Genomic DNA, 114,584 nt, shown 5'->3' with positions numbered 1-114,584 from the left:
CGAGGGGTCGATGGCCGTCACCGGCTGCGCCCCGGCCGCCAGCGCGCCCAGCAGGGCGGCCAAGCCGACGCCGCCCAGGCCATAGACGCACAGGCTTTCGCCCGGCCGCACGGCGGCGGTGTTCATGACGGCGCCCACGCCGGTCAGGACGGCGCAGCCGAACAGGGCCGCCACCTCCACCGGCACGTCGGCGTCGATCTTCACCGCCGACCGCCGGTCGACCACCGCGTGGGTGGCGAAGGCGGAGACGCCAAGGTGGTGGTTGATGGGCTGGCCCAGGAAGGACAGGCGCCGGCCCCCGCGCATCAGCCGCCCCTCGCCATTGGCGGCGGCGCCCTGGGGACACAGATAGCCCTGGCCGGCGGCGCAGGCGGGGCATTGGCCGCAGGACGGCAGGAAGACCAGGACCACCCGGTCACCGGCGGCAAAGCCGGTATCCTCCGGATCGCCGACGGCGACGACCGTGCCGGCCGCCTCATGCCCCAGGGCCATGGGCATGGGGCGGGGCCGGTCGCCGTTGATGACCGACAGGTCGGAATGGCAAATCCCGGCCGCGTCGATCCTGACCAGCAGTTCCCCGGGCCGGGGATCGTCCAGCTGCACCGTCCTCAGCGACAGCGGCGCCTGGGCGCCGTAGGGGCGCTGGTTGTCGCCGCAGCGGGTCAATATCGCCGCCGTGATGTCCATGGCTTTCCTTCCCTTCCGCGTCTTGTCGGGGTGGCCGGTCAGACCGGCGGGGCCCACTTGGCCTCGAAGGCCCAGACGTCCTCGAACCCGATCATGGAGCAGAACTCCTTGAAGTTGGCGATGCCCTGGGGGTCGCCCTCGCCCTGTTCCTTCAGATCCACCAGCGCCTTTTCCATGGCGGCGACGGCGACCAGGCTGGTCAGGGACGGGTAGATGGCGAAGGCGTAGCCCAGCTCCGCCAGCACCTTGGCGTTGGGCACCGGGGTCAGGCCACCGTTGGCCATGTTGGCCATCACCGGCTTGTCGAAGGTGGCGCAGGCGGTGCGCATCTCCTCCTCACTGGTCAGTGCCTCGGGGAACAGCACGTCGGCGCCGGCCTTGGCATAGGCCTCCAGCCGGCGCAGGGTGCCGTCCAGCCCCTCGCTCTGCCGGGCGTCGGTGCGGGCGATGATCAAGGTGTTCCGCTTGTCCGCGCGGGCATCGCAGGCCACCTTGATCTTCTGCACCATGTCCTCCAGCGGGATCAGGCGCTTATAGGGGGTGTGGCCGCATTTCTTGGGGAATTCCTGGTCTTCCAGCTGGATGGCGGTGACGCCTGCCTGCTCATAGCCGCGCACCGTGTGATGCACGTTCAGCAGTCCGCCGTAGCCGGTGTCGGCGTCGGCGATCAGCGCGGCCTTGCTGGTCCGGGCGACAGTCGCCATGCGGTCCACCATCTGGGTATAGCTGGCGATGCCGGCGTCGGGCAGGCCGTAGGCCGACGCGGTCAGCCAATAGCCGGTGCCGTAGATGACGTCGAAGCCGACCTTGTCGGCGACGACGGTGGCGATCATGTCCTGGACGCCGGGAACCACGAAGAACTTCCCGGAGGCCAGCTTCTCACGAAGGATGGGATTGGACATTTTTCTCTGCAGTTAAAAGGGTGCGAGGACCCCGCCGCGCAGGCGCGCGCGGCGGGGTTGGATGATTATTCCGCAGCGACGCTGGCCGGATGCCAGACCGGCTGGCGCGGGGCCGGCAAACCAGTCTCTGCCAGGCAGTTGGCGCGTAGGGTTTCGATATCGGGGCCGAAGTTGAAGGTGGGGATGGTGGCACCCCGCGCGGCCCGCATCTGCGCCCGCAGGGTTTCCGTCGCCACCGCGTCAACCGTGCCGTCGACCAGCACCACGCCATAACGGCGGGCGCCGTCCACCGTCACCAGGCCCTGGCGCAGCTCCTTGGCCAGCAGGGCGGGGTCGCGCTCCAGCGGGTCACCCCAGCCGCCGCCGCCCCAGGTGATGAAGTGCAGCTGGTCACCCGCCTCGACCCGGTATTCCTCAAGCTTGTTGCCCAGGATGACCTCCGTCCCGTCGGCCTTGACCAGCAGCTTGCGGGCGCGGGCGCCCGGCTCCCCGCCGTTGACGCCCCAGGGCGGAACGAACCAGCGGTCGTCATGGATGGCGATGACGCCCGGTTCCAGGAAGCGATAGACCATGTTGATGCCGTTGCCGCCGCGGTGCAAGCCCGCCCCACCGCTGTCCGGCACCGTCTCGTAACGTTCGATGCGCAGGGGGAAGTACCGCTCCAGGAATTCGTTGGGCACGTTGGTGAAGCCTGGCCACAGCGAATGCCCGTCCGGGCCGTCGCCCATGGGGCGGCCGGGGATGCCGCCGAAGCCGATCTGGAACAGCTGGAACCATTTCCCCTGGCTGTCGGTGCCGGCATAGAACAGGTGCGGGCTGGAGGAGAAGCCGGCCGCGTTCAGGAACTGCGGCGTCTTCTGGCCCAGCAGGCCGCCCAGGATGTCGAACAGGCGGCCCAGGGCGTGGGTGCGGCCCGACAGCGCCGCCGGGAAGCGTGGCTTCAGCAGCGACCCTTCCGGGATGCGCACGTCGATCAGGTCGTAATAGCCGTCGTTGAATAGGATCTGCGGATCGAAAACCATGATCATGTAGATGCCGAAGAACATCTTCATCATGTTTTCGTTCAGGAAGAAGTTGATGGACGCGGAGGACTGCGGGTCCGTGCCATCGAAATCCAGGATCACGCGGCCATTCTCACGCCACATGGTGCACTTGATCTTATAGGGGCCGAAGCCCAGGCCGTCGTCGCAGACATAGTCCTGGAAGCTGACCGGCTCCTCGCTGACCGAGGTTTCGATCAGGTGCTTCATGGCGCGGTAGTTCCGCTCCAGCAGCATTTCGGTGGCGGAGACGTAGACGTCGTCGCCGAAACGCTCCGCCATCTCGATCACGCGGCGGGCGGCCACGCGGCAGGAGGCGATCAGGGCGTTCAGGTCGGCCTTGCACCAGGCCGGCGTGCGCACCTGGTGCATCACCAGCTTCACCAGATCCTCGTTATAGACGCCCTTTTTCCAGATCTTCACCGGCGGGATGCGCACGCCTTCCTGGAAGATGCTGGTGGCATCGATGGGCATGGACCCTGGGACCATGCCGCCGATGTCGGACTGGTGGCCGAACATGGAGGTGTAGGCCAGCAGGCGGCCGTCCTTGAACACGGGCAGCAACACCAGCCAGTCGTTGCTGTGGCTGATGGCGCCGCCGACGGAGTACGGGTCGGACAGGAAGATCATGTCCCCTTCCTCCACCGTGCCGTCGAAGCCGTCGAGGAAGGGGCCGATGTAGCTGCCGAACTGGCCGACGATCATGCGGCCCTTGTGGTCGGCGATCAGCGGGAAGGCGTCGCCCTGTTCGCGGATGCCGGGCGACATGGCCGTCCGCACCAGGGTGGCGTCCATCTCGATGCGGGCGTTGCGCAGCGCGTTCTCAATCACCTCCAGCGTCACCGGATCGACGGTGACCGGGTTGAACGGGGCGGCGTTGGCCTGGATAATGGTTGCGGGCATGGATGCGGTCCCCCTGTCAGGCCGGATTGATGAGGATGTTGCCGACCGCGTCGACCTGGCCGACGCAGCCCAGCTCGATGAGCGTCGTGGAGTCCATCTCGACCACGATGGCGGGGCCGGGAATGATGTCGCCGGCCCGCAGCTTGGCGCGGTCATAGATCACCGCCGGCCGCATGGCGCCGTCGGCCCACAGCTCATGATCACGGATTTTGGCCGCCGAGGGGTCGCCGTTGCCCTGCGGCAGGCGATGGGCCTCCAGTTCCAGGATGGGGCCCAGCGCCACGGCGCGCAGGTTCACCAGCTCATGCGGGCTGTCCATGTTGAAGGTGAACAGGCGGTGGTGCTCTTCATCGAAGCGGGCGGCGACGCCGGCCAGGCCGTCACGCGTCAACGTCTCGGCGTCGATGGACAGCGGCACCTCGAACGCCTGGCCATCATAGCGCACGTCCAGTTCGAACTGGGTGGTGATGTCCGCCGCGGCGATGCCCTCGGCCGCCAGCTCGGCGCTGGTCTGGGCCGCCATCTCCGCCAGCAGGGCCAGCACCTCGGCCTCGTCGGTGTCGATCAGGCGGCGGGAGAAGCTGCGCGCCGTCTCGGTGCGCATGCGGGTGGTGGCATCACCCAGGGCGCACAGCACGCCGGGGCTGACCGGGGACACGGCGGGCCAGCTGCCCATGAGGCGGGCCACCGCGTTGACGTGCAGCGGGCCAGCACCGCCGAAGCCCATCAGGGCGAAGTGGCGCGGGTCGTACCCCTGCTGCACCGAGATCATGCGCAGGGCGCCGAACATGTTCTCGTTGACGATGTCGATGATGCCGCGCGCCGCTTCCATCAGGCCGATGCCCAGGGCGTCGGCGACGGTCTGCACGGCCCGGCGGGCGCCCTCGCGGTCCAGGGTGAAGGTGCCGCCCAGCAGGGCTTCGGGCAGGTATCCCAGCACGACGTTGGCGTCGGTCACGGTGGGCAGCGTGCCGCCCTTGCCGTAGGCCACCGGGCCCGGCACGGCGCCGGCCGACTGCGGGCCGACGCGCAGCGCCTTGGTCAGTTCCGGCACATAGGCGATGGAACCGCCGCCGGCGCCCACCGTCTTCACGTCCAGCGAGGAGGCGCGCACCGACAAGTGGCCGACCTCGGTCGTGCGCACGCGCCGCGGCTCCAGGTTCTCGATGAGGGCGACGTCGGTGGAGGTTCCGCCCACGTCCAGCGTCAGGATGTTCCTGATACCGGCGTTCTTGGCCACCCACAGGGCGCCGGTCACGCCGCCGGCGGGACCCGACATCAGCAGCGAGACGGGATGCTCCTCCGACTTCTCCGATGACATGAGGCCGCCGTCGGAGCGCAGCAGCGAGAGGGAGCCGGCCATGCCGGCGTCGCGCAGCTTGGACCGCAGGTTGCGCACATAGCCGCCGACGATGGGCCGGACGGAGGCGTTGGCCACCGTGGTCAGGGTGCGCTCATATTCCTGCATTTCCGGCAGGACGACGTGGCTGAGCGAGATGGGCACGTCCGGCAGGATTTCCGCCGCCAGGGCGGCCACGCGCCGCTCATGCGCGCCATTGAGATAGGCGTTGATCAGCGACACGGTCAGCGCTTCCACGCCCTGCGCCTTCAGCGTTTCCAGGGCGGCGCGGATGTCGGCGTCATCGACCGGGCTGACCTCGTTGCCCTGGGCGTCCATACGGCCCTGGATCTCGACCGTGTCCTCCAGCGCCGCGAGGGGCGAGGGCTTGGGCCACACGATCCAGCCCGCCAGGCCACCCGGCACGAAGCTGCGGGCGATCTGCATGATCTGGCGATAGCCCTGGGTCACGATCAGGCCGACGCGGGCTCCCTTGCCCTCCAGCACGGCGTTGGTGGCCACGGTGGTGCCGTGCAGGAAGAAATCGACGTCGGCCGGGGAAATGCCGGCCTTGGCGCAAATCGCCTCGACACCGTTCAGGATGCCCACGGAGCTGTCGCGCGGCGTCGACGGCGTCTTGTGCCGCCAGAAATTCCCGCTGCCCTGGTCCAGCAAAAGCAGGTCGGTAAAGGTTCCCCCGACGTCTACACCCAATCGATACGCCATGTCGTCCCCGAACTGTTGTTAGCGCGATGGGGCGCGACCGCGCCGCGCCCCCGCGGGATCGGGCCACCGTATTCCCCGCCCCCGCACCCCCGCGCGGACCAAGCGCCGATCTGTCCACCCTGCGGTTTTCAGACGCTATGGCGATCCCACGGGAACGGCTTTTGCGGTCAACTGGCCCGGCTTCAAGGGCGCCCTGGCCCCGGACGGCGCGGCTGTCCGGCGGTGGCGCCCCACCTTCCCCCAGGATCATCCGCACATTTGCAGGTAGCCCGAAGGAAGGAGTTGATAAAGAGTATATCATTATGCCATTTGATGGAACACCGATTAGCTAGGGACTGGAACACCACCGCGAATGGGATCGACACTGGTTGAGAAGCTATGGTCGCGGCACCGTGTCGCCGACCTGGGCGATGGCACGGATCTGCTGTACGTCGACCGCGTGCTGCTGCATGAGCGCACGGGCTCCATCGCCTTGAAGGAGCTGGCGGAGACCGGACGCGCCGTGCGTCATCCCGGGCGCGCCTTCGTCTGCATGGACCATATCGTCGACACCCGCCCGGGCCGCGGGGACGACACGGTCATGCCCGGCGGCACGGCCTTCATCCGCGAGACGCGCGCGGGCGCCGCCGCCGCCGGCATCCATGTGTTCGACATCGGCCAGGACGACCAGGGCATCGTGCATGTCGTGTCGCCCGAGCAGGGCATCGCCCTGCCCGGCCTGACCGTGGTCTGCCCCGACAGCCACACCTGCACCCAGGGCGGCCTGGGCGCGCTGGCCTGGGGCATCGGCTCCAGCGAGGCCGCGCACGCCCTGGCGACCCAGACCCTGGTGGTACGCCGGCCCCGGCAGATGCGCGTGCGCTTCGAGGGCGCGCTGGGCGCCGGCGTGGGGCCGAAGGACATGATCCTGCACCTGATCGCCACGCACGGCGCCGACGGCGGCGCCGGCCACGCCGTGGAGTTCAGCGGGCCGGCCGTCAGCGCCCTGTCCATCGAGGGCCGCATGACGCTGTGCAACATGGCGGTGGAGTTCGCGGCCTGGACGGGCCTGTGCGCGCCCGACGCCAAGACCCTCGCCTGGATCGACGGCCGCCCGCGCGCCCCCAAGGGGGCCGACTGGGCGGCGGCCGTCGCGGATTGGGCGGAGCTGCGCAGCGACGACGACGCCGTCTTCGACCGCGAGATCGTCATCAACTGCGCCGACATCGCCCCCTATGTCACCTGGGGCACCAGCCCCCAGCACGCCGTTCCCATCGACAGCCGCGTACCCGCGCTGGAGGAGGCGCGCGATGCCACGGCGGCCACCGCCTGGCGCCGGGCCCTGGCCTATATGGACCTGACGCCGGGACAATCCCTGGCCGGCCTGCCCATCGACGGCGCCTTCATCGGCAGTTGCACCAACAGCCGCCTGTCCGACCTGCGCGCGGCGGCCGAGGTGCTGCGCGGCCGCAAGGTGGCACCCGGCGTGCGCGCCATCTGCGTTCCGGGGTCAATGCGGGTGAAGGCGGCGGCCGAGGCGGAAGGCCTGCACACCGTGTTCCTGGATGCCGGGTTCGAATGGCGCGAAAGCGGCTGTTCCATGTGCTTCTTCGCCGGCGGCGAGCATTTCGGCCAATCGCAACGGGTGGTGACCACGACCAACCGCAATTTCGAAAACCGGCAAGGGCCGGGCACACGCTCCCACCTGGCCAGTCCGACCACCGTCGCCGCCTCCGCCATCGCCGGGCGGCTGGCCGACGCCAGGGTGCAAGCCCTGCTTCCCCCAGCGGCAAAGGCTTGAGGCCATGGAGAAGTTCATCCGCCTGACCGGCGTGGCCGCCCCCCTGTACCGCCCCAACATCGACACCGACGCCATCATCCCCTCACGCGAGATGAAGCGGGTGTCCAAGGAAGGACTGGGCGAGGGCTTGTTCGCCGACTGGCGCTACAGCGACGTGGCTGCCCGTGTGCCCAACCCCGACTTCATCCTGAACCGTCCGCCCTTCGAGAAGGCGCCCATCCTGATCGGCGGCGCCAACTTCGGCTGCGGCTCCTCGCGCGAGCATGCGGTGTGGGCCCTGAAGGACTATGGCGTCCGCTGCGTCATCGCCCCGTCCTTCGGGGCGATCTTCCAAGGCAACTGCGTGCGCAACGGCATCCTGCCCCTGGTCCTGCCGGAGGAACGCGTGGCCGCCCTGGCCAACGCCGCCGATCCCCGCCCCGTGACCGTCGATCTCGAGGCGCTGTCCCTGACCATGCCGTCGGGGGAGGTGCTGACCTTCGCCATTCCGCCGGCCGACCGGCAGATGCTGCTGGAAGGGCTGGACCCGATCGGCGTCACGCTGAAGCGCCTGCCCGCCATCCTGACCTTCGAGGCGGAGCATCTGCGCCGTCATTCCTGGATTTGATCATGCCGAGGTTCTGTCATGCCTAATGAAGCGGCCCCCACCGACGCGACCCCTAACGACGCGGCCGGCCATGCCGCCCTGCCGCTGAGCGGCCTGAAGGTCGTCGAGTTCACCCATATGGTGATGGGGCCCGCGGTCGGCCTGGTGCTGGGCGACCTGGGCGCCGACGTAGTGAAGGTCGAGCCCATGGCCGGCGACAACACGCGCCGACTGATGGGGTCGGGCGCCGGCTATTTCCCCATGTACAATCGCAACAAGCGCAGCGTCTGCCTGGACCTGAAGTCGCCGGAGGGCCGGGAGGCGGCGCTGCGCCTGATCGCCCAGGCGGACGTGCTGGTGGAAAACTTCCGCCCTGGCGCCATGGAGGCCCTGGGCTTCGGCGAGGCGGCCATGGCCGCCCTGAACCCCGGCCTGGTCTATTGCTCGGCCAAGGGCTTTCTGTCGGGGCCCTATGAACACCGCGCCGCCCTGGATGAGGTGGCGCAGATGATGGGCGGGCTGGCCTACATGACCGGCCCGCCGGGCCGGCCGTTGCGCGCCGGCTCGTCGGTGATCGACGTCATGGGCGGGCTGTTCGGGGTCATCGGCGTGCTGGCGGCCCTGATCCAGCGCGGCAAGCTGGGCCGGGGCCAGACGGTGAAAAGCGCCCTGTTCGAGAACTGCGTCTTCATGGTGGGGCAGCACATGGCGCAGAAGGTGGTCACAGGTGTCGCCCCCCGTCCCATGCCCGTCCGCATCTCCGCCTGGGCCATCTATGACCTGTTCACCACCCGCGATGGCGAACAGGTCTTCGTCGGCGTGGTGACGGACGGGCAGTGGCAGGCTTTCTGCAAATCCTTCGGGTTGGAAGATTTGCTGGCGGATGAGACCCTGGCACGCAACACCGGCCGGGTGCAGGCCCGCGACCGCCTGGTGCCCCGCGTTCAAGCCCTGTTCGCGGACTTCGACAAGGCCGACCTGTTGCAGCGGCTGGAGGCCATCGGCCTGCCGTTCGCCCCTATCAACCGGCCGGAAGACCTGTTCGACGACGCGCACCTGAACGCCGCCGGCGGGCTGCTGGACCTGACGCTGCCGGATGACCGGCCCATCCGCCTGCCGGCCCTGCCGGTGGAACTGGACGGCCAGCGCCCCGGGGTGGTGCGGGATCTGGCCAAGCCGGGTGAGCATACGCGTGAGGTGCTGGCCGGCCTGGGCTATGGCGAGGCGGAGGTCGCGGACCTGCTGGCCCGCGGCCTGGCCGCCGGCTGATCCCCGATCGCAGCACGAAGGATACGAACGATGAGCGGCACGGCCATCGAGATTTCAGAGGTGGGACCGCGCGACGGCCTGCAAAGCATCAGCGCCCTCATGCCCACCGAGGCCAAGAAGGCGTGGATCGCGGCGGAGGCCGCCGCCGGCGTGCGGGAGATCGAGGTCGGGTCCTTCGTCCCCGCCAAGATCCTGCCGCAACTGGCGGACACGGCGGAGATCGTCGCCTATGCCCGCACCATCCCCGGCCTGACCGTGGCGGTGCTGGTGCCCAACCTGAAGGGTGCGCAGGCCGCCGTGGCGACCGGGGCGCACAAGATCACCATCCCGCTGTCGGTCAGCGAAACCCACAGCCTGCGCAACGTGCGCCGCACCCACGCGCAGATGCTGGAGGAGACGGCCGCCATCGCCGCCCTGATCCGGGAACAGCCCGAGGGAAGCCGGCCCAAGCTGGAGGGCGGCCTGTCCACCGCCTTCGGCTGCACGCTGGAGGGCATCGTGCCCGAGGCCAAGGTCCTGTCCCTGGCCGAGGCGCTGATGGCCGCCGGCTGCGATGAGGTCGGCCTGTCCGACACCACGGGCTATGCCAACCCGGCCCAGGTGCGGCGGCTGATCCGCAGCGTGCGTGGGGTGGTGGGCGATGCCGCCTGCACCGGCGTGCATTTGCACAACACCCGTGGCCTGGGCCTGGCCAACGCCCTGGCGGCGCTGGAGGAAGGAATCACCACCCTCGACAGCTCGCTGGGGGGGATTGGCGGCTGCCCCTTCGCTCCCGGCGCGTCGGGCAACATCGTCACCGAGGATCTGGCCTTCATGCTGGCGGCCATGGGCTATGACACCGGCATCGACCTGGAGCGCCTGCTGGCCGTGCGCCAGGTGGTGCGCGCCGCCCTGCCGGAGGTGGAGCTGTACGGCTTCACGCCCGACGCCGGCCTGCCCAAGGGCTACGTTCCCGGTTCCGCCTACGGCGCCTGACCCCCGCCCGGGGAGAACCGGGGGGCGGCCAGGCGCGACCGGGCCGCCCATAAGAAGAAGGGCGCCGATCCCCCCGCGGACCGGCGCCCTTCCCTCATGCGCCAGGCAGTCCCGCGTCAGCGGGCCAGTTCCTCGGCGATGTCCTCGCTGCTGCCGTCATGATCGGTCAGCGCCTCTTCCTCCTGCTGGACGACGCGCAGGATGCGGGCCAGGAACTCCTGCTGCCACAGCGCGCGCTCGGCCGCCTCGACCTTGCTGGGGGCGAAGTCCTCCACCTCGGACGGCAGAACCAGGCCTTTGGAGGCCAGTAGGCGTTCCAGCGTGTCCAGGCGCAGGCGGGTCACCGACAGTTCGCTGGCCAGCGCCATGGTGATGCACAGCAGGCGCTCATTCTCCCAGCTTTCCAGGAAGCGGGGACGCTTGCCCGTGGGCTTGGCCGACGCGCGGGCCAGGGCTTCTTGGATCGACATCACACCACCTCCTTGCGGGCGCCCACGACATGCCAGGCGGCCTTGCGTCCGTAATCCTCGCCCTTTTCCTGGGCCACGTCGGGGAACAGGGTGGTGTCCACCACCGCCATCACGCCGCCATGCAGGATGGTTTCCGCCGGGAAGCCGGCCTCCGCCATCCAGGCGTCGAGGTCCACCTCGTGCATCTTGGTCCAGAAGGGTTCCGCGTTGTAGAAGGCGTCCCAATCGCGCATCGCCTGCTCGAACAACGGCATGGTGGGGGCGTACTGCGGTTGTTCCACATGCAGAACGAAGCCGCCAGGGGCTAGCAGGCGGAAGGATTCGGCGAAGATCCGCTTCATGGACGCGTAGCTGGTCTCATGCAGGAACATCGTCGACTGCACCCAGTCGAAACCCCCGTCGGCGAACTGCGGCAGGCTTTCCACGTTGGCCTGGACGAAGCGGATGTTGTTCACACCCAGGCTCTTGGCGCGGGCCAGGCCGTAGCGCAGCATGGGCGCGCCCACGTCCACCGCCACCACCTCCGCGTCCGGGAAGGCCTGGGCGATGGGCACCGCGTTGTGGCCCAGACCGCAGCCGATGTCGAGGATGCGCTTGGGCTTGAAGTCCGGCAGGTTGGCCTTGACCCACTGGACCACCGCCTGGCCGCCGCCGTCATTGTAGCGGCCCAGCATGCCGCCGGTGGTGGCGAACAGGCCGGAGTCATAGTTGGCGGCGTTGGCCACGTCGCCGGGCCCATATTCGGTGTGATAGCTGCCGGGCATGCAGTGGTGGTCGATGGCGGCGATATAGCGCGGCAGCGGCATGGCCGGATCCAGGACCAAGCGGTCCTGGTCATCGCCGATCAGCGCCTGGGCGCGCTGCGCCAATTCCTCGCGCTGCCGCAGGGTGGCCCAGCGGCCCGCCTGCTGCCGGATCTCCATGGTGGAGCGGCGCAGCGCCGACCACAGGCGCCAGTAGGGATCCTTGGCCAGGGCGCGGCGCACCTCATGCCGATCCTTGAAATCCCGCCCGTGTTCGGACTTGAAGGCCGGTTCCACCCGGGTGTCGAACGCCGCCTTGACGCCCGGAAGCACCCGCGCGGCCAGGTGGCGGTTCATCTGCGCCAGGAAATTGAACCGTTCGACCTCGTCATGGGTCAGCTTGGGGAAAATGCCGTGCTTGCCGACCACGCGGTAATCCGGCGGGCCGTCATAGCTCCCCTGGGTCGCCACCGGCGCCCCCTTGGTAACCGCTTTTGCAGAACCGTCCATAATCATCGCCTCCACATAATGCGGATGTCCCTTGGGCGTTCCCGCCCGTCATGACCATCCCGCCATCGCCACCCCAGGGCGGCGCCGTTCCGCCGTCCCTTCTTGCGAGGACGGGGAAGGCATGACGATGCCGCCCAATGAAAGGGTAGATCGGGATACCGGGCCCGTACCCACATCCAGTTGTCCTTTGCCACAAACTCAAGATGTGAAGACCCACAAGCGCCATTTGTGCGGATTCTACCGCCGGTGATTGGACCGCCGGCCGCACCAATTCCGAATATGTCTGGACATAAAGGGGTCTCGCCCCACCGGCGCCGCCGGAGAACCAGCCCCCGCGCAAGGCGGGGGCATCGACGACAGGGTACAGGCACGTCATGGAATTGCTGGGAATGTATTTGGATCAGCACCTGCTGCTGCGGTGGCTGCACATCATCGCCATGGCCTATTGGCTGGGCGGCGAGTGGGGCGTGTTCAACGCCGCGCGCAACATCGCCAACCCCGCGCTGACGCTGGATGAGCGCCGCCGCCACATGGAAACGGCGTACCGCATCGACATCCTGCCGCGCACGGGCATCATCCTGCTGCTGCCGCTGGGCCTGCACATGGGCTACAACCTGGGGACCCAGCCGCTGGGCGGCCCCTGGCTAGTGGGCATGTGGATCTTCGTGGCCTGCTGGGTCGGCCTGGCGCTGACCGCCTTCTTCAAGCGCGGCACGGACCTGGGCATCCTTCTGACCAAGACGGACGAGGCCATCCGCTACGTCGTCATCCCGGCGCTGTTCCTGACGGGCGTCTACAGCCTGATCACCGGCGGGCCGTTCACCGCCCACTGGTACGCGGCCAAGGCGACCATCTTCTCCGGCCTGCTGGTCATCGGCCTGATCCTGCGCTACGTCATGCGCGACTGGGTCATGGCCTTCCGCAAGCTGGCGACGGAGGGATCGACGCCCGAGCTGGAGAACCGGCTGGCCTCGCTCATGGCTTTCTCGCGCAAGCTGGCTTACTTCTACTGGGCTGGCATCATCACCATGGCCTTCCTGGGCACGGTGAAGCCGTTCTGATACGGGTGCCCATGGAACTGCGCGACCTCGAATACTTCCTTGCCGTGGCCGAGTGCGGCAGTTTCACCCTGGCGGCGCACAAGCGGGGACTGAGCCAGCAGGCCCTGTCCAAAAGCCTGGCGCGGCTGGAAGAGCAACTGGGCGTGCCCCTGCTGGAGCGCACGCCCAAGGGCGTCCTGCTGACCCGCATGGGCGAGGCGTTGCGCGTCAGGGCCCAGACGGTGCTGGCGGAGGTGTCCCACTTCCGCCGCGACGTCGATGTCGCCCTGGGGCGCAGCACCAGCCAGTTGGCGTTGGCGCTGAGCCCGGTGCCGTCCGCCGGCGTGGGCCGCAACGCCGTGATCCGGTTGCAGCGGCGTTATCCGCGCCTGAACCTGCGCATTGACGGCGGACTGGCGCCGCAGTTCGTCCGGATGCTGCTGGCGGGGGAGATCGACCTGGCGGTGACGACGGGTGGCACCGACGTCGATCCGCAGATCATGGTCACGCCCCTGGGCGACGAGCGCTGGCTGGTCGTTGGCCGGCGGGACAATCCGGTGCTGTCGCAGGCCACGTCCATCACCGACCTGCAGGACGCCGAGTGGATATTCGGCAAGCTGCCCGAGGGGCTGGACGAACCGGTGGACGCGCATTTCCGCGAGGCCGGCGTTCCACCCATCCAGCCGCGCATCAGCACCACGTCCCTGCCCTTCGCCATTTCGGTGCTGGAGGCGACGGACATGCTGGCCATCCTTCCCCGGTCCCTGGTGGCCGCCGCCCCCGGCCTGATGGGCCGGGACCTGGCCCAGGGCCGCTGGACGACACCGCTGGTCGCCATGCGGCGCCGGCGGGCCGTCTCCTCGGTCGCCGCGACCGACCTGATCGCCATCCTGCAGGAGGAGGCCCGACAGGCAGGCGCGGACATAGAATGAGCAGGATGCGGTGAACACATCTAAACGCCCGGCCACCCGCCCAGCCGCCGGCCAAGCCCCCCGCTACCGGCAGGTGGCGCAGATCCTGCGCGCGGCCATCGGCAACGGCACCTACAAGGTGGGCGACCTGCTGCCGGGGGAAATCGAGCTTTGCGCCCTACATGACATTTCGCGCCACACCGCGCGTGACGCCCTGCGCCTGCTGACGCAGGAGGGGCTGGTGGTTCGCCGCCGGCGCGCCGGCACCGTGGTCAGCGCGCGCCCCGGACCGGCGATGTTCGTGCAGCCGCTGGGCGGCTTCCAGGATCTGCTGCAGTACGCCGGCGAGGCGCGGCTGAAGATCATCTATTACGGCGTCGCCCCGGCGGACGGCCTGGCCGCGACCCTGAACCTGGCGCCCGAGGATTGGCGGGAATTGCGGGGCTATCGCGGCAGCGGCGCCCAGACGGTGGGGCTGGCCCGCATGCTGATCCGCAAGGATTGCGCCCCCACGGCCACCGAGATCGACAACGCCAGCTCGGTCGCCGGCGCCATCGAGGCCCGCTTCGGCGTCGTGGCGGACCGGGTGGACCAGCGCATCAGCGCCATGACCCTGACGCCGCTGCTGGCGCAGTTGCTGGGCGCACCGGCGGGGGACGCCGCGTTGCATACCCAGCGCCAGTACCGCGACGCCCCCGGCCGCCTGTTCCTGGCGACGGAGACGGTGCATCCGGCCGGCCGCTTCGCCTACGTCACCAGCTATACCCGCGAACGGACGGACGTGGAGTGAAGCCAACCGCGACACCCCACGAGGAAACGTCGTTTCGGGGTTGAGTCAGCGCCGGCAATGCCTTAGAAAGGCATAAAGATATATCAATAAAGAACGGGCTGAGAAGGGGACGGCAGTATGCGCTTTGAACCGACCATGGTGCGCGAGCAAAAGACCGCGCGGGAGATTTTCGAACAGGTCAGGGCCAACCCCGCACGCGCCAAGTTCGGCTTCGGGCAGCGGCTGGCCATCGTCAACGTCGATTTCCAGCAGGCCTACACCCGGCCCGACCTGTTCCCCAAGACCGCCTACGTCACCGACCCCGACCAGATCGCCCATGTGAACCGCATCAGCGCCGCCGCCCGGGCGGCCGGCTTCCCCGTCATCTGGACGCGGGTGGCCTACAAGGCCGATGGCGGGGACGCCGGTGTCTGGGGCACGCGCACCAACACGCCGGACAGCCTGCAGAACATCCGCCGCGACAGCGACCGCCACGCCTTCGACCCCCGGGCGGAGATCGATGCGGCGGTGGACCTGGTCTATGACAAGCGCATGCCGTCGGCCTTCTTCGAAAGCCCGCTGGCCAGCTATCTGGTGTGGCACAAGATCGACACGGTGGTGGTGACCGGCGGCAGCACCTCGGGCTGCGTGCGCGCCACGGCGGTGGACAGCCTGTCGCACGGCTATCGCACCATCGTCCCGGAAGAGTGCGTGGCCGACAAGCACGAGTCCTATCACTACGCCAACCTGACCGACCTGCTGCTGAAATACGCGGACGTGGTGGCGGTGGCGGAGGTCGACGCCCATCTGGCGGCGCTGCGGACCTGACCCCCTTCCCATTCCCCTCTTGAGCCGGGAGCCCCCCATGCACGGCGATCCCAATCTTTATGATTTCTGGCCCTACCGCGACCGGCCCAAGATCACCTGGCCCGGCGGCAAGAAGGTGGCGTTCTGGGTCGCGCCCAATATCGAGTTTTATGAGCTGGACCCGCCGGGCAACCCCTCGCGCAAGCCCTGGGGGCGCCCGCATCCGGATGTGGTGCCCTATTCCGCCCGCGACTGGGGCAACCGCGTGGGCCATTGGCGCATGATGGATGTGATGGATGAGTGCGGCGTGCGCGGCAGCGTCAGCCTGTCGGTCGCCATGCTGGACCACCATCCGGAGATCATCCGCGCCTGCGTCGACCGGGACTGGGAGTTCTTCAGCCACGGCATCTACAACACCCGCTATTCCTACGGCATGACCGAGGCGCAGGAGCGCGCGGTGATCGAGGACAGCATCCGGTCGGTGCAGGACGCGACCGGCCAGCGCATCCGGGGGTATCTGGCCCCGGCCCTGACGCACACCGAGCGGACGCTGGACCTGCTGGCCGAATACGATTTCTGGTACAGCTGCGACCTGTTCCAGGACGACCAGCCGCAGCCCCTGAAGGTGAAGGGCGACAAGCGCCTGATTTCCATGCCCTACAGCCTGGAGGTCAACGACGTCATCACCTATGGCGTCTATCACCAGAGCCCGCGCGCCTACGCCGACACCCTGATGCGCCATTTCGACCAGTTGCTGGAGGAAGGGGCGGAGACGGGAACCGTCATGTGCATTCCGCTGCACGCCTATCTGGTGGCGCACCCCCACCGCATCGGCCCCTTCCGCGAGGCCCTGCGCTACATCACCGGCCACCGCGACGATGTCTGGGTCACCACGGCCAAGGACATCGCGCAGTTCTATCTGTCGTCCCATTACGACCAGACGCTGGCGGACATAGAGGCGCGCGGCTGCGCCCGCCCCGGCACAGGCTTCAACCCCGCGCCATCGGGCCAGGCCCAGGGGGACCGTTCATGAGCACCCTGCCGGAAAGCTACCTCACCTATCCGCACCGCCATGCCGGGCCGGACCATGCCCATTACCCGGCCGCCCCCCTGCCTGAACGGCCGGCCATCCGGCTGCCAGGCGACCGCACGCTGGGCCTGTGGGTCGTGGTCCCGCTGGAATTCTTCCCCCTGAATCCATCGGGGCAGCCCTTCAAGGCGCCGGGGGCCATGCAGACCCCCTATCCCGACCTGCGGCACTACACGACTCGCGACTACGGCAACCGCGTCGGCGCCTACCGCCTGCTGACCCTGTTCGGCAAGCTGGGGCTGCGGGCCACCTTCGCCATCCAAGGCGCGGTGGCGGAGCGCTACCCCGCCCTGGTGCGCGATGTGGTGGCGGATGGCCACGCCGTCTGTGCCCATGGCTGGGACACGGACAGCCTGCACCATTCCGCCCTGCCGGCGGATCTAGAGCGTTCATATATCGACCGCACCCTGGACGCGCTGTCGGCGGTCACCGGCCGACGCCCGGACGGTTGGATCAGCCCGGCGCGGGCGGAGGGCTTCCAGACCCCGGCACGCCTAGCCGCCGCCGGCATCCGCTGGTTCGCGGACTGGGCCCACGACGACCTGCCCACCGCCTTCCATACCGAGGCGGGCGACCTGACGGCCCTGCCCCTGTCCAACGAGCTGGACGACTGGCAGATCCTGATCACCCATGCGCGGCCGGAACAGGAATGGGTGACGCAAGTATCGGACGCGGCCGATTGGCTGTTGGCCGAGGCGGCGGCCCAGTCCAGCCCACGCCTGCTGACCCTGACCGTCCGCCCCTATGTCAGCGGCCTGCCCTATCGCGTCAAGGCGCTGCGGGACAGCCTGGCCAACGTGCTGAAACGCCCGGGATGTGGTAGCGTCAGCCCTGACGACATAACCCCTGGTTGAAGGCCGCGACAAACGGCGCCCCTTGCATCGGGCGCCGTTTGCCCTAAAGCTCCTTGGCCAAAAACAACCTCGCCACCAAACCGCAGCCGACGGGATACATGGACCATTCCCCAGCCGACACAGGACTGACCCCGGACCAGTTGGACCACACGGCGCCCACGCCGCTGTACCACCAGATTTTCCTCGTCCTGCGGGAGAAGATCCGCAATGGGGAGTTCCCGGCGAACTCGGTCATGCCGGGGGAGCAGGAACTGGCCAAGCTGTTCAACGTGTCCCGCATCACCGTGAAGCGCTCGCTGAACGAATTGGCGGCGCACGACCTGGTCAGCCGCCATCGCGGACGGGGCACGGTGGTGACGGCATCGGCGACGCTGCCCCAGGTTCACGGCAGCTTCGACAATTTGATCGAAAGCCTGAAGACCATGGGCCTCGAAACCGAGGTCGAGGTGCTGGACATCACCGAGCCGGGGTCGCCGCCGGCCATCGCCGCCCTGCTGGATGTGGAAGCGGGGACGCCGGTGCAGCGGGTGGTGCGCCTGCGCAAGCTGGCGGGCGAGCCCTTCTCCTACATCGTGCAGTTCATGCCGCTGGACATCGCGGCCGGCATCAGCCGCACGGACATGGAGACGGTCCCCACCCTGGTGTCGCTGGAGCGCATCGGCTTCGCCCCGCATGAGGCGGAACAGTGGATCACCGCCGTGGCCGCCGAGCCGCCGGTGGCCGCCGCGCTGGAAATGGCGCCCGGCGCCCCCGTCCTGCGGGTGGAACGGGTGGTCCGGGACAAGAGCGGACGGGGCGTGCAGATCATTCACGCCAACTACCGGCCGGACCGCTTCAAGTACCACATGCGCTCAGGCCGCAAGGCGATCGGCGGCTGGAAATCCGAAGGGTGACGGAAGGCGCCGGCCAGCGTCGATCGGCCGGCGCCCCGGAACCGCTCAGTGCGGTTCCTCACCCCCCGACACGTTCATGCTTTCCGCCGTGATGTAGACCGCCTCGTCGGAGCAGAGGAAGGCGACGGCGTTGGCCGTGTCCTGCGGCAGGCCCGGCCGGCCCATGGGAATGCGGCCCTTCATGGCGTCCAGATATTGCTCCAGCGTCAGGCCCAGCTGCTTAGAGAAATACTCGTTCTGCCAGGCGCCCAACCCCGTGGTGACGTGGTTGGGGCAGACGTTGTTGACGGTGATGCCGTAGCGTCCCAGCTCAATGGCGGCGGAGCGCACCAGCCCGACCAGGCCATGCTTGGACGAGCAATAGGCCGCCGCGAAGGGAAAGCCCGACTTGGCCGCCTGGCTGGCGATGTTGACGACGCGGCCACCCCGCCCGGCCGGCACCATGATCTCCGCCGCCGCCTTCAGCCCGTTGAAGCAGCCCGTCAGGTTGACGTCGATGACCGCCTGCCATTCCGCAGCCTCGGTCTCCAGCAAGGGCTTCATCAGATAGCCGATGCCGGCGTTGTTGATCCAGAAGTCCAGGCCCCCCAGGCGGTCGACGGCGAACGCCGCCAGGGCCCGCATCTGCGCCATGTCCCGCACATCGCAGGTGACGGTCTCGACACGCGCGCCGGTGTCGGCGGCGATGGCGGCCGCCACCGCCTGAAGTTCGGAGGTGGCGCCGATCATGCCGTCCGGCGTGGTGGCATCCGTGGCGCGGCCAATGTCCGACAGGACGACCGCGGCACCATCGGACGCCAGCCTGCGGGCGATGGCCTCACCCAAGCCCTGGCGGCGCCCCGCGCCCGTGACCACCGCCACCTTGCCGGCGAAGCGGCCCTGTCCCTGCTGCTGCATGATTCCCCCCTTAGTTCCCGTTCGTTCAAGATGCTGTGACCAGCCTGGCCGCCGCCTCGCCCGCCACCCGCCCCAGCGTCACGGCCATGCACAGGCCGGCGCCCGGCAGATAGCCGGACGGGCCGGGGCCGCCGATGCTGCGCGCGGCACCACCGCCGGCGAACAGGTTGGGCAGAGGCCCACCCGTGGCCCGTTGCACCCGCGCGTCGGAGTCCACCACCAGCCCCCCCTGGGTGTGGAACAGGGCGCCGGTGACGCGGATGGCGTAATAGGGTGCTGACAGCGCTGGGCCGGTGAAGCGCCGGCCGAACGGATCGGCCTCGCCGCTTTCGACATGGGCCGCGACCTGGCCCAGCGTGGCCGCCAGACCAGCCGGGTCGATGCCGGCCTGCGCCGCCAACGCCTCCGCTGTGGCCGCCTGGCGAGCCCCGCCCGCCTCGCGCAGCGCCACATATTGCGGCAGGCTGGCGCAGCTGTCGTGGATGCGCTGGTCATAGATCACCCAGGCCAGGCCGTCCGGCTGGGCGATGACGCGGGCGCCGGCGCCCGACACGTCCTCCAGCTCATGCGCGAAGCGGGCGCCGTGGCGGTTGACCTGGATGCCGCCCTCGATCAGGAAGCGCGGGTTGACGTCGATGGCGGCGGGGGAGGCCAGCAGCCCCAGGCCCTGGTAGGCGTCCATGTCGGCCAAGGCGGCGCCCAGCGCCTGCCCCCAGGCGATACCCTCACCCCGATTACCCTCCCACCCGAAATAGGGCGCGTCCGCCATGGCGGGGATGTGCCGCCGCACCATCTCCGCATTGCCGCCGAAGCCGCAGGTCGCCAGGACCAGGGCCTGGCAGCCGATATCCTCGACACTGCCGTCAGGGCGGCGCAGCCGCACGCCGGTGACACGGTCGCCCTCGGCGTGCAGGTCGGTGACATGCGCGTCCGTCAGGATGTCGACACCGGCGGCCTCGCACGCCAGCAGCAGGCGTTGCATCAGATCCTGGCCCGTCCGGCCCGGGGTGACGTGCATGCGCATGACGCTGTGGCCGAAGGCCGGCTTCCAGCCCGTTTCCAGCAGCAGCGGCACCCCGTGGCGGTCCGACAGCCAGTCCAGCGTGGGGCCGGACCGCGCGCCCACCAGGCGGGCCAGCACCGGATCGGCGGCGCCACCCGTCTTGGCCATGACGTCGGCGAAGAAACGGTCGGCGCCGTCATCCACCCCGTGGCGGCGCTGTTCCGCCGAGCCGGAGGCGCAGAGCGCGCCCAGCGACATCGATGTGCTGCCCTGGGGCATGGGGTCCCGTTCCAACACCACGACATCCACGCCGGCATCGCGCGCCGCCAGGGCCGCCACCAAGCCGCACGCGCCGCCGCCAACGACCAACAGGGGGACAACGGCATCAAACGGCGTGTCACGCCCCGGAATTATCGACATGCTCACCCCTGCCCCCGTAGGCCCCGCCCATAGAATATTGATATTGGTATATTGGCATACTATTATGCCCTTTAGAAGACCTTAAGCGTCTTTCCCAAACCAGGGGGCATGCCATGACGAACGCCGCCGAGCTGTTGATCGACCACGCCCTGGCGCTGGAGTGGGAGACGCTTTCCGACAGCACCCGCACGGCCGCCGCCACCTTCCTGCACGACAGCGTGGTGGTGGGTATCGCCGGGCGCCGGGCGCCCTATGCCAATGAGGTGATGACGGCGGTGCGGTCCTGGGGACTGCCCGCCGGGAAGGAGGGCGCCCGGGTCCTGGGCCGGCCGGGGTTGCGCCTGCCGCCGTCCAGCGCCGCCTTTCTGAACGCCTTCCAGATTCATGCGCAGGAGTTCGACTGCGTGCATGAGCCGGCGGTGGTCCACCCCCTGGCCACCATCCTGTCCGCCCTGCTGGCGGAGGCTGACCGCAGCGGCCCCTATGACGGCCAACGGCTGCTGACCGCCCTGGTCGCGGGCGTGGACGTCGCCGCCGGGCTGGGCGTCGCCGCCACCTCACCCGTCAAGTTCTTCCGCCCGGCCACCGCCGGCATCTTCGGTTGCGTGGCGGCACTGGCCCGCCTGCGGAAGATGCCGCGCGGCGAGGCCTTGGACGCCCTGGGCCTGGCCCTCGCCTATGCCTCGGGCACGATGCAGGCGCATGTGGAGGGCAAGGCCACCCTGCCGCTGCAGATCGCGGGTGCCGCCCGGTCGGCGGTGCAGGCCATCGACCTGGCCCTGGCCGGCCTGCCGGGCCCCAGCGCCTCGATCGACGGGCCCTACGGCTACCTGACCCTGTTCGAAAGCAGCCACGACATCCAGCGCCTGATGGAGGGCCTGGCCGGCCCGCACCGTATCGAGCAGGTGAGCTGGAAGCCTTTCCCCACCGGCCGCGCCGCGCACGGCGCCATCGTGGCCACGCAGCGGCTGATGCACCAGCATGGCCTGCACGCCCTGAACCTGGAAACGCTGACCTACCGGGCGCCGCCCCTGATCGTGCGGCTGGTGGGGCGCCCTCTGGTCCCCGACATGACGCCCGCCTACGCCCGGCTGTGCTTCCCGTATTTGGGGGCGGTGGTCCTGACGCGAGGGACGGTCGACCTGTCCGACTTCACGGCGGAGCGGCTGAACGATCCCACCATCGCCCAACTGGCCAGCCGCATCAGCGTTGAAAGCGACGGCAATCCCGACCCGGCTGCCTTCGTGCCGGCGCGGGCGGAGGCGCTGCTGACCGACGGCCGCGCGCTGTCGCAGGAGGTGACGGTGCAGTTCGGCGCCCCCGCCTGGCCGCTGACGCGGGAGGAACACCTGGAAAAGGCCCGGCGCTGCCTGGCCTTCGCCGGCCTGGAAGGCGCCCACCAGAAGCTGGCCGACGCCTGCCTGGCCATGGCCGGGGCGGCGGACGCCACCGCCGGCCTCTGGGCCGCCCAAGAGGCCGGCGGCAGTTGATTCAGCCCAGCTTGTCCGTGGTCAGGAAGAGGACATCGGCCATGGCCTGGAACTGGGCCGCGATCTCCTGCATGCGGGCGGTGGCGATATCCTGGCCGAACGCCGCCATGTCGCTGATGTCCAGCACCTCGACATACTGGTAGGGCGGCTGGCCGCCGCCGAACAGGCCGGTGACGCGGAACACCTCGAAGCTGTCGATGGACGCCAGGCCATTGACGGTAGGGATGTCCTGCGCTTTGGCCCAGGCCTCGTAGTCGGCGACGCTGACCCCCGGCTTCAGGTTGAACAGGGCGATGATGCGGCTGGACATGGAACGAACCCTTTCTGACGGTTAGGCGGCCCGGACGACCGGGAAGGAGGTGGGGTAACGGCCCGTCAGCAACAGCAGCAGGGAACCGCCCACGAACATGGCCGCCGCGATGGCCAGGATGGGCGTGTAGCTGCCGTGCGCGGCGAAGACATAGCCGTAAATCGGGGCCGACGCCGCGGCGCCGCCGGCGAAGACGGCGTACAGCATGCCGTAGATGCGGCCGTAATAGGCCATGCCGAAATGCCGGCCGGCCAAGTAGGAGATGAAGTCGGTCTCGGCCCCGGCGGCCCCGCCCAGCAGGATGGCGGCCAGCCCGATGAGCCAGATCGAGGTGGTGTCGCTCATGAAGATGGCGCAGGCGATGGCCGGCATGGACAGCAGGGGCACGGCCGCAGCCGGCGCCCACACCCGGTCGACCAGCAGCCCGGTGCCCAGGCGGCCGACGATGATGGCCAGACCGACGCCGCCAGCGATCAGGGCGCCGGCCTCGCTGCTCAACCCTTTGAGCCGCATCATGTTCTGCAGGTTGGTGTGAAAGCCGCCATAGGCGACCGACACCATCAGGAAGGCCACCATCATGATCCAGAAGCGGGGCAGGCGGACCGCCTGGGCCAGGGTCAGGCCGGTCTTGACGGGGGGCGGCGCGTCGGTGCCGGGGGAGACCGCGGCGGCGGCGGGCTCCCGCATGAAGGCCCAGGCGACCGGCAAGGCCAAGGCCAGGGGGAACAGGGCCAGCAGGGCGTAGGTCCAGCGCCAGCCCCAGCTCTTGATCAGGAACACGGTGGTGACCGGCAGAATGAAGGCGGCCAAGCCGGTGCCGGTGAGCATGATGCCCAGCGCCAGGCCCCGGTTTCGGCTGAACCACAAATTGATGGCGCGCGACCAGGTGACGGGGGTGGAGCCCACACCGACGATGCCGATCAACAGGTAACAGGCGTAGAACCATGTCAGCGACCGGGTCAGGCTGAGGGCGGCGAAGGTCAGCGCGAAGGCGAACAAGGACCACAGGGCGACGATGCGCGCGCCATAGCGGTCGGCCAACGCGCCGACGATGGGCGCGAAGACGCAGCCGGTCAGGCCGTAGCACATGATGCCGTTCATGATGTCGCCCGCGTTCCAGCCGAACTCGCGCATCAGGGGCTGCATCAGCGAGCCGATGGTGTTGTACGGCAGCGGCGACGCGCCGCACATGGTCCCCAGGGTGGCGGCCAGAAGCACCGTCCATCCCTGCCGGAACTCACCCGTCCGCGTCTCACGCATTGCCGACTTCTCCCATTTCGATCAATTCGTAAATCTCGCCGTCCGGGCCCGCGACGCAGGCGGACCGGCGACCGGCGTACAAGGGGCCAGGGTGAACCGTGGCGGGGGCCAGCAGGGGGGCGGCCACCCGATCCAACCGGTCCACGCCCAGGCTGATGACGGCGTTGCCCGGCGGCAGTCCACCGGCAGGCCGGGGCCGGGCCGTCGCGTCCGGGGGATACTGGTCGATCTCCGCCACCGGCAGGCGCCCCACCTTGGTCATCGTCAGGGTGCTGCGATGGTCGGCGGGCAAGCCGAAGGCGTTGTTGATCACGCCGTAGGGGATGGCGAAGGTGCCGCCCTCCTCCAGCCCCAGCGCTTGGCGCTGGAAGGCCAGGGTGGCGGCCCGGTCGGACGCGGCCTGCACGGCGATGAAGATGACATCCACCGGTGCCGCCGCCAGCGGCAGGTCCAGGTCGGCCATATCCTCCAGCACCTGGTTCAGGTACAGGATTTCGCCGCCGCGCCCGACGACCTGCATGGGAATGAAATTGTTGAATCCCGCCACCTTCTTGGGCGGGCCGATGACGGTGAAACCGCTGTCCGCCAGCCGGGCGTGCAGGGCGAAGACGTCCGCCACCGTGATTTCGAACGCGGCCCAGCCGAAACTTCGGGCCGGACGGTAGCCCGGAACCGGCGCCCCCTCGACCAGGCGCAGGAAGCAGCCGTTGCCACTGACGGGCGCCAACAGGGCCATGCGGGCGCCGCCGGCGGCGGGGGCGCCCCAGGAGGCCGCCAGGTCGGACGGGACGGCCCCCGCCTCCACCACCGTCAAGCCCAGCGTGTCGCGGTAATCCACCAGCGAAGCGTCGAAATCGGCGGTGACCACCGTACCGGCCTTGATGCGGCCGTGACGGTCGAACACCGGCGCGGCATCGGCCTGCGGCCTCATGGACGGCATGCCGGGGCTCCAGCCAGTGGACATCCCCGACTTTCCGGCTTGGGTCCCCACCCCGCCGGCCTTACCCTGTTCGCCATGCCCGTCCCCATTCTGACATCACCGCCGTTATTTGGATCGCCGTGATTTGGCCGCCGCGGCCCGGCGGGTCTTGAGTCATATGGTATATAGATATATAATTAGATCAATAACAATCATACTTGAACTGGAACAACGGGACGGCCTTCAATGACCCCAGACACCGCCCAGCCGGCCACGGCTGCCGACACCCCGCTTTGGCGCGACCTCGCCGCCATCGTCGGGGGCGCACATGTGCGCCAGGATACACCCAGCCGGACGCTGCATTCCCAGGACATCTACGCCCGCGCCACGGAGACCGCCGCGCTGGTGGTGGCACCGGCGGACACCGCCCAGCTGGCGGCGGTCGTCGCGGCCGCGCGGTCCCATGGCCATGACTGCGCCCCCCGGGGCGGCGGCATGAGCTACACCAAGGGCTACCTGCCAACCACACCCCGCACCGTGACCCTGGACCTGTCGCGCATGGACAAGGTGCTGGCGGTCCGGGCCGACGACATGGTGGTGACGGTGCAGGCGGGCTGCACCTGGAAGACCCTGTACGAGACCTTGGCCCCCCTGGGCCTGCGCACGCCCTTCTGGGGGCCGCTGTCGGGCCTGGTGTCCACGGTGGGCGGCGGCATCTCGCAGGGCAACGCCTTCTTCGGCGCGGGCCATTACGGCACCGGCGGCGAAAGCGTCGTGGCAATGGCCCTGGTCCTGGCCGACGGCCGGGTGATGCGGACGGGCGCACTGGGTACTGATGGCGACAGCCCGTTCTATCGCCAGTACGGCCCCGATCTGGCGGGTCTGTTCACCGGTGACTGCGGCGCCTTCGCCATCAAGGCGGAAATCACCCTGCGGCTGATCCCCCTGCCCAAGCATGAGGCCTATGCCTCGTTCTCGTTCAAGGACAGCGGCGGCATGTTCGGGGCCATGGCCGACATCACCCGCGCCGGCATCGCGTGCGAGCTGTGCGGCTTCGACCCGCGCCTGACCCGCATCCGCCTGAAGCGGGCTTCGCTGTCCGCCGACCTGGGCGCGCTGAAAAGCGTGGTGGGCAAGCAATCCTCGCTGCTGGGCGGCTTGAAGGAGGCGGCCAAGATCGCCCTGGCCGGCCGCACCTTCATCGACGCTGGCGACTTCGCGCTGCATCTGGTGTTCGAGGGGCGCTCCGCCGCAGGCGTGGCCGAGGACCTGGCGGAGGCCCGCGCCATCGTCGCCCGCCACCAGGGGCAGGAGGTGGAGAACACCATTCCCAAGGTCATGCGCGCCCAGCCCTTCGTCGCGCTCAATTCGATGGTGGGGCCCAATGGCGAACGCTGGGTGCCCATCCACTGCCTGGTGTCCCTGTCGCAGGCGCACCGCGTCTTCCAGGCGATGGAAGCCGAGTTCGCCGCCATGGAGCCGGAGTTCCAGGAGCATGGGGTGGAGAATGCCTATCTGTTCTCCGCCATGTCGACCAATGCCCTGCTGATCGAGCCCACGATCTACTGGCCGGACGCGCTGATGGAACTGCATCACAGCGCCGTCGAGCCCGGACACCTGGCCAAGCTGCCGGTGAACCCGCCCAACGCGGCGGCGGCGGCCGTGGTGGAAAAGGTGCGCCAGCGGCTGCTGGACCTGTTCCTGCGCGAAGGGCTGGCCCATTTCCAAGTGGGGCGGACCTATCCCTATCTGCCGTCGCGTGACGGCGCCAGCGTCGACCTGCTGCGCGGGGTCAAGGCGATCCTGGACCCCGGCAACGCCATGAACCCGGGCGTCCTCGGCCTCTGACCGCCAAAAGCACAGGGCCCGCAAGCCGGACGCACCGGCCTGCGGGCCCTTTTTCATAGGCATGCGGCTCAGGTCAGCGCGCCCAGATCAGCGATCCAGTTCAGCCAGTTCGTACCAGGTGAGCATGTAGCCCCCCACCCCGCCCTGGACGAACAGGGAGTCCTCGTCCCGCGTGACCCAGACATCGTAGGGCGGGTGGGCGCCGTCCTTGCTGGCCATGCTGGCGTTCTCGTCGGTGAAGCGGAAATGGCGGCAGTCGAAGGTGCCGGCGGCAACCGTCACCGTCTCATCGCCGACATACTCCAGGAACAGGTTGGTTTCCGCGACCAGGGGCGGGGTGGCGCCGCGATGGTCGGGTGACGGCAGGAAGGCGCGCAAGGGCCGCTTGTGCGGGCCCCGCGCCACATCCATGCACCGGGTCATGTAGGCGTCGCCGATGATGGGGTGCGTGCCGAAGCCGTCATAGTGCCCATTCACCGGCATGACCTGCGATATGCGGCCGATGGTGGGGCCATAGCTGACGCATTCGATCTGCTCGGGCGTCATGCGGAACCAGCCGCTGCCCATGAAGCGATCCCCCACCGTCAGCCGGACGTGGCAGTCCATGGGGCGGTCGTTCTCATCCAGGGAGTAGATCACGTCGCGCAGCACCGTGGGCGCCGGCTCCTCGATCTCGCACAGGGCGCGGATGGTGACCTTGCCATCGGTGTGGCGGGTGATGGTGAAGCTTTCCCGTCCCCGTTCCTCCCCAACCCGGCCGGGCTTGCGGGAGGTGTAACGGATGCGGCCGCGCAGGGTGCGGTGCTGCATGAAGGCGTCTCCTGACTGTCAGCCGACGAAGGCGAAAACCGCGTCGCGCAAGGCGGGTCCGAATTCCGGGTCACGGAAGCCGGGAAGGGTGCGGAACTGGGCGTCCACCTGGGCCGCCGCCTGACGGGTGGTCTCCAGCAAGGGATCCTCCACCGAGGACAGGGCCAGGATGGGCTGGCTGACCAGGCCGATGCGCCGCAGGGGTTCATAGGCGAAAGCGGCGCGGTAGGCGCGGAAATAGGTTTCACCCGCCTTCAGCACCTCCACCACCCAGTCGCGCAGGGCCTCGGGCGTGCCCAGGCCGTTGTCGCGCCGGTGCGCCCGGTCCCGCTTGAACCAGGGGAAGAACAGGTACTGGTCGCGGCAGAACATGAAGCAGCGCATCAGATAGGCGCCGTCCAGGTCCGGCGCGAAGGGCAAGGCGTAGTTCTCAAGATAATCGTCGCGCTGTTCCGGCGTGAAGACGGCGACGCCGTCCACGACCACCTTGCGGACAAGGTCCGGTGCGGCGATCGCCACCTCCAGCGCCACGTCGGCGCCGGTGTGGGACCCGTAGACGACGATATCGCGCAGGCACAGCGCGCGGATGGCCTCGATCAAGCCCACCGCCAGATCGGTGATGGTCGGAACCTCCAGCGGCAGCGGACTGCTGTCGCCGTTGCCGGGCGTGTCGAAGGCGAAGACGCGGTAGCGCGCGGCGAGGAGGCGCATCAGCGCCTCCAACTGCTTGGCGCTGCCGGGGGAGGCATGGTGCATCACCAGCACCGGCCCGTCCTCGCCCACGGTCCGGCAATGAACCTGGCCGAAACTGGTGTCGATGAACCGGCGCTTGATGATCGGGGTGGTGGTCATGGGTGTGAGCAATCCTTTGATGCCGGTCGGCCTCGGCCGCTTCTCAGAAGCGGCGGGTCAGGGTGGCGGTGACGCGGCGGGGATCGCCGTAGTAGTAGCCGTTGAAGACCGAGGTCAGGTACGTCTTGTCGCCGCAGTTCTTGCAGTCCAGCTTGAACCGCCAAAGGTCGTCGTCGGTGGTGAAGGCCAGCGACAGGTTCACCAGCGTATAGTTGCTGGCGTAGCTGTTCAGCGCCGTGGGCGTCAGGGTGGACGGGGCGGAATTGGCCGCCGTGGTCCAGAAGCCGCCGGTGTAGTCCACCTCCGCCGTCAGGGCGAAGCTGGCGTTCCATGACGGCACGGGCACGGTGTAGGTGCCGCCCACCGCGACGCTCTTCTTGGGGAAGCGCGACACCTGGTCCGACAGGTCGATGGCGTTGATGTAGGCGCCAGTGCTGCTGACGAAGGATTGGGCGCGTGGGTTCACATAGGTGTACTCGCCCTGCTGGATGCCCACCGTCCCGAAGATGTCCAGCGCGTGGAAGGGCTTGGCCCTCACCTCCAGTTCCAGACCCTTCACCTCGATGTTGCCGGCGTTGTCCTGGGTGGACAGGGTGGTGCCGGCGATGGGCCCGGGGGTGGTGTAGGAGAGCTGCAGATTGTCGGTGTCGGCCAGGAAGCCGGTCAGGTTCACCTGCAGCTTGTGATCCAGGAAGGTGCTCTTGATCCCCGCCTCATAGGACCAGGTGGTCTCCGGCTTCATCGCGGTGACCTGCTGCGGCAGGTAGGCGGTGCGGGAGTTCCAGCCGCCACCCTTGTAGCCGTTGGTCACGCTGGCGAAAAGCAGGACGTCCGGCATAGGCTTGTAATTCAGGCCGAACTTGGGGGTGATGACGTTGGTTTCCAGGTCGGTGGGAATGCCATAGCGCTTGAGGTCGGCCGTGGTGGCCCCGCCGTAAGAGGTCGCGGGCAGTTGCAGCGCCTTGACCTCGTGGGTCACGCGGGCGCCGGCTATGGCCGTCACCGTGTCCGTCAGGTCCAGGTCGGCCTGGGCGTAGGCGGCGTAGGAGTCGGTCTGGTTGCGGATGTCGCGCACGCTGGAATAGCCGGGCTTGCCACCGCAGGTCATGTTGCCGTCGCCGTACAGGCCGGCGCTGCACGAGATGGAGGTGCCGAACACCTGGCCGGCGACCGTGCGGTTGTCCTCGTTGAAGTAATAGAGGCCGGCGACATAGCGCAGGCGGTCGTCGAAGAAGGAACCGACGGCCTTCAGTTCCTGCGAGACCATGTCATAACGGCCATCGTTGGTCAGGTAATAGGGCGTCGGGTTGACGGTGCGCGATGCCGGCAGGGAGAAGTCCATCATGAACTTCTGGTTGATGGTGCGGTAGCCGGTGATGGCGTTCAGCGTCACCGAGGGCAGGCGCCATTCCAGGTTCGCGGTCACCGCCGTCGACTGGGCGGAGGAACCCAGCCCGCGATTGGCCAGGGCGTCGGCCAACACGTTGCCGGTGCCGCCGGCCGTGGTGGCGGCCAGGCGGGTTTCCGTCGGATCATCATAATAGGACCGCAGGTAGCTGCCCGAGCCGCCAGTATGCTCGATGCTGAGGTCGACGGTGATGTCGTCGTTGGGCAGAAGGCGCACCGCGCCCCGGCCGCCATAGCTTTTCAGGCCGTTCAGGTTTTCGTTGTTGGCCTGGTTTTTCAGCCAGCCATCGTCCTGGCTGTAATAGCCGGTGACCTTGGTCAGGATCTTGGGCGATACCGGGACGTTGATATCACCCCGGAAGGTGCGCTGGGCGTAGGAACCATAGGTCGCCTCCGCATAGCCGCCGAAATCCTCCGACGGTTTGCGCAGACGCACGCTGATGGCGCCGCCCGTGGAATTGCGGCCGAAGGTGGTGCCCTGCGGGCCGCGCAGCACCTCCATCTGCTCGACATCGAACAGGCCGTAGTTGTTCGCGTTCTGGCGCGGCACCACCACGTCATCGACATAGGTGGAGACGGCGGGGTCGATGGTGGCGATCTGCTCGGTCGAGCCCAGGCCGCGAATGTAATAGGTGTTGGCGCCCGGAATGCCGGTATTGCTGCTGCCGAACAGGTTCGGCACCAGGCGCACCAGGTCCAGGGTGGAGCTGACCTGCCGGCTGGCCATGTCGTCGGCGGTGAACGCGGACACGGCCTGGGGCACGGATTGCAGGGTCTCGGCCCGGCGGCGGGCGGTGACGACCACCTCCTGCAAGGTATCCTCATCGGCGGCCCAAACCGGAGCCACGGTTCCGAGCAAGGCGATCACAGCGGCGGACGCGCCCAGCGCCCATTCCCTTATCAGCATGCCCAAAGCCTCCTGTTATGTCGGGTCCGGTTTATCCGGCCCATTTGTGAGTCTATTGATATATGTTTAGATCTTTTTGCAAAGCTCTTTTTTGCCTTGAGAACGACACGGGCAACTATGGTCACGGGGGCGTGGCGCCGGCGCCACGCCCCGCCATCCTCACGGCGCGTCGGGGGCAACGCGGACCAGGGATTTCCCCCGGTTCAGGCCGCGCATCAGCGCCTCGAACTGGGCTGGCGCGCGTGCCAGCCCGTCCGCCACATCCTCGATCACGCGCAGGCGCCCGTCCTCGACCCAGGGAACGGCCATGTCCAGCCATTCCCCCCACCGGGCGTAGAAGTCGTAGACCACCAGGCCCAGGACATGGGCGCGCTTGGCGATGATCGGGATGAGGGGCACCTGCGGCGGCGGGCCGCCGTGGTAGTGTTCCACCAGGCCGCATAGAACCAGCCGGGCGCCGACCTGGATATGGGACAGGGCGGTGGCCAACTGCGTGGCGCCCACGTTCTCGAAATGCACGGTGGAGCCCGCCCCCAGGGCGTCGGCATAGGCCGTGACCCAATCGGGGGCGTGATAATCGATGCAGGCGTCGAAACCATAGACGTCGCGGACCAGGGCGCACTTTTCCGGCCCGCCGGCGACGCCGACGGTACGGGCGCCCAGCAGGCGCGCGATCTGCCCCGCCGTTCCGCCCACCGGGCCGGCGGCGGCGTTGACGCTGAAGACATCGCCGGCCCGCACCCGGGCCAACTGGGTCACGCCCGCCCAGGCCGTCAGCCCCGGCATGCCCAACACCCCCAGATGGGCCGACGGCCGGGTGACCTTGACCAGGCGCCGCGCCTTGGTGGCCGGCAACAGGCCATGGTCCGCCCAGCCCACCTCCCCCGCTACCAGATCACCAGGCTTGAAGTCGGGATGGACGGACCGCACGACCTCCGCCACGCACTCACCGGGCAGCGACTCCCCAGGCAAGGGGGCCGGCAGGCCCATGTGCCGCCCGCGCAGACGGGAGCCGATATAAGGATCGAAGGACAAGTACAGCACGCGCACCAGCAGTTCCGCCCCCGGTTCGGGATCCGGCAGGGCGCGCTCCCGGATCTCGAAGTCGGCGGCAATGGGCAAGGCCCCCACCGGACGGCGCAAGACCACCTCAAGACGTCGCATCATTGACCCTTTCAAAATAGTCCAGGTACAGGCCGGCCCGCCCCTCCGGCGACGCCGGACGGGGACCGACCGTGCCCCGGGGCAGGACCGCCGCCGCCCCGATGGACCAGCCCTGGCGGGGGTCGCCGGGATCGGCGCAGAGCAGCACCGGATGGCCGACCTGGGTGAGTAAAGGGCGAACGTCGCGGCTGACCGCCACGTGGACAGCGTCACCGTAACGGGCGGGTTGCGCCATCACGTCCATGAGCAGCGACCGCAGCCGATCGACCGACATGTCGGGGGTGCGCCCCCGGATCGCCGAGGCCGCCCCGTCATACCAGGGGAACTGCGCCTCCCGGTCGCGCAGCAGGTGCCAGACCTCCTGCCAGTGGGCCCCCGATGCGGACAGGACCAGGGGCGGGCAATAGCGGCGCGCCATATCGGCGCGCAGCGTGTCGCCGGGCAGCATGACGCCGTCCAGGACGGCGGCGCCGACACAATCGGGATGGGTCGCCATGACGGTCAGGGCGATGGGGGTCGCCATGCCCTCCGCCACCAGGTCGACCGGCCCGATGGCCAGGGCCCGCAAAAGCTCGGCCAACGTCTCGGCATAGGCGGCCAGGCTGGCCACAGGCAGGGCATCGGATTGTCCGCACCCCGGCAGGTCGGGGGCCAGCACCAAGCGACGCTTCCCCAACGCCCGCAGCAAGGGCGTGTCCGCCGCCGCCCCGCCAGGCGGGTCATGCAGGACCAGCACCGGCCGCGCGTCGCCGGGCAGCCCGAAACGGTACAGTCGGACCTGGCCATGGGGCAGGTCGACGTAAAGGCGCCCCGGCGGGTCCGCCGCCCCTGCGGCCGGGGGCGGCTGGTAGGCCTGGGCGCCCGCCCCGGCGGCCAGATGGTCGCCAATCGCCACCAGCCACGCCGTGCGGTCGGCGGGCAGGCGCTCTATCCGGCAGTGCGGCGGCAAAAGGTCCAGGCAGGGGAACAGGACATCATCGGCGCGGGCGGCATAGACCACCGGCGCCGTCACCCGCGCGACATTGTCCATCGGGTTGTGCCGCATGGCGGCGCGATAGGCGTCGGCGTAATGGGGCCCGGCCCTGAAATAGTCCAGGCAATAGGCCTGCATCTCCCCTGTCGACGGCATGTCGATGGGCATGCGGGTCGATGGATCGGCCGCGAACCAGGGGAACCAGCGCATCGTGTCCTTGACACGGGTCCACTCCCGCGCCAGCCAGGCGCCGTCGGCGTCCATCTCGAACGGCCTCATGTACCGGCCGATGAAACCCTCGTCCGGGTCGCCCGTCGGGATGGAAAGGCCGTCCAGCACCGCGACGCCCACGCGCGCTGGCCAGCGCACCGTGAAATCCAGCAGGATCTTCGAACTGGTGTGGCAGGCGTAAAAGGCAGCGCGCCCGATGCCCAGGGCCGCCAGCGTCCGCTCCAGCGCAAGGGCGAAGTCGGCAATGACGGGGTCCCGCCCCGCCATCCCGGGCATCAAAGTCAAGGGGTCGGACCCGCCATAGCCGGGCGTGTCCAGGGCGAAGACGGTGAACCGGTCGGACAAGGCCCCCAGCAACGGCAGGTGCAACAGCGAGGATCGCGGGGAATCGTGCAGCAGCACGACCGGCGGGCCCTCGCCCACGCGGCGGTAATGCACCATGCCCATCGCCGTCTGGACGTACCCCTTCGCGATCCGCGCGCGCCCGTCGCCCATCCCCCGCCGCCACCCGCTGTCCCACATTGAGTCAATATGATATGTAGATATATCAATCGGTCAATTATTGTTTCATATGGACGGTGGCCGGATACGGGCGTGAATGGTCGGCCTGCGGATAATTCCCATGACGACCATTCCCCTTGGGGTAAGAGGGTGCTGCTGTCTAAAAAGCCGATAAAAATCAGGAGGCAGGGCATGACTTGGGATTACAGGCGCCATCCATCCCGCTTGGCGATCGTGGCGATGCTGACCGTGAACGCGCCGGCCTGGGCCGCCGACGCGCCCGCCAGCGACGACCAGCTGGAGGACATCACCATCACCGCGCAGCGGGTGGGCCAGCGATTGCAGGACGTGCCGGTGGCGGTGACGGCCCTGACCGGCGCCGCCCTGGACCGCATGGGCATCACCACTGCCAGCGACCTGGGCCGCATCGCGCCCAACGTGAACTTCACCAGCGGCAGCGGCGGCTCCACCCAATTGCGGCCCTATATCCGCGGCGGCGGCGTCAGCGACGGCGGCAACGTCACCTCGGAATCCGCCGTGGGCATCTATGTGGACGACGTCTACCGCGCGCGCCTGTCCGGTGCGGTCATGGACTTCCTGGAACTGGACCGGGTGGAGGTGCTGCGCGGCCCGCAAGGGGTGCTGTACGGCCGCAACTCCTCCGCCGGTGCGGTCAAGCTGGTCACCCGCGCGCCCGAATCCACCCCATCCGGCTTTGTCGAGGGCGGCTTCGGCACCTGGAACGAGCGGCGTCTGAAGGGCTATGCCACCGACGCCATCAGCGATAACGGGGATTGGAGCGCGTCGCTGAACGGCCTGGCGCGGGGCCGCGACGGCGGCCGGCAGTACGATGCGACCTTGAAGAAGGACGTGGGCGCCGAGGAGTTCCAGGGCCTTCAGGCCGACGTCGCCTATGCCGGCGCCAGCCCGTTCCACGGCCGTTTCACCGCCTTTTACACCAACCTGGATTCCGACGGGCAGTACGCGGTTCCGACCAACCCCTACGCCAACGGCGTGGAAAGCCAGATCAGCACGCTGTCCGGCTCCTACAACACCACGCTGTCCCCCTACCCCTCCTACACCCATACCCGCCAATACGGCACGACGGTCAATGTCGGTGCCGACTATGACGGCGGTACCGTCACGTCCATCACCGGTTATTCCCACCTGACCAACAACTGGGCGCAGGACTTCTCCGGCGGGGTGCCGGCCTCCGCCCTGGGCCTGACGACGGGCGGCTATCTCGCCCTCTATATCCGGGACAGCACGTCCACCCAGCATCAGATCAGCCAGGAATTGCAGGCGGCGGGCAAGGCGTTCGGCGGCTTCCTCGACTATGTCGGCGGCATCTACTACTTCACGGAATCGACCCGCCAGGACATCCTGCAATCCATCTTCCTGACGCCCTCGCCCCAGGGCTACGCCGTCGATACCGACAGCTACGCCGCCTTCGGCCAGGTGACGGCCAACCTGACCGACCGCCTGGCCGTGATCGCCGGCGGCCGCTACACCATGGACCAGAAGCATCTGTCCGCCTATTACGGCACGGCCGCCATCCAGCGCGACGACACCTTCGTGCGCTTCACGCCCAAGACGGGCCTGACCTACAAGCTGACCCCGGACACGCTGGCCTACTTCACCTACAGCGAGGGCTTCAAGGCCGGCGGCTACAATGGGCTGGCCGGCAGCATCGCCCAGATCAACGCCCCCTTCCGGCCCGAAGTGACGGAAGCCAAGGAGGCAGGGCTGAAGACCGAGCTGTTCGACAACCGGGTCAAGGCCAACGTGGCCCTGTTCCAGAACGACGTCCACGACATCCAGCAGCTGTTCAACCTGGCCGACGGCACTTTCCTGGTGGACAATTTCGACGCCCGCATCCGGGGGCTGGAGGCGGAGGTGTCGTGGCGGGTGGTGTCGGGCCTGACCCTGTGGGGTAACGCCTCGTTCAACGACGGCACGTACACCCGGGGCGGCAGCAGCGCCACGGTCAACGTGCAGGGCAAGAAGGTGGTGAACCTGCCCGACACCCAGTTCAACGTCGGCGCCGATTATACGGTCAGCCTGGGCCGGGGCACCGTCAGCCTGGGCGCCGACGCCCTGTTCCGCAGCGACGTCTATTCGACCATCGACAACGGCGCCATCGGCCATGTGCCGGGCCAGAGCTTCCTGAACGCCTATGTCGGCTATGAATCCGGGGCGTGGACCTACCGCGTGTCCGGCAAGAACCTGCTGAACCAGAGCGGCTATGTCACGGGCTTCGGCTTCTCCGTCATCCAGCCGCGTTTCAACCTGGATCCCCGCACGGTCCTGGGAACGGTCCGTTACACCTTCTGATGCGAATGCTCGATACGGATGCGGCGTGGGCCATAGGCCCGCGCCGCTGAAGCCAGGTACAACGCAAGGGACGGGCTCAGACCACGGCGCAGACCGTCTTCCATTCCAGGTAATTGTCCATCGCGGCCAGGCCGCTGTCGCGGCCATAGCCCGACTGCTTCACGCCGCCGATGGGCAGGCTGGCGTCGTACATGGAATGGGTGTTGATCCATACCGTGCCGGCCTGAAGCCGCCGCGACAGGCGGTGGGCGTGGGACAGCGACTGGGTCCACACGCTGGCGGCCAAGCCATAGACGCTATCGTTGGCGGCAGCCACGACGGCATCAACGTCGGTGTAGCGCTGCACCACCAGCACCGGCCCGAACACCTCTTCCCGCACGATGTCCATGGCGGGGTCGACCTTGGCGATGACCGTCGGCTCGATGAAGGTACCGGCGGGGCCCAGGCGTTCGCCGCCCGCCACCACCGCAGCACCGGCGGCGCGCGCCCCGCCGATCAGGCCGGCCACACGCTCCGCCTGGCGGGCCGATACCAGGGGACCCATCTGCGTCTCCGGGTTCAGGCCATGGCCCAGGCGCAGGGCGCCCGCCTGCGCCACCAGCCCTTCCAGCACGCGGTCGTAGATGTCGGCGTGGACATAGGCGCGGGACCCCGCCACGCACACCTGGCCACCGTTGAAGAAGATGGCGTTCGCCGCCCCCGGTATGGCCAGGTCCAGGTCGGCGTCGGGCAGGACGATGACGGGCGACTTGCCGCCCAATTCCAGCGTCACCCGCTTCAGGTTGCCCTTGGAGGCGTCCAGAATGGCGCGGCCGGTGGCAGTGGACCCAGTGAAGGCCACCTTGTCCACATCCGGATGGGCCGCCAGCGCGGCGCCGGCCGTGGCCCCCCGGCCGGTGACGATGTTCAGCACACCGTCGGGCAGGCCCGCCTCCATCATCAACTGACCCAGGCGCAGGGCGGTCAGCGACGTATCCTCCGCCGGTTTCAGCACCACGGTGCAGCCGGCGGCCAGGGCCGGGGCCAGCTTCATCGCCGTCAGCACCAGGGGGGAGTTCCAGGGCACGATGGCGGCCACCACCCCCACCGGCTCCCGCAGGGTCCAGGCCTGAACCAGCTTGCCCGCCGGCTGGTAGGTCACTGACGGGCTGATGGTCCGCCCCTCGATGCTGAGCGCCTGGCCGGCGTAATAGCGGAACTGGGCTACCGCACCGGGGATTTCGGCCCAGCGGCCGACATACAACGGCTTGCCCTGGTCCAGCGTCTCCAGCTCCGCCAGCTCATCAATATGAGCCTCCAGCACATCGGCCACCCGCCAGAGGATGGCGGCGCGCTGCGCCGGCACCAGGCCCGCCCAGGCGGGGAAGGCAGCGCGGGCGGCTGCAACCGCAGCATCCACATCCGCCGGGCCGGCGTCCGGAACATGGGCCAGCACCTGCCCCGTGGCCGGGTCCGTCGACGGGATGGACTGGCCGCCCGCCGCCTGCACCCAGCGCCCGCCGATGAGCATGGCACCCACCGCAGGCGTCGACAGCACCGCGCGCGCGGCCTCGGTCGCCGGCGCCACCGCCGGGAGCAACTCCACCATTTCTGCCTCCTTGTTTTTCACTGCCGGGTTCTTCACTGCTGGGTGCTGGTGCGTCGGGCGCGATCAGCCCGGCATGTGGCCGGCGCTGTTTTCCAGATACCAGCGGGCCAATTCCTCCCGCGTGGGCCACCAGACGCCCTCCAGCCCCTTGGCGAACTCCAGGAACTCCTTCAGCGCGCGGATGCGATAGGCGCGGCCCGAGACGTGGGGATGCAGCCCGACATTCATCAACCGGGCGGTCTTCGCCCCCTCGGCATGCAGGGTCGACAGTTCCTCGATCAGGACGTCGCGGAAGGCGTCCGTGCTGAGGCCCCGACGGGTCAGCAAGGTGAAGTCGTTGATCTCATTGGAATAGGGCACCGAGACCAGGGGTCCCGCGGCGGTGTCCAGCCGGTAGGGCTGGTCGTCGTTCATGATGTCGCAATAGAACAGGAAGCCCTGTTCCGCCAGGATGCTTGCGGTGTTGAGCGTGCCGCGCAGCGACGACGACAGCCAGCCCAGCGGGCGCCGGCCCACATACCGCTCATAGGTTTCGATGGTGCGCAGGATCACGTCCCGTTCCTTCGCCGGGTCCTTGGCGAAGTTGGTCAGCAGTTCCCCCTGCTCGTAATTGTGCGCCAGCAGTTCCCAGCCGCGTTCCAGGCAGGCGTCGGTCATGGCCCGGCGCCGCTCGAACGTCACGGCGTTGGTGGTGCAGCTGGCCTTGACACCCATCTCGTCGAACAGGTCATAGAGGCGCCAGATGCCCACCCGCTGCCCATATTCACGCCAGGTGAAGTTGGGGAAGTCGGGCGTGTCGCCGGGCAGCACGTCGGGCAGGATGGCGGGGCCGCCGGCGTAATAGGGGCGGTCCGTGTCTTTGGTCAGATCCCAGGTTTCCAGGTTGAACGTCAGGATCAGGGCGACGCGCTTGCCCTCCGGCAGCCGCAGGGGCCCGCGTGCCGGCATGGGCACATAATCGTACCGCAGCATGGATCAGAACTCCTCCAGCAGGCGGCCGAAGCCGTAGACCTTGTCCTGGATGCCGTTGGCGCGCAGGGCGTGCCAATAGGTGGCGGTGTTGATGGCGATGACAGGCTTGCCCAGCCACATCTCCGCCGCCGCGGCCAGGCGGACCATGGACAGGTTGGTTCCGACCTGCAGGATGGCGTCGACGTCGTCGCCGTCCAGCTGGTGCAGCGCCTGGCGCAGGGTGGGGGTGTCCACCTTGGCGATGGACGTCCAGGACGGGCAGCGCAGGGGAATGTCGCGCACGGTCTCATAGCCGTAGTCGGACAGGAAGTTGCGCACCTGGGCGTTAGCCACCGGGTAGTAGGGCGACACGAAGGCGACGCGCTTCACCCCGCCATAGGCGGCGATGGCCGCAGCCAGGGATTCCGACCCGGTGGACAGGTCCACGCCGGCAACCTCGTGGATTTGGCGGCGGAACTTGGCCGCCCCCTCCGCCCCGCCATAGAAGGTGATGGCCGACATGCCCATGACCAGGTAATGCGGCTTGCAGGTCATGACGGAGCGCACCGCCTCCACCGTGTTGTCGGCGATCTGCTGCGTGCCGGCCAGGAAGGTCTCATCGCTGATGGCCTGGGCGTCCGGCACGACGATGCGGCTGTAATGGTTGGTGACACCCGCCGGTCGCATGTCGTCATAATCGGGCTGCACACTGGTGTTGGTGCTGGGGCCCAGCACACCGAAAAGGCGGCGCCAGCCGCGGCTGTCCTTGGCGTCAGTCTGCATTATCGGGAATCCTTTTCAGCACGTCGCGCGGGGGCGACGGTCAAGCGATGGCTTCGGCGTCGCGCAGGCTCTGGAACATGGCCTGGCGCAACAGGAACTGGCGGCGCAGCTCCGGATCGGCCCGGGTGCGCAGCAACTCTTCGCGGCGGCGGTCCTGGCCGGCGGCCAGACCCTGCTTCATCATTTCCATGGTCTGGATGGTCTGGGCCTGGATGAAGCTGCGCGCGGCCCCCCGGCGCTGCCGGTCGAACTGATCCAGCGAAGCCTCGTCCTCGGTGCCATTGATGATGCGCACCAGGCGCTGGCACAGGTTGAAGGCGTCATGGATGCCGCTGTTCATGCCGAAGCCGCCCAGCGGGTTGTTCAGGTGCGCGCTGTCGCCCACCAGCATGGCGCGGCCCTGGCGGAAGCGCTCGGCCACGCGCTGGTGCATGCGGTAGATGGTGCGGTGCTGGGTGGGCACGCCGGTCTTGCCGATCAGGTGCTTGAACACCCGGTCGCGGTTGGCGTCGGACACCAGCTCGCTGTCCGATGAGTCGGGGTCGGCCGGCAGCAGGATGCGCCAGACGGACGGCACGCGCAGCAGCACCAGCCATTCCGCAGGATCGGCGACGTAGTTCACGTACGCCAGGTTGGGCAGGTAATCCTCCAGCGGCTCCGTCGTCGACAGGCAGAGGAATTTCTCGGGATAGGTAAAGCCCTCGAACCCCACGCCCAGCCACTTGCGCACGGTCGACCCGGCGCCGTCGGCGCCGATCAGCCAGTCCGCGCGCACCCGCTCGATGGCGAAGGGGGTTTCCACCACCAGATCGACGCCGGTTTCATCCTGCGCCACACTCACCAGCCGGTGACCGAAACGCACGCTGGCCTTTGGGTGCTGGTCCAGACGTTCGGCCAGCGCGCGCGCCAGGTGGTACTGTTCGCATTGCAGGCGGAAGGGATAGCGGGTGACGTCGTGCAGTTCGCCCAGGTCGAAGTCGATGACGTCGCCCGTACCCCGGTCCCGGTAATGGTAGACGGGCGCCTTCAGCCCCCGTTCCAACAGGAAAGGCGTGATGCCCAGGGTGTCCAGCATCTCCAGCGTCGGGGGATGGAAGGTGGAGGCGCGCAAATCCAGGGCGCAATCGGCACCCGCCTCCAGCACCAGGACGTCGATGCCCTGCTGCGCCAGGAAATAGGCCGCCACCGTGCCCACCGGGCCGGCGCCGGCGATCACCACCTGCGTTCTGATCATCAGGATCAACCTTTGAAACCGGGGCCGTCGAGCGCGGCCGCCATAGGGAAACCGGGTAGGGGGATGGTCAGCGGGTCGCTTCCCGCAGCCAGGCGATCAGGGCGTCGCGGTCAGCCTTGTCGGGCAGGCCCATGAAGGCCATCGTCGTGCCGCTGACCAGGCCGCTGGGCCGCGTCAGCCAGGCGTCCAGCGCCTTTTCGTCCCAGACGATGCCGCTGTCGCGCAGAGCCTTGGAGTAGTTGAAGCCCGGCTCCTGCCCCGCCGTGCGGCCGAACAGGCCGTGCAGGTTGGGGCCCACCTTGTGGGGCTTGCCGGCTGCGAACTCATGGCAGGTGCGGCAGCGGATGGAGAGCTTCTCGCCCTTTTCGGTCGCACCCTTGTCGGCCGCCACCTGGGCCAGCGCGCCGCCGGCGGGCAGGAGCATGCCCAGGGCCAGGGCGGCGGGGATTGCCAGCCGGGCGGCGACATGACGGACGGTGCGACCACCAGCGGGATTCCCAGCGGAATTCAAGGATGCCTCCACAGTCAGCTATTTTCCTATCGGGCTGGGAAACGAGCGCGCGGGGGGTGTGGGCGCAATCGTCAGCCCCGGTGTTGATGGCCCAAGTGTGGCCGCTAAGGACGCGGCCGGTCGACACGCCAGCCCGGGTTTGACCACCCTGCGGATAAATTCGGGCCCGTGACGGCCGGTCAGGCGCCGGCGGCGCGTTTGCGGCCGGCCGCCGGCTGCAACTCCGCGCCGATGGCCTGGGCGGTGGCCGTCAACTCGCCCAGGTAGCGGTCCAACGCGGCCCCCACGTCCATCGACGCCGCGAAAAAGATCAGGGTCATGGCCGCCTTGAACTGGTCCCCCACGAAGATGGGCACCGCGATGGAGGAGGTCTTGCCCGGCGTCAGGTTGTGGTGGTTGAGGTCCTGGACCGCGTATCCCTGCCGCCGGATGCGCGCCACATCCACCAGGGTGGCGGCGGCGCGCAGGTAGGCCGGCGCCACGGCACCCGCCGCCTCCAGCCACGCCAGCAGCGCCTGCCGCTCCTCATCCGGCGCATGGGCCAGGGACAGCTTGCCCGACGCGCTTTCCAGCAGCGGCACGGTGAAGCCGGGGTAATAGTGATCGAAGGTCAGGGGTGTCTTCGCGTGGGTGCTGTCGCGCAGCACCATCGCCGCGCCGACGCGCATGGCGATGGAAACGGGCCAGCCGACGCGCCGCGTCAGGGCTAGGATATGGGGCCGCGCCACCTCCACCAACCGGTCGTCCTGCTGGAAGCCATAGGCCAGGCTTTGGACCAGGGCGGTGGGGCGGTACTGTTTGCGGTCGGGCTCCTGCTCCACCAACCCTTCGAAGATCAGGGTCTGCACCAGGCGGCAAGTCGTGGGATAGGGCAGGCCAGCGGCGCGCGCGATGTCCATCATAGTCAGGGAGCCGTGGCGGTTGATGGCCTTCAGCACCGCGATGGCGCGGCTGATGGCGCGGATGGGCACGCCCCTGTCGGTGCCCCCCTCCGCGCGCCCCTCCGCGCCTGCGCGATCCTCCCGCCCGTCCGCCTTCCCGTCCGGCCGCCCCGCCGCCATGTCAGAGCCCCAGGGCGCCGGGGTTGACCAAGCCCGCCGGATCGGCCCAGCGCTTGACGGAGCGCAGCAGCTCGTCGGCGGCCGGGTCGCGGTCGGCCGCCAGGGGATAGAGGCGGCCGACCTGAAGATGCGCCGCGCCGTGGCGGTGGAACAGGTCGACGATGTCGGCCTTCAGCGCCTCCACCAGGGCCGTGCCTTCCGGATTGGCGGGATAGCGCGCCAGGCTGGCGGCGGCGGACGGCTCCAACATGCGGTCGTGGAAGGCGGCGCGCGCCTCCTCCCAATAAATGGCGATCTCATAGAGGAAGGCGTTGGTGGACACGGTGCTGAACATGGCGGCCACCAGCACCTTGTGCCGCGTCATCGCCTCGGCCCGCGCGGCGTACAACCCCTCCAGCGCGGTGCGGAAATCGCCAACCCTGCTGAACGGCAGGATGCCGTGGACAGGCACCCACCGCTCCCCCTTGGGGCCCAGGATGTGGTTCAGCGGCGGGAAGGGATAGGCCCGCACCACCGTGGGCATGGAGTTCTCAATTTCCCGCCCGAAGGGTGCCACGGCGGCGCGCACCCGGCGCAGCAGGGAGCGTTCCTCATCCCGGTCGGCGGCGTCCACGGTGTAATGGGCGGAATAGTTTACATCCTTGAGGAAGCCACGGCCGGCGACGGCGATCTTGGCCATCTGCCACAGCGCCTCCACCGGCCCCCGGCCCGCCTTGCCCACGGCCAGCAGCATCTTGAGGTCGGACTTCAAGTCGCCCATGCCCAGGCGCTGGTTCTGCAGGAAAGGGTCCAGCCCGAAGCCCTCGGACGCGATACCCTCGCGCGCCACCGCCGCCATGCCGCCCAGCAGGCCCTGGAAATCCTGGAAGCCGAAGGACAGGCCGGTGGTGATGGACCGCCGCTTGACCAGACGAAAGGCCGCCGCGGTCTTGATGCCCAGGGCCCCGGCGTCGCCGCCGAACAGGCCCGTCAGGTCGGGACCGAAGTGGCGGAAGAAGGGGGCCGCCGTGCCATGCCCCCAGCTGCCGGTGCGGATCAGGCGGCCATCGGCCAGCGCCACCTCCAGCCCCACCAGGCTGTCGACGGCGGTGCCGTAAAGCCCGGTGCCGTAGGTGACGGCGTTCTGGGAAATCGAACCGCCGACGGTGGCGCGGATGCCGGAGAACGGGCCCCAGAACGGGGTGCGCAGGCCGTGCGGCGCCAGCGCGGCGTCCAGCGCCGCCCAGGTCACGCCCGCCTCGGCCACGACATACATGTCGTGCGGGTTGATCTCGATGACTTGGTCCAGCGCGCCGGTATCCACCAGCACGGCACCCGCTGTGGGGGCCAGGTAGCCACCGGAATAGGACATGCCGCCGCCCCGCGGCACGACGGCCACGCCGGCCGCGGTCAGCATGCCCAAAGCTTGGGCCAGCGCGGGACGGCTGGCGGGGCGCACCACGGCCCGCAGGGACGCCCCGGCGGCATAAACGTCCTGACCATGGAAGGCCAGGGCTTCCCCATCAGTCAGGACGGCGTCCTCCCCCAGCAACCGGCGCAGGTCGCGGATCAGGGGGTCGTCTGCCGGACCGGGGGCAGCGGGAACATCTATCGGGGTCTGCAGGGGCTGGGTCATGGGGCGGGTGCCGTCCTTCAGCGCGGGGCGGAAATCTGAAGCCCCAACCATGCCAGCGCCGGCTCGCCCCGCCTTGCGCCGACGCCCCGACTATCCGGCCTGTGGACAAACCACCGGCGGCGCGACCTTGGGCACGGGCCCCAGCGTGCCCAAGGCTGCGGCGCCGACCAGGAAACCGGCCGCGCAGGCGCCCAAGCCGGCACCATACCCGCCGGTCATGTCATAGAGGCGCCCGACGCCCATGGGACCCAGGCCGGCGCCCAAGGCGAAGAAGCCCAATTGCCAGCCATAGATCTCGCCATAACTGCGCAGGCCGAAATAGCGGCTGACCAGGAAGGCGACCAGATCGACCTCGGCCCCGGCGGCGAAACCGATCAGCAGGACCGCCGGCAGCACCAGCGCGGCATTGGTCCCCGGCATGGTGGCGCCCGACAGCGCCAGCAACGCGCAGCCCAGGGCGGCGGCGGCCATGACGGCGGCGGCGACCCCCGGCGGGTGCAGGCGGTCGACCAGGCCCCCCACGCCCAGGCGGCCGACGATGATGGCCATGCCCAGCAGGCTGGCGTACCAGACGGCCGTGGCGCGCTCGACACCGGCGCCGGACAGCATGGGGACCAGGTGCACGATCAGGCTGGCAACGGCGAAGGAGGCGAACAGCAGGCCGACGCCCAGGCCCCAGAACTGCCGGGTGCGGCGCGCCTCCGCCAGGGTCAGGCTGGGGCGTTCCGGCATCGCCGGGGCCGACGCGGCGACAGCGCTGGTGCCCGTAGCCTCACGGAAGAACAGGCCCACGACGGCCAGCCCCAGCCCCGCCACCAGCGCCGCCTGCCCCAGATAGGCGACGCGCCAGCCGTGGGTGGTCACCAGCCATTGGGTGAAGGGCGGGGCCAGGATGCCGCAGACGCCGGTGCCCGTCAGCGTCAGGCCCAGCGCCAAGCCGCGGGAGCGGTCGAAGCTGGCGTTGACCGCCCGCGTCCACACGATGGGCAGCGTGCCCGCCCCCAGCACCATGGCGCACCCGAACGCCAGGTAGAAGCTGGTGAGCGAGGGGCCGATATGGCTGAGCCCGACGAGGCCCAGGGCCAGCAGGAACAGCGACGCCATGCCCACGCGCCGCCCGCCCAGGCGGTCGACCAGGCGGCCGACGACGGGGCCCAGCAGGATGGTGGTGGCCGTGGTCAGCAGGGTGGCCCCGGAAATGGCGGTGCGGGACCAGCCGAATTCCTGGGACAGGGGCCCGATGAAGATGCCCAGGGTGTAGAAGGTCAGGCCGGTGATGCCCAGCCCCACGCCGGTGGCCGCCGCCAAGACCAGCCGCCACCCCTTGCGGAATTCCTCCATCGCCCCGTCCCCCTGACTGAAATCACCCGATAGTCCCCCGGCCGCTTGCTTCAGGCCCGACCGAACCGCCAGTACAGCAAAGCCGATGACACGTTCAACAGGGCGGGAACCACGCCGAACGCCAGCATGACCCCGGTCAGGGCCAGGTCGGTCTGCGGCTGGCCGGCCACGGCCCGCGCGGCGTCGAAGCCGAAGCCCGACAGCACCAGGCCGACCAGCAGCGTGCCGCCCAGCGCGAAGCCCACCTTGTCCACCGCGATCCAGGCGGCGGAATAAAGCCCGGCATGGGCCTGATCGTCGCCCGCGATGTCGGTCATCATGGAAAAGCCCAACAGGGTCCAGCCGGAATTGAAGATGGCGGCGACGAAGGAGAAGGCGTAGGCCACCACCGTCCCGGCGCCGGCGCTCATGGACCAGCCCAGGTAGGCCACGCCATAGCCGGCGGCGGCCAGGATGTAGACCGGCTTTTTGCCAATGCGACGGGCAAGGGCGACCCAGGCCGGCTGGGCCGCGACGATGCCGGCGCAGGCGATGATCACCAGGCCGCCGATCAACTGGAAGGCATCCGTCCGCGCCATATTGTAGGTCAGGAAATACAGCATCGAGGCATAGGCCATGCCGGACCCGGCCAGTTGCAACAGGTTGGCCAGCAGCAGGACGGAGAAGCGGGGTGCCGCCAGTGTCGCCACCACCTCCCGCGCGGCCAGGCGGCGATGGGCAGGCTGCGGGACACTAGCCGCGGGCGCCTGGCGGCGGGCGCGACCGGACCCGAAATAGGCCAGGACCAGCGACAGCGGGCAGATCACCGCCAGGAAGCGGGACATGCCCTCATACGCCGGCTGACCGCCGCCCAGGCTCTGCACCAGATAGGGGGCCAAGGCGCCGCCGACCAGCACGCCGAGGGCGGTGAAGACCAGACGCCAGGCCATCAGCACCGTCCGCTGGTGCGGGTCGCTGGACAGTTCACCGGCGATGGCGAGATAGGGGACGGAGAAGCAGGCGAACACGGCCATGTAGAGGCTGAAGGCCACCGCGACATACGCGACGCGGGCCGTGACCGGCAAATCCGGCACATGGAACAGCAGGATCAGGGCCACCGGCGCGCCCAGCGCCCCGACCAGTAACCAGCCCCTGCGCGCGAAACGGTGCTTCCACCGATCCGACAGGATGCCGACCAGCAGGTCACAGCCCACGCCCCAGACCAGCTTGGGCACGAAGATGGCGGCCCCCGCCAGCGCCGGCTCGATACCCAAGACATTGGTCATGAAGAACATCAGCAGCAGCGACGGCACGTCGCGGAAGACCTGGCCGGCGATCTGCCCCACGCCATACCCCGCCTGGGCCAGGAGACCCAAGCGCCCGGGTGCTGCGGGCCCCTGTTCGGAAAGCGCGATGCTCATGAGGGCGATGTTCCTTGCGATGAGTGTTGGGGCGGTCGGTGTTGGGGCTGCCGGAAAGGCAAAGGGACGGCCCCGGCATGGCAAGGCCGTCCCCCCAAATGACCCCGCCAGCGGGCGGCTGGCGTGGGTCAGCGGCCCGGCAGGGTGCGCGGCGGCGGCGGGGCGGGCGGGGCCCAGCCCGCCGGCACGGACGCCGGCGTCTGCTGATGGGCATAATTCTCCAGGCTGGACAGCGACGGGCCGTAATCGCTGTCGGGGGCGCTCAGCCATTTCGCGTCCATGGCGCGGGCCTTGGCGACCACGTCGGCCGGCAATTGGTCGATGCTGGGCGCCGTGCCGAAGGTGCAGAAATAGCTGATGCAGCCGGCGGCCTGGCCCATCAGCATCCAGGGCAGCCAAGGCGTGATGCGCGACCAGGAACCGACAGCTGGCACATGGGTCATGGCCGGGTCTTCCAGATCCCGGCGCTTGACCACGTAATGGAACATTTCCGACACCCGGTTGAAGGCGCCAGAGGATTCGCGCGGCCATTTGTCGGGCTGCAGGGCGGACGGGTAGAACAGGTGGATGTCGGTCGACAGGTGCACCGTGCCGTCCGGCCCGTCGGTCCAGTTCATGAGGAACGGCCGCTTCGGCGGCTTGTCCTTGTTCAGACCGCCGTAAGACGGCGGTTCCGGCAGGAATTCGCTGATGGTGAAGTTGAAGGGATCGTTGGCGATGGGAACGACCCGCACATCCTCATTGGTGTAGGGGTTGTGCCAGGTGTCCATGAGCTGGCCGGTCTGGAGATCTCGGTAGAAGCCGATTTCCCGCAACATGCGGCGCCAGCTGCCGTCCGGCAGCTGCTGGGAGCGGACGACGCTGAAGCCGTCGACCTGGAACAGCGACCGCACCGCCTCATTGTCGCGCACGCCATAGACGGTGCCGCGGAACCAGCCGACCTTCTGCTTAGTCGGGTCGAGGTCCATGTCCAGGCGGGCATAGGCGTCGCGGTTCCACTTGGGATCCTTGAAATCGACGCGGGTGAGAAAGGCCGGGGCCGTCGCCCGCGCGGGTGACGCCAGCCCCAGCGCGCCGGCCGCCGCCGCCATTGTCGCCAAACCCAGGCTTTCTCGCCTGGTCAGTTCCGGACCACTCATGACTCCGGTATCTCCCCTGTTCCTGCCTGCTTTCGCCGGCCGGGACGCCCGCCCCGGCCTTGGAATACAGCGTGGCCCGGAATGGTTCGGCGTTGGAAGGTTCAGCCCCGGCTTCAACCATCAGGTGGACAAGGCCGGGGGCCCGCTTGGCCTGGCCCGGCGATCGCCCTTTCAATTCCCCCGACGCACATCAGCGATGGGGGAGCGGCCATGCTCAACACCTTCCAGCAACTCACGCATCCGGTATTGCCGACGCCCACGCACGACGAAGCGGCGCGGCAGGAATTCACCAAGAGCTTCAAGAACTTCATCCAGCAGAAGCTGCTTCCCGGGCTGACGCCGGTCTATCGCAACCGCGTGGTCCCGGCGTTCGAGCGCGCCCATGGCCGGCCGCCGGCCGACCGGCGCGACATCCGCAGCGCCATGGTGCGTGAGCTGTACTTCCAGCACTACGCCGCCGCCAACCGCATCGCCCAGGAACTGTTGTGGGAATCCACCAACGTGACGGTGGACCGGCAGCTGCCGGAGCTGAACGCCAAGGCCGCCGAACTGTCCGCCAAGACCGCCGCCAGGCTGGACATCCCCGCCGGCTTCGTGCCGCCACGCTACGTCACAGCGGTGGACATCCACTGCATGCCGGGCGGCTACACCACGGAGGTGGCCAAGGAGGACATTTCCGTGGGCGCCCTCTATGACCGGGGCGTCTATCTCTACGCCATGGGCTATATGGGCCCGCTGAACGACGACATGGGCCGCTCGGTCTGCAACTACCTGAAGCGCCGCATCCCGGACTTCAAACCCAAGCGCATCCTGGACATGGGCTGCACCGTGGGTCACGCCACCCTGCCCTACAAGGAGCTGTTCCCCGACGCGGAGGTGTGGGGCATCGACGTCGGCGCCCCGGTCGTGCGCTATGCCCATGCCCGTGCCGCGGGCCTGGGGCTGGAGGTCAACTTCGCCCAGATGAACGCCGAGGAGACGCGCTTCCCCGACGGGCATTTCGACCTGGTGGTCAGCCACATCCTGCTGCACGAGACCAGCGCCAAGGCCATGCCGCGCATCTTCCAGGAATGCCATCGCCTGTTGGCGCCGGGTGGTTACATGATCCATGCCGACCTGCCGCCCTTCGACCTGATGGACCCGTTCACCCAGTTCATCCTGGACAACGAGACCTGGTACAACAACGAGCCGTTCTGGGGCGCGATGCGCGAGATGAACCAGTACGACCTGGCGGAACGCGCGGGCTTCGACCGCGCCGAGGTGCGGTTCGACACCGCCCCCATGGCCGTCATGGAATTCGCGGCCCAGGCCGCCGCCGGCTATAGCGAGGAGGCCGCCACGGCCGTGGCCGACCGTGAATTCGCCGCCGGCGAATACGCCCCTGGCGGCGGGTGGGAGGTGCTGATCGCCCACAAGTCCGCCACCGCCGCCATCAACAAGGATGCCGCCTGATGACCACGCCCCGCCCCCATGTCGTGAAGGACGCCAAGGGCAAGCGCCCGACCTTCTACGACGCGCCTGGCCTGGATCAGGCCATGTCCATGATCCTGGTTATGGCCAACGAGATCTCCGTGTTGCATGACCGGCTGGACAGCGCCGAGCGGGTCGCCAAGGCCCAGGGAATTGACCTGGCCGCCGGCATCGAGGCGCTGGTGCTGGACCAGCCGGCACTGGAGGCGCGCGAAGCCTGGCGGCAGGATTTCCTGGACCGGCTGTTCTATCTGCAGCGGAAGGAAGCAGCGGAGGCGGCGCAGGCCGACACCACCGAACGCTTCAACCGCACCATCGAGGAAATCGCCACACCCTGAAGGCGACAGGGCTCCGTCGACAGCGACGGAGCCCCTTGCCGACCGGGCGGGTGGGATCTCAGGCGGCGCGAACCGTTGCCAGGAAGTCCTGGACCTGGGTGCGCAAGCGCTGGGAATCGGTGGCAAGCTGGCTGGCGGACGCCAGCACCTGCTCCGCCGCCGCGCCGGTCATGCCCGCGGCTTCCGACACGTCGGTGATGGTCGCGCTGACCTCCTGGGTGCCCCGGGCTGCCTCTTGGACGTTACGGGCGATTTCCTGGGTGGCGGCCCCCTGTTCCTCGACCGCCGAGGAGATGGTGGTGGCAATACCCTGCATCTGGTTGATGACACCGGCGATTTCGCCGATGGCCGTGACCGTGCGGCGGGTTTCCTCCTGCACGGCGGCGATCTGCTGGCTGATGGCGTCCGTCGCGCGGGCGGTCTGGCCCGCCAGGCTTTTCACCTCACCGGCCACGACGGCGAAGCCCTTGCCCGCCTCACCGGCCCGTGCCGCCTCGATGGTGGCGTTCAGGGCCAGCAGGTTGGTTTGGGCGGCGATGTCGTTGATGAGCCGCACGGCCTCGCCAATGCTCTCCGCCGCCGACGCCAGACCCTGCACCAGATCGGTGCTGCGTGTGGCGCCGTCGGTGGCGACATTGGAAATGCGGCTGGATTCGGAAACCTGGCGCGCGATCTCGTTAATGGAGGAGGACAGTTCCTCCGACGCAGCCGCCACCGTCTGGACATTGGCGGAGGCCTGCTCCGCCGCCACGGCCACGGTGGAGGCCTGAAGGGTCGATTCCCCGGCCGTCGCCGACATGCTCTGCGCGGTGCGCTGCAATTCCGCCGCGGTGTCGGAAACGGCGCGAACCACGTCCATCACCTTGGCTTCGAAGGCATTGGCCATGCGGTGCAGCGCCTGGCGCTGTTCCTCCGCCGCCCTGGCCTTCTGCGCCTCCTGCTCGGCGCGCAGGTGCTCGACCTCAAGCGCGTTGCTCTTGAAGACCTGGACGCTGCGCGCCATGGCCCCAATCTCATCCTTGCGGGCCTGGCCGGGCACCTCGGCCCCCAGGTCGTTGGCCGCCAGCCGGTCCATGACACGGCGCAAGGCGCCGATGGGGGTCGTCAGGCCGGCGCGGCTGATCCAGAAGGCCAAGCCCAGCGTGAAGAGGATGGAAAGGGCGGCGATGGCCACCTGGGTGCGGATCGCGCGCTGGGTGCCGGCCTTCAGGCCGTCGGCGGACTCGGCGGCGAACTTCAGCAAGTCGTTGTTGAAAACCGCGAAGTCGGTGATCGCCTTTTCCAGGGGCGGGCCGCATTCGGTCTTGAGCCGGGCCGCGGCGTCCATGTTTTCCTCCGCCGTCACCGCCTTTTTCGCGGCGGCGATCGCGGGCTCACATCCGGCGAAACCACGCTGAACCGCCTTGTCGACCGGGTCCAGTCGCTGCCCCCATTCCGGGAGGTTCTGGCGCACGCCGGCGATCAGGGCGCCGTATTGCTTCCGGGCATCGTCAACCTGGGCCAGCAGCCTGGCATTGCCCTCATCGGTCGTCTCGGTGGCCAGCTGGAAAGCGGCGGCGATAAAGACGTTAACGAATCGATTGGCCCGCACCGACATGGTGGCCGACCGGTCTATGCGTGTGATCAGGTCAGCGTAAGAATCATCGACTTCCGTCATTCGCGCGCCGCTGGTAACCAGCAAAGCAATAAGAGCTATTGAAAATATTGAGACAATTATGTTTATTTTATTTGCAACATTAATATTATCAAGAACCATCTCAATCCCCGACTTTTATTGGATTATTTTGACATAGCAGTTCGCGAACCGAGCGTTCCGGCCAGCATCGCGTCTGAGGGAAGAGGACAGGCTTGAAGGCGGCCAAAGCCGTGACACCGGTGTCCCCAAGCGGGGACCATACGGCAGCATGGGCGATTCCAACAATTAAAATTGCGTACTCAAACGTACAGGTTAGTCATAATTATTTTGAATGGGCCCATCAACAATATTCATCATTGGAGAGTTTACGTTGTATTTGGCCAAATTGCGCCACACGGAAGGCGTCGTCTTCACTCATAGATTGATGGTCATGATGATGGTGGGCGGCGTGGCCACCGCCCGATCCGTCACTTATGAGAAAGACGCACTGGTCCACTGTCGGAAAGGCGGCCCTGCAGCACCTGCAGCGCGCCGGCATCGCCCCCGGCGTAGGCCCGCATGAACAGGATGGACAGGGAAACGGCGGCGGCCAGCCCCGTCTCTTGCCGCGGCCCCGGTAATTCCGGCCGGCAGATGCCTCCGCCGAAATAATGGTCCACGCCATCCAGCACGGCGGCGTAGCGGTCACCGCCGGCCGCGGCCTCCTCATAGGCGGCCAGGTGGCTGCGCCAATCGGTCATGCCGGGCGGCGTGTCGCGGTCGCCGGTTTGAATGAACGCCGGCACCGCCAGCGCGGCGTAGTCGCCAGCCCGCACCAGGCCGCCCCCCACGCCCGGCGGCGAAAACGCCACGGCGACGCGGGCGCGCGGGTCGCGCAGGGGCGGGGGAACCCCTTCCGGCACGGCCGGCGTGGCACCGCCCAGGACCAGGGCGATCAGGGCGCCATAGGAGTGGCCGGCGGCGATGTAGCTCCCCCCCAGGTGATTTGCCACGGCGCGGACATCCTCGATGCGTGCCGGCCAGCTGGCCAGGCCGGGGAAGGAGGCCTGGTCCGGATGGTCGGTGGAATCGACGTGCAGGGGGGCGTAAACGCTGTAGCCGGCCCGCCCCCACGCCTCGATGACCGACTGGTACTTCCACGGCGCCGACAGGGCCCCATGGGAAAACAGGATACGACCGCGCTCGTCCGCGACGGTCCAGGTGCGGACGTCCACGGCGCGGCCCCCGGCGGTGCGCAGCGTCAACCGCCCGCCTTCGGCCCGGGCGGGACGCAGGCGCCCCGCCACCGCGACACCCGCCCCGGCGGCCAGGAAGGCCCGACGGCCCAGCCTGAACGACGCTTTCCCGTCCCGCGCCGCCATCACGCCTTCTCCAGGATTTCCATGGCGGCGGCCTCACCCGTCTCCATGGCGGATTCCATACCGTGTTCCAGGCGCCGCAGATGTTCGCCCGCGAAGTGGATGCGGCCCACCGGCTTGCCCATGTCGGTGGCGAAGCGCTTGACCTGGCCCGGGCCGAAGACATGCTTGTTGCCCCGGACATAGGGATTGCGGCCCCAGCTGTAGCCTAGGATGTAGTCCAGCGCCCCCACCATGGACGGCCGCACCCGGGCCAGTTCCGCGATGACAAGGTCGGACTGCTGCTCCACCTCCCGGTCGTCCCAGCGCGTGGCGCCGTCGCCGTTGACCCAGACGATCAGCGTGTCGGTAGCCCCCGTCTCCGGGCTTTTCAGCGCGAAGGCGCGCTCGAAGGGCAGGTCCGTCCACAGCGACGGCGGCAGGCCGTCCTGTTCCCAGTACGGCTTGGTGATACGGAAATGGAACTGGGTGGTGGCGGAGTAGAGCGCGCCGGCGATGGCGTCAGCCTGGGCGTCAGGCAGCCCCGGCGTGAAGCGGATGTTGCGCACCGCCGAATAGGGGGCCGCCACCACCAGGTACTTGCCGGTCAGCACGTCGCCGTTCGCCAGTTGGACCCGCACCTTGCCATCGCCCTGGTCCACGGCGACAGCCGGGCTGAGCAGGCGCACCGGGGTCTTCAGCGCCGCCGCCATGGCCTTGGGCAGCACGTCGGAGCCGCCGACGATGTAGCTGCGCTCCATATTATTGACGCCGTACTGCGGCTTGTTGGGGTCGGTGAACCCTTCCGCCCGGGCGCGGGCGAGGTCACGGAAGATGCTGAGGGCGGAGATGCTTTCCAGGCTGGGACCGTTGACGTCGATGTCGGCCAGGCGGATCGCCGCCTCGGAAACGCCCTTGGCCCGCATGAACTCGGCCGCCGAGATGTCGTGGACCAGGTTGGCGGGGTCCAGCCAGGCGGCGGTGTCCTTGAAGGGCAGCCAGCGCTGGAACAGGCCCGTCTGCAGGATGTAGGGCAGGATGCTCCGCTCCGCCCCCCGGGTCATGTTCACCGGCGCGTTGGCCCAATCCTGCGGCCGGAGGGAGACGCCGTTGACGTGCAGCAGGAAGTCGGTCGGGATGCCGCCCTTATTGGTCAGGCCGACGTTCAGCCGCGAACAGGCGTCGCGCACGCGGCCGTAGAGCGCACCGACCTCACTGGCGCCCAGTTCCGCCTGGTAGCCATCCTTGCGCCCGGTGCGCAGGCGGCCACCAACACGGTCCGACGCCTCCACCACCTGCACTGACAGTCCCTGACCTTCCAGGATGGACGCGGCGTTCAGGCCCGCCAGGCCGGCGCCGATGATGACGACATCGACAGTCTGCGGCCCCTTGGCCCAGGCGGGCACGGTCCCCAGCAGCGGGGCGGACGCAAGCAAGCCGCCGACGACGGCGCGGCGGGTGGGGAGAAAGGAACGGACATCCTGGGACATGGAAGCGGTCTTTCCGGCCTTGAAGGGAGAGGACGACCGACGGGATGGACGGCGGAAACGCGCCAACCGCGACGGCAAGCATGCAGGGTCCGCCGCCCGGCGGCGAAACCAAAGCCTTCGCCACCCCCCTGTCCGCGTGGCGGATAAGTGCTGCGCCGCGCGCGTGAGCGCGGGCGTCTATCCACCCAGCGGTCAGACCATCACGGCCCCGCGCGCCCGCGCCGGCCGGGGTGCTAGCCGTCATGGGTCATAGCTGTGGAAGGTCCGCCATGAAGATCGCACCCGCTTGCCTGCTGGCCCTGGCCCTGGTTTGCCAGCCTGGACCGACCCGGGCCGCCGACACGCCGGGAGCCCCCGCACCGGTGACGCCCTTCGCCGATCAGGCACAGCCGCCGGCACCGGATTACGGCCGCCCCGAAAGCTGGGCGGCACGGCCGGGCGCCCCCGGTGCGTCGACGGCCGTGCCTCCGGGCGCCAGCCCGGAGGCGGCGTCCGCCGCAGCAGGCGTGGACGTGTTCTACGTCCACCCGACCACCTACCGCAGCCGGGACCACTGGAACCAGGACATCGCCGACGCCACGGTCAACGCCTGGACCGACGCCAGCGTGATCGCGCGCCAGGCCAGCGTCTTCAACGGCTGCTGCCGGATTTTCGCGCCCCGCTACCGCCAGGGCTCGTCGCTGGCGTTCAGCACCATGGCCGGCGACGGCGCCAAGGCGTTCGACCTGGCCTACAGCGATGTCGAGCGCGCTTTCGATCATTACATGGCGCACGACAATGGCGGCCGACCCTTCATCCTGGCGGGCCACAGCCAGGGTGCGGTCCATCTGACACGCCTATTGGAACGGCGCATCGATGGCACGCCCTTGGCCCGGCAACTGGTAGCCGCCTACACCATCGGCACCAACCTGTCGGAAGGGGACTTCCCCCTCACCTACAAGACGCTGGCACTGTGCGACACGCCAGCCCAAACCCACTGCGTCATCGGCTGGAATTCGGTCCTGCCCGAGGCCGACATCGCGCTGTTCGCGAAGGCGGGGGAGGCGCGCTACGTCCAGCGCCACGGCGACAACCCGGGCAAGACGCTGGTCTGCGTCAACCCGCTGACCTTCGACCGCGCACGGCCCGCCGCTGGGGTGGAGCGGTCGCTGGGCGCCGTACCCGGGGACCCGGGCGAAGGGCCGCTGCAACCGTTGCGCCCCCACGCCGTCAGCGCCCGCTGCGACCGGGGCTACCTGGTGGTGGAGCCGGCCGCCGACCTGGGGCTGAAGCCCCTGCCCGGCGGACTGATGCACTATCACGACTACGGCCTGTTCTACGCCGACATCCGCGCCAACATCGCGCAGCGCATCCAAGCCTTCCAAGCCGGGAACTGAACCCGGTCCCACCGCCGCGCAGGGGCGGCGACAACAGGCATGACCATCTGGGAGCCATGATGACCAACGAACAGGACCGCGCGCGTCGCCCGGTCGAGATCCTGCTGGATTACGCCTTGCCGGCGCTGGTGATGGCGCAGGACGTGCTGACGACGCTGATGCCCCGCATGGACAAGATGTCGCCCCTGCGTGAGGAGTTGCGCGGCTGGCACTACCTGGTCGGCGCGCTGCTGTTCGCGCTGGCGGTCACCCGGCTGTGGCGCTGGAAACGCGGCCTGCCGCCCTTGCCCACGCCCGGCCTGCCGCCGCGCGCCCGCGCCTGGGCCATGGGCCTGGTGCTGGCGACCTACATCTGCCTCAGCCTGACGCCCCTGCTGGGCGTGTTCGTGGTGTGGAGCCATGGCACGGGCCTGCATTTTGGCCCGCTGCCGACCCTGCCCGCCCCCATTGGCGAGAATCGCGACCTGTGGCTGTTCACCGGCTATTTCCATTCGGCGTCCGGAACCAGCCTGCTGGTCCTGAAGGTGGCCGTCCTGGTGTCGGCGGTCTACTTCCTGTTCCGCCATGGCAAGGGGCTGTTCGCCGCCTTTCCGCGCGGCTTCGGCCTGTACGCCCTGCTCAGCATGGGGTCCGCGCTGTTCGCGCTCAGCACCTTCAAGTCCTACGACCGGGGCCCCATCGTGGTGGCGGAGTATCTGGCCGTCGCCGCCATCCTGTGGGGCCTGGGCGCCCTGGTTCGCCGCCGCCGCGCCGGCCGGCCGCCGGCTGAGGGCTACAAGGGACGGATACCGGCCGCCATCGCGGCGGCGCTGCTGGTCGGCGTGGGGCTATACGGCCCGCACGCCCTGTTCCGCGTCTCCCCCTTCGCCAGCGGCCATGTCGTGCAAGCGGAAAAGGGGGCCACCTCCCGGTCGGAGGCGCCAGTGGTCGTCACCCTGCCGCCGGAAACCGATTTCGAACGGCAGGTGCGGGCCGAGACGTTCAAATGGTGCGTGTTCTGCCACACCATGAACAAGGGCGGTGCCCATGGCACCGGCCCCAACCTCTACGCCGTCTTCGGCCAACGCATGGCGGCGGCGCCCAACTTCCCTTACGGCGCCAGCCTGGCCGCCCGGGGCCGCAACGGCGAGGTCTGGACGGATGAGGCCCTGGCCGCCTTCCTGTCCGACCCCGACACGTTCGCCCCTGGCACCGCCATGGTCGTGTCCTCCGGCAACATCACCGATCCGGAACGGTTGAAAGCGCTGATTACCATCCTGAAGCGTGAAACGGGATCGGCGGCACCATGATGAGCCTGCGTCACACCCCGGCCCACTCCGGGACGACCCGCATGCGGCGCCTCCCCTCCCTGCTGGCGCTGTCCTCCTTGCTTCTCGCCCTGCCCGCCAATGCCCACGCCGCCGAGGCGACCGACGCGGCGGAGGCGGTGTACCGCCAGCGCCTGTCGGCGTTGATGGCGGGGGCGGCGCCGGAAACGATCTACCAGCCGCTGGAAGCGGTACCGGGGGCCGCATCGCCCGCGGCACTGCCGCGCGCCCAAACAGCCACACGCGCCAGCGCCATCGCGGGCATCCGCATCGACGCGCTGACCGCCGCCGAGGCCTATGCCGCCGAGAGCAAGGCCAGCGCCTTCCTGGTCTGGCACCAGGGGCGACTGGCGGCGGAGCGCTATTTCGACGGGGTCACGGCGCAAACACCGCTGCCCTCGAAATCACTGTCCAAACCCTTGGCGGCGGTGGCGGTGGGCCGGGCCCTCTTCCTGGGGTATATCCGCTCGCTGGACCAGCCGGTGGCCGATTTCATCCCGGAATGGCGGGGAACGGCCAAGGCCGCCATCCTGGTGCGCCACCTGCTGGACATGCGCTCCGGCCTGTTGGACCAGGGCGTCAGCGCCAACCCCGACAGCCCCTGGAACCGGGCCTATCTCAGCCCCGACCATGGCCGCTACATCATCGACGCCTATCCCCTGACCGACGCGCCGGGCAGCCGCTTCGCCTATTCCAACGCCACGGCGGACTTGGTGGCCGTGGTGCTGGAACGCGCCACGGGGCGGCGCTATGCCGAGTTCCTGGGGCATGAGGTGCTGGCCCCCATCGGATCGCCGGGGGGCGCCATCTGGGTCAGCCAGCCGGACGGGCTGGCCCATTCCGGCTGCTGCGTCCTGCTGCCGGCGGAAAGCTGGCTGCGGCTGGCCCGCCTGCTGCTGGACGATGGCGTGGTGGACGGGCGGCGCATCCTGCCGTCCTTCTACGTCCGGGAGATGGTGACACCCACGGCGCAGAACCCGCGCTATGGCCTGGGGGTATGGGTGGCCGGACCCTACGTGGAACGGCGCGGCTTCGGCGCGCCCGGCACCCCGGGTCCCAGCGTGCGCCATGGCGAACCTTACCTGGACCGCGACCTTTACCTGTTCGACGGCAACGGCAACCAGACGGTCCACGTTTCCCCCGCCGCCGGGCTTATCGTGCTGCGTTTGGGCCCGACGCCGCCCAAGGCCCTGGACTGGGATAACGCCCGCCTGCCCAACCTGCTGCTGCGCGGCCTGGTCAACCCGCCGGCGCTGTCGCCCCAGCCGATCCCCGCCGGCGGGTGAAAGGCCGGCCGGGATCAGCCCGGCCCGGCCGTGCCGGTGGCGCCCAGGGCCTCCAGCCACCACAGGAATTCCTGCAGAAAGTGGTCCGAGGTGCTACCCCTGGGCGTCATGCCGAAGCCATGGCCGCCGCGCAGGTACAGATGCACCTCCGGCCGATAGCCTGCGGCGACCAGCGCTTCGTAGAAGCGACGCACCCCCTGGCCCACGAACACGTCGTCCTGGGCCATGGCCAGGAAGAAGGGCGGCAGGCGGCCGGGGGCCGGCTTGGGCGGCGGGGCCAGCCAGGGCTCCGTCGGCGTCCCCGGTTCCGGCGGCAGGTTGGCCGGGGGCAGGTTATAGTCGCCCGTCGTGAAGGCGCCGCCGTAGATGGGCGCCACGTAATCCGGCCGGTCGGCGGCGACAGGGGCGAGGCCCATCATCGACACCACATGCGCCCCGGCGGAAAAGCCGATGGCCGCCACCCGGTGTGGGTCGATGCCATAGTCGGCGGCGCGCTCGCGGATGCGCTTCAGCGCCTGGATGCCGTCGGCCACGCCGGGAACGCCCTGAACCTCCACCGGCACGCCCTGGAACCGGCGCCGGATGTCGTCCTCCGGCCCCTCCTGCTGTACCAGGCGGTATTTCAGAACGAAGGCGGCCACACCCCGCTCGGCCAGCCAGGTGGCCACGGCCACGCCCTCATTGCGGATGGCCAGGAAGCGGAAGCCACCGCCGGGGGCGATGATGACGGCGGCACCGGTGGCCCGCGCCGGATCGGGCAGGTAGGCCTGATAGGTCGGGTCGGTGACGTTGCTCACCCGCTCCCCATCGGCGCTGGTCGCCTCCACCACCGACCGGGCCGCCTTGCCCGGCCAAGCGGCGTCCAGCGGCGCCTCTCCCGGCCATACCCGCTCCGGCGCCAATATCCTGAGGGCGGGGCCGGTGACATCGGCCGCCGCGGCACCGGGAAGCGGCGAGGCCCAAAGGGACGCCAGGAAGGTCGCCGCGCACAGGATCATCGCCAACCGCCTCATACCATTCCCCCTTTGATGCCTGCGGCCCGGCACGTCACAGGCGGGCGGTGACCGCCTTGGTTTCCAGGTACGCGTCCAACCCTTCCCGCCCGAACTCCCGCCCCCAGCCGGATTGGCGGAAGCCGCCGAACGGGATGTTGGTGCCGATGGCGCCGTGGCAGTTGATCGAGACCTGGCCCGAGCGGATGCGCGACGCCAGGCGGTGGGCCGTGGACAGGTCGCGGGTCCAGACGCTGCCCGACAGTCCATAGTCGCTGTCGTTGGCCAGGGCGGCGATCTCATCGAGATCGGCGGTTTCCAGCCGATGCACCGCCATGACGGGGCCGAAAATCTCATCACGGAAGATGTCCATGTCCGGCTGGACATCGGTGAAAATCGTGGGCGGCACGAAATGGCCCGGACGGTCGGGCCGCACACCGCCCGTCGCCAGCCGGGCCCCCTGGGCAACGCCGCGGTCCACGTAGCCCATGACGCGGGCGGCATGCCCGGCGCTGATCAGGGGGCCGAACTGCACCGCCGGGTCCAGGCCGTGGCCAAGGGTCAAGGTCCGGCTGAAGGCCGCCATGCCCTCCACCAGGCGATCATGGATGGCGGCGTGGGCGAAGATGCGCGTCCCGGCCATGCAGTTCTGGCCTTGCAGGAAGAAGGTGGCCATGGCCACCCCCGGCACCGCCAGGTCCAGGTCGGCATCCGGCATGACGATCACCGGCGACTTACCCCCCAACTCCAGCGACACCTTCTTCAGGTTGCCGGCGGCGGCGTGGACGATCTTGCGCCCCACCTCGGTGGAGCCGGTGAAGCTGACCTTGTCCACCTTGGGGTGGGCGGCCAATGCCGCACCGACCACCTCGCCCAGGCCGTTGATGACGTTGACCACGCCGGGCGGGAAGCCGGCCTGGGCCACCAGGCGGGCCAGCAGCAGGGCCGACAGGGGCGTCTCCTCCGCCGGCTTGACGATGACGGTACAGCCCGCCGCCAGCGCCGGCGCCAGCTTCAGGACCAGGGTGGACAGCGGCACGTTCCAAGGGACGATGAGGGCGACGACGCCCACCGGCTCGCGCACGGTGTAGGTCAGCGCCTCCGCCACCGCGGCCACATGGGCCGGGGGCGTGGTGGTCACCCCCTCGATCCTCAGCGCCCAGCCGGCGTAGTAGTCGACCATCTCCACGCTGTTGCTGACCGTCAGGCCGGCGATGAAGGCCGGCATGCCGTTGTCCAGGATCTCCAGCTCCGTGAACAGCCGGGCGTGCTCCTCCACCAGCCGGGCCAGGCGGGTCAGCAAGCGCGCGCGTTCGGGACCCAAGGTGCGACCCCACGGGGCTTGGCCCTGACCACCCTGGAAGGCCCGGCCGGCGGCGGCTACGGCATCCTCCACATCCGTCCCCCCGCCGATATCGACCTCGGCCAGCACCAGGCCGGTCGCGGGGTCGCGGGTGGTGATCGTCTCCCGGCCGGCGCGCCAGGCCCCGTCGATGAACAGGCCGTGCCGCTCGGCCAGGAAGGCGCGCGTGCTTTCCAGCACGGGATGACCGTCAAACGGCAGGATGGGGGCGGACATGGAACCTCCGAGGGCACGCGGCAGCGGGGATGGGTCAAACTGGCACGGTGGCGCAGTCATAGTCGAACAGGCCCAGCGTATCCTCGTTGCGCATGGCCCGCAGCCCGAACAGGTCGGTGTCCTCGGCCTGCATACGGTCCGCGTTGGCGTTCGATTCCAACTGGATGAAGGTCGCGCGCTCGTGCCGGGCGGCCTCATAGCGCCGCAATCCTTCCTCCGCCGTGGCGCTATCGGCCAGGGCGCGGGCCAGGACCACCGCATCCTCGATGGCGCAGGCGGCACCCTGGCCCAGGAAGGGCGTCATGCCGTGAGCGGCGTCGCCCAGCAGGGCGACACGGCCCTGAACCCAGGTGGGTAGCGGCTGGCGGGCATTGATCGCCCACTTGTAGAACTCCCCCTCACGGATGGACGCGATCATGGTCTGCACTTCCGGCGCCCAGCCGGCGAAGGTTTCCTGGAGATCGGACCGGCGGGCCGGAATGGTCCAGCCGTCCTGCGTCCACCCCTCTTGCCGGGCGAAGAAGACCAGGTTCAGGATCTTGGATTGCCGCATGGGGTATCTTAACACCATGCGCTGCGGGCCAATGTGGATGCCGGGCCAGGATGTCAGGTCGGCCAGCGCCTCATTCACGGGCACCAGGGCGCGCCAGGCGACATGGCCGGTGAAGTGCGGCGCCTTTTCCTCAAACGCGCGGCGCACCACCGACTTGACGCCATCCGCGCCGATGAGGATGTCGCCCTCGACGGTCCGGCCGTCCTGCAGGATGGCCGTGGTGCCCTCGACGGCGGTCACACCGGCGCTGGTCAGCAGCCGGCCACCCCGCTGCTGCGCCGTCGCGACCAGGATGGCATGCAGATCGGCGCGGTGGATGTAGACGTAGGGCGCACCCTGCCGCGCGCGCATGTCGCCACGCTCGACCACCCGCAACACCCGGCCATCGGCCCAGTGTTGAATACGCTGGCGCGTCGGTTCGACGCCTGCCTGGGCGATGGCTTCCGCGATGCCCAGGTGGATGTAGCCCCGCATGGCGTTCGGCGCCAGGGTGACGCCGGCGCCGACCTCGGCGAAGGCGGGTGCCGATTCCAGCACGGTTACGGAGAAGCCCCGGTCCAGCAAGGCGATCGCCGCCGTCACGCCACCGATGCCACCACCAACGATCGTCACACGCGCCTTGCTCATGAGCCTGCCTTCAGTCTGGTCGCCGGCATCCCCCGCCGGTTCGGAAGGGATTAGGCGGCGACCAAGGGCAAGCGGCCATCACGGCGGGGTGGCCTGTCCGCACGGCGGACATGAGGATGTAAAGTCCGCACGGCGGACATAAGGGGGGAGATATGGCAGGCCGCAGGATCAGGAGAGGCGGGCGCCGGCGCAAGCCTCCCGTTCCAGGGCTTCACGGAAATCGGGATGCGCGATGCCGATCAGGGCCTTCGCGCGCTCCGCCAACGAAAGGCCGCGCAGATTCACGACGCCGTATTCCGTCGCGACATACTGCACGTCGTTGCGCGGCGTCGTCGCCGGTCCGCTGAGGCGGGGAACGATGCGCGACGCGGTGCCGCCCGCCGCCGTGGAGTGACAGGCGATGATGGACTTCCCACCCCGGGAGGCGGAGGCGCCGCGCACGAAATCCAGTTGCCCACCGGCCCCGCTGTATTGGCGCCCGCCGACACATTCCGAATTGCAGGCGCCCTGCAGGTCGATCTCCAGCGTCGCGTTCACCGACACCATGCCGTCGTTGCGGGCGATGATCGTGGGGTTGTTGACGTAATCGACGGGATGGGCCTCACAGGCCGGATTATCGTCCAGGAAGTCGTACAGCGCGCGGTCGCCGGCGGCGAAGGTGAACACGGCGCGCCCGGTGTGGATGGTCTTGCGGCTGTTGTCCACGACCCCCAGGCGCATGAGGTGCGCCAGCCGGGGCGTCATCAATTCCGTGTGGATGCCCAGGTGGCGCCGATCCTCCAGCGCGGCGCACACCGCATCCGGGAGGGCGCCGATGCCCATCTGCAGGCAGGCGCCATCCTCCACCAGGTCCGCGATCAGCCGGCCGATCGCACGGTCGTTCTCCCGGATCGCCGCCGGCGGCACCTCCAGCAAGGGCACCGGATTTTCCACGATGGCGGTCACCCGATCCAAGGGGATGCGGCAATCGCCCCGGGTACGCGGCATCGCCGGGTTCACCTCCAGAATGACCTGGCGCGCCGTCCGGGAGACCGCCAGGGCGTAGTCGGTATTGGTGCCCAAGCTGAAACAGCCGTCCTCATCCAGGGGCGACACCGTCGTCAGCAGCACATCGGCATCGACCTGGCGGCTGAGGACCGCCGGCGCCTGGCTGAAGGCGGTGGGCACAAAATCCACCGGGGGCAAGCCCAGTTGGGCGGCCTCCAGGTCCAATTTGCGCTCCAGCGCGCCGTGGAAAAGGCTGACCGGCCGGATGCGCGGCCTGAGATCCGTCCGCAACACCGGCGCCGCATTGGCGAAAGCCAACAGGTAATAGACGGAGAGGCCGTCCACCTCCCCCCGTTCCGCCCGCGCGGCCAGCGCCCGCAGCAGCGCCGGCGGGCCGGCGACGCCCAGCCCCATCACGACGCGGGCCCCCGATGGGATCATGCGGACGGCCGCCTCCGCCGTCACGCGCTTCGCCACATAAGTGTCGGCATGTCCAGTCATCGCGCACTTCCCTCCCCTGGATTGTTCTTGTCCCCGCCGCCGTCCCCGCAAACCTCCGGCCGGCGTCCGGCGGGAATTCCGTCGCACGACGCAACGTAGAGCGGGCCGCGGGCTGTCGCAACGGAATTGGCATAATGGTCTATTTATAGGCTAACTTGGCCACCCCAACCGTGTTATATGTACGGATATATAATTTGCCGGCGCATAATTGGCAGAATGGGGAGTTTGGGAATGGAAAAGGTTAAGCCCGTACGGGCAATGCTGCGCGTGCTTGATGTCTTGCAGGTCCTGAACAGCCGCAACGGGGTGAGCGTCACCGATGTTGCCAACGCGATCGACCTGCCCAGAACCACCGCCTACCGCGTTCTGGAAACCTTGTGTTCCGCGGGATACGCGGTCCGTGACACGACGGACGACCGCTACCGCCTGACGGTGCTGGTCCGCTGCTTGTCCGAGGGCTTCGATGACGAGTCGTGGGTGGCGGAGGTGGCGCAACCCATCGTCACCCAACTGGGCCAGACCCTGATCTGGCCGGTGTCGTTCAGCACGAACCAGGGCAATTCGATGCTGGTGCGCCACACCACCGACAAGAACAGCCCGCTGGCGCTGGAACGCTACAACGCCGGCGTGCGCCTGCCCCTGTTGAACAGCGCGTCGGGACGCACCTACCTGGCGTTCAGCCCGTCGGCGCAACGTGCCGCCCTGCTCGACATCGCCCTCGGCTCCGATGGCGAGATGGAGGGGGCGGGCCGCCAGCGCGACCTGATCGACAAGGTGCTGTCGCATATCCGCAAGGCCGGCTACGCCATCAACATCCGCCAGTACCGCGGCGAATCGACGGCGGCGGTTCCGGTGTTCAGCGACGGGGAGCTGCTGGGCACCGTCGGCATGCGCTTCATGGAAAAGGCCGTGCCGGAAGCCATGTTCCGGGCCAAGTACCTGCCCGCCCTGCAACTCGCCGCCGCCGAAATCGGCGCCAGCTATGGCGAATGGCGGGACGGCAGCCAGCAGCCGCTGGACGACGACAAGCCGACCCGGCGCTGGGACTGGACGCTGGAGCGTCGCGTCTCGCACTGAAGGGGCGCCTCATCGTCCATCACAAGAAAACGCCGCCGTTCGTGCCATCGAACGGCGGCGTCTTTCTCATTTGGAGGATACCGCGATGCCCTTGGCGACATCGCGGTAGGTGTGCAACGGGCGGCCCAGGATGCGGGTCAGGCGCTCGACATCGCCGGCTTCGGGGATCATGCCGTCACTGACATAGCGCTCGGCCATCAGGCGCATCTCGTAGGCCATCCACTTGGGCATGAAGCCGGCCATGGTCTGCTCGAACCCGCTGGGATCGTCGCCGGCATAGGCGACCGGCCGTCCCAGGACGTCCGACCAGATCGCGGCCACATCGGCGCCGGTCAGCGTGTCGGGGCCGACCAGGTTGATGGTTTCCAGCGGCAGCTTGCCCGGCGCCTGATCGCGACGGATCAGCTCGATGGCCGCGACCTCGGCGATGTCGCGGGCGTCGACCATGGCGACACCCTTGCCGCCTATCGGCATTGGGTAGACGCCGTGATTAAGGACGACGTCCTTGATCACCCACTCATTGTCGATGAAGTAGCTGGGCCGCAGGATGGTGGCGCTGAAGCCCATCTGCTCGATCATGCGCTCAGCACCCAGCTTCACCGCGAAATGCGGCACGTTCACGAAGCGGTCGGCATGGATCACCGACAGGTAGACCAGCCGCTCGACACCCGCCTCCCGGGCGATGTTGAGGGTGATGATCGCCTGGGTGAACTCGTCGCCGGTGACGGCGTTCAGCAGGAACAGCGTACGCACACCAGTAAATGCGGCGCGGAGTGAGTCGATGTCCAGCAGATCGCCCTGCGCCACCTCCACACCGGGCGGAAACTTGGCTTTCGACGGGTCACGGGTCAGGACGCGCACGGTGGCGCCGCGCGTGACAAGCTGGTCGACGACATGGTGGCCGACACGGCCGGTGGCGCCAATAACAAGGATGGTCATGAGGATCACTCCAGTGTGTGGGTCAGAAGACACCTCCTAAATTAGCGATCCAAATTCATGCCGATAGGCGCCATATTTAGACCTGCCGTCTCATTGGTGGAACACATGGATCTGCTCGCCCTCGCCGACTTCAACCTGGTGGCCCGCCATGGCGGGTTCGGTAAGGCCGCCCGGGCGGCCGGACGGCCCAAGGCCACCCTGTCCCGGCGGGTGGCGGAGTTGGAGGCCAGCCTGGATCTGCGCCTGTTCGAGCGCGGCTCCCGGGCCCTCAAGCTGACGGAAGAGGGCCGGGCCCTGTTCGAGCGGACCGGCCAGCTGCTGACGGAACTGGATGAGACGGCGGCGGCGATCGCCTCTGGTGGCCACAGTCCCCGTGGTCGCCTGCGCATCAGCGCCCCCCTGCTGTTTGCCCAAACGGCCATGGGAAAGCTGGCGGCGGGGTTCGCCCTCCGGCATCCGGACGTGCGGCTGGAGGTTACGGCGGAAGACCGCCCCGTCGACATGATCGAGGAGGCCTATGATCTGGCCATCCGCGTCAACCCGGAACCGGACGCGAGCCTGGTGGGACGTGTGTTCCTTCATGACCGGCTGGTCGTGGTGGCCAGCCCCGGCCTGCGTCGGCCGCCACCGGGGGCGCCCGTTCCCGCCGTCGTGCGCGGCGCCGTCACCCCGGGCGACATCTGGACCATCAAGACGCCGTCGGGCGGCACCGATCTGCCCGTCACACCCGTTCTGGGCTTGTCCTCGCTGGTCATGGTCCGGGATGCCGTGCGCCTGGGCGTCGGCATCGCGCGCCTGCCCCTGTCACTGGTCAACCCCGATCTGGCAACCGCACGCCTGGTGCATTGGGGCGACGTGGACGGGCCGGAAACCGCCCTTTGGGCACTATACCCGTCCCGCCGGCTGCTCAGCGCCCGCGTGTCGGCATTCCTGGACTATCTCAAAGAGGCATTCCCCCAGGGAACGTCGGAAGAACTTGCGTCCTATGTCGGCGGATGAGGGGCGGACAGAGCGCACGCCACGAGCGGGTGCGGCTGCTCATCCACGGGCTTTTCGGCCCCTGATCAGGCCCTCAACCGTGGGACTCAGCAGTTTTAGGGTACAGACTTGATCGCCAGATGGCGTCCCCTACGGGATTTTTCGCCACGAAGGGGGTAAGCGCTTGATCGTGTTCAGGAAAGTGGCTCTGGAGGCTGGGAAACATGGGCGCCACATCCAGACGCAACATGGCACAGGGATTGGACGGGTTGCAATGGGGTCAGTGCGGCCGCGACAAGGCGCGTTGGGGCGGTGCCGTTGTTTGGCCGTGGAGAACGGTCAGTGGTCCACGGCGATTTGAGCAAGTAGCTCTGCTTGGCCTATGGATTGGTGGAGACTCTAGGCTGGCCTAAGAGCGTGGGTGACATCTAGGCACCGACCGCGCCTGTCCATGAGGCGCCCAGTTGATACCCAGGGCTGAAGTGGAAGGCAGTCGCAGCACTGGCATCCCTACCCCTGGTTCGCGATGCCAGGCGCTCTGGACACTGGGTCAAAATCATGGAAGCCCTCAGATCCCTTCGCATCAGGCAGTTCTGTTGGCAGCATCTTGACGGCCATCCTCCTCGTGACTGGTACAATCATCGGTGTTTAAATGCGATATGTGGCAATCAGGCGACTACGAGCTCCGAAGAATATGGCCGATAAGCTAAAACTCAAACCCGGAAATCAGAGAAATTTCGGAAGAAATCCTTACACATGGAAAGTAAAATACCCTTCCCTAAAGCGTTCTTGGTTATGCTTTATTGATATACTTGGCTTTAAGGAGATAATAACACTAAACGATGAGTCGAAATTGAGGAAGCTACATAAAACCATTATAAATGGCAACAAAATATTGTCCGGACATGACAATAAGGAAGAGGAAGATCAAAAAAAATATAATATTCCTTCATTTCATTTCATAAAATCGTTCACAGATAATATTGTAATAGGCATTCCGGTTGAAGATGATGGCGAGTTGGAATTTGGCGTCGCTGTGAGGCGATTGGCGGATTTTCAATTATCATTAGTGCTATCTGGCTTCTTCATTCGTGGCGGCTTGGCGTTTGGGCTAGCATATGTTGACGATTATGCTGTGTATGGTGAAGCTTTGGTTGCCGCATATAAAGGAGAGAATGAGCTGGCGCGTGATCCCAGAATAATAGTAACGGGTACAGGAATTGACCAAATCCTGTCACATCTTAAATATTATGGGGACTCTGATTATGCGCCACATAACACTGTTACAAAGATTGATCTTGATGGCCAGGTATTTATAGACTATTTAGAATCGACGATATTAGATCCATCAGCTAAATCAACATTCGATATAGCGTCAATAAAGAAGCATAGGAAAATAGTCATAAAGAATTTGAAATCGTCAAAAGGCAATCCAAAAATATGGTCGAAATATGAATGGGTCGCGCGATATCATAATACGTTTTGTCAACGATACCCAGCAATAAACAGATCAGATTTTTTCATCAACATTGAGAAGCTGCGCGGCTCCATCACTACACTTTCAGAGATGGTTAGAGAAAATGCGACCAAGAAGCCCCCGAAACATAGGCAAAGGTGACGGCGGAACATACCCCTGGAAACAAGCGGTTCAGGTCGCGCAGCCTCGGAAACGAATCGGACTTCGAGAGGCCGCAATCGGGCAACCAGGCCAAGCTAGCCTCCCACCTTTCGCACCGGCAGCCCAGGGTTTCGAGGCATTCCTTATCTCCTCGACACGCTGAACATCGGCCAGCTACGCACGACGGCGAGGCGAACACTCCTCCCCTGCGCAAGCCTCAGTCTTGGTTCATCTGCAGATGGTGACATGCATGGCAATAAACAGAATCTAGGGACGAGACGCTTGATGGCGTCAGGTGGGCGCCGCACACGACGCATCGATGCATCGTCTCCCCACACAAGGAACAACCACAGATTCCGTATTCGTCACCATTGCCGGCCACGAACGCCCAGGCACCGCATTGAGGGCATTCCTGCACGGGCTCCTCGCCGCCTTTGGTCGCTGCAATGTACATGTCCGTGAAGAAGCGCTCACGTAATGCCTGTTCGACAAATATCTCCGATCTAACGATCAACGTACAAACGCGACATCGCGCTTTAATGTCCATCGGAGAGGTGTTATTTGCGTCTACCTGCTCAACGAGATTGGACTTGCACGCAGGGCAAACAGAATATTCTGACAGTATAATTGGAAGCCGCCAATCTATTCGATCAAACGTTTTACGACACTCTTGAAGCTCACGATCATACACCTCTTTCACTTGCAGCATAACCGACCAACTGAAGCCAAGTTCGTCACCCGGTAATTCCCCAATTAACCGGAATAACTGGGCAATGACAGGGAAAGCCTTGGCGATCGCCTCTCGAACAACTAACGCAGAACTTGTACAATATTTATGCTCGATCTCGTTTCTTATAACGTTAAGAGACTTAAGCGCAGCATAATCTATCGGAATACTAAAGTCCCGAAATCTCTGGCCTATAGTATAGAAATCGATTGTATTATTGCCATCTGGAACGTATTTTAGCTCACCATTCGGATCAATAGCCGGCCTATACCTTGCCGAGAGCACCTCATCCAGCGTGGCACCCGGCACCTGACGAGCGAGGACTTCTTTCGCAAGCAGCAATGTGCCGGCGTACAAATTGCGGACAGCGGACAGGGCCCTCTTAGGATCGTTACGCTCGTAGTCCTCGATCCCGATTTGGATCGACTGCACCGCGTTCAGGAAGAGTGTGTCCATCGAGCCGTTCATATCCCTGCAAAAATTGACTCCCCGGCGCACAACCCAACGAAGGCGCAGCTCTCGGGAAACATAAGAGGCCCTAGGCAAGCGCATCGCCCGGTGGCGCAAAATTTATTTCTAAACATCAGGACAATATCCACCTATATCGGTACCTTCACTCTTCCCCACCTCATCCATATCAGGAACTCCAGGGAATTCTTCATCATCTGAGATATTTTCATTTATTTCTCCATAGTTTTTCTCGGAAGTAATAGCATTAATTGCGGATATAAAGTCTTCTTCTAGATCGTAATGCCCAGCAGTTGACACTGAAATTGCCAAGACCGTGCTGGGCAAGCCGTATTCTTCACTTGACATGACCGATATAGCCCTGTCCATTGTTATATATTGGTGGGAATTATTACCAAATGCCAGCGTTTCCAGAAAGAATGTTGCAAGATCTAAAGATTTTGTGAATGTATCATTTGACTTACATTCATTCTGTTGCCTGGCATCTTCCGCACTCTGCACCATTGGAATAATAGGACGACAGCCGTCCATAGAAGCATAATAATATATATAATACCCGCACTTCGATTTTTGGAGATCAGATAGTTGTCTACTTTCCTGACTGTTTTTATTGATATTGCATTTTCCATTAGAATTCGCTTTCTTTGCCTGAAACCGAACCGGCGTATAGTATATTTGGCCAGACTCGTCAGTTCGAACAAATACTAAGCCGAAATCAGATCCTGTTTCAGCTTCCTTCCGCTTACACGCAATATCAGCATACATCCAACCAAATTTTTCTTGAATATGTTTCGCCACGATTGATGCAGTTTTGAATTCTAAAGAATCTATGTCCTTTACACGTGAGCGAATTTCTCTGCAAAATCTATCTTTTACCATATCGAAAGAGTAAAATATCTCCGATATTAAGTGGCCAGTTAGTCTCTCTTCATTACTGCCAATTCCACAAAACATATCAACGAATCTCTGCTGAGCAATGATAATTGAACAATATATTGCATACACAGATACGTTTGGAAATACAGATGATTCCGATAAAAGCTCCTCTATTTTATCAAAGACCAGAGATTCTGATCGCCCCATCACCGATTCGCATGAAATGTCACAATAATTATCCGGAATTTTCGAATATTTATCCTTATACATTTCACAATGTATTTGATTTATTTTATAAAATAAATATAAATCTTTATTCAATTTTCTTAGCGCAGAATATCCTGACAGCTTTCGATCTTTTCGAAAGTTGTCCAATAAATACTTTGCCGCACAAGATATTGCCTCGTTAACAGCCGATCCTCTGGGTGATCTGCTAACGTTGATGATATATTTTCCCATGACCCAACACCATTTCCTCAATTTGCCTAAATTGGAATGAGTTGAAATCCCCAATGCTCCATTGACTCCAGACAACCCTAAAGGTTATCGCCGAACCTACGCAATAGAAGACTAATCAAGCTTGAGAAATCCATTCTTAAAGAATTCCCGATACACACCCTATCCTCATCGAATCACCCGTTCACCCCGTCCCTCCCCTTTCCGCTCCCAGACCCCGCGGGTTGTAACCAGCCGTAGCCGCCAAATCACGCCCCCCTCCACCAGCGGCTCATGTACATGCCCATAGCGCCAGGCCGCCGCCCCGCTCTCCTCCACCAACCGGTCCAGCCTGCTGGCGTAAGCAGCGCTGAACCGGTCCTCCGCCGCACATGCCGGCAGGCACAGTGGCGACGGGGCATGGCGGGGTAGCGTCAACGACCTCACCGTTAGCCATCCTCGGCCAACCAAGCCGCCAAGATCTTATTGATCTCGATTTGGCGCGGCGCGTACAAGTGTGTCCGTTTGCGGGCACCGGGGTCACCGGACAAAGGGCGAAAACTGAGGACCGCCACAGGGACCGTAAGGCGTGCACCGTCGTTATATAGGCCTTCGGCGACATATGTGCCCGCAAGAGCAACGGCGTGCGCATCGCGCTCAATGCCGGTGACGGTAGACAAGATGCGCCCGTAGAGACTCCGCTTGCGTCCCTTCATCTCGGATAGATCGGTGACGGGACCGTTGATGCAATGCTGCAAAAGTTCGAACCACTCCTTGACCCCGTCGATCCTTTCCCCAAAATCCTCTCCCAGTCCGCTTCCGTCGACGAGAAGGAGGAGTTGCTCGGCCATGCGCCGCAACTGGGCCGCCTTTCGAAGCGGGGCAACCTTCAGCTCGACACTTTCCAACCAGGGTGCAGCTTGGGCCTCCAGATGCTTGAGCGCTTCCTCCTTGGAAAGTCGCACTCGCGGCTGGGTGAACGCACCGGGTTTCTGCTTGAGCGCTGCAGCGACCCGGTCCAGCACCTCAGGCGAAACCGTCACTCCGCGTTCGATGCGCTCAATCGAGGACACCGAAACCCCGGCCTGGTGGGCCAGAGTCTTGACCTGCCACCCCATCATCCGCCGGCTGCAGGCGACGAAGAAGGCAATGGTCGCTCCATCAGGGGTTTCCAGTTTGGGGGCAAATTCCTCTACGGTTTCCATGTTCCTCATCCATTGCGTCAAACTGTGGATGCAGAGAGGTTGCAGGCTGCCGTCCTGCCAAAACATCCCCCAAATCCCTTCAGCAGTTCGGCCACTCAGGACCCAGGTCGGGTACGTGTAAATGGGCGCGATCAAATGATCCTGTCGACTTCAATTAAATTAGAAGGATACAGCGCCGATCGGCGGTCAAGTTGCATGCCGATTTACATTCCAGACATCAAACAAGGCGCTATGACAGCCTTTCAAGCGCGTGCATGGGGCGGGCGTCGAGCGCCGCTGCCCTGAGGGACGGCCTGGTTACGAAGATAACGACGGCGCTGACGCAGGCTCAGGCGGGAGGAAACGTTGTGAAGAAGCCAGCGTGATACGCGGAATGGCCACGGGCTGTCACCACGCCGCCACCGACTACTAACCGAGTTCGTGATCGCCCGATAGAATGCACCGGGGTTACACGGAATGGACAGCGTGCGGCGCTCATACCCTGCAACGTCAGCGCTTAACTGAGTCTTATCTGCGCCAGGGGTTCCGGAGCGACAGGCTGAACGATGATTCGGAACGGCGCCTCGCCGTTCCGCCCAAATTCCAATGTGGGAAACGGCGCTGCAGATAATACACCACGGCCACCCCCAGCCCCCACACCGGGAGAACAATCAAGAACAGCTCCATTCAATCCTCCCCCGAACGGGTTTCGGGGTCGTCAGCCCGCGCGCGCTCCAAAGTTGAGGGATAGAGCAAGGGAAGACAAGTCCGATGGCGCCGCGCCTGCGGCGCGGTGAGCGACCGGGGGAGGGAAGCCGGCATTGCCGAGTTTGCCTCTGGGGCCCCTGCGCTCGGCCCTGCCGGGCCGATCCTGGGCCTCATTCCCGGCAGGTACCTTCCCACTTCGAGTCGTCCAAGCGGCGGGGCCCGTCAGGGCCGCGACGCGCTGGTATCCACCCCAATCCCCCCAACTCCCTTCCTCCCGGTCGCCCAGCGCCGCAGGCGCGCAACTGCGGCTCACTTCCCCCGCCCCTGCCTTCTTCCAACCTCTACGAGAGGGACTGCACGGAAGTAATCAGATTGTCCGGTTCGTTCGGTCAGGGCACGAACACCCACCTGCCGGGAATCCCCTCTTGCCAGATTTCCGCAGAGCCGACCAGTGCAGCCGTGTTCCCGTGCATGAGGTGAGGTTCCGGCCGCGCAAGCGGCAGGGCACGCACTTTTTCGGGAAATAGGTCTTGCACTTTCCCGATATAGGGAATTTACATTGGCATGCATCTCATACCAAACGTGGATATTGGAAAGCGCTGCCAGGACAAAGAGCTGATGGCCCGGGCACGCCGCTTTCTGCGTCACCTATTGCGAGTTAAGAAACTCAAATGGTGAGGGCTGGCACCATGACTCGGAGATTGATTTTTTCCCTTTTCGTACTCTCGTTGCTGATCCCACTCTTTTTTGCCTCACAGGCCTTTGCCTTCACGCAGTGTCCCCAGCCCAAGAGCTACCTGTCACCGGCAGAGACTCCGCAGGGACTTGAGATCCTTCCACCTTTTCCGGCAATCGGCTCCCAAGCCGATGCGGACGACGTTGCCCTCTTCAAAATGGATCAGGTCGGGGAGAAGCTGCCCGACGGCACGGACAATCCCGCTTGGCTCAAAGCCACGGCTGACGACGCTGCCTATTGTGCGGCAGAACTCCTGCCCACATTTTCAGAGGCGGTGTTCGGGGCGGCCGGGAAACGTCTCGATACCACGACGGCGCCTCGGCTCGTTGCGATGCTGAACCGGGTCGAGATCGACATAGGGAACGCCTATGGCGCGGCGAAGGCGCACTTTGCCCGTCATCGCCCCTATGAGCGTCTCGGTAACCATGTCTGCGATTACGAAAGCGTCAAGGGTACCTCATCTTACCCTTCGGGCCATGCGGCCCAAGGTTGGGCCACGGGTCTCATCCTTGCCGAGCTTGCACCAGAGAAGGCGGAAGCCATCCTCCAGCGGGCTGCCGACTTCGGCAACAACCGCGTGCTTTGCGGTGTGCATTACCCTTCTGACGTAGCTGCGGGGCGGCTGGTGGCCACCGCCGTCGTCTCAAGGCTTCATTCCGACAAGAAAGGCTTTGCCCAGGATCTCGCCTGTGTTCGGGCGGAATTCCACGCCCTTGTGGATCCGTCGGCCGCGAAGCCGAGCTGCGAAATTATTAAGCCCTAGTACGCCAAATCCCCGATTTCGCGCCAACCTATCGGAGGCGACATGCGGACCTTCAGACTTATTGCGCGGGCAGTCTGTGCCACGACCGTCGGATTTTCAGTTCCGGCGCTGGCATGGGGACCGGAAGGCCATACCGTCATCGCCCGGGTGGCAACGGAGAGTCTCAACACGCAGGCAGCAGCAGATCTGCAATGGATCATCTCAGTGGGCGTGCCGGCCCTGAATGCTCAGATCCAGCAGAAGTACGGAGCGAAGTGCCAGATCAATTCCTCGGATCCTTGGGGTGAGGTGCCCGACTATAGGACCGATCATGACCAACATACGAACCTGGCAAACTGGGCCGACTGCTACCGTTATCTCGACGCGTCGACCAAAGGCTGGCATTACAACGATATCCCGCTAGGGGAAAACCCTGCCGGGATATTGAACGCCAACGGTCAGAAATGGTGCACCGGACCAGAAAGTTGCGCCTCGGTAGCCCTTGCCGACAACCTGCACAAACTTGCTGTGCCTGGCCAATCGCCGGCGGACCTGGCAAAGGCCCTCGCCTTCGTCGTACACATCGTTGGCGATATGCACCAACCGCTGCACGAGGAAGACAACGGCGACACCGGCGGCAACGACGTCCTTGTCATCAGCGACGACAGCGGATTGAGCGCTCAAAAACTGCACGAACTCTGGGATACGCCGCTGGTCGATTTGGGTCTGGGTCGCAATCTGGGCTCCGCAACCCGGACCATCGCACAGAAGACCGCTTCGCAATCCGTTCCCCACCTCACCACAGTGGATGAGGTGATCCTGGCCTCGGACGCCTGGGTCGAGGACGCCCACCAGCTGGCGCAACCGGCATATTCGCTCTTGAACGTCGCGGTCGGAGCCGGAAAGGTCTCAGGTGTCCGCGTCACAAAGGAATATGTGAAGACGGAGATGCCGATCGCCGTCAGCCAACTCGGGCTGGCCGCGGTCAGGCTTCGCGCGACCCTCAACGCGGCATTGAAATGGCGGCCCCCGTCCTGAAGCGTGCAGACGAAGCCATGACGTCGTAATTACACGCGAAATGGCTGCTCCGGCGTGACTTTGCCTGATGTTCTTTTGATTTGCCGACTGCAGAATTGGGGCATTTACTCAAATATAACCGTCATTCTTTGATATGATCCGTCAAAGACGAAGAATGGCGCAATTGGTTCGAACGGCAATTGGCCCTCTCTTAAACTCATCGCTGCGAGGTGCATTGTGGTAGGCTATTTTGCCGGGATCAAGGAACTATGGAAAAATCTCGCCGGGCTCGACTGGGATCAGCAAAAAACTTGGTTCGACGCAAAAGGAACCCACTACGCGGGGCGCGATTGCGAAGTACGCCGAGACCTCTATTGCAGCCAGAGTGCATCACTCGGCATCCTGCCGCGCCTCTTCGTGATTCGGGAGATTCTCTGCGAAACAGAAGAGAATACGGTTAAGGGTTTTCTCAAGGAATATGGCCGTCGACGTAAGACGCGTCCGTCCAGCGGCTTTCCCACTCCTCTAACTTTCGGACGCAACTTCCATATCTATGGAGCAAGGGACCCCTTGCAGGGGAGAACGCTCCGCAATCCCGCTTTCGCCGAATTTCTCGCGGAATGGCTGGCCGACAGCCTGAAGGCCAAAGGCCGCCAGCGGGATCTGGCCGAGCACCTGTTCACCCGGCCCTTCGACGGCCCGCATGCCCTCGACGAATTTGCCGAATGGATCATTTCCGGGTTCGTCGTCCGCTCGGCGACGGGATTCCTGCCCAAGGGACTGACATTCTACCCCAGCGAAGACCGTGATCCTAAATTGGTCGAGATAAGATCGGCCATCTATGGAGAAATAGCTGCCCAAAGCATGTTCATCAATGTTCACCAGGAAGGAATGCCCAATGGACTAACCGCTCTGGCTGCAAATATTATTAAATATATTCCCGATAATTCTGATATAAAAGTTCTCTATATACCGCTTCGCGGAATTGGCGAGAATTATATAGCGCCGAGCTACACGCAAATACTTAGCTATATTTGCGCTTTTTTTAACGGCGAAGCAGTCGAAAAAGTTCAAGAAGATCTTCCCGAACATCGAATCGACGAAGCCATACAACATATTCGCCATCGCATGCTCGATACGCCTGCGCTGATCGTGCTTGACGGCTATTATCAAAGGCAGTCCGCCTTTCCCGCCCTGGATATGATGATCCGCGACGATCATGTCCTGGAGTTGATCGCGCGTCTTCTAGATCCGCCGCTCACTCACATCGTTCCTCCCAAGGACGTCTCCAACTATAAGCGGAACAAGATCGTTCTTTTGAGCAATTCCAAGGTTACAGGGATCGGGAATTCCGTGCACTTCGAAATTCCTCGCCCGGATCCCAATAATATGACCGACATACTCGGCTCCTATAAGTTGGATCAGCGGGACAAAATTGAAGACATACTGAAAAAACTGCCGGAATTGCGGCAAGCGAGGTCTGAATCCGCCCTGTTCCTGTTGGATTCCTTCATAACGATCGGAGAGCAAGCAGCCGAACGCCGCGGAACTGCCGGAAAAGGAAAAGGCCAGTTTGGCCTGCTGGCCGGCCGCCTGGCCAAGCAAGGGCGGGCCGCGGAAGACAAGCGTCCGGCAGCAGTTCTGGAGGCGGTGGCTAACGCCTTGCTCGATGCGATCGAAGCAAACTTCCCGGAATGGGCCGATGTTCTGCTGCTCATCGCGCTCGCCCCGGACGGGCTGCGCCCGGACACCCTGTCCCGCGTGATTGATGCCGCGCATTCGACCAGGGATCCCAAGCAGAAGCCGGCATGCCTGCTATCGGCGAAAGTCGGTCACGGCACCCTCGACGAAGTGAAGAAATACTGCAGCTCATTCGTCACCGCGCGCCGAAGCGACCGGGTTCTCGGGCTGGATGATTATCCCCATCCCTGGGAATTCTCGGTGACCAAAGCATCCTTCGCCGGACAAACCAAACCGCCGACCATCGCTTTCGATTTCAGCGTTCTCGAGATGCGGGACTTCATCCTGAACCGGATCACGAGCGCCGCGTTCACCACGCGCATCCAACCTCTGTTACGGCTGATGGCCGAGGAAACGCTGAGACAATCCACTATCTCTTTCCGCCATCACGACGACATGTCCTCGGCGAGAAATCTTCGCCGGGTTTTCAGCACTCTTTATTATGGATTTCTCAGTCTTCCGATAACAAAAGAAGGAAAGCTGGAGAAAAATGGCCGCTTGAAAAGCACGGAATTCGGCATCCCGGAAGACCCGCCAGAGGCGTGGGACTGGCTTTACATGTTTCTTTATCGCCGGATCATAGAGCAGCCTCCAGCCTGGAACCTTTCCCGTTTCTTCGGTCTGGATTTACTGAAGGAGGGCGTGCTCGAAATCGCCAATCGTCCCTGGGAGGCATGGCCGGCATCGGTCGCACAGCCCTCGGGCAAAGCGGCTTTAGCAGGGATCATCGGGAATCAGACAGGAGATCGCCGAAGGAAGAAGATCGCGATCGACTATCACATGTCCCTCTCGCAGGTGGCCTATGCGCTGGGGAAAATGTCTGTGGCGCACTCGGCGCTCGATCTGGCCGAGGAATTGGAGGGGAGGGCCGGCTTGGCTATCAACAGCCAGCCGGGAAGTGCCAGGCTGGCCAAGAAGAGGCTGGACCTTGCCCTGCTCGGCAACGATTTCCAGGCTGCGACCGACATCGAGGATTGGCTCAAGAAGCGGTTCAGGGACGAATGCCCCGAAGTCGGCGTCTATCTGGCGAAGATTTCAGCCGATCTTCTCGGCTTGATCGGCGAGTACAATTTCACCCCCGTCATTCACCTGCAATCCGCCAGCGAGGCGATCACCCAGCTCCAGGCCGTGTTTGGCGGCGACCGTCACGATGAAGTGTCGCAAATATGCGGACTACTGTTCCGCATCGGGGAAAGATATGCCATCGAAGGCGACCTCGCAAACGCCGAGGCTCGGGTCAGGGAATTGCGGTCGCTTCGCGCGAAGGAGCGATTCGACGAGAAAAGTTATGACAATGTGAAGATTTTACTCTCTACTAGCATGTCTTATTTTCGGCTAGCCGAAAGTCTAAGACTACGAATATTTTCTGATGATCCAATAGGGTTTCATTTTTTTGCAAGCGGGCACTCGGCCCGCCAAATGATTCGGGTTGGCCTAAAATTAGAGCAGCTCTCTAGACGTACCGTGGATGAAGCGGAGCCGCACGGTTTCTTTGCTCGCCGTTCTAGACACATGGCAAACGTAATATCGAGGCATCTATTCCGATACCCGCGGGAAAGAGCAAGTATGCTTATAATTGAAGCGTCCATATCTCGTCTTTTATCTATTGGAAATCAGAGAAGAGAAGGCTTGGAAAGTGCCAGAGTATTCTTGAATCATGCCGAACCGATCGTTGCCGGGTTGGGAAGAACGGCCCGTGTGCGCATGCGATTCGTTCTGGAACGTATAAAAATACACCGCCGGCTGGCAGGCATCGTGGAAGACAAAGCCGAATCCCAGATATTCCTCAATTTCGCCACGGAAGATCTTGCATTGCTCATGCAGTTGAATAAAGGCAGCGATCTGAATTTATGGACGAAATTGGTGGAGATCCAGCAGGAGAGCATCGAGCGGACCCGACAAAACCGCCGATTGAAATGAGTCGCTTTAGAGTCCGGTCCGGAATCGGATAAGTGGTTCTGAGTGCGCGTCGATCTCATGGTGAGGAGATTGACGCTTGCGGCGAAGATCCACGCGGTTTCCGTGTCGGGTCCTCTTTCGAAGTCTTTGGCGTGGCGGCGATTCCGGCCTAACCAGGCGAAAGTCCGTTGCACCGCCCAGCCAGTGCCGAAGGAGTGCCATCGCGGTCCTGGATATCGGCGCCATGAAAGACCGCGCTGACCATTAACCCATTAGTATCTATGATGATATGGTGTTTTCGGCCTTGCACCGGCTTGCCCGCGTCATACCCACGCACGCCACCGGCATCCGCGGTCTTGGCCAACTGGCTGCCGATGACGCCGGCGTTGGGACCGGCCTCGCGACCCATCCTTTCCCGCCCATGCATCAGCAACGGATGGTTCAGCCGCTTACGTGTACCGTCGTTTCGCCAACCGTGGAAGTAACGCTGTACCGTTGTCAGCGCCGAAAAGCTGTCCGGCAGCCTCCGCCACGCGCATCCCCCCTCCAGCACGTAGACGATCGCCTCCACCACCGACTGTAACTTCACCTCACGCGGCCGGCCCCGCCGATACTCGCCAGGAAACGCCGGGCACGGGACATCCCATTCTTCGATCGTCAGATCGCTTGCATACTTCAGATGATCCCGCCGATGCTGGCGCAGGTGATTTTGCTTCGTTGCACTTCGGGTCAGTCCATATAATTTTAGGTTCCATCCTCGTCTTCGCAAACACAACAAATCACGAGAGACTGATATCGCTCGACTTATTTATGGGCCGGGGTCTAAGGTCGGCGCGCCTAGCGGCGCCTTTCCAGAACGGGGTTTCCTTTGAGCGGAACTCGGATGTTTTCCGGCATGATCTTGGCGTAGGGCCCGCGGTGAAGCTCATCGCCATTGCCTCCCTCGCGCCCCTCGGGATAGCCTTCGTTGAGCTGAATCGATCCGCCTTTCCCGTCCACATACCCGACACCGTCGCCCCGGGTCAGAGGCATCTTTTTCCACCCGGCCTCATCGACCAGCCTTTGATCCAATTCCCGCTCCACCTCGGCGAAAGGGCGGCCTTCGAGCTTTCCCGGCTCCTCGGCGTAGGCGCGATAAGCCTGGTGGTCGATCTCGCGCGCCACCGGCTTGCCCCGTTCCTGGTCGCGGGCACGGCGGACATCTTCGAATGTCTCCCGCGGGGATCGGTTTGCCCGCGGCTCGCGCCGGATGTCGTCCTCGGGAACGTCCTGAACCAGCGTCACCTGCGCCGGAACCGTCCAATAACTCGGGAGAACCGCCGAACGGGCGGCCGTCGCGACGACGGCAAAGCCCAGGGCGAAGAGGAGGAAGCGCAATTTCATGGCCATGCCTCCATTCAGTCATCCATGAAGATCACGATCTTCGATTGGCGCAAGCTGCATCCCTCCAGACAGCTCTGCAGCGGAAAAAACTGGAATGCGCGCTGCCGACGGCTCATTTCCCAGGGCAGGATCGTCGGGGCGAGTTCCGCCGCCGCTTCCCTGGCCGCGGTGTCGAGCTGCTGGCGGACCGGGTTGTTTTCCCCGAGCGGCCTGTCGCCCAACAGCACGACATCGACGAGCTTATCGCCGGTCATATGCTCATCCAGAATGAGGAGCGCGAACGGCTGCTCCGGCATTCTGATCGACGACCACGAGCAATCGAACGAATGTGCGCAGGGCGAATGCACCCTACGATCGCCATTGAACCGCCGGCCATAGCAGGACTTCTCCTTCTGCCTGGTCATGACGCAGAGGACCGCGGACGGCGCCAGGCTCGGCAGATTGATCATGGCGGAGGTGCCCGGGACGATCAGGGCCCCGGGCACGCCGCCCCAGCTATTGCCGTTGGCAGTCGTATTGTTGATCACCACATCGACTTCCATCCGCCGGGCAACGGCTACGCCGGACTGGCGATCGGCGGCGTGGCTGGCAAAGCATGCCGAGACGAGAATCAGCGCCGTAGCGAGCACTGCATAACTCAGGTTTTTCATGATGCCATCCTCCCTATTTGAGCTTCGCCAGCTTCAGAGTATCGATCTCGGTCCACACATCGGTGCCGACGGGGGTCAAACCGTTGCGGAGGCCGCGATTGCCCGTCTTCCCGGTCAGGTGCCAGGTGGTCTCATAGACGCGTCCCTGAAATTCGAGCCTGATCCGGCCGGACACTTCCGGGCCACCGCCGGAATACAGGTTGATCAAAATCCTCAGGTTGCTGAGGTCGACCGGATCATTGATCTGGATGACCTCCCAGGCGGTATCCATATCGGTGGAAGTCGCATCCCGGTAATCATGCAGATGGACTGAAGTGGGACCGACCGGATGGCCGAAATACACATAGTCGTGATCGACGCCTCTGATGAACGTATAGAGGTCGATGTCACACGCGCAGTCCCAGGTCACACCCACGCGCGCCTGACCGACGGAAGTGGGCGGCGGTTCGGACGCGGTATTGGGGGTGTGGAGGAACGCCGTAGGATCGTTGCCCAGCCCGCTGGCCGGCGGCAAATGATACATGACCACGGCCTGGTCCTTGCCGCTGTCCCGAAAAACCGGCGCGCCGGACGTGGTGGCGGACACCCAGCGCTCCAAGCATTGCGGGATGTTGGCGCTGAACGTCGCCAGCGTCCCGCCCATGGCACCGATCCACAGCGATTCGAACTGCTGGACATAAGCCTGGTAGCGCTCGGTCGCCCATTGGTCGGTAGTGCAGAAATCGACCGCCACATCGCTGAGATTATGCTCGCGCCCACGCGTACCGAATGGCGTGATCGAAGGCGGCTGGGCCAGATGACCGAGGCTGGGCCAGCCCGGCTCTGGGCCGAAATCGAAGCTGTGATCACCTTCGCCGCGATAGCGCGCGCTGCCGATGACGGCGATCGCTTTGGCCCCACCCCGGCCCGCGAACACGGTGCGGCCAACATCGTCGAGAAAGCGCGGCAGCTGGAGGTCGTTCGGACCGACAGGGTCTTCGGTGGCACCCTTTTGCCGGCATTGCTGGTAGAGATGCGCCGCCACCGGACGAAGCGCCGTTTCGAGGCGCTTCATCGTCCATGCCGGGGTATAGCCCTGCGGCGGCGCCTCTACGACATAGTCCGCCACCCTTTCGTCGCGCCGGGCATCAAGAATGATCACCTCCGTCCCGGGAACGGCGTTCATCAGCGCGGTCTTGAGCTGCACCACCGGCGTGACACCGTCGCCCAGGCAATCGGCAGGCAATCCCAGCACTAGGGTCTTGGTCGGTTCGGCGGCCACGGCAGGAAGCGCAAGGCAAGCCGAGAGCAGGCTGGCGATGGAGATATTGCGCATATCGAATCCTTTCTCAGGCGAAGAGTTGGCTTAGGAGACACGCTTGATGTCGGGGTCGGTGCGGAGCCGGCTCAAGGCGTTGGCCAGGGCGATGGCTTGGGCAGACGCCGCTTCCGCAGCAAGGACCAGCTTCAGATGAGCAACCCCAGCACGGAACTCCGCCACCGCATGGTTCTCGGCCGCTGCCCGAATGGCGCGGATCTGCGCAGCTTCCGTACGCAGGTCACCGGCACGGTCCGCCGCGCTGCGCTTCAGGGTCATGATTTTACCGATCTGACCGTCGACGAGTTCGCGGATGGGCGAGGCCTCCGCCGTCAGTTCATACTGGGAGAGGATTTTGGTTTCGACGGCGAGGCCGAGGGCCGCCGTGGCGGTCACGTCTGCCAGGCCGCCGAAGAACAGCATCATTCCGCCGGCGATCGTATGCCCGCCGATCAACTGCAGCATCGCGTCGAAGGCGGGAGATGGCGAGGGATTGCAGATGATCGAGAAAGCCGCGAGGAACATGATCGTGTTGAACACAGCGCAGGCCGCAAGCGCTTTCAGCCAAGTCCGGCGCCGGGTCTGGCCGCAATCCGGAGCGATGCTCGTTAACAGCAGGCTCAGAAGCGGAGCCGCGACGCAGATGAGGCAGCTCAGCAGGGTCAGTTCGTTGGCGCTGACGGCATAGCCAACATTCGCCGAGCGAAACGCTGAACTCAAAACGCACAGGATTCCGGCCGGGGCGATCGTGTGCAGGAGCCATTTCAGCAGCAACTCGATGCTGAGCAGGGGCGACTGGCTGCCGTCCCGGCGGGCCCCGACCACGACGGTCGGGCCCGCGGCGTGCTTGCGAACCTTCCGGAGGTGGTCGATCCGCTCCTGATATTCCGCGACTTCGCTGTCGCCATGCTCGGCCTGTTTGGTCAGCTCCTCGGCTTGTTCCAGCGTATCGTCGACGATGTTCCGGGCGCCTTCTCTGACCACCCTTTCGCCGGCATCCGGATCCTGCACATAGGACACGACCAAATTCGGCACGACGTTCGCGCGATAATTCTGGAGTCTAGGGACCACCGCTGACTCGGCGGCTTTCAGCTTCTCTTTCGACATTTTTCCACCTCCCTCACGTTGGCCCTCTGGACCGGCTGTACTTGCACGTGAACGCAATTCCGGTCAGTTAGACGGTGTCATGAGAGAAACGGGAGGAACCAGGGCAGCGGACGTTCGAGTCGCGGCGGGAAAAGACCCGATCCGACGTTCCGCTGCTTAATGCTGCGTCGCGGTGAACCTAAAAGGAGCTTTCCCAAAAGTTGTATTGGCGTTGTGGGGTGGAGGTGTCGGAGGAATTGGGCGAGGGCGAGCCAGCCCGTGAAATAAGGGAAAACTGCGCGCAAAAAGGGAAAGGGGCGATTGTCTCTGCCGGACCAGCGCTTACACCACCAACCCCACCTCATACTCATCGAACCGTCTGTTCAGCCCATCCCTCCCCTTCCCGCCCCCATACCCCCGCGGATTGCTGACCAGCCGTGTCCGCCCGATCCGGATCTCCTCTGCCGGCGGCTCATGCACATGCCCGTAGCACCAGGCCGCAGCACCACTCTCCTCCACCAGCCAGTCCAGCCTGCTGGCATAGGCGGCGCTGAACCGGTCCTCAGCCGCCCCTTGGGGCAGGCATCGAGCTGATGGGGCGTGGTGGGTGACCACCACCGTGGGGCCGTTGTGCGGGGCGGCCAGGCGCTCCTGCAGCCAGGTGACCGAGCGCTGATGAACAGTGGCGGTGTCCAGCGGGCGTAATTTCCGATAGCCGCCGGCCGCCACCCGGATGGCGTGGTAGTCGGTCATGCGCGGCGAATAGCGGTCGCCCACCAGGGTGGTGGCGTCGGATCTGACCTGCGCCAGGTCGTCGCCGGCAAACAGCCTGACGTCCGTCCACAGCGTGCAACCCAGGAATCGGATGCCGTGGACGATGGCCTCGTCCCGTTCCAGCAAGGTAACCCCCTGGGCGGCCAGGGCGGTGCGCAACTTCTCCTTGCCGCGCCTTCACGTTCAGGTCGCCGGCCAGGACGACAATGTCGGCCGCTAGGTAAGAGGGCGGAGCCCAGGGGGCGACGTCGAGGTGGAGGTCGGAGTGGTGGGCGATGCGGGGCGCGGCAGGGAGTTGGGCGGAAATTCGGATGGCTACGCGGGAGTGCGCACTATTATACTATCAGGAGCAATTTTCTGCACCCCTCAACCATGAGGATCGTCGGCTGAACCGATGACTGTGACGATGGAGCAACGATGAACACTATGAGTCACGAATTTTCATCTGAAGAGCGCGAACAAGCTATCAGGCTGGTCCTGGATAAGGAAAAGGACTACCCATCACGGTGGGATGCCATAACGTCAGTGGCGTCAACCACCGGCTGCTCGCCAACCATGCTAAGCAACGGGGTAGAGGCTTACAAGCCTCAAAGCAATATTCTAAAGTGGGCTGCGGATCTCAGCCCATACGAAGGGCCTATACCAAAGATAGTGAAAAATACAAAGACATATATTCAGTTTTGTGTAGGCATCTTTCTAATTTTAATTCTAACAGTTAAAGGAATGTTCGAAATTTGTCAGACTCTAGAAGTTGCCAGTTCATTTATTTACGGCACTGGATATTTTGATATTTTCTTCCGGCACGTATTGGGAATACACACATTCTCTTATATTGCCGCCGCTCTCGCAATCTCTGCAGGCCTAGATTTGGGATACATGCTTTTCACAGACGGCCCGGATGAGGCGTTAGTCCCACTTCTATTGTGCATTTCGTCCGCTGCGGTATACACAATCTCCAATCAGCCCGAACGCAACTGGGTGGTTGGCATATATGTTCTGTGCATATTCCTGCTTCTTTACTGCAACAAGAAATATGAAGAATGGGACCTTGAAAAGAAAAAGCAAAAACAACTGATGTTGAAAAACTCCATTCCGACCACCACTATTCCTTCATTAGATTCCAAAAATAATTGACTCAACGAACGATCATAGAGGTAGTAACTTGAAGTATGTCCACACTTTAATTAGGTGACCAGGATGGGTCCAATTTGCTGTGGCGAACATCAGGGCCAACATTTCTTCCGTCCAGCAGCCCATCGTCGCCGTCGGCGATCCCCACGGGAATTGGCGTCCACTCCTCGAATGCTGCGCCCAGGTTCAGCCCAGCGCCGTCATCATTGTCGGGGACTGCGAACTCAACCGGCCCCTCCGGCAGGAGCTGGCCACACTGGTCGATGCCGGCGTGACGCTGGCCTATGTGCCCGGAAATCATGACGCCGACCGCCGGGAGTGGTGGGACAACCTGGTGGGCGACCATCCTGGCGGAAACCTACACGGGCGGGCGATGGACCTGGGCGGGTTGCGGGTGGCCGGCTTGGGTGGCGTCTATGCGGAGAGGGTCTACTGGCCCAAGGCGGAAGAGGATCCGGCCCCGACCTACCGGGATAGGCAGAGCTGGATTCGGGCGAACCGACGGAACCTGGCCAGCGGGGAGATTCCGCTGAAATACCGGGCGACTATTTTCCCGGAGGATCATGCGGCGGTCGCGGCGGCAGGAAAGAAGGGGGCGGTCGACGTACTGGTCACGCATGAGGCGCCGTTGACGCATAGATATGGGTTCGCCGGCATCGGGCTGGCGGCCAGGGCGTGCCGGGCTCGGTTGGTGGTGCACGGGCATCACCACGAGGGGTATGAGGGGGAGCTGGCCGGGCCTGGTGGATGCAGGGTGAAGGGGCTGGGGCTGGCGGAGCCGTGGGTGGTGGAGGTGCCGGGGTAATGGCAGGGCCGCGCCGGCGGCACGGCTGGGCGACCGGGGGGAGGAAGTGGGATTTGGTGGGTGGCGCCCCCGAGCCCGGACGAAGGCGGGTGTCCCCCAACATGTAAAGTGGCCATCTATCTCTGCGGCGGTTTCGTTGTGTCCAGTTCATTAGTTGATTATTAAGACTAATTGCCATATTGACGAACAAAAGTATATAAATGCACTCTCGATACGAGCGCGCTTACCAAAAGAATATCCACTTAAGCATTGCTGACAACGACTCTGATAGGAAAGAACAAATCATGCCTATGCAGCTAATATTCGCTAAAAAAGTCGCCATGGCGGCTGATGATTTGCCGCCATATGGATTTGCCGTAATAAATGATGTAAATGGTAAGGTAGTTACCGAATCTTCGATTGGAAGTATAGATGATGTTAGGAATTTGATTAAGGCTATGCAGATAAATGATGTTAATAATTATTATGATGATCTTATAAATAATGCATCGAACGACGCTGAAAAGGCGTTATTACAGCAACAATTCCAGGATTTTGATGCTGCGCTCCGGGAAGGTCAGCAAATTGTGAATGCATTAACTGGAGAAGCTGGTGGCTCTGTACTTATTTATGAAACGCCACAAGCAGAAACAATTGCTCAGTTCATGGCAACATATGCTGAAGAGAGCACTCAATTCGCAACATTCTCTGAAAAGCTGGACATCATTATAGATTCCATTGCTGGTATTGTGGCTTAACTTAATAGAATGGGGGAAAATTGATGGCAATTAAGATAATGTGGCAAAACTGGACTAAGAAAACATTAAATCTAACTACATTTGGTAACGATTTGGCTCAAGAAGGACAAGTGGAGCAAGCACCAGAAGAAACTCTTCCCTCAGATGGGAGTACAACATTTGAAACAACTGACCCATCAATTGCAGGGACCGCTGGAATATCGGCTATGGCTATATGGACAGAACCAATCACGGGAGCACGATTCGGTATTTCCGTCGATTATCCTTTATCAATTGCAAGTGTACATCTTGGAGATTATTCATGGGGATACATGGTTGATCCAGCCCCTCCAGGAATCCCCTCCGGATTTCAAAAAAGGACGTCAAGCGATTTATGGCAAGATGGTTTTGCAACTCCAGTAGATATAGAAAACATTGCCGGACAGTTCTACTATACAATTGAACCAGACTTTACAGCAGATCTTCTGTCATTCACAATAACCATTGGCGTCAAGAGTACAGATCCATCAGCCGATAGCTACGTGCCGTCAGCAGTTTGATGCTATAAATTTTGGAAATCGACGATCCACTACTTACGAAGCCATAGGTGCCCCTGTCTGACGCGGGGGGCTCGCGATGCCCCCGCGTCCTACGTCAGTATTCGCTCGGCACCATGATGACGCGGTGCTGGCCATCGCCGCAGCAGAAGATCCGCACGCCATCCCCCGGAAATTCCGTGAAGGATGGCCTTCTCGAACACCGCGCCGTCATTGCCATCCTCGCATCGGAGGGTGGTGGTGTGATCGGGATGTACCGTCAGCGCCCAGACCTGAAATTCCTCGGCGGCAACCTTGGCCTCGAAGCGCTGGGCGAGTGCGATCTCATCCATGAGCCAATACGCCCCGGCGGTTACGGATTAGGATCACACCCCTTGGCGGGGTGATCAACGCACGTGCAGTTTCCGCGGAACCACGGTAGCCCCACCTTCCCTGAGTAGCGCCCGCCGGTACAGCGATACCTCTGCCGGGGAAATCCCCAGGCGGATGGCGATATGCCTCTGCGGCATCTCCTCCTGCAGCATGAGCGCGGCCACTTCCGGTTCCCGCCACCAGCCCCGGCGCCGGCGAGAACTGTCGGACAAAGGCTGGCGCTGCACCCGGCGGCGAACCGGGGCCGCCGCTCGGAATTGCTCGCGCTCGGTGGCGACCTCGGCCAGGCGGCGTAGGATGGGCAGGCTCAGGGGAAGGCCAGCCTCCTGCAGGTGGTCACGGTGCTCGTCCACGTAGTCAATCAGAGCCGTGGTAGGGATCACCGACAGCCGCCCCCGACGACCGATGCGGTCGGCGGGCTTCCCGAAAAACAGTGAGAGGCCATCCAGGCCATTCACCCTCACGCTGCGTACGAATTCCCACGAACGGCCGCAGCAATCGGTCGTCATGATGGGCACGGCGTCACTCATGGTGTGCCTCGTTCTGATGGCGGGCGGCGTTGGCTAATTCCAGGGCCCGGTAGACCGACGACCGGCCGATCCCGAGCTGACGGGCGATGCGGGCGGCACCCAGACCGCCGGCGTGCAGGCGCCGGATCTCAGCGCGATCGACGGACGGAGGCCGCCCCCGGTACACGCCGCGGGCCTTGGCCGCCCTGATCCCCTCCATCTGGCGCTCGCGGCGGAGATTCGTTTCAAATTGGGCGAATACGCCCAGCATGTCGAGGAAAGCCTGGCCGGCGGCCGAGGCTGTGTCGATCGGCTGCTCGGTAGCCCGTAGGCTGACCCCTCGCGCCCGTAGGTCGTGAACAATGTCCTGAAGGTCCTTCATCGACCGGGCCAGGCGGTCGATTCTTGTCACCATCAGTGTGTCATCGGGCTGCAGGAAATCCATGAGGATCTCCAGCTCTCGGCGGCCACGTCGGGTGGCGCCCGAGGCTTTTTCCGACCGGACGACCTGGCAACCGGCTGCGCGCAGGGCAGTCTCCTGGATGGTCAGATCCTGGTCGCTGGTTGATACGCGGGCGTATCCGTAGGTAGCCATGATTGTCTCGTTTGGGTCCGAATCTCACCGGTACAGTGTCTCAGAAGTCGATTTCGGACCTTCTGGGACACTGTTTCCCGGTGGCTGGTGGGTGTCCCGCTTGGGTACACCCTGCTGGGACGTCAGGCGGCCGACGTGGTCCGCGCCCAGCGCCCGCCCTTCACGGCGACACTGGCAGCGGCGGCGGCCACGGCCAGGAGGCCCAGGGCCAGGCCGAAACTCCGGTCGTGGTCCCGCTGATCCAGCCATCCCGCCATGAGGGCGGAACTCTGCCGGGCCTGCTGATCGTGCAGGCCGGCGAGGTCGGCGAGGGTGTAGCCGGCGGCCGTCGGCCTGGTGGTGAGGGTGGTCACCTCCGTAGAGGCAGAGATGACGGCGGCCATGTCGCGGGACATGGCGTCGCTGGCCTGGCTGGCCAGGGTGGAGCAGTAGCCGGCCCCGGCCAGGGTGGTAATGGCGACCAGGGAGGCGATGACGCGGATGGGGTGGGTGCTCATGGGGGGCCTCCAGGGGGTTGGGGGGTAGATGTCAGGCGGCAGCCTTACTCGGTATAGGGCGAGCGCGGCCCGCACTCGCCGTTCAGGAGCCGGCTGAGACCGGGCAGAGAGGTGGCAGGCTCGGTGGCAGCCGGAGCGCTCGCTGCCAGAGTCTCGGCCTCCGCTGCAGTCGCCGCCCGCCATTCGACGCGGACGACGTACTGCTCCCAAAACTGGGACGAGTAGAACGAATCGACCTCATCGTCCCCGCCGGTCGAAACGAACCACGAGCGGGACACGTCAGTGACGACCACAACCTCGCCCCCGTCGCGCCAGACCTGACCGACCTTGGGGGCAGTGGCAGCCAACGCGATGCTGTAGCCGGTACGGGTACGGGGAGGCTCCGCCCGGCGCTTCGCGATTTCCGATTCAGTAGCGGGGCGGCTGTAGGCGTAGCAGTAGGTCCAGCCGGTCTCGCGGTCGACCCACGATGCACCGAAACTCTCGACCACGCGGTCCCCGAAGAGGCTGGACACACATTCGCCGATTTTGATACGCCCGACCCGGGTTTTGATCCGGCTCAGGCGGCGGAGTTCCTGTTCCTTGGCGGCAGCGGCCCTCCTCTCCTCAGCAGCGGCGGCAGCCAGTTCAGCGGCGGCGGCGGCCTTTTCGGCAGCGGCAACCGCGGCGACCTCGACCGTGGAGACGCGCTCCAGGAGCGCGGGCAGGTCGACACCAGTCGCGTGACGAAGGGCAATCACGAACCCGGGAATTGTAAGGTCAGCCCGAAATCCCGCCGCCTTGAGAATTCCAGCGGCCTGTTGACTGTGAGGAAAAGCGACTCGCACTTCGCCGTTGACGACGGAGATTTTGAGCAGCGGGTATTCGGGCAGGTCGATCGTATGCGATGCGATCTCGGCTCTGAGCGCGGCGACCTTGGTCAGGGCCTTGGAGACGCTATTGGCGTGATGGCTGAGGATAGCGAAATAGCCAGCATCATCGACGCTGTCCCCATCATCCCAACGCATGCCGCGAACCGCGCGGAGGATCGCGGCCGCCTCGTCCGAGCCCGGCCATGGGATGCGAATTTCAGAACCGACCACCTGGACCGGCAGGCCGGGGACCTCCGGCAAATTGATGGCGCCAGCCTGGGCTTTTTTCTCAGCAGTCACGGCTCGTTTGATCCGGGCGGTCAACTGCTCGGATTTCTCGAACGGTACTAGGAACCTGCCGTTCCCTGCATATTTCCCGATGCTCTTAATCGAGGCGCCGGCGGCCCACGAGGGGGTCACGTTGTAGCCCCACTCGGAGCGGGAATGAGTCACGTTGTACGCGTCAGTGTGGTCCCCCTCGCGAATGCCGCCGCGGTCACCAGCGATAATCAGCGCGTCGAACCGGTCGACCAGCTCGGCCAGGTTGCCGCGGACGTAGAAACGACTGTCCGCCGACTCGGAAATGTGGAATCCCAATTTTGTGGCCTCCTCCCACAGGATCGGCGCAAACGCCATGGCGCGCGGAGGGACGAGGAAAACTTTTTTCGACTCCTCATAGGCCGATTTCCCAACCAGCAACCCCGAGGGCCGGAGACCGAGAATAACGGAGCCGTCATAGCTGGTACCGGTGGTGATCAAGGTCTGTTTCGGTTTGTCCATGATTTATGATTCCCTCTTGGACTGAGTCGATGGGTGGCGGGGATCAGCCAAGCGCCTGAGCGCTGTCGGCGATGGCCTGGAGCCGCAGATACGCGGCCTCGGCCGGCATGACCTCCAGGTCCAGGAGGAGGACGGACGCCGCCTGGATTTCGATGGGGGTGGCCGTCGTGTAGCGCTCGCCGCTCCAGTCGGTTTCCGTGACCAGTAGCACCGCCCGGCCGCCCTCATCGGCCAGCTCCGCCTGCAGCCCGGCGGCGACGGCACGCGGGCGCATGGAGTGAGCTGGACAGGGGTAAAATCGGGTGCGGGCAATGATGGTGGGGTGATGTGGCGGCGCGTCGCCAATAATAGCGGGCGACGTGGTGCGCACAGGTGTGGAGAGCGCAGACAAACTAGCCATTTTTGATGACCTCGTCTTACGTAGTGTGGGGATCGTGTTTCGCTGTATTTTGTTCTGAGACAAATATGGGGCGGTTTTGTTTGCCGTTCAAGGAAAAAATGCATCGCATTGCATTTTTCTGTTGCAATCCGTTTGGGGCTTTATTTGGGAGTGATTCGTCCTGGCCGGAAAATGGCCCCAGAACGCAAAAAGCGGGCCCTCAGGACGCGGGAAAAACCCCGGACGAGCCGGGACCTGTTTTGGCCGGCCGACACGACGTAGGACCACAAGAATGGCCTAATTTGAGGGGGGCTCCCGGACCTCTCCTAAAGGATAGGGTGGGCCCCGCTCACCCGATGGGCGGGCGCGGTGGGGTGACGGCTATGGGGCCCGCCCGAGGGCGGGCCCGCGCCTGCGGCGCGGTGAAGCGACCGGGAGGAAGGGATGGGGGAGCGGGGGGTTGCCTTATATATAGAGAAGGGCGGCGGAGGCCCGTCAGGGCCGTAGCGCGCCCGGGGTGAACCCAATTCCCCCAACTCCTCCCCCCGGTCGCTCCCGCGCCCTCCAGGGCGCGCCCCTGAGCAAGCCAACCTCCCCCTCCCCGCCCCGGGCCCAGTTCACCAACTGGCGCCGCCCACCCGTCTCTGTCGGCGCCGCAGGCGCCCTCGCGCCGGGAGGCGCGTCCTACAGGACAAGCTGGACTCCCCCCTCCACTTTCACAAAAATTCCGCCCTAATCCTTCCCTGCAAACCAATTTCCACCATTGATTATCCCAGCGCTCCAGCTAATCTACTCCCTGATCGGGCAATAAAACGGCCCGCTATTCTCCACATCAGGACCGTCCATCATGTCCGATATTTCCAATATCCAGACGACCGCCGACATCGTCGCCGCCTATGTCTCCAACAACCTGATTCGCGCGGAAGAGCTGGCCTCTCTCATCCAGGCCACCTACGCCACCGTCACCGGCCTGGGCCAGGCCGCCCCGGCCGCCGCGGCGGAGCCGGAGAAGCTCACCCCAGCCGTGCCGATCCGCCGGTCGGTCACCCCTGAGTACATCGTGTGCCTGGAAGACGGCCGGAAGCTGAAGATGCTGAAGCGCCACCTGCGCACCGCGTACAACCTGACGCCGGACGAGTACCGCGCGCGGTGGGGCCTGCCGGCGGATTATCCGATGGTGGCGCCGGCCTACGCTGAGAAGCGCAGCGGGCTGGCCAAGTCGATTGGGTTGGGGAAGGCCACGCGGGGTGGGGGAGAAGGCAAGCCAGCGAAGGCGGGGAAGAAGGCGGCGTAAGGCGCCCTTCATCACAGCCGGGTTAGAGTCTCGGTAGGCCCCGCAAGGTGAGCTTGTGGGGCTTTCTGCGCCGGCGCCGCCGGAAACCCATCGTACATCCAAGCCGGGCAGAATCGATGAGCGGTGTCGCGCAACAGGATGTCGAGGAGTTCAAGGGCATGTGCGTCTCGGCACGTGCGACATTCCTCCATTTCGAAATCCTATTCCCCCCGGATGCCGGTTCGCGACGAGCCTTGCTGGCCAGGGTCGCGCCCATATTTTTCGATGACCTGAACCTTCTGCTCCTGCATGCGATTGTCCTGCACGTATGTCGCTTGACCGATCCCCAGGGCAAAGGGAATCGGGTCAACCTGACTGTGGAGTATCTGTCCAAGAATGCCGATTTCGGAACCGACACGGCGACCGCCGCCCGTGTCGCCGTCCTGGAAAGCAGCATGTCGGCGTTCCGAAGCAAGATCGAACCCGCCCGGAACAAGTTCATCAGCCATGTCGACAGGGCTGCTGTCCATGATGGGAAGAACCTGGGCGCCGCGACCGATGGCGAATGGCGTCAGTTCTGGAACGATTTGGAGGAGTTCCTGCAGCACCTCAGCCGCCGGTACATCGACCCTGACGATCATTTCCGGCTGGGCGAAATCCACGGGATGACGGATGCCGATCAACTGGTGAAGGCGCTATGGGAGAGCCTGGCGCTCAAGGAGATCATGGCCGACCCCCGGATAGGCGACACGGCGGTTCAAATGGTCCTGGATTCTCCTTGGCGGAATACCTGACCACGCGGGGTATGAAGCTGGGCAGGGTCGAGGTGGGTCAGTAGCGGCCGACGGAATCCAGCAGTTCGCCCGGATCTAGGCCGATGGCCCGGCAGTACCTTACGTACTGCACGACGTTGAGACGGACTTCGCCTAATTCGTATTTGGAAACAATGTTCTGGCGCACGCCGAGCCGCTGCGCGACATCCTCCTGAGTGACGCCGGCCGCCCGGCGCCTCGCCACCAGCTTAGCCAGCAGTTCGCCGTAGTCGGCCCGGAAATCTTCCCGCGAACCCAACGCTGCCTCCGCATAGATCTCGGAGGGGGGTAGGCCACGATCACGTTAACTCCAAATAAGAGTACTCCATATAGGAGTTGTGCGGTAAATAGGTTTCCAGAACCTCAACTATCGGCTGCTCATACTGATGAGCTGCCCCTCAGCACAACGGAGCGATCATGGCAGGATTCCGAGTAGAACAGACCGCGAATGGACGTGACTTTCATGTGGAGCCCGCGGGCATCGCGTTCATAGTCTGGGTAACTCTGAGCGGCGCCGCGATAATCGCAGTTCTGTTCGCGCGCACCTTCCTGGAGAATTTTCTGCGGATCGTGCATATGTACAGCGTAGAACTCGTTGATCCGCAGGTCGAACGGTCCGAGGAGCGCGGTTTTTTGTGGGGTTTATTCCACGCCATACCAGATCAGTACGCCATTTTCTGGGAAGTTCTCTTTCTATTGGCCGTGGGGATGGCTTGGTACTGCGTCCGTCACCTCCGCAATCAATCCAGGCTGCGGCGGCCGGTGATGTTCACGGTGACCAGGTCCGCCATCGTCGCCCAGGGTAAAGTCTACCCCCTGGCCGACATCGCCGAGCTGGACGTGCAGGTTCCTGGGATACCGGGAGCACTCTACAGTGCGGGGCCGTCCGTGGTTGCCGGCGGCAGCGGGGAGATGGGCGCCGTAGTACTGTCGAGCAGCCTGGCGGCCGCGACGACGCTCAGGACGACCGTCGCCGTAGCCGGGGCCATGCGGGGCATCGAGAACGCCAGGTCGCTGTCGCTGAACCTCCGGCTGAGGGGCCAGGACAAGCCGGTGGTCCTGGCGCAGGGCCTGACGGCTGGGCCGGCCCAGGCGCTGCTGGAGGCCGTGGTAGACGCGACGAAGGGGTAGGCCGTGAAGTAGAGATACCAAGCGCTCTTGTCAACGGGTTGGCATTAAGGGATGTGCGACCTTTATATCCTTCCGTAACGACGTCCCCAAGCGATCAAAGGGGGGAAAATGAGGTATCTCGAACTGCCGTCTGATGACACTTCTTCAGAATTCGACTGTGCGAAGACGGCGAATCTGCGCACAGTCTTATTTATATTGTTTATTGGCGATATTGATATTTCTTACCATGTATCTATTGCTGCGAATAACGCCGCCACACGTGAGATGATGTAGTGTGTAGACGCTTCCATAACCATTCATTGTTGAAGAATATTGGTGAGCCGGCAATCTGCGTGACTGGTCGATGGGCGACTTCCAATCCTTTTACGTCTTCATCTTCGGAAATTATTTTATCGATATTTCTTGTATATAAACTTGCCGCCCCCCGCCCCCTCAGTTCAGAAATTACCTCTTTGGCTAAAGAATTTTGCTTTGCTCTGAGATATTGAATATATTCCCTTCGCGATGGTGGCTGATTTATAAGGCTCTCTTCTCTTAGAGCATTAACAAATACGGATTGAACCGTGAAATATGCTTCGTGAAAACAATACATAAAAGGTCCATCAACCGTAATCGGGAGCAATCTAATTTGGTATCTTACGTCATGATGCAACAAATAATCTAAACTCTCTGTACCGAGAGGAAATATCGCTGCGCCAAGACCTGGTCCATATTCAATATCATTAAAATCAGACTTCACTGTAAAAGCAACCCACTTCGCATCCTCTTTGCTTCCGATAAAGAAGTCGGTCTTAAATAAAGAAGAAAGACAATCTGGACATGGGTTTATTCTTGATCGGCCATAGCAAGATCGCAAAATATCTGTACTAAATTGGTGACTAACCCTATTATAGTCTATTATCACGGGACTTGTACCAAAATATCTTTCGAAGTCCTTTTCTACCTTATTTTTCTCGCTAGATCTCCCGTTAATTCTCAGAAAAACTGCGGATATATCTCCTGAAATATTGAATACTCCATCCATAAAATTTTGAACCTCTGGATAAATTACTTCATCCTTATCAGAAATAGCCTTGAAAAACAGATACTCTAAACACACACCTGGCAGCCCTTGATGCCACCTATTCGTCTTATTGAAATTCAATGCCGCAGCCAACTGACTGAGAGACAACAAGTCTCGGTCGTATTTTAGTTGATTCAAGACTTTATCAGATACACTGTCCTGAACGGCCTCCAGTATATACGCCATGAAATGCCATTTTGCCTCATGGGAATTATATACTTGGACATTTTGTTTGGCGATATCGAATGTGAATTCCACATTTGCCATATTCCATGTGCCCCATATAGCGAATAGATTCTCCAGTCACGAGACAAATCTATTTTCGTTGCGAAGTGATACTTTTTAACAACTCAATATCATCATTTCTCACATTCCCCACCCGCTTGTCCACCGGCCACACCCGCATTCCCTCCACCGGCGCCGGCTTCAGTAGCGCCTGCAGTTCCTCAACGCTGGCCTCCACCTCCCCCAACCAGGCCGGCCAGTGGTCCGGCGCCAGGATCACTGGCATGCGGTTGTGGACAGGCGCTGTCAGTGGGTTGGCCTCCGTCGTGATGATGGAAAAGGTGTGGATCCACTCGCCGCCCTCGCCGCTGGCCGGGTCCTTCCACCCTTCCCAGAGGCCGGCGAATGCCATGGGGTCGGCGCCCTCCTCATACCCGATGGCGTAGGGTTGCTTGGACTTGTCAGGCAGCGCCTTCCACTCGAAATAGCTGTCGGCCGGCACCAAGCAACGCCGCTTCTTGAAGGCTGACCGAAAGCTGGCCAGCGTGGCGACCGTCTCCCCCCGGGCATTGATGCATTTGGCGGCCCCGGACATGTCCTTCGCCCAGACCGGCACCAGCCCCCAGCGCAGAAGGTCGAGGGTGCGCTTTCCGGTGTCTGGGTGGCGGCGGACGACCGGGCCCTGGGCGGTGGGCGGGAAGTTGTACCTGGGTGCGAAATTGATGAGGTCGTTCGTCGTGGCGAACAGGCGGCGGATCGCCTCCGGGGCGCTGGTGATGGAGTAGCGGCCGCACATGGTGGTTCTCCCGCCTAGGTTGGAGACAGGATGGCGGACGAGGGAGCGACGGGCAAGCCCGGGCCGATGTCCTGCCATGTCGGCGATCGGCCGGTGGCGGGGCGGGCGACCGGGAGAGGGAGCTGGGGAGACGTGGGCTGGCCTGACCGCCCTTCGGCGCCTGGTGGCGCCTCCGGCAGCCCTATCGCATCGGGCATGGGCAGCCCGGCGACGGACCGGGACTTGCGAACAAAACGGGAATGGTGTCATTTAGGCGGGTGACCCAATCCACCGCGCCCTCCACCGAAACCTGCCACCTGGACGAGTTGAACGCCGACCAGCGGCGGGCGGCCGAGCACGGGCCCGGCCCCTTGCTGGTGATCGCCGGCGCGGGCTCAGGCAAGACCAAGACCATCGTCCACCGCGTCGTGCGCCTGATCGAGACGGGCGTGGACCCGCGCCGCATCCTGCTGCTGACTTTCTCCCGGCGCGCCGCAGCCGAGATCGCCCGGCGGGTGGAGCAGATGGCCGCCCGTCTGATGGGGCAGCAGTCCATTGTCGTGGCCGACGCGCTGGCCGGGTCCGGCACCTTCCACGCGGTGGGCGCCCGCCTGCTGCGCGAGTTCGCGGAGGAGATCGGGCTGGACCCGTCGTTCACTATTCACGACCGCGAGGATTCCGCCGACCTCATGAACATCGCCCGGCACGAGCTGGGCTATGACAAGACCGAGACCCGCTTCCCCACCAAGGGGGCGTGCCTGGCGATATATTCCCGCGTGGTGAACGCGGAGGCCAACATCAAGGACGTGCTGGCCCGCGCCTTCCCCCAGTACCTGGGCTGGGTGGACGAGTTGCCTAAGCTGTTCGGCGCCTATGTGGAGTCCAAGCAGGCCCAGGGCGTGCTGGATTACGACGACCTGCTGCTCTACTGGGCACGCATGATGGAGGAACCGTCCTTCGCCGCGGCCATCGCCGAACGCTACGACCATATCCTGGTGGACGAGTACCAGGACACCAACCTCCTGCAGGCCACCATCCTGAAGGCGCTGAAGCCCGACGGGCGGGGCCTGGCGGTGGTGGGCGACGACGCGCAGTCCATCTACGCCTTTCGCGCCGCCACGGTGCGCAACATCCTGGATTTCCCCGGCGGCTTCGATCCGCCGGCCACGGTGGTGACCCTGGCGCGCAACTACCGGTCCACCCAGCCCATCCTCAGCGCCGCCAACGCCGTCATCGGCCTGGCGCCCGAACGCTTCACCAAGGACCTGTGGACGGAGCGGAAGTCCGGCGACCTCCCCCGCCTGGTCACCGTCCCGGACGAGACCGCGCAGGCCCACTACGTCGCTGACAAGATCCTGGAGGGACGCGAGGCCGGTACGCCCCTGATCAGCCAGGCCGTGCTGTTCCGCACCGCCCACCACAGCGGCCCGCTGGAGGTGGAAATGGTCCGGCGCAACATCCCCTTCCGTAAGTTCGGCGGGCTGAAGTTCCTGGACGCCGCCCACGTGCGCGATGTGCTGGCGGTGCTGCGCTGGGTGCAGAACCCGCGCGACCGGCTGGCCGGCTTCCGCGCGCTGCAGCTCATGCGGGGCGTCGGGCCGAAGGCAGCGGCGTCCGTGCTGGATCTCACCGCCGGATTCACCGGCATGGCCGGCCTGGAGGGACATGTGCCCCCGGCCCGCGCGGCGGAGGACTGGCCGGCGTTCCTGGAACTGGTCGGGCGGCTGTCGGGGCATGGCGCCGGGTGGCCCACCGATATGGAGCTGGTGCGGACGTGGTACGAACCACACCTGGAGCGCCTGCACGAGGATGCGCAGCCCCGCCTGGCCGACCTGCGCCAACTGGAACAGATCGCCGCCGGGTTCGCGTCGCGTGAGCAGTTCCTGACCGACCTGACCCTGGACCCGCCCGACGCGGTCAGCGACGAGGCGGGCGTGCCCCGGCGCGATGACGACTACGTGATCCTGTCTACCATCCACTCGGCCAAGGGCCAGGAGTACAAGCGGGTGTTCGTGCTGAACGCCGTGGACGGTTGCATCCCGTCCGACCTCGGCGTGGGCTGCAGCGACGACCTGGAAGAGGAGCGGCGCCTGCTGTACGTCGCCATGACGCGGGCCAAGGATAGCCTGCACCTGGTGATGCCGCATCGCTTCTACGTGACGCAGCAGGCCAAGGCTGGCGACCGGCACCTGTTCGCCGCACGCACCCGGTTCATCCCCAAGGCCATCCTGCCCCTGTTCGAGAGCCGCGCCTGGGCCCCTGCCCCGCCGCCGGATGCCGCGCCGAAGCCCCGGCCGGCAGGGAAGGTGGACTTGGGGGCGAAGATGCGGGGCATGTGGCGCTGATCTGCGGCTTGCGAAACTACCGGCGAACGAGGCTTGGCCCCATGGAAACGTGCGAAGCGTGGATGGAACGGAAGCTGCTGGCGGCGAACCACCTGCTCCACAGCCTCGGTTTCGGATATTACGAGGAAGCGGCGCTCGTGGTCTGCTCTGGGATTTCCGCAGCTGCCAACTTCTACTGGGTCGAGTCGGCGCGCACGGACAAACTGCGTTTCTCCGAGATTCTATATCGTGCGAAGCAGCATGCGGGGGAAACGATCGAGCCTGATCCGACCAGGATCAGCATATCGGCGCTGAAAAGGCGTTTCCCAGAAATCCAGGGCCTGTTCCCCGACACCTGCAAGCCCCTGACGATGGTGGAGGCCGACGATCTCTCCGAAGACGAGGTATTGGCCAGGTTAAGGGCCGCCGGCCGCAATAAGGAGGACGGAACGGAATTCACTTTCTACGACGTGAGGGCGCAATCCTACGCCAACCTTCTGTACGTCAAGGTGCGATGCGGGCTCGTCCATGAGGGCGCGGTCGCGAATGAAGCCAGCGCGGACAATGAGTTCCTCAGCATGCCCGGGCGCCTGAACAGCCGTACCGTCCGATACGTCAGCGCGTTTCAGGTCATGCTGGATGAAGACGATGAAGAGACGGGCGAGCCGAAGCACATCCGCCAGATCCATTTCCCAATGCCGTGGCTGTGCGACATGGCCCGGGCCTGCGCCCGCTTCGTCGACGCCGAGCGGGAAGAACGGGGCCTCCCATTCTGGAACAACCTGCGGCAGCCTTGGCCCGTCGAACCATGGCTGGAGGTGGGTAGGCCCAAGAGGAAGGAGAAGCCCAAGTGCAAATGCGCCGACGGCGCCGCGACCGGGGGGAAGGATGGGGAAGTGGCGGGTTCACCCAGCCGCCCCAGCGCCTGACGGCGCTGTCCGCGGCCTCTTCGCATCAGCGGAAGTTCCGCCCCTCCCCGTAGATGAGGCGCAGGCTGCCCGGCTCCGCCCGCTTCACCTCGTCCGCCCGGGCCAGCGGCGGCTCCAGGGGCACGTCCCCGTCCAGGGTGGTCAGGTTCCGCAGCACGTCGCCGAGGTCCACCAGGCGGTCGGCGATGACGTGGATCACCTCCCCTTCCCGCTGTAGGCGACCGTGAACGCCTAACAGGGCGGCCGTCAGCACCTCCCGCCGCTGCCGGGCGAACAGGGCTGGCCAGATGATGACATTGGCGATACCGGTCTCATCCTCCAGCGTGGCGAAGATGACCCCGCTGGCCGTGCCCGGCTGCTGGCGGACCAGCACCAGGCCAGCAACGGAGACCCGCCGGTTGTTGGGCGTGGCGGCCAGACTGACCGCCGGAATCATGCCCAGGGCGGCGAGCTGGGGCCGCAGCAGGGTACAGGGGTGGCCCTTGAGGGAAAGGCTCAGCGACCGATAGTCCTCGCGGATGGCCTCGCCCAGCGGCATGCTGGGAAGCAGGGCAAGGGGTTCCTCGCCGAATTCTGCGGGCGGGCGGTTGTCGCCGAGGAGGGAACCGGCCTCGGCGGCGGCGAACAGCGGCAGCGGGACGTCGCCCAGGCGCTTCGCCTCCCACAGGGCCCGTCGGCGGTCCAGGCCCATGGACATGAAGGCGTCGGCACCGGCCAGCCGTTCCAGCACCGCCACCGGCACGCCGGCGCGCCGCCAGACATCGCGCAGGGTGGCGTAGCCGTCGCCGCGGGCCATGGCGATGCGGACGGCGTCGGCCTCCCGCAGGCCCTTGACCTCCCGCAGGCCTAGGCGCACGGCCGGACCGTTGCGCCCTTCCTCCAGAGTGCAGTCCCAGTCCGACCGGTTCACGTCGACGGGCCGCACGTCCACCCCGTGTTCCCGCGCGTCGCGCACGATCGTGGCCGTGGCGTAGAAGCCCATGGGCTGGCTGTTCAGCAGGGCGCAGGCGAAGATTGCTGGATGCCGGTGCTTCATCCAGGCGGAGGCGTAGGCCAGCAAGGCGAAGCTGGCCGCGTGGCTTTCCGGAAAGCCGTAGGAACCGAACCCTTCGAGTTGCTGGAAACAGCGCTCGGCGAAATCCGGCTGGTAGCCGCGGCGGATCATGCCGCCGACGAAGCGGTCCCTGAACGCCTCGATCTCCCCATGCTTCTTGAAGGTGGCCATGGCCTTGCGGAGCCGGTCCGCCTCTTCCGGCGTGAAGCCGGCCGCCACGATGGCGATCCGCATGGCCTGCTCCTGGAACAAGGGCACGCCCAGGGTCTTCACGAGCACGGCGCGCAGTTCCTCCGTGGGGAACTCCACGGCCTCCAGGCCCTGGCGTCGGCGCAGATACGGGTGGACCATGTCGCCTTGGATGGGGCCGGGCCGGATGATCGCGACCTCCACCACCAGGTCGTAGAAGACGCGCGGCCGCAGGCGCGGCAGCATGGTCATCTGCGCGCGGGACTCGATCTGGAACACGCCGACCGTATCGGCCTTGCAGATCATGTCGTACGTACCCGGGTCTTCCGCCGGCACATCAGCCAGGCCGAAGGGCCGGCCCAGGCGGTGGGACAGCAGCTCGAACCCCTTGCGGAGGCACGACAGCATGCCCAGCGCCAGGATGTCGATTTTCAGGAGGCCAAGGGCGTCCAGGTCGTCCTTATCCCATTCGATGACCGTGCGGTCCTCCATGGCCGCGTTCTCGACGGGGACCATCTCGTCCAGCCGCCCGCGGGTGATGACGAAGCCGCCGACGTGCTGGCTGAGATGACGGGGGAATCCGCGCAGGTCCTGGGCCAAGTCGATGGCCAGGGCCAGCGTGGGATCGGTGCCGTCCAGGCCGGCAACCTCGGCCGTCTCGCCGCCCAGCCCGTTGCCCCGGCCCCAGGTGGCCTTGGCCAGGGCGCCGATGGTGTCGGGGGTGAGCCCCAGCACCTTTCCGACTTCGCGGATGGCCAGCTTGGACCGGTAGGTGATCACCGTCGCGGCCAGGCCGGCGCGCTCCCGGCCGTAACGGGCGTAGATGTACTGGATCACCTCCTCCCGCCGCTCATGCTCGAAGTCGACGTCGATGTCCGGCGGCTCATCCCGGGCGGCTGAGACGAAGCGCTCGAACAGGAGGTCGTGCTTGGTCGGGTCCACCGCCGTGATGCCCAGGCAGTAGCAGATGGCGGAGTTGGCGGCTGAGCCCCGTCCCTGGCAGAGGATGCCCCGGCCGCGGGCGAACAGGACGATGTCGTGGACGGTCAGGAAATACGGGGCGTAGTTCAGCTGGGCCACCAGGTCGAACTCGTGCTCGATTGCGGACACGACCTTGGCCGGCACGCCCTGCGGGTACCGCTCCGCTGCCCCGGCCCAGGTGCGCCGGACCAACTCGCGTTGGGGCGTGCTGCCGGCCGGCACGGGCTCGGCCGGGTATTCGTACCGCAGCTCGTCCAGGCTGAAGGTGCAGCGGGCCGCGATCTCCGCCGCGCCGGCCACGGCGTCCGGCCTAGCGGCGAACAGGCGGGCAATGTCCTCCGGCGCCTTCAGGTAGCGCTCGCCATGGGGCAGCAGCCGCTTGCCGGCGTCGGCCAGAGTGCAGCCCAGGCGGATGCAGGTCACGACGTCGTGCAGGACGTGCCGGCCAGGGTGGTGGTAGAGGGCGTCGTTGGTCGCCATCAGGGGCACGCCGAGGCCGTCGGCCAAGTCGCCCAGCCGCATCAGCCTGGCACGGTCGTAGCCGCGGTAGAGGGGTGACACTGCGAGGTAGGCCCGGTCGGCGAACCTCTCTTTCAGCCGGGCCAGTTCGCCGCGGAACCGGTCCAGCCTGGCCGAGGTGGACCGCCCCTCCGGCGCCAGCGACACCACCACCTGGCCCTCGCCATGGTCGGCCAGGTCCGCCAGGGACAACGCGCAGTTCCCCTTGGTCGTCCGGCGCTTTCCCAGGGTGAGCAGCCGCGACAACCGGCCGTAGGCGGCCCTGTCCGTGGGGTACACCAGCACCGGCGGCGCATCGGTCAGGTCCAGGCGGGTGCCCACCACCAGGCGGATGCGGGCGCTTCGGCAGGCGACGTGCATCCGGACGACGCCTGCCAGGGTGGCGCGGTCGGCGATACCGATAGCCTGGTAGCCCAGGGCGGTGGCGGCCAGGGCGAATTCGCCGGGGTCAGACCCCGACTGCAGGAAGGAGTAGTTGGTGGTGACCTGCAGCTCGGCGAAGGTCATGCGAACCACCCGTGCATGAACCAGGTCTCGGCGGCCTGGAACAGCCAGAACCGCCGCCCGTCGACCATCTGCATACGCCAGTAGTCACGCTGCGTCGGCGCCTCGCCGTGCCACCACTCGCCCCGCAGGCGCTCCGGCCCCTCCAGGCGGGCCACTAGGTAGCGGTCGCCCCGCCACCGGAAAGCCGCCGGCGCCCCGCTCGGCAGGACGCTGGACACGTCCACCGGTTCCGGCCGGGGTAGCAGCAGAACCGGCCGCGGAGCGTCGGACGCCCATTCGTCGGCGGAGGACACCGGGCCATCGACCGTGCCACGCCGCACCGCCCGCTCAGGCACGTGTGTGTTCACGGGCCGGGGCTGGCCCATGCGCGCCGGGCCGACGCGGTTGGCCACCCGGTCCACCAGGGCCTCCAGTTCGGTCCCGCCGGCGCCACCCTCCAAGCCCGCCTGCTCCGGCGCCATCGCGTCGACGGAAACGGCCTCCAGCACCATGGCCTCGATTCCGAAGCCGGGGTCGACCTGGCTGAACTTCTCCCCGAATAGTCGCAGCAGGTGCCCCGCGCACCGCATCGGCCGGCCGATGCCTATGGCCATCCGCTGGGACGTGGCGTCCGTGCGGATGAAACCGAGGTCGAGCTGGCGCGCGCCCTTGCCGTCCCGGGCCAGGCGGCCACCCATCTCCCGCAGCAGGTGCAGGGCCGCCGCGTCGATATCCTCCCGCCGGCTGATCGGCTCGGCGAAGGGCATGCGGACGATGTAGGGCGCCTGCGGCCGTACCGGCGTCATGGGCTCCGGCGCGTCGCCCGTGAGCTGGTCGAGCCGGCGGAGAGGTTCCAGGCCGTACCGTGCCGCGAGGGGCGCACGCGGCAGGCGGGCCAGTTCCTCCACGCGGCGGATGCCCACCCGCGACAGGTCGTCGACCAGACGGTCGGACAGGCGGAGGGCCGACAGGGGTAGGCGCCACAGGGCGTCACGGGCGGCCTGGCCGTCGGGCAGGATGGGGCCGCCGCCGGCCGTGGTGTGGAAGCGCGCCCAGGCCCATGCGGCGGCGGGGGTGGACGCCGCGGCGGAGAGAGCGCTGATCCCCGCCTTTGCCAGGCGCCGGTCGAGGTCGCCCAGCAGCCCGGGCTCGCCGCCGAAGAGGTGGGCGCAGCCGGTGATGTCCAGCAGCAGGCCATCGGCGCCGTCCAGCGCGACCAGGGGGGTGAACCGGGTGGCCCAGTCGGCCAGGGTGGCCTGGGCCGCCGCGTCGCCGACGGGGTCGGCCGGGATGGCCTGGAGGGTCGGGACCACCGCCTGGGCGTCGGCCAGGGTAATGCCCGGGCGCAGCCCCTGCCGGGCGGCCAGCGTGTCGACGGCCTGCAGGCGGACTCCACCCTGCCCGGCCGCCGTGGTCACCAGCGGCCGGTCGGACGGGGCGTCATTCCGCCGCCGCCACAGGTCGGTGGGCCAACGGCCCAGCCAGATCGAGACGTAGCGCCTCATCGTCCCATTCCAGGTCCCAGTTGCCGGCGCCGCCACCACGGCAGCGCAGGAGGTCGACGGTCCAGCAGGGTCGCCCCAGTCCGTCGGAGGCGGGGTCGTCCGGTGCGGCGGCCACGCGCCAGCGCGTCATGGCCACGGACGGCGGGGGGCGGGCCGTCGGCGGCAGCAGCATCAGCCCGAGGGTGTCGCCCGCCTCGGCCGCGAGCTGGAGCCGGCGGCATTGGGTCGGGCTGGGAAGGAGGCCGTCCCCCACCGCGGCGGCCAGGCGGCGGCAGCGCAACGCCTCCTCCATCACCCAGAGGGCGTCCTCGTCGGTGCGGGGATAGACCTGCAGGAGCCGGCCCGGGAGGAGGCCGAAGCCGGCGATGCCCGGCGCGTAGAGGGCGGCGTTGGCTGGGCCCGGCGCCCGGCACCACAGGATGCGACCGTCGGATTCGGGCAGCCGGCCCAGGAGGGCGGCGACGAAACCGTGCCCCGCCCCGCAATGCCGGCCGGGGAGGACCTCATGGATACCGCCACAGACCAGGCCGCCTGCCGGCAGGGCGCCGTCGATGGCAGGCACGCCGGTGGCGACAGGCGGCCGGCCGCCCATCGGACGGGTCCGGTCGAGAGCGGAAAGCTGGGCGCGCAGGGCGGTGATGGCGGCGGCATGGTCGGTCATGACCCAATTCCATGTTCCGCTTTTGTTCTAAGTCAAGCCCGGCCTATGGTTAATAGGGATGGGCTGAACGGAAGCATAGGGGAATCAAGCCGCGGCGCCGGAGAGGGAAGGCAGCCAAGGGTCCCGTCCGACGATCTCGACTGCCGCGCAGTGCAGGCCGGGGGCGGCGGGATCGGACGACTCGGTGAAGCGGGAGGTCACGCGGACACGGGTGCCGTACAGGTGGGCCAGGTCGGCGACGAGGAGGGAGACCTGATCGGGCTCGGCGGCGGTGATGAGGAGCGAGGTGGGGATGGCAGAGGGGGTCATGGCAGCCTCCGGGATGGGGGTGGAGGCAAAGGATGTTCACGTTATGTTCCGAAGGTCAACTGAGTCTTTGGGGGCGGGAGGTCGGTTCCGCGAGTTTATGATCGAATACATTCGCCGCCATGTACGTTAGTCTCATTCATATTTTCTACTCGATGTGACAGCTACACTGTGACACCATCCCGCAATAGATATGTTAGAATAGGACTAAATATGGCACCTCTCCCCCCTACCAGCTTAACAACAAAATCGGTCCATGATATATCTGAGGCAGCTCGTGCCAAATTCAGAGACGCTATTCGACCAATTTACGGCATCAATGACAAAGGAGATCCTGATCACATAGGATCTTCTATTCTTATATTCCTAGACGGGAAACATTATCTCCTAACGGCGGCTCACGTTATTGATCACAATCAAAGAACAAGCCTTTATCTAGGCGCAGACGGTTTCACCGAACTCGAATTTGAAGTATTAATGACGTCAAAACCAGAAGATGATCGAACCAAAGATCATAACGATTTTGCCATAGCGGAACTCAACCACACCTATGTTTCTAAATTGTCGACAGCAAAATTTATAACAGAAAATGAAATTAACTTCTCTGATGATGCATCCGAAAGTCGGCTTTATGCCTGCATTGGTTTTCCAAATTCGAAGAACAAAATAAGTAGACACAAGACAACATCCATCATACCAAAAATAGGATTGTATTCAGGAATCGGAAAACCAACGTCAATACTACATAACATTGCGAATGTGGATGATCACATTCTCGTTGGCCACAATTCAAAACGATCTCGCGATGGAGAAAGTGGAAAAATAGTAAACTCTATCGGACTTTCCGGATTTAGCGGCGGGGCTATTATTGATATCGGACCAAAGACCGCTGCAGCAAGTTCTTCCGACGTCACATTCGGCCCGAAGCTGACAGCACTACTTATAGAAAAACACGACGCGGAAGGGGTCATCCTCGGCACTCGACTAACAACAATTTGTCGTACCATGCAGCCTGCCCAACAGGCACCAGCCGCCGACAGCGCTACGGCAGAACCGGCGTAACGACCGCCAGAATCACGGCCAGTACCCCGAAGCCCGCCCAGCACAGCGCGGAGATGAAGGGCCACCGGCGGGCCGCCGCCGCCAGGATGATGCCGGCCGGGAAGCACAGGTTCTTCCACGACCTGAAGGCCCGGTCCGCGTCCATGGGGAACATGGCGAACGCCGCCAGGTAGGCAACAAACCCCGCCACCCAGAGGAACGCGATGGCGGCGTTGCGGGGCGAGGTCTTGGTGATGGCGGTCATGGGATGGCCATGTTGCGGCGGATCATCTCTTCCTTGTACGTCTGCTTGCGGTCGGCGAAGTGGTCGTGCCCGGACGAGATGATCCACGAGATCGTGCCGCTCCCCATCGCCACAGGCAAGATGGCTTCGCTGGACATGGCCTTGCCCACGTTCTCCAGCCACCGCGGCAGGGACCAGGCCATGCGCTGGGCGACCTCACGCGCCACCGGCGGGCCGCCCGTGGCACCGGCGAACACGAAGCCGCCCCGGCCGAAGGACTTGGCCATCTTCTCGGAGATGCCATAGGCCGCGAGCAGCTCGGCGTCGCTCAGCAGGGCGGGGAAGTCCTCCGGACGCTCCACCGCCTGGTTCACGCGCGCCATGAGCATCGCCGCCATGAAGCCGCCCTTCCCGGGACCGTAGGCGGCCAGCAGGCGGGAACGGATGCGCGACAGGAGCGCCGACAGGCTGCCGGCATCCAGGCGGCGGACGGCCAACATCTCCGTCATGAGCTGCTGGCTGACGGGGTCCGCGTAGTCCACCCGGCGGCCGGCGGGCGCGTCGAACTCAAACTCTAGGAACTGCAGCTTGGGGGCGTCCAGGCGCCAGAACTGCACCAGGCTGACGCCATTGGGCAGCCTGGCGACCGGGAAGCTGGACCGGTCCACCGGATGCCTGGTGGCGTCCATGACGATCTGGTGGGCGCCGTCCTGGAGTTGGCGGTCGAGTTCAGCCTCCGCCGCCTGCCGCGCCGCACTGTCCGTGGTGGTGGCCGCCATCGCGCTCATGATGGGGGTGACCTGGCTCCCGATGGTGATGGGAGGGAGGTAGGTGGAGTGGTGGAGGCGGCAAGGGGTTACGCCACCTGGGGAGGCTGAAGGTCGGACGACAATCAGCGTGTAACCCGATACGAGGATCCGGTCGAATGCCGACTTGCAGTCAATTGGCTCCGATCTTAAAACACAAGCGTCGGCCATCGATGAAGTTTTGTGCGCAAAATATACGCACGAAACATCTATAGTAGAATAACAACCAAGCCTTCTGGCCCCAATATTCTTAAAGGATACACGATGAAACGAATTGATTTTTCCAACCTAAAGCCCGGCGATATAATACTAACCGCAAGCAATACCGCGACTGGCCGCTTAATACGATTAACGACAAAAGGCACTGTTTCACATGCCATGATCTATGTTCAGACAGGTTCCATCATCGACTCAACGTCGGAAGGCGTACAATCAAGAAATCTGCAACGGATGATTTTCGACGAAAAAGAGAATTTCTACGTTTTCCGGACCAAGACACCGTTGACAGATCTGCAGGTTCGACAGGTCATTGATTTCGCCCGATCCCAGATAGGCGTCAGATATTCCAAAATGGAAGCTGCAAGGACGTTCTGGACACGACGCAAGTCTCGCAGCAATCGCCAATTCTGTTCCCGGCTTGTCGCAACTTCGTATGCGAAGACTGGGATCCAGATCGTTCCGAACGAAGACTACTGCTCTCCCGAAGATCTAAGGCGCAGCTCGTTACTCTTCGAGCTGGAGCATATCGAGGAAAAATTGACTGAACAAGAAGCGACTGTATGGCTCAATCGTCCAGACCCAAACGATCGAATGAGGCAGACGCACAACTATATACTAAGTGCCTCACGGGAACTCGACACATCCATAGAGGACTTCACAAGTCTCACACAATATTTAGTAAATCATCCGGAATCGGACGACATAGTCGCAAAAATCTATACCGATTCTGGATATCTGGAACTCTACAAGCCAGAGTACTTTGACTCCATCGCCCACTTCGACATAGGAATTCTTGAGTCGAGCACGAATACCAAGACCATCGAAGAAATACGGACGTATTGCATCCAAACAATCAAGGAGGGCTACACAGGAAACCTTCGCTTTGCCACCACACTGGCGGAATATAAAAGGATCCAAGCCCGCCACAGGAGGAAGACCTTTAATCTACTGATCAACCTCTACGAAGAACTGGTCAAACTGGACCAGGTTCGGCGGGAAACAGCGTTGCAGTGGCTTCGAAGCCATTTCCCTGCAGATGCCGCAACTCACCTTGAGACAATCATCCCGCATTCCGAGATTTGGCTGTCCATTGTGGAGCAAGTCGAACCGAACCTCCATGCGCTGGCAAAGAGAACGATCGCAGCCGGGGATATAGGCGGCTGTTCGACCTGCGGCGACCCGGCCCGAGATTACCGGCTTGTCAACAATGCGGAGGCGATGCCTGGCGTCCCGTCACTGCGGCTCTGTGACGATTGCGTCGGAATCCGACGGGGTTACGGGGAAATCCTCGAACCGTTCTGAAGCTGCCCCGATAGTCATGGGTCGCCATCACTCCTGCCCCTTCCCCTGGCTGTCACCCCAGCGGCGCTGTCGGGCTGATGAGAAGCGGAGTTGACGGAGACACGTCAGCAAAGTCTTAACGGAGGTCACCTTGAGGGGTAATGATGTGAACCGGCGCCGAAAAGGAGCCCCAGGCTTGCTCGCCCTCAATGGCCTGGTAAATTAGCGGAAATTGTATTGAGGGCAGGGTCCCGACCAGCGCCGATCGAGACCCTGTTCTTCTGTCGCTTTCTTCAACTATTTCAGTACGTTGCCAGGCTTTTCCCAGGGGACCCACTTCGATGCCGGTTCACATCCGTCCTGTTTTCCGAGTCCTGTGCCAGTTTACGGCGACACTTGAACCGGCTCACGGCGATGACGAGGAGCCATCTCCCGCCGAACACGCCGGAACGCACGGCTACGATTATGATGATGACATTGGATATTATCCAACCGCGCCCACGTCGCCTGGACCTACTCACCCCCGATGGGCTTGGCTGGCGTGCACTGGTGAGGGGCCTCAAGGGCAGCGGGAAACGGACGAAAACAACGTCCTCTCAGCCCTGGCAGAAGGCAGGGCCGTCATGGCTGTCACTGCGGCGGATACCCACTTGCCACCGTGCCTGCAGATAGGGGCCGACCATCGCCTCACCCTCGATCGCATCGACAGCTCTGCACTGGCCCAGGCAGCGCTGTTGCTGGATGGGGCACTGCCGACAGCAACGATCCGCGACGACCTGTGCCGCTTTCTCACGCCAGCTGACATCCGGTTCGCATGCCGGCCAGGGGAAGACGGCGATCGTTGGATTGCACGGCTCGCAGCGCTGGCGTCGGCAAAGGCAACGACCAAGAAGGGCCCTACGTTGGCCGATCTTTACGGAATGGAGGAAGCCGCTGATTGGGGCTCAAACCTCATCCAGGACTTGAAGGATTTCGCCGCCGGCCGCCTGTCCTGGCAGGAGGTCGATCGGGGGTGCCTCCTCCTCGGCCCGCCGGGGACAGGCAAAACCACCTATGCGCAAGCCTTGGCGCGGTCGGCGGGCCTGCCCCTGGTCACCGCCTCGCACGGCTTATGGCAAGCGGCTGGACATCAGGGGCAGATGCTGGCGGCCATGCGCGCCACATTCGAGCAGGCACGCGCCCTGTCGCCATGCATCCTGTTCGTTGATGAGATTGATGCCTTTCCTGACCGGTCATCTCTCAAGGGACAGCACCGCGAATATACCCACCAGGTGGTGAACGCCCTGCTCGAGTTGATGGATGGCACCTTCAGCCGGCCAGGCGTCGTGATGGTGGCGGCATCCAACAGCCGCCGGATCGATCCCGCGCTCATCCGTCCAGGTCGACTGGAAAGGGTTATCGGGGTGCCTCTTCCCAGCGATGCGGCGCTGGCCCGCATCCTCCGGCACCACCTGGGTCCCGACCATCTCGCGGGTGTCGACCTCCATCCTTTCGTCGCGGGCATGGCCGCGTCGGGCGCTGACTGTGAATTTTGGGCCCGCGGTGCCAAGCGCCAAGCTCGGCGGGCAAAACGTCCGATGCACATCGAAGATCTGCTGGCACAGATCCCCCAGCGTCCTGAACCTGCCCCCGACCTGCGCCATCGGATCGCAATCCACGAGGCCGGTCACGCCATTGTGGCGGCACTCGAAATGCCTGGCCAGATGAAGCTGGCCAAGCTGCACAGGGAGGGATCGGGTGTGCTACTGGCCTCGGTCAACGCAAACACCGAGCCCGAGATCCGCGCCCATATCCGGATCCTGCTCGCCGGCCGCGCGGCGGAGGAGCTGGCTCTGGGGTCTATCGGCATGGGGTCCGGCGGCCCGTCATACAGTGACCTGGCCCGCGCCACGGGCTTGGCTGCGGAAATGATCATCGCCCATGGCTTCGGCGACAAGCTGATCTGGAGTGGCGACGCCAGGGCGTGGGGCGGCGCCACCCTGGCAAGCGTCCTGATGGCGGACTCCGGCCTAGCGACCCAAGTGGAGTGCGTGGTAACCGGCGAATATAAGAGCGTCCTGGAGTTGTTGCGATCTCTCGGCCCGATCCTCAACGAGGTAGCGGAATTGCTGCAGCGACATGGAACCCTTAGTGGCCAGGTGGTCGAGGAACTCGTCGCTGCGATGGGCCACAGCTGATCAAGTGTGCCTTCCCCCAACTCGCCACATGCCCCGCTGCTCCACCATAGAGGGTCGTTTGGATCTTGAGATGTCGATTAGCCGCCGTAGTCCGAAGCCAGGGATCGATGGGGCTTCGGACTGCGGCGACAGAGCGCATGTTTCAATCCACGCCCCCGCACGGAGGGCGACCTGGCGACCGCCTGCAGGCTCCGCTTGATGAAGTCGTTTCAATCCGCGCCCCGCACGGAGGGCGACCTAGGAGGCTCAGAACAGACCCTTTTGCCCCATGGTTTCAATCCGCGCCCCCGCACGGAGGGAGACCAGCACCTCGCCCGCGCCGAAGGCCGAACCTGTAAGGTTTCAATCCGCGCGCCCACACGGAGGGCGACTCAGCGCGACCAATACGACCACGTACCTTTCACTGTTTCAATCCGCGCCCTCGCACGGAGGGCGGCTGCGGCCTGAACCGCCATCAATCGGATGATCGGTATGTTTCAATCCGCGCCCTCGCACGGAGGGCGGCGCGGCCACGTCGGTGATTTCGGCAAGGGTGTCCTTGTTTCAATCCGCGCCCTCGCACGGAGGGCGGCGACCGCTGACGCCAGCGGTGTCAATTTCGTGCTGCAGTTTCAATCCGCGCCCTCGCACGGAGGGCGGCCTGGGCCCCATGCAACGGACCTTCAACGAATTCACGGTTTCAATCCGCGCCCTCGCACGGAGGGCGGCGCGTGGGTGGCGGCGGCTGGCGCTGGGACGGCGAGGTTTCAATCCGCGCCCTCGCACGGAGGGCGGCGGCATTACGCGCCGTGACGGTGCCGGACTGCGTGTTTCAATCCGCGCCCTCGCACGGAGGGCGGCATGGAACCGACGTCACCGCCTTAGCCAACTACTGGTTTCAATCCGCGCCCTCGCACGGAGGGCGGCGCACCTGGCCGGCCGCGACGATGGCGCCGGTCTCGTTTCAATCCGCGCCCTCGCACGGAGGGCGGCATCAGCGGCGATATCCACGAGGAGCTGGCCAGGACGTTTCAATCCGCGCCCTCGCACGGAGGGCGGCGCCGGCTCGGCCGAAAGCGGCATGGACTGGGTCAAGTTTCAATCCGCGCCCTCGCACGGAGGGCGGCACCTGCCCCTGGTGGCGGCAAGCGCGGGGGCGGCCCCGGTTTCAATCCGCGCCCTCGCACGGAGGGCGGCCTGGGCCTACTACGGCGGGGATCGCGGCTACATGGTTTCAATCCGAGCCCTCGCACGGAGGGCGGCAGTTGTAGGAGGTGCCGCGGGTCTTCTGCAGGACGTTTCAATCCGCGCCCTCGCACGGAGGGCGGCTTGATTTTCAGGACATTCCCAGTCCCGGCGGTGTCGTTTCAATCCGCGCCCTCGCACGGAGGGCGGCGCGCTTTCGGGGCACGGCGGCGGTGGGGATGGCCAGGTTTCAATCCGCGCCCTCGCACGGAGGGCGGCGCGCTTTCGGGGCACGGCGGCGGTGGGGATGGCCAGGTTTCAATCCGCGCCCTCGCACGGAGGGCGGCGATGGCGTTATGGCTGCTATTCTAGCCCGTGGATGGTTTCAATCCGCGCCCTCACACGGAGGGCGGCGGTGATGTGTCCACCACCAAGGGGGCTGCGTTGATGTTTCAATCCGCGCCCTCGCACGGAGGGCGGCCTAATCTGGCCGTCGCCATTACTGTCAAGGGTCTGGTTTCAATCCGCGCCCTCGCACGGAGGGCGGCCTACGTGGTGCAAAAACATAACGTGCGCATGCTGTTTCAATCCGCGCCCTCGCACGGAGGGCGGCTCCCAATTCCCTTGGTCATCAATGGTCAGGTAGTAGTTTCAATCCGCGCCCTCGCACGGAGGGCGGCACCTTTTCGTCCACGGTCATCAGGGCGTCTAGATCGTTTCAATCCGCGCCCTCGCACGGAGGGCGGCAGGTCGAGAAAGCTCAGCTGAACCGCAATCATCAGTTTCAATCCGCGCCCTCGCACGGAGGGCGGCCCCAGGCTGGCCATCGTGTTCGTGATGGTGCCGACGTTTCAATCCGCGCCCTCGCACGGAGGGCGGCGTTTGTCGAGCCCGGGTGCGTTGCGGCACCGGGTCGTTTCAATCCGCGCCCTCGCACGGAGGGCGGCGACCTGGATCGAGTGATAGGCGGTTTTAGGCCCAAGTTTCAATCCGCGCCCTCGCACGGAGGGCGGCTTATCCCCAGCAGTAGAGAGTGATGTCGGCGCCGGTTTCAATCCGCGCCCTCGCACGGAGGGCGGCTCGGATATCGTCGCGGTGTACCAGGATTTCATGATGTTTCAATCCGCGCCCTCGCACGGAGGGCGGCGTACTGGAATTTCCACCTGTCAAGCTGCTGGGCCGGTTTCAATCCGCGCCCTCGCACGGAGGGCGGCGATTGAGTAACGGGCGGACATGATGAGGCCCTTGTTTCAATCCGCGCCCTCGCACGGAGGGCGGCCGGCCACGGTAGCGATCTCCGGCCTGTCGAACCTGTTTCAATCCGCGCCCTCGCACGGAGGGCGGCACTGGGTCAGGTGCGGGGTCAGCGGGGCGGATGGGTTTCAATCCGCGCCCTCGCACGGAGGGCGGCACACCGCCGGCTATCTGGTTCCCGGCCAGGCCGGTTTCAATCCGCGCCCTCGCACGGAGGGCGGCTGTGTCAGTTTATGCACTTGTTCAAGAACTTGAAACCGCCCGGTTTATGCGAACCTCGTCCGATAGGGCGTTTGTCATCCCGGGCTGGGGGGTAGCATTCTAGGCCAAGCCTTCGGCGGTGGCTGGAAAATTCGTCGCGCGAACCTCCCGGGAAACAGGCGTGTGCTTCCGGTTCGCGCACCCTCCGCACGTGTCGGAGCCCCGTCAGAAGATCAAGGCGCCGCCCAGGTCCTGGGCCGGCTTGGCGCCGACATGCTCGATACGCCGCTGGGCGTCAGCGCCCAGGTGGTAAAAGCGCAGGCTGTCCGTCGCCGGGTCGATTTCCGCCAACAGCCGGGCGCGCAGGGCAACCCACTGCCCGGGATCGACCTCGCATTCGAAGACGGAGAACTGCACACGCTGCCCATGATCCTGGCAGGCCCGAGCCACGCGGCGCAGGCGGCGCCGGCCGGCGGTATCCTCGGTGTTCACGTCGTAGGTGATCAGCATCAACATGGGTGCCCCCGCCGTACGGCGTTCATTTCCAAAGGAAAGGCGGGTAGCCGTCAAGGTCGCCCCGCAGATGCCGGGCCAGCAGCCGGGCTTGCAGATGGGGCACCAGTCCCAACGTCACCTTCTCATCCAGGAAGGGGTGGGTGATCTCATCCCGCTTGCGCTCCTGATAGGTGGTGAGGACGACCTTGCGGGCATCGTCGCGAAGCTGGACGGCGCCGCCGTCCCGGGTCTCAAAATCCCTCGCCGAGAGTTGACCCCGGTTGAGAAGGCTGAGCGCCACCCTGTCGGCCAGGATGGGGCGTAGTTCCTCCATCAGATCCAGGGCCAAGCCGGCCCGCCCCGCCCGGTCGCGGTGCAGGAAGCCCACCTGGGGGTCGAGGCCCACCGTTTCCAGAGCGGAACGGCAATCGTGGCCCACCATGGCGTACAGGAAGGACAGCAACGCGTTTGGAGGATCCAGGGGTGGCCGGCGGGAGCGGCTCCGGAAGCGGAGCGCAGCCTCGTCACGGCGCACCAGCAGGTCGAAGACGCCGAAATAGGCATTCGCTGCCTCGCCTTCATAGCCGCGCGCAACGTCGAGGTCGGTGGCCTGCGCCGCCAGCCGGGCGGCATCCCCCAGTCGGCGCTGCGCATCGTCGATCCGTGCATGGGCCGCCGGCGGCAGCGCGTCGCCATGATCGCGCAACGCGCGGCGCAGCACCGTACGCTGGTTGGCCGCCTTGCCAGCGATCATGCTTCCGGCGAGGGCCGCGCAAGCGGCGGGGTCATCCGCCAGGCGATATTGCTGGCGGCGCAGCAGGACGTTGCCGGATTGGGCGCCCTCCACCCGGGCGAGGAACTTTCCGTGCTCGGACAGGAAGCTGACGGCGATGCCTTCTTCCGCGCAGAAGGCCATCAGGGGCGGCGACATGCCCACCCGGCCGAAGCAGACGACGCCCCCCATCATGTGGGCGGGCACCCGGCCGACTTCGCGCGACTCCACCTCCACCACGATGTTGGCGCCGTCCTTGCGCAGCCAGGCGCCCTCGGTGGTTATGAACACGGTGTTGAGGTGCTGGCGCATGGGGTCAGTCCCGCAAATGCCGGCGCAGCCAGTCCGCCACCGAGGGCGGTGCGGCCAGACGCCGGGGCTGGCACAGGTCGATCAGGGAACACTGCCGGCAGCGGCTTGGCTCATGGACCGGAGGCGGCGTGCGCCCC

96 protein-coding genes, 2 pseudogenes and 1 CRISPR repeat array (2 of these 99 only partly in view) are annotated in these 114,584 nt (G+C 65.3%); of the genes and pseudogenes, 37 read left to right on the top strand and 61 right to left on the bottom strand.

The annotated features are described in order from the left end of the window. From FBZ90_RS01190 to FBZ90_RS01175, 4 genes are all read right to left on the bottom strand, one after another. Positions 1 to 687, bottom strand: partial view of an alcohol dehydrogenase catalytic domain-containing protein gene (locus FBZ90_RS01190; RefSeq protein ID WP_145729175.1) — the 5' portion only. Its footprint begins 423 nt before the window's first position; only the first 687 of its 1,110 coding nucleotides appear in the window; the start codon lies at positions 685 to 687; its stop codon lies beyond the left edge, outside the window. Between the two features lie 38 nt (positions 688 to 725). Beyond that, positions 726 to 1,589, bottom strand: coding sequence for an isocitrate lyase/PEP mutase family protein (locus FBZ90_RS01185; protein WP_145729173.1), 864 nt, complete (start codon positions 1,587 to 1,589; stop codon positions 726 to 728). A gap of 65 nt (positions 1,590 to 1,654) precedes the next feature. Beyond that, on the bottom strand, positions 1,655 to 3,532 hold the full coding sequence (locus tag FBZ90_RS01180; protein WP_145729170.1) for a hydantoinase B/oxoprolinase family protein: 1,878 nt from the start codon (positions 3,530 to 3,532) through the stop codon (positions 1,655 to 1,657). Between the two features lie 16 nt (positions 3,533 to 3,548). Then, entirely contained in the window at positions 3,549 to 5,585 is a 2,037-nt protein-coding gene (locus FBZ90_RS01175) for a hydantoinase/oxoprolinase family protein (RefSeq protein WP_211101871.1), read from the bottom strand. A 364-nt stretch (positions 5,586 to 5,949) separates the two neighbouring features. Here FBZ90_RS01175 and FBZ90_RS01170 point away from each other — a divergent pair, with 364 nt between their 5' ends. The 4 genes from FBZ90_RS01170 to FBZ90_RS01155 are packed head-to-tail and all read left to right on the top strand — an operon-like array spanning position 5,950 to position 10,207. Next, positions 5,950 to 7,377 carry a 3-isopropylmalate dehydratase large subunit gene (locus FBZ90_RS01170; protein WP_145729167.1) on the top strand — a complete coding sequence of 476 codons (1,428 nt, stop codon included), beginning with the start codon at positions 5,950 to 5,952 and terminating at the stop codon, positions 7,375 to 7,377. A gap of 4 nt (positions 7,378 to 7,381) precedes the next feature. Then, a complete protein-coding gene (gene leuD / locus FBZ90_RS01165) occupies positions 7,382 to 7,984 on the top strand; it encodes a 3-isopropylmalate dehydratase small subunit (protein WP_145729165.1) in 603 nt (200 codons plus the stop codon). Between the two features lie 18 nt (positions 7,985 to 8,002). Next, positions 8,003 to 9,232 (top strand): CaiB/BaiF CoA transferase family protein, encoded by a 1,230-nt coding sequence (locus FBZ90_RS01160; protein ID WP_145729164.1) that lies wholly within the window; start codon positions 8,003 to 8,005, stop codon positions 9,230 to 9,232. Between the two features lie 30 nt (positions 9,233 to 9,262). Next, complete coding sequence (locus tag FBZ90_RS01155; protein ID WP_145729163.1) at positions 9,263 to 10,207, top strand: hydroxymethylglutaryl-CoA lyase; 945 nt, start codon at positions 9,263 to 9,265, stop codon at positions 10,205 to 10,207. Between the two features lie 116 nt (positions 10,208 to 10,323). Here FBZ90_RS01155 and FBZ90_RS01150 read toward each other — a convergent pair whose 3' ends face one another. Together FBZ90_RS01150 and FBZ90_RS01145 are read right to left on the bottom strand one after the other, a co-directional pair. Then, on the bottom strand, positions 10,324 to 10,677 hold the full coding sequence (locus tag FBZ90_RS01150) for a hypothetical protein (RefSeq protein WP_145729162.1): 354 nt from the start codon (positions 10,675 to 10,677) through the stop codon (positions 10,324 to 10,326). Further along, positions 10,677 to 11,930, bottom strand: coding sequence for a class I SAM-dependent methyltransferase (locus tag FBZ90_RS01145; protein ID WP_145729161.1), 1,254 nt, complete (start codon positions 11,928 to 11,930; stop codon positions 10,677 to 10,679). Before FBZ90_RS01145 ends, FBZ90_RS01150 begins: the two co-directional genes overlap by 1 nt. Positions 11,931 to 12,319: 389 nt before the next feature. Between FBZ90_RS01145 and FBZ90_RS01140 the strand changes: the two genes are divergently transcribed. The 7 genes from FBZ90_RS01140 (at position 12,320) to FBZ90_RS01110 (ending at position 18,294) form a co-directional block, all read left to right on the top strand. Continuing rightward, positions 12,320 to 12,991, top strand: coding sequence for a hypothetical protein (locus tag FBZ90_RS01140; protein WP_211101870.1), 672 nt, complete (start codon positions 12,320 to 12,322; stop codon positions 12,989 to 12,991). Between the two features lie 11 nt (positions 12,992 to 13,002). Then, entirely contained in the window at positions 13,003 to 13,902 is a 900-nt protein-coding gene (locus FBZ90_RS01135; protein ID WP_145729158.1) for a LysR family transcriptional regulator, read from the top strand. Positions 13,903 to 13,912: 10 nt separating this feature from the next. Next, positions 13,913 to 14,671: a GntR family transcriptional regulator gene (locus tag FBZ90_RS01130; RefSeq protein WP_145729157.1), complete on the top strand. Its 759-nt coding sequence runs from the start codon at positions 13,913 to 13,915 to the stop codon at positions 14,669 to 14,671. 117 nt (positions 14,672 to 14,788) lie between these two features. Then, the gene (locus FBZ90_RS01125) at positions 14,789 to 15,478 is read left to right on the top strand and encodes an isochorismatase family protein (RefSeq protein ID WP_246130083.1); all 690 of its coding nucleotides are present in this window, start codon (positions 14,789 to 14,791) and stop codon (positions 15,476 to 15,478) included. 37 nt (positions 15,479 to 15,515) lie between these two features. Further along, entirely contained in the window at positions 15,516 to 16,490 is a 975-nt protein-coding gene (locus FBZ90_RS01120; protein ID WP_145729156.1) for a polysaccharide deacetylase family protein, read from the top strand. Continuing rightward, complete coding sequence (locus FBZ90_RS01115; RefSeq protein ID WP_145729155.1) at positions 16,487 to 17,401, top strand: polysaccharide deacetylase family protein; 915 nt, start codon at positions 16,487 to 16,489, stop codon at positions 17,399 to 17,401. Before FBZ90_RS01120 ends, FBZ90_RS01115 begins: the two co-directional genes overlap by 4 nt. Before the next feature lie 98 nt (positions 17,402 to 17,499). Continuing rightward, positions 17,500 to 18,294, top strand: coding sequence for a GntR family transcriptional regulator (locus FBZ90_RS01110; protein ID WP_145729154.1), 795 nt, complete (start codon positions 17,500 to 17,502; stop codon positions 18,292 to 18,294). Between the two features lie 45 nt (positions 18,295 to 18,339). Here FBZ90_RS01110 and FBZ90_RS01105 read toward each other — a convergent pair whose 3' ends face one another. Next, entirely contained in the window at positions 18,340 to 19,191 is an 852-nt protein-coding gene (locus tag FBZ90_RS01105; RefSeq protein ID WP_145729152.1) for an SDR family NAD(P)-dependent oxidoreductase, read from the bottom strand. A gap of 25 nt (positions 19,192 to 19,216) precedes the next feature. Then, complete coding sequence (locus tag FBZ90_RS01100) at positions 19,217 to 20,614, bottom strand: FAD-dependent oxidoreductase (RefSeq protein ID WP_145729150.1); 1,398 nt, start codon at positions 20,612 to 20,614, stop codon at positions 19,217 to 19,219. A 113-nt stretch (positions 20,615 to 20,727) separates the two neighbouring features. On the opposite strand from FBZ90_RS01100, the gene FBZ90_RS01095 reads away from it, so the two are divergent. After that, on the top strand, positions 20,728 to 22,104 hold the full coding sequence (locus tag FBZ90_RS01095; protein ID WP_145729149.1) for an MmgE/PrpD family protein: 1,377 nt from the start codon (positions 20,728 to 20,730) through the stop codon (positions 22,102 to 22,104). A 1-nt stretch (position 22,105) separates the two neighbouring features. On the opposite strand, the gene FBZ90_RS01090 is transcribed toward FBZ90_RS01095, so the two are convergent. From FBZ90_RS01090 to FBZ90_RS01080, 3 genes are read right to left on the bottom strand one after another with little or no spacing between them, the layout of a single operon-like run. Beyond that, positions 22,106 to 22,414, bottom strand: coding sequence for an REDY-like protein HapK (locus FBZ90_RS01090; RefSeq protein WP_145729147.1), 309 nt, complete (start codon positions 22,412 to 22,414; stop codon positions 22,106 to 22,108). Positions 22,415 to 22,435: 21 nt separating this feature from the next. Then, complete coding sequence (locus FBZ90_RS01085; RefSeq protein WP_145729146.1) at positions 22,436 to 23,674, bottom strand: MFS transporter; 1,239 nt, start codon at positions 23,672 to 23,674, stop codon at positions 22,436 to 22,438. Then, positions 23,667 to 24,614, bottom strand: a complete 948-nt coding sequence (locus tag FBZ90_RS01080) for a VOC family protein (RefSeq protein WP_211101869.1) — start codon at positions 24,612 to 24,614, stop codon at positions 23,667 to 23,669. The genes FBZ90_RS01085 and FBZ90_RS01080 overlap by 8 nt, the downstream gene beginning before the upstream one ends. 225 nt (positions 24,615 to 24,839) lie before the next feature. Between FBZ90_RS01080 and FBZ90_RS01075 the strand changes: the two genes are divergently transcribed. Continuing rightward, a complete protein-coding gene (locus FBZ90_RS01075; protein WP_145729145.1) occupies positions 24,840 to 26,441 on the top strand; it encodes an FAD-binding oxidoreductase in 1,602 nt (533 codons plus the stop codon). An 87-nt stretch (positions 26,442 to 26,528) separates the two neighbouring features. Here FBZ90_RS01075 and FBZ90_RS01070 read toward each other — a convergent pair whose 3' ends face one another. The 5 genes from FBZ90_RS01070 to FBZ90_RS01050 all read right to left on the bottom strand — a co-directional run bounded on the left by FBZ90_RS01070 (position 26,529) and on the right by FBZ90_RS01050 (position 33,280). Next, entirely contained in the window at positions 26,529 to 27,251 is a 723-nt protein-coding gene (locus FBZ90_RS01070; RefSeq protein ID WP_145729144.1) for a DUF3108 domain-containing protein, read from the bottom strand. 18 nt (positions 27,252 to 27,269) lie between these two features. Next, positions 27,270 to 28,103 carry an alpha/beta fold hydrolase gene (locus FBZ90_RS01065; protein WP_145729143.1) on the bottom strand — a complete coding sequence of 278 codons (834 nt, stop codon included), beginning with the start codon at positions 28,101 to 28,103 and terminating at the stop codon, positions 27,270 to 27,272. A gap of 43 nt (positions 28,104 to 28,146) precedes the next feature. After that, on the bottom strand, positions 28,147 to 30,417 hold the full coding sequence (locus tag FBZ90_RS01060) for a TonB-dependent receptor (protein WP_145729142.1): 2,271 nt from the start codon (positions 30,415 to 30,417) through the stop codon (positions 28,147 to 28,149). Between the two features lie 159 nt (positions 30,418 to 30,576). Beyond that, on the bottom strand, positions 30,577 to 31,584 hold the full coding sequence (locus FBZ90_RS01055; protein ID WP_211101868.1) for an MDR family NADP-dependent oxidoreductase: 1,008 nt from the start codon (positions 31,582 to 31,584) through the stop codon (positions 30,577 to 30,579). Next, positions 31,568 to 33,280, bottom strand: coding sequence for an alpha/beta fold hydrolase (locus FBZ90_RS01050; protein WP_145729141.1), 1,713 nt, complete (start codon positions 33,278 to 33,280; stop codon positions 31,568 to 31,570). The genes FBZ90_RS01055 and FBZ90_RS01050 overlap by 17 nt, the downstream gene beginning before the upstream one ends. Before the next feature lie 198 nt (positions 33,281 to 33,478). On the opposite strand from FBZ90_RS01050, the gene FBZ90_RS01045 reads away from it, so the two are divergent. Continuing rightward, positions 33,479 to 35,620, top strand: a complete 2,142-nt coding sequence (locus tag FBZ90_RS01045; RefSeq protein WP_186455537.1) for a TonB-dependent receptor — start codon at positions 33,479 to 33,481, stop codon at positions 35,618 to 35,620. 76 nt (positions 35,621 to 35,696) lie between these two features. On the opposite strand, the gene FBZ90_RS01040 is transcribed toward FBZ90_RS01045, so the two are convergent. The 10 genes from FBZ90_RS01040 to FBZ90_RS00995 form a co-directional block, all read right to left on the bottom strand. After that, the gene (locus tag FBZ90_RS01040; protein ID WP_211101867.1) at positions 35,697 to 37,208 is read right to left on the bottom strand and encodes an aldehyde dehydrogenase family protein; all 1,512 of its coding nucleotides are present in this window, start codon (positions 37,206 to 37,208) and stop codon (positions 35,697 to 35,699) included. A gap of 63 nt (positions 37,209 to 37,271) precedes the next feature. Then, on the bottom strand, positions 37,272 to 38,180 hold the full coding sequence (locus tag FBZ90_RS01035; RefSeq protein WP_211101866.1) for a polysaccharide deacetylase family protein: 909 nt from the start codon (positions 38,178 to 38,180) through the stop codon (positions 37,272 to 37,274). A gap of 3 nt (positions 38,181 to 38,183) precedes the next feature. Further along, positions 38,184 to 38,942 carry a maleate cis-trans isomerase family protein gene (locus FBZ90_RS01030; RefSeq protein ID WP_145729139.1) on the bottom strand — a complete coding sequence of 253 codons (759 nt, stop codon included), beginning with the start codon at positions 38,940 to 38,942 and terminating at the stop codon, positions 38,184 to 38,186. 40 nt (positions 38,943 to 38,982) lie between these two features. Then, a complete protein-coding gene (locus FBZ90_RS01025; protein WP_211101865.1) occupies positions 38,983 to 40,176 on the bottom strand; it encodes an FAD-dependent oxidoreductase in 1,194 nt (397 codons plus the stop codon). A 67-nt stretch (positions 40,177 to 40,243) separates the two neighbouring features. Further along, a complete protein-coding gene (locus tag FBZ90_RS01020; protein ID WP_211101864.1) occupies positions 40,244 to 40,687 on the bottom strand; it encodes a c-type cytochrome in 444 nt (147 codons plus the stop codon). 179 nt (positions 40,688 to 40,866) lie between these two features. Further along, positions 40,867 to 41,748: a helix-turn-helix domain-containing protein gene (locus FBZ90_RS01015; protein ID WP_145729137.1), complete on the bottom strand. Its 882-nt coding sequence runs from the start codon at positions 41,746 to 41,748 to the stop codon at positions 40,867 to 40,869. Between the two features lies 1 nt (position 41,749). Beyond that, entirely contained in the window at positions 41,750 to 43,363 is a 1,614-nt protein-coding gene (locus FBZ90_RS01010) for an FAD-binding oxidoreductase (protein ID WP_186455536.1), read from the bottom strand. 90 nt (positions 43,364 to 43,453) lie between these two features. Continuing rightward, on the bottom strand, positions 43,454 to 44,704 hold the full coding sequence (locus tag FBZ90_RS01005) for an MFS transporter (protein WP_145729135.1): 1,251 nt from the start codon (positions 44,702 to 44,704) through the stop codon (positions 43,454 to 43,456). A gap of 50 nt (positions 44,705 to 44,754) precedes the next feature. Then, entirely contained in the window at positions 44,755 to 46,104 is a 1,350-nt protein-coding gene (locus FBZ90_RS01000) for an MFS transporter (RefSeq protein WP_186455535.1), read from the bottom strand. Between the two features lie 128 nt (positions 46,105 to 46,232). After that, positions 46,233 to 47,243: a DUF1838 family protein gene (locus FBZ90_RS00995; protein ID WP_145729133.1), complete on the bottom strand. Its 1,011-nt coding sequence runs from the start codon at positions 47,241 to 47,243 to the stop codon at positions 46,233 to 46,235. A 210-nt stretch (positions 47,244 to 47,453) separates the two neighbouring features. Here FBZ90_RS00995 and FBZ90_RS00990 point away from each other — a divergent pair, with 210 nt between their 5' ends. Both FBZ90_RS00990 and FBZ90_RS00985 read left to right on the top strand, forming a co-directional pair. After that, entirely contained in the window at positions 47,454 to 48,695 is a 1,242-nt protein-coding gene (locus tag FBZ90_RS00990; RefSeq protein WP_145729132.1) for a class I SAM-dependent methyltransferase, read from the top strand. Further along, a complete protein-coding gene (locus tag FBZ90_RS00985) occupies positions 48,695 to 49,051 on the top strand; it encodes a hypothetical protein (RefSeq protein ID WP_145729131.1) in 357 nt (118 codons plus the stop codon). Before FBZ90_RS00990 ends, FBZ90_RS00985 begins: the two co-directional genes overlap by 1 nt. Positions 49,052 to 49,109: 58 nt before the next feature. Here FBZ90_RS00985 and FBZ90_RS00980 read toward each other — a convergent pair whose 3' ends face one another. The 3 genes from FBZ90_RS00980 to FBZ90_RS00970 all read right to left on the bottom strand — a co-directional run bounded on the left by FBZ90_RS00980 (position 49,110) and on the right by FBZ90_RS00970 (position 53,514). Then, positions 49,110 to 50,708: a methyl-accepting chemotaxis protein gene (locus tag FBZ90_RS00980; protein WP_186455534.1), complete on the bottom strand. Its 1,599-nt coding sequence runs from the start codon at positions 50,706 to 50,708 to the stop codon at positions 49,110 to 49,112. A 446-nt stretch (positions 50,709 to 51,154) separates the two neighbouring features. Further along, positions 51,155 to 52,048, bottom strand: coding sequence for an alpha/beta hydrolase family protein (locus FBZ90_RS00975; protein ID WP_145729129.1), 894 nt, complete (start codon positions 52,046 to 52,048; stop codon positions 51,155 to 51,157). Further along, positions 52,048 to 53,514 carry a flavin monoamine oxidase family protein gene (locus FBZ90_RS00970; protein WP_145729127.1) on the bottom strand — a complete coding sequence of 489 codons (1,467 nt, stop codon included), beginning with the start codon at positions 53,512 to 53,514 and terminating at the stop codon, positions 52,048 to 52,050. Before FBZ90_RS00970 ends, FBZ90_RS00975 begins: the two co-directional genes overlap by 1 nt. 269 nt (positions 53,515 to 53,783) lie before the next feature. Here FBZ90_RS00970 and FBZ90_RS00965 point away from each other — a divergent pair, with 269 nt between their 5' ends. From FBZ90_RS00965 to FBZ90_RS00955, 3 genes are read left to right on the top strand one after another with little or no spacing between them, the layout of a single operon-like run. Continuing rightward, positions 53,784 to 54,890, top strand: a complete 1,107-nt coding sequence (locus tag FBZ90_RS00965) for a DUF3089 domain-containing protein (protein ID WP_186455533.1) — start codon at positions 53,784 to 53,786, stop codon at positions 54,888 to 54,890. Positions 54,891 to 54,946: 56 nt separating this feature from the next. Next, positions 54,947 to 56,179, top strand: a complete 1,233-nt coding sequence (locus FBZ90_RS00960) for a c-type cytochrome (RefSeq protein WP_145729123.1) — start codon at positions 54,947 to 54,949, stop codon at positions 56,177 to 56,179. 41 nt (positions 56,180 to 56,220) lie between these two features. Next, a complete protein-coding gene (locus tag FBZ90_RS00955) occupies positions 56,221 to 57,483 on the top strand; it encodes a serine hydrolase domain-containing protein (protein ID WP_186455532.1) in 1,263 nt (420 codons plus the stop codon). A gap of 14 nt (positions 57,484 to 57,497) precedes the next feature. Here the strand turns inward: FBZ90_RS00955 and FBZ90_RS00950 are convergent, their stop codons facing one another. From FBZ90_RS00950 to FBZ90_RS00935, 4 genes are all read right to left on the bottom strand, one after another. Further along, positions 57,498 to 58,496 (bottom strand): alpha/beta hydrolase, encoded by a 999-nt coding sequence (locus tag FBZ90_RS00950; RefSeq protein ID WP_145729119.1) that lies wholly within the window; start codon positions 58,494 to 58,496, stop codon positions 57,498 to 57,500. Positions 58,497 to 58,530: 34 nt separating this feature from the next. After that, complete coding sequence (locus FBZ90_RS00945) at positions 58,531 to 60,054, bottom strand: aldehyde dehydrogenase family protein (protein ID WP_145729117.1); 1,524 nt, start codon at positions 60,052 to 60,054, stop codon at positions 58,531 to 58,533. A 34-nt stretch (positions 60,055 to 60,088) separates the two neighbouring features. Further along, positions 60,089 to 61,234: an FAD-dependent monooxygenase gene (locus FBZ90_RS00940; RefSeq protein ID WP_145729115.1), complete on the bottom strand. Its 1,146-nt coding sequence runs from the start codon at positions 61,232 to 61,234 to the stop codon at positions 60,089 to 60,091. A 168-nt stretch (positions 61,235 to 61,402) separates the two neighbouring features. Next, the gene (locus FBZ90_RS00935; protein ID WP_145729113.1) at positions 61,403 to 62,722 is read right to left on the bottom strand and encodes an acetyl-CoA hydrolase/transferase family protein; all 1,320 of its coding nucleotides are present in this window, start codon (positions 62,720 to 62,722) and stop codon (positions 61,403 to 61,405) included. Between the two features lie 231 nt (positions 62,723 to 62,953). Between FBZ90_RS00935 and FBZ90_RS00930 the strand changes: the two genes are divergently transcribed. Then, complete coding sequence (locus FBZ90_RS00930) at positions 62,954 to 63,799, top strand: IclR family transcriptional regulator domain-containing protein (protein ID WP_186455531.1); 846 nt, start codon at positions 62,954 to 62,956, stop codon at positions 63,797 to 63,799. A 66-nt stretch (positions 63,800 to 63,865) separates the two neighbouring features. Here FBZ90_RS00930 and FBZ90_RS00925 read toward each other — a convergent pair whose 3' ends face one another. After that, positions 63,866 to 64,738 carry an SDR family oxidoreductase gene (locus FBZ90_RS00925; RefSeq protein WP_145729109.1) on the bottom strand — a complete coding sequence of 291 codons (873 nt, stop codon included), beginning with the start codon at positions 64,736 to 64,738 and terminating at the stop codon, positions 63,866 to 63,868. A 105-nt stretch (positions 64,739 to 64,843) separates the two neighbouring features. Between FBZ90_RS00925 and FBZ90_RS00920 the strand changes: the two genes are divergently transcribed. Beyond that, entirely contained in the window at positions 64,844 to 65,737 is an 894-nt protein-coding gene (locus FBZ90_RS00920; protein WP_145729107.1) for a LysR family transcriptional regulator, read from the top strand. Between the two features lie 673 nt (positions 65,738 to 66,410). Continuing rightward, positions 66,411 to 67,334, top strand: a complete 924-nt coding sequence (locus FBZ90_RS00915; protein WP_145729105.1) for a hypothetical protein — start codon at positions 66,411 to 66,413, stop codon at positions 67,332 to 67,334. 217 nt (positions 67,335 to 67,551) lie between these two features. Here FBZ90_RS00915 and FBZ90_RS00910 read toward each other — a convergent pair whose 3' ends face one another. The 3 genes from FBZ90_RS00910 to FBZ90_RS00900 all read right to left on the bottom strand — a co-directional run bounded on the left by FBZ90_RS00910 (position 67,552) and on the right by FBZ90_RS00900 (position 71,045). Then, positions 67,552 to 68,517, bottom strand: a complete 966-nt coding sequence (locus FBZ90_RS00910; RefSeq protein ID WP_145729104.1) for a hypothetical protein — start codon at positions 68,515 to 68,517, stop codon at positions 67,552 to 67,554. Positions 68,518 to 68,637: 120 nt separating this feature from the next. After that, positions 68,638 to 69,864, bottom strand: a complete 1,227-nt coding sequence (locus FBZ90_RS00905) for a hypothetical protein (protein WP_145729102.1) — start codon at positions 69,862 to 69,864, stop codon at positions 68,638 to 68,640. Positions 69,865 to 70,289: 425 nt separating this feature from the next. Beyond that, entirely contained in the window at positions 70,290 to 71,045 is a 756-nt protein-coding gene (locus FBZ90_RS00900) for a helix-turn-helix domain-containing protein (protein ID WP_186455530.1), read from the bottom strand. A gap of 1,388 nt (positions 71,046 to 72,433) precedes the next feature. On the opposite strand from FBZ90_RS00900, the gene FBZ90_RS00895 reads away from it, so the two are divergent. From FBZ90_RS00895 to FBZ90_RS00885, 3 genes are all read left to right on the top strand, one after another. After that, the gene (locus FBZ90_RS00895; RefSeq protein WP_186455529.1) at positions 72,434 to 73,231 is read left to right on the top strand and encodes an acid phosphatase; all 798 of its coding nucleotides are present in this window, start codon (positions 72,434 to 72,436) and stop codon (positions 73,229 to 73,231) included. 42 nt (positions 73,232 to 73,273) lie between these two features. Then, positions 73,274 to 74,248 (top strand): S1/P1 nuclease, encoded by a 975-nt coding sequence (locus tag FBZ90_RS00890; RefSeq protein ID WP_145729096.1) that lies wholly within the window; start codon positions 73,274 to 73,276, stop codon positions 74,246 to 74,248. 216 nt (positions 74,249 to 74,464) lie between these two features. Beyond that, the gene (locus FBZ90_RS00885) at positions 74,465 to 77,887 is read left to right on the top strand and encodes a hypothetical protein (protein WP_145729094.1); all 3,423 of its coding nucleotides are present in this window, start codon (positions 74,465 to 74,467) and stop codon (positions 77,885 to 77,887) included. 44 nt (positions 77,888 to 77,931) lie between these two features. On the opposite strand, the pseudogene FBZ90_RS00880 reads toward FBZ90_RS00885, so the two are convergent. The 6 genes and pseudogenes from FBZ90_RS00880 to FBZ90_RS00855 form a co-directional block, all read right to left on the bottom strand. Beyond that, a pseudogene (locus FBZ90_RS00880) lies at positions 77,932 to 78,569 on the bottom strand (transposase); the annotation flags it as partial. A gap of 134 nt (positions 78,570 to 78,703) precedes the next feature. Then, positions 78,704 to 79,249 (bottom strand): hypothetical protein, encoded by a 546-nt coding sequence (locus FBZ90_RS00875; protein WP_145729092.1) that lies wholly within the window; start codon positions 79,247 to 79,249, stop codon positions 78,704 to 78,706. A 14-nt stretch (positions 79,250 to 79,263) separates the two neighbouring features. Then, the gene (locus tag FBZ90_RS00870; protein ID WP_145729090.1) at positions 79,264 to 79,899 is read right to left on the bottom strand and encodes a hypothetical protein; all 636 of its coding nucleotides are present in this window, start codon (positions 79,897 to 79,899) and stop codon (positions 79,264 to 79,266) included. 13 nt (positions 79,900 to 79,912) lie between these two features. Further along, on the bottom strand, positions 79,913 to 81,214 hold the full coding sequence (locus tag FBZ90_RS00865; RefSeq protein ID WP_145729088.1) for a hypothetical protein: 1,302 nt from the start codon (positions 81,212 to 81,214) through the stop codon (positions 79,913 to 79,915). 30 nt (positions 81,215 to 81,244) lie between these two features. Then, a complete protein-coding gene (locus FBZ90_RS00860) occupies positions 81,245 to 82,303 on the bottom strand; it encodes a hypothetical protein (RefSeq protein WP_145729086.1) in 1,059 nt (352 codons plus the stop codon). A gap of 321 nt (positions 82,304 to 82,624) precedes the next feature. Next, complete coding sequence (locus FBZ90_RS00855; protein ID WP_145729084.1) at positions 82,625 to 83,215, bottom strand: metallophosphoesterase; 591 nt, start codon at positions 83,213 to 83,215, stop codon at positions 82,625 to 82,627. Positions 83,216 to 83,473: 258 nt separating this feature from the next. On the opposite strand from FBZ90_RS00855, the gene FBZ90_RS28780 reads away from it, so the two are divergent. The 4 genes from FBZ90_RS28780 (at position 83,474) to FBZ90_RS00835 (ending at position 86,268) form a co-directional block, all read left to right on the top strand. After that, positions 83,474 to 84,190 (top strand): hypothetical protein, encoded by a 717-nt coding sequence (locus tag FBZ90_RS28780; protein ID WP_145729083.1) that lies wholly within the window; start codon positions 83,474 to 83,476, stop codon positions 84,188 to 84,190. Positions 84,191 to 84,269: 79 nt separating this feature from the next. Next, positions 84,270 to 84,992, top strand: a complete 723-nt coding sequence (locus FBZ90_RS00845; RefSeq protein ID WP_145729081.1) for a metallophosphoesterase family protein — start codon at positions 84,270 to 84,272, stop codon at positions 84,990 to 84,992. A 284-nt stretch (positions 84,993 to 85,276) separates the two neighbouring features. Continuing rightward, a complete protein-coding gene (locus tag FBZ90_RS00840) occupies positions 85,277 to 85,729 on the top strand; it encodes a hypothetical protein (RefSeq protein WP_145729079.1) in 453 nt (150 codons plus the stop codon). A 23-nt stretch (positions 85,730 to 85,752) separates the two neighbouring features. After that, the gene (locus FBZ90_RS00835) at positions 85,753 to 86,268 is read left to right on the top strand and encodes a hypothetical protein (RefSeq protein WP_145729076.1); all 516 of its coding nucleotides are present in this window, start codon (positions 85,753 to 85,755) and stop codon (positions 86,266 to 86,268) included. Between the two features lie 89 nt (positions 86,269 to 86,357). Here the strand turns inward: FBZ90_RS00835 and FBZ90_RS00830 are convergent. From FBZ90_RS00830 to FBZ90_RS00805, 6 genes and pseudogenes are all read right to left on the bottom strand, one after another. Continuing rightward, positions 86,358 to 86,603: pseudogene (locus FBZ90_RS00830) on the bottom strand (DUF6876 family protein); the annotation flags it as partial. A gap of 48 nt (positions 86,604 to 86,651) precedes the next feature. Next, on the bottom strand, positions 86,652 to 87,167 hold the full coding sequence (locus FBZ90_RS00825) for a hypothetical protein (protein WP_145729073.1): 516 nt from the start codon (positions 87,165 to 87,167) through the stop codon (positions 86,652 to 86,654). Continuing rightward, positions 87,160 to 87,741, bottom strand: a complete 582-nt coding sequence (locus FBZ90_RS00820; RefSeq protein ID WP_145729070.1) for a recombinase family protein — start codon at positions 87,739 to 87,741, stop codon at positions 87,160 to 87,162. Before FBZ90_RS00820 ends, FBZ90_RS00825 begins: the two co-directional genes overlap by 8 nt. Before the next feature lie 122 nt (positions 87,742 to 87,863). After that, on the bottom strand, positions 87,864 to 88,238 hold the full coding sequence (locus FBZ90_RS00815) for a hypothetical protein (RefSeq protein ID WP_145729069.1): 375 nt from the start codon (positions 88,236 to 88,238) through the stop codon (positions 87,864 to 87,866). 44 nt (positions 88,239 to 88,282) lie between these two features. Continuing rightward, positions 88,283 to 89,869 carry a hypothetical protein gene (locus tag FBZ90_RS00810; RefSeq protein WP_145729068.1) on the bottom strand — a complete coding sequence of 529 codons (1,587 nt, stop codon included), beginning with the start codon at positions 89,867 to 89,869 and terminating at the stop codon, positions 88,283 to 88,285. Between the two features lie 43 nt (positions 89,870 to 89,912). Further along, the gene (locus FBZ90_RS00805) at positions 89,913 to 90,269 is read right to left on the bottom strand and encodes a hypothetical protein (RefSeq protein WP_145729066.1); all 357 of its coding nucleotides are present in this window, start codon (positions 90,267 to 90,269) and stop codon (positions 89,913 to 89,915) included. An 826-nt stretch (positions 90,270 to 91,095) separates the two neighbouring features. Here FBZ90_RS00805 and FBZ90_RS00800 point away from each other — a divergent pair. Beyond that, positions 91,096 to 91,542: a Ros/MucR family transcriptional regulator gene (locus FBZ90_RS00800; protein ID WP_145729064.1), complete on the top strand. Its 447-nt coding sequence runs from the start codon at positions 91,096 to 91,098 to the stop codon at positions 91,540 to 91,542. 116 nt (positions 91,543 to 91,658) lie between these two features. Next, positions 91,659 to 92,315 carry an AbiU2 domain-containing protein gene (locus tag FBZ90_RS00795; RefSeq protein ID WP_145729062.1) on the top strand — a complete coding sequence of 219 codons (657 nt, stop codon included), beginning with the start codon at positions 91,659 to 91,661 and terminating at the stop codon, positions 92,313 to 92,315. Between the two features lie 37 nt (positions 92,316 to 92,352). Here FBZ90_RS00795 and FBZ90_RS00790 read toward each other — a convergent pair whose 3' ends face one another. After that, a complete protein-coding gene (locus FBZ90_RS00790) occupies positions 92,353 to 92,592 on the bottom strand; it encodes a helix-turn-helix domain-containing protein (protein ID WP_211101863.1) in 240 nt (79 codons plus the stop codon). Positions 92,593 to 93,107: 515 nt separating this feature from the next. Here FBZ90_RS00790 and FBZ90_RS00785 point away from each other — a divergent pair. Further along, positions 93,108 to 93,464, top strand: a complete 357-nt coding sequence (locus tag FBZ90_RS00785; RefSeq protein WP_145729060.1) for a hypothetical protein — start codon at positions 93,108 to 93,110, stop codon at positions 93,462 to 93,464. Between the two features lie 232 nt (positions 93,465 to 93,696). Here FBZ90_RS00785 and FBZ90_RS00780 read toward each other — a convergent pair whose 3' ends face one another. Together FBZ90_RS00780 and FBZ90_RS00775 are read right to left on the bottom strand one after the other, a co-directional pair. Continuing rightward, the gene (locus FBZ90_RS00780; protein ID WP_186455528.1) at positions 93,697 to 94,785 is read right to left on the bottom strand and encodes a hypothetical protein; all 1,089 of its coding nucleotides are present in this window, start codon (positions 94,783 to 94,785) and stop codon (positions 93,697 to 93,699) included. Between the two features lie 58 nt (positions 94,786 to 94,843). Next, positions 94,844 to 95,548 (bottom strand): SOS response-associated peptidase, encoded by a 705-nt coding sequence (locus FBZ90_RS00775; protein WP_145729056.1) that lies wholly within the window; start codon positions 95,546 to 95,548, stop codon positions 94,844 to 94,846. Between the two features lie 257 nt (positions 95,549 to 95,805). Between FBZ90_RS00775 and FBZ90_RS00770 the strand changes: the two genes are divergently transcribed. Beyond that, positions 95,806 to 97,872, top strand: coding sequence for an ATP-dependent helicase (locus FBZ90_RS00770; protein ID WP_246130082.1), 2,067 nt, complete (start codon positions 95,806 to 95,808; stop codon positions 97,870 to 97,872). A 62-nt stretch (positions 97,873 to 97,934) separates the two neighbouring features. After that, the gene (locus tag FBZ90_RS00765; protein ID WP_145729053.1) at positions 97,935 to 98,780 is read left to right on the top strand and encodes a hypothetical protein; all 846 of its coding nucleotides are present in this window, start codon (positions 97,935 to 97,937) and stop codon (positions 98,778 to 98,780) included. A gap of 25 nt (positions 98,781 to 98,805) precedes the next feature. On the opposite strand, the gene FBZ90_RS00760 is transcribed toward FBZ90_RS00765, so the two are convergent. From FBZ90_RS00760 to FBZ90_RS00745, 4 genes are all read right to left on the bottom strand, one after another. Then, entirely contained in the window at positions 98,806 to 102,030 is a 3,225-nt protein-coding gene (locus FBZ90_RS00760; RefSeq protein WP_145729051.1) for an error-prone DNA polymerase, read from the bottom strand. Next, positions 102,027 to 103,514: a DUF6504 family protein gene (locus tag FBZ90_RS00755; RefSeq protein ID WP_145729050.1), complete on the bottom strand. Its 1,488-nt coding sequence runs from the start codon at positions 103,512 to 103,514 to the stop codon at positions 102,027 to 102,029. The genes FBZ90_RS00760 and FBZ90_RS00755 overlap by 4 nt, the downstream gene beginning before the upstream one ends. Further along, entirely contained in the window at positions 103,450 to 104,175 is a 726-nt protein-coding gene (locus FBZ90_RS00750) for an ImuA family protein (RefSeq protein ID WP_186455527.1), read from the bottom strand. Before FBZ90_RS00750 ends, FBZ90_RS00755 begins: the two co-directional genes overlap by 65 nt. An 84-nt stretch (positions 104,176 to 104,259) precedes the next feature. Then, on the bottom strand, positions 104,260 to 104,484 hold the full coding sequence (locus FBZ90_RS00745) for a hypothetical protein (protein ID WP_145729044.1): 225 nt from the start codon (positions 104,482 to 104,484) through the stop codon (positions 104,260 to 104,262). 210 nt (positions 104,485 to 104,694) lie between these two features. Here FBZ90_RS00745 and FBZ90_RS00740 point away from each other — a divergent pair, with 210 nt between their 5' ends. Beyond that, on the top strand, positions 104,695 to 105,543 hold the full coding sequence (locus tag FBZ90_RS00740; protein WP_145729042.1) for a hypothetical protein: 849 nt from the start codon (positions 104,695 to 104,697) through the stop codon (positions 105,541 to 105,543). On the opposite strand, the gene FBZ90_RS00735 is transcribed toward FBZ90_RS00740, so the two are convergent. Together FBZ90_RS00735 and FBZ90_RS00730 are read right to left on the bottom strand one after the other, a co-directional pair. Then, positions 105,524 to 105,787 carry a hypothetical protein gene (locus FBZ90_RS00735; RefSeq protein ID WP_145729040.1) on the bottom strand — a complete coding sequence of 88 codons (264 nt, stop codon included), beginning with the start codon at positions 105,785 to 105,787 and terminating at the stop codon, positions 105,524 to 105,526. The genes FBZ90_RS00740 and FBZ90_RS00735 overlap by 20 nt on opposite strands. Next, positions 105,784 to 106,554, bottom strand: coding sequence for a hypothetical protein (locus FBZ90_RS00730; RefSeq protein WP_145729037.1), 771 nt, complete (start codon positions 106,552 to 106,554; stop codon positions 105,784 to 105,786). The genes FBZ90_RS00735 and FBZ90_RS00730 overlap by 4 nt, the downstream gene beginning before the upstream one ends. 282 nt (positions 106,555 to 106,836) lie before the next feature. On the opposite strand from FBZ90_RS00730, the gene FBZ90_RS00725 reads away from it, so the two are divergent. After that, on the top strand, positions 106,837 to 108,093 hold the full coding sequence (locus tag FBZ90_RS00725; RefSeq protein ID WP_145729035.1) for a YiiX/YebB-like N1pC/P60 family cysteine hydrolase: 1,257 nt from the start codon (positions 106,837 to 106,839) through the stop codon (positions 108,091 to 108,093). A gap of 602 nt (positions 108,094 to 108,695) precedes the next feature. After that, positions 108,696 to 110,249 (top strand): AAA family ATPase, encoded by a 1,554-nt coding sequence (locus tag FBZ90_RS00720; protein ID WP_186455526.1) that lies wholly within the window; start codon positions 108,696 to 108,698, stop codon positions 110,247 to 110,249. A 271-nt stretch (positions 110,250 to 110,520) separates the two neighbouring features. Further along, a CRISPR array of direct repeats spans positions 110,521 to 112,889; the repeat unit is 32 nt; unit sequence GTTTCAATCCGCGCCCTCGCACGGAGGGCGGC. Between the two features lie 204 nt (positions 112,890 to 113,093). Here FBZ90_RS00720 and cas2 read toward each other — a convergent pair. The 3 genes in view from cas2 to cas4 are tightly spaced (at most 22 nt apart) and all read right to left on the bottom strand, a layout consistent with a single transcriptional unit that may run on beyond the window. Next, positions 113,094 to 113,384: a CRISPR-associated endonuclease Cas2 gene (cas2, locus tag FBZ90_RS00715; RefSeq protein WP_145729030.1), complete on the bottom strand. Its 291-nt coding sequence runs from the start codon at positions 113,382 to 113,384 to the stop codon at positions 113,094 to 113,096. A gap of 22 nt (positions 113,385 to 113,406) precedes the next feature. After that, positions 113,407 to 114,447, bottom strand: a complete 1,041-nt coding sequence (gene cas1c / locus FBZ90_RS00710) for a type I-C CRISPR-associated endonuclease Cas1c (protein ID WP_145729028.1) — start codon at positions 114,445 to 114,447, stop codon at positions 113,407 to 113,409. 4 nt (positions 114,448 to 114,451) lie between these two features. Then, positions 114,452 to 114,584, bottom strand: the 3' end of a protein-coding gene (gene cas4, locus FBZ90_RS00705) for a CRISPR-associated protein Cas4 (RefSeq protein ID WP_145729026.1). The gene runs 488 nt beyond the window's last position; the window shows 133 of its 621 coding nt (coding positions 489–621); its start codon lies beyond the right edge, outside the window; it ends in the stop codon at positions 114,452 to 114,454.

Source organism: Nitrospirillum pindoramense (assembly GCF_007827955.1).
GTDB classification, from domain to species: domain Bacteria; phylum Pseudomonadota; class Alphaproteobacteria; order Azospirillales; family Azospirillaceae; genus Nitrospirillum; species Nitrospirillum amazonense_B.
The sequence above is the reverse complement of the archived record's forward strand: the minus strand, read 5'-3'. Positions and strand labels throughout refer to the sequence as shown.

Coding starts and splice junctions, on each gene's coding strand:
- FBZ90_RS01185 (WP_145729173.1), bottom strand. CDS start 1,589: ATGTCCAATCCCATCCTTCGTGAGAAGCTGGCCTCCGGGAAGTTCTTC.
- FBZ90_RS01180 (WP_145729170.1), bottom strand. CDS start 3,532: ATGCCCGCAACCATTATCCAGGCCAACGCCGCCCCGTTCAACCCGGTC.
- FBZ90_RS01170 (WP_145729167.1), top strand. CDS start 5,950: ATGGGATCGACACTGGTTGAGAAGCTATGGTCGCGGCACCGTGTCGCC.
- leuD (WP_145729165.1), top strand. CDS start 7,382: ATGGAGAAGTTCATCCGCCTGACCGGCGTGGCCGCCCCCCTGTACCGC.
- FBZ90_RS01160 (WP_145729164.1), top strand. CDS start 8,003: ATGCCTAATGAAGCGGCCCCCACCGACGCGACCCCTAACGACGCGGCC.
- FBZ90_RS01155 (WP_145729163.1), top strand. CDS start 9,263: ATGAGCGGCACGGCCATCGAGATTTCAGAGGTGGGACCGCGCGACGGC.
- FBZ90_RS01150 (WP_145729162.1), bottom strand. CDS start 10,677: ATGTCGATCCAAGAAGCCCTGGCCCGCGCGTCGGCCAAGCCCACGGGC.
- FBZ90_RS01145 (WP_145729161.1), bottom strand. CDS start 11,930: ATGGACGGTTCTGCAAAAGCGGTTACCAAGGGGGCGCCGGTGGCGACC.
- FBZ90_RS01140 (WP_211101870.1), top strand. CDS start 12,320: ATGTATTTGGATCAGCACCTGCTGCTGCGGTGGCTGCACATCATCGCC.
- FBZ90_RS01135 (WP_145729158.1), top strand. CDS start 13,003: ATGGAACTGCGCGACCTCGAATACTTCCTTGCCGTGGCCGAGTGCGGC.
- FBZ90_RS01125 (WP_246130083.1), top strand. CDS start 14,789: ATGCGCTTTGAACCGACCATGGTGCGCGAGCAAAAGACCGCGCGGGAG.
- FBZ90_RS01120 (WP_145729156.1), top strand. CDS start 15,516: ATGCACGGCGATCCCAATCTTTATGATTTCTGGCCCTACCGCGACCGG.
- FBZ90_RS01115 (WP_145729155.1), top strand. CDS start 16,487: ATGAGCACCCTGCCGGAAAGCTACCTCACCTATCCGCACCGCCATGCC.
- FBZ90_RS01110 (WP_145729154.1), top strand. CDS start 17,500: ATGGACCATTCCCCAGCCGACACAGGACTGACCCCGGACCAGTTGGAC.
- FBZ90_RS01105 (WP_145729152.1), bottom strand. CDS start 19,191: ATGCAGCAGCAGGGACAGGGCCGCTTCGCCGGCAAGGTGGCGGTGGTC.
- FBZ90_RS01100 (WP_145729150.1), bottom strand. CDS start 20,614: ATGTCGATAATTCCGGGGCGTGACACGCCGTTTGATGCCGTTGTCCCC.
- FBZ90_RS01095 (WP_145729149.1), top strand. CDS start 20,728: ATGACGAACGCCGCCGAGCTGTTGATCGACCACGCCCTGGCGCTGGAG.
- FBZ90_RS01090 (WP_145729147.1), bottom strand. CDS start 22,414: ATGTCCAGCCGCATCATCGCCCTGTTCAACCTGAAGCCGGGGGTCAGC.
- FBZ90_RS01085 (WP_145729146.1), bottom strand. CDS start 23,674: ATGCGTGAGACGCGGACGGGTGAGTTCCGGCAGGGATGGACGGTGCTT.
- FBZ90_RS01080 (WP_211101869.1), bottom strand. CDS start 24,614: ATGCCGTCCATGAGGCCGCAGGCCGATGCCGCGCCGGTGTTCGACCGT.
- FBZ90_RS01075 (WP_145729145.1), top strand. CDS start 24,840: ATGACCCCAGACACCGCCCAGCCGGCCACGGCTGCCGACACCCCGCTT.
- FBZ90_RS01070 (WP_145729144.1), bottom strand. CDS start 27,251: ATGCAGCACCGCACCCTGCGCGGCCGCATCCGTTACACCTCCCGCAAG.
- FBZ90_RS01065 (WP_145729143.1), bottom strand. CDS start 28,103: ATGACCACCACCCCGATCATCAAGCGCCGGTTCATCGACACCAGTTTC.
- FBZ90_RS01060 (WP_145729142.1), bottom strand. CDS start 30,417: ATGCTGATAAGGGAATGGGCGCTGGGCGCGTCCGCCGCTGTGATCGCC.
- FBZ90_RS01055 (WP_211101868.1), bottom strand. CDS start 31,584: ATGATGCGACGTCTTGAGGTGGTCTTGCGCCGTCCGGTGGGGGCCTTG.
- FBZ90_RS01050 (WP_145729141.1), bottom strand. CDS start 33,280: ATGGGCGACGGGCGCGCGCGGATCGCGAAGGGGTACGTCCAGACGGCG.
- FBZ90_RS01045 (WP_186455537.1), top strand. CDS start 33,479: ATGACTTGGGATTACAGGCGCCATCCATCCCGCTTGGCGATCGTGGCG.
- FBZ90_RS01040 (WP_211101867.1), bottom strand. CDS start 37,208: ATGGTGGAGTTGCTCCCGGCGGTGGCGCCGGCGACCGAGGCCGCGCGC.
- FBZ90_RS01035 (WP_211101866.1), bottom strand. CDS start 38,180: ATGCTGCGGTACGATTATGTGCCCATGCCGGCACGCGGGCCCCTGCGG.
- FBZ90_RS01030 (WP_145729139.1), bottom strand. CDS start 38,942: ATGCAGACTGACGCCAAGGACAGCCGCGGCTGGCGCCGCCTTTTCGGT.
- FBZ90_RS01025 (WP_211101865.1), bottom strand. CDS start 40,176: ATGATCAGAACGCAGGTGGTGATCGCCGGCGCCGGCCCGGTGGGCACG.
- FBZ90_RS01015 (WP_145729137.1), bottom strand. CDS start 41,748: ATGGCGGCGGGGCGGCCGGACGGGAAGGCGGACGGGCGGGAGGATCGC.
- FBZ90_RS01010 (WP_186455536.1), bottom strand. CDS start 43,363: ATGACCCAGCCCCTGCAGACCCCGATAGATGTTCCCGCTGCCCCCGGT.
- FBZ90_RS01005 (WP_145729135.1), bottom strand. CDS start 44,704: ATGGAGGAATTCCGCAAGGGGTGGCGGCTGGTCTTGGCGGCGGCCACC.
- FBZ90_RS01000 (WP_186455535.1), bottom strand. CDS start 46,104: ATGAGCATCGCGCTTTCCGAACAGGGGCCCGCAGCACCCGGGCGCTTG.
- FBZ90_RS00995 (WP_145729133.1), bottom strand. CDS start 47,243: ATGAGTGGTCCGGAACTGACCAGGCGAGAAAGCCTGGGTTTGGCGACA.
- FBZ90_RS00990 (WP_145729132.1), top strand. CDS start 47,454: ATGCTCAACACCTTCCAGCAACTCACGCATCCGGTATTGCCGACGCCC.
- FBZ90_RS00985 (WP_145729131.1), top strand. CDS start 48,695: ATGACCACGCCCCGCCCCCATGTCGTGAAGGACGCCAAGGGCAAGCGC.
- FBZ90_RS00980 (WP_186455534.1), bottom strand. CDS start 50,708: ATGACGGAAGTCGATGATTCTTACGCTGACCTGATCACACGCATAGAC.
- FBZ90_RS00975 (WP_145729129.1), bottom strand. CDS start 52,048: ATGGCGGCGCGGGACGGGAAAGCGTCGTTCAGGCTGGGCCGTCGGGCC.
- FBZ90_RS00970 (WP_145729127.1), bottom strand. CDS start 53,514: ATGTCCCAGGATGTCCGTTCCTTTCTCCCCACCCGCCGCGCCGTCGTC.
- FBZ90_RS00965 (WP_186455533.1), top strand. CDS start 53,784: ATGAAGATCGCACCCGCTTGCCTGCTGGCCCTGGCCCTGGTTTGCCAG.
- FBZ90_RS00960 (WP_145729123.1), top strand. CDS start 54,947: ATGATGACCAACGAACAGGACCGCGCGCGTCGCCCGGTCGAGATCCTG.
- FBZ90_RS00955 (WP_186455532.1), top strand. CDS start 56,221: ATGCGGCGCCTCCCCTCCCTGCTGGCGCTGTCCTCCTTGCTTCTCGCC.
- FBZ90_RS00950 (WP_145729119.1), bottom strand. CDS start 58,496: ATGAGGCGGTTGGCGATGATCCTGTGCGCGGCGACCTTCCTGGCGTCC.
- FBZ90_RS00945 (WP_145729117.1), bottom strand. CDS start 60,054: ATGTCCGCCCCCATCCTGCCGTTTGACGGTCATCCCGTGCTGGAAAGC.
- FBZ90_RS00940 (WP_145729115.1), bottom strand. CDS start 61,234: ATGAGCAAGGCGCGTGTGACGATCGTTGGTGGTGGCATCGGTGGCGTG.
- FBZ90_RS00935 (WP_145729113.1), bottom strand. CDS start 62,722: ATGACTGGACATGCCGACACTTATGTGGCGAAGCGCGTGACGGCGGAG.
- FBZ90_RS00930 (WP_186455531.1), top strand. CDS start 62,954: ATGGAAAAGGTTAAGCCCGTACGGGCAATGCTGCGCGTGCTTGATGTC.
- FBZ90_RS00925 (WP_145729109.1), bottom strand. CDS start 64,738: ATGACCATCCTTGTTATTGGCGCCACCGGCCGTGTCGGCCACCATGTC.
- FBZ90_RS00920 (WP_145729107.1), top strand. CDS start 64,844: ATGGATCTGCTCGCCCTCGCCGACTTCAACCTGGTGGCCCGCCATGGC.
- FBZ90_RS00915 (WP_145729105.1), top strand. CDS start 66,411: ATGGCCGATAAGCTAAAACTCAAACCCGGAAATCAGAGAAATTTCGGA.
- FBZ90_RS00910 (WP_145729104.1), bottom strand. CDS start 68,517: ATGGACACACTCTTCCTGAACGCGGTGCAGTCGATCCAAATCGGGATC.
- FBZ90_RS00905 (WP_145729102.1), bottom strand. CDS start 69,864: ATGGGAAAATATATCATCAACGTTAGCAGATCACCCAGAGGATCGGCT.
- FBZ90_RS00900 (WP_186455530.1), bottom strand. CDS start 71,045: ATGGAAACCGTAGAGGAATTTGCCCCCAAACTGGAAACCCCTGATGGA.
- FBZ90_RS00890 (WP_145729096.1), top strand. CDS start 73,274: ATGCGGACCTTCAGACTTATTGCGCGGGCAGTCTGTGCCACGACCGTC.
- FBZ90_RS00875 (WP_145729092.1), bottom strand. CDS start 79,249: ATGAAATTGCGCTTCCTCCTCTTCGCCCTGGGCTTTGCCGTCGTCGCG.
- FBZ90_RS00870 (WP_145729090.1), bottom strand. CDS start 79,899: ATGAAAAACCTGAGTTATGCAGTGCTCGCTACGGCGCTGATTCTCGTC.
- FBZ90_RS00865 (WP_145729088.1), bottom strand. CDS start 81,214: ATGCGCAATATCTCCATCGCCAGCCTGCTCTCGGCTTGCCTTGCGCTT.
- FBZ90_RS00860 (WP_145729086.1), bottom strand. CDS start 82,303: ATGTCGAAAGAGAAGCTGAAAGCCGCCGAGTCAGCGGTGGTCCCTAGA.
- FBZ90_RS28780 (WP_145729083.1), top strand. CDS start 83,474: ATGAACACTATGAGTCACGAATTTTCATCTGAAGAGCGCGAACAAGCT.
- FBZ90_RS00840 (WP_145729079.1), top strand. CDS start 85,277: ATGCCTATGCAGCTAATATTCGCTAAAAAAGTCGCCATGGCGGCTGAT.
- FBZ90_RS00835 (WP_145729076.1), top strand. CDS start 85,753: ATGGCAATTAAGATAATGTGGCAAAACTGGACTAAGAAAACATTAAAT.
- FBZ90_RS00825 (WP_145729073.1), bottom strand. CDS start 87,167: ATGAGTGACGCCGTGCCCATCATGACGACCGATTGCTGCGGCCGTTCG.
- FBZ90_RS00820 (WP_145729070.1), bottom strand. CDS start 87,741: ATGGCTACCTACGGATACGCCCGCGTATCAACCAGCGACCAGGATCTG.
- FBZ90_RS00815 (WP_145729069.1), bottom strand. CDS start 88,238: ATGAGCACCCACCCCATCCGCGTCATCGCCTCCCTGGTCGCCATTACC.
- FBZ90_RS00810 (WP_145729068.1), bottom strand. CDS start 89,869: ATGGACAAACCGAAACAGACCTTGATCACCACCGGTACCAGCTATGAC.
- FBZ90_RS00805 (WP_145729066.1), bottom strand. CDS start 90,269: ATGGCTAGTTTGTCTGCGCTCTCCACACCTGTGCGCACCACGTCGCCC.
- FBZ90_RS00800 (WP_145729064.1), top strand. CDS start 91,096: ATGTCCGATATTTCCAATATCCAGACGACCGCCGACATCGTCGCCGCC.
- FBZ90_RS00795 (WP_145729062.1), top strand. CDS start 91,659: ATGAGCGGTGTCGCGCAACAGGATGTCGAGGAGTTCAAGGGCATGTGC.
- FBZ90_RS00775 (WP_145729056.1), bottom strand. CDS start 95,548: ATGTGCGGCCGCTACTCCATCACCAGCGCCCCGGAGGCGATCCGCCGC.
- FBZ90_RS00765 (WP_145729053.1), top strand. CDS start 97,935: ATGGAACGGAAGCTGCTGGCGGCGAACCACCTGCTCCACAGCCTCGGT.
- FBZ90_RS00760 (WP_145729051.1), bottom strand. CDS start 102,030: ATGACCTTCGCCGAGCTGCAGGTCACCACCAACTACTCCTTCCTGCAG.
- FBZ90_RS00755 (WP_145729050.1), bottom strand. CDS start 103,514: ATGAGGCGCTACGTCTCGATCTGGCTGGGCCGTTGGCCCACCGACCTG.
- FBZ90_RS00750 (WP_186455527.1), bottom strand. CDS start 104,175: ATGACCGACCATGCCGCCGCCATCACCGCCCTGCGCGCCCAGCTTTCC.
- FBZ90_RS00745 (WP_145729044.1), bottom strand. CDS start 104,484: ATGACCCCCTCTGCCATCCCCACCTCGCTCCTCATCACCGCCGCCGAG.
- FBZ90_RS00740 (WP_145729042.1), top strand. CDS start 104,695: ATGGCACCTCTCCCCCCTACCAGCTTAACAACAAAATCGGTCCATGAT.
- FBZ90_RS00735 (WP_145729040.1), bottom strand. CDS start 105,787: ATGACCGCCATCACCAAGACCTCGCCCCGCAACGCCGCCATCGCGTTC.
- FBZ90_RS00730 (WP_145729037.1), bottom strand. CDS start 106,554: ATGAGCGCGATGGCGGCCACCACCACGGACAGTGCGGCGCGGCAGGCG.
- FBZ90_RS00725 (WP_145729035.1), top strand. CDS start 106,837: ATGAAACGAATTGATTTTTCCAACCTAAAGCCCGGCGATATAATACTA.
- FBZ90_RS00720 (WP_186455526.1), top strand. CDS start 108,696: ATGGCTGTCACTGCGGCGGATACCCACTTGCCACCGTGCCTGCAGATA.
- cas2 (WP_145729030.1), bottom strand. CDS start 113,384: ATGTTGATGCTGATCACCTACGACGTGAACACCGAGGATACCGCCGGC.
- cas1c (WP_145729028.1), bottom strand. CDS start 114,447: ATGCGCCAGCACCTCAACACCGTGTTCATAACCACCGAGGGCGCCTGG.